The organism is Haliea sp. E1-2-M8 (assembly GCF_030649675.1).
In the GTDB taxonomy this organism is placed as follows: Bacteria; Pseudomonadota; Gammaproteobacteria; order Pseudomonadales; family Halieaceae; genus Haliea.
Map to the genome: position 1 here is coordinate 1 of NZ_JAUTDR010000010.1, position 115,343 is coordinate 115,343.

Annotated in this window: 100 protein-coding genes, 1 tRNA gene and 1 pseudogene (1 of these 102 running past the window's edge); 64 read left to right on the forward strand and 38 right to left on the reverse strand. The window is 59.5% G+C overall.

Features of this window, described 5'->3' with window-relative positions; translation table 11 throughout:
• On the forward strand, positions 1-1,200 hold a 1,200-nt coding region (locus Q6D67_RS09830), incomplete at its 5' end, for an IS66 family transposase (RefSeq protein WP_304705434.1).
• Positions 1,197-1,511: a hypothetical protein gene (locus Q6D67_RS09835; RefSeq protein ID WP_304705435.1), complete on the forward strand. Its 315-nt coding sequence runs from the start codon at positions 1,197-1,199 to the stop codon at positions 1,509-1,511. The genes Q6D67_RS09830 and Q6D67_RS09835, both read left to right, overlap by 4 nt.
• A gap of 477 nt (positions 1,512-1,988) precedes the next feature.
• On the opposite strand, the gene Q6D67_RS09840 is transcribed toward Q6D67_RS09835, so the two are convergent.
• Entirely contained in the window at positions 1,989-2,201 is a 213-nt protein-coding gene (locus tag Q6D67_RS09840; RefSeq protein ID WP_304705436.1) for a hypothetical protein, read from the reverse strand.
• Positions 2,202-2,337: 136 nt separating this feature from the next.
• Between Q6D67_RS09840 and Q6D67_RS09845 the strand changes: the two genes are divergently transcribed.
• From Q6D67_RS09845 to Q6D67_RS09855, 3 genes are all read left to right on the forward strand, one after another.
• Positions 2,338-2,772, forward strand: a complete 435-nt coding sequence (locus tag Q6D67_RS09845) for an integrase domain-containing protein (RefSeq protein WP_304705437.1) — start codon at positions 2,338-2,340, stop codon at positions 2,770-2,772.
• Between the two features lie 198 nt (positions 2,773-2,970).
• On the forward strand, positions 2,971-7,440 hold the full coding sequence (locus Q6D67_RS09850) for a CHASE domain-containing protein (protein ID WP_304705438.1): 4,470 nt from the start codon (positions 2,971-2,973) through the stop codon (positions 7,438-7,440).
• Complete coding sequence (locus tag Q6D67_RS09855) at positions 7,437-8,630, forward strand: EAL domain-containing protein (RefSeq protein ID WP_304705439.1); 1,194 nt, start codon at positions 7,437-7,439, stop codon at positions 8,628-8,630. Before Q6D67_RS09850 ends, Q6D67_RS09855 begins: the two co-directional genes overlap by 4 nt.
• A gap of 1,137 nt (positions 8,631-9,767) precedes the next feature.
• Here the strand turns inward: Q6D67_RS09855 and Q6D67_RS09860 are convergent.
• A tRNA-Leu gene (locus tag Q6D67_RS09860) sits at positions 9,768-9,854 on the reverse strand.
• A 198-nt stretch (positions 9,855-10,052) separates the two neighbouring features.
• Here Q6D67_RS09860 and Q6D67_RS09865 point away from each other — a divergent pair.
• Genes Q6D67_RS09865 through Q6D67_RS09900 form a run of 8 tightly spaced genes read left to right on the forward strand, consistent with a single transcriptional unit; the run spans position 10,053 to position 15,568 of the window.
• The gene (locus Q6D67_RS09865; protein WP_304705579.1) at positions 10,053-10,301 is read left to right on the forward strand and encodes a hypothetical protein; all 249 of its coding nucleotides are present in this window, start codon (positions 10,053-10,055) and stop codon (positions 10,299-10,301) included.
• Between the two features lie 47 nt (positions 10,302-10,348).
• Complete coding sequence (gene queA, locus Q6D67_RS09870; RefSeq protein WP_304705440.1) at positions 10,349-11,419, forward strand: tRNA preQ1(34) S-adenosylmethionine ribosyltransferase-isomerase QueA; 1,071 nt, start codon at positions 10,349-10,351, stop codon at positions 11,417-11,419.
• A complete protein-coding gene (gene tgt / locus Q6D67_RS09875) occupies positions 11,416-12,537 on the forward strand; it encodes a tRNA guanosine(34) transglycosylase Tgt (protein WP_304705441.1) in 1,122 nt (373 codons plus the stop codon). Before queA ends, tgt begins: the two co-directional genes overlap by 4 nt.
• Before the next feature lie 3 nt (positions 12,538-12,540).
• On the forward strand, positions 12,541-13,149 hold the full coding sequence (locus Q6D67_RS09880) for a CoA pyrophosphatase (RefSeq protein ID WP_304705442.1): 609 nt from the start codon (positions 12,541-12,543) through the stop codon (positions 13,147-13,149).
• Positions 13,146-13,670 carry a gamma carbonic anhydrase family protein gene (locus Q6D67_RS09885; RefSeq protein ID WP_304705443.1) on the forward strand — a complete coding sequence of 175 codons (525 nt, stop codon included), beginning with the start codon at positions 13,146-13,148 and terminating at the stop codon, positions 13,668-13,670. Before Q6D67_RS09880 ends, Q6D67_RS09885 begins: the two co-directional genes overlap by 4 nt.
• Complete coding sequence (locus Q6D67_RS09890) at positions 13,667-13,861, forward strand: DUF1289 domain-containing protein (RefSeq protein ID WP_304705444.1); 195 nt, start codon at positions 13,667-13,669, stop codon at positions 13,859-13,861. The genes Q6D67_RS09885 and Q6D67_RS09890 overlap by 4 nt, the downstream gene beginning before the upstream one ends.
• 46 nt (positions 13,862-13,907) lie before the next feature.
• Positions 13,908-14,456 carry a GNAT family N-acetyltransferase gene (locus Q6D67_RS09895; RefSeq protein ID WP_304705445.1) on the forward strand — a complete coding sequence of 183 codons (549 nt, stop codon included), beginning with the start codon at positions 13,908-13,910 and terminating at the stop codon, positions 14,454-14,456.
• Positions 14,453-15,568 (forward strand): histone deacetylase, encoded by a 1,116-nt coding sequence (locus Q6D67_RS09900; RefSeq protein WP_304705446.1) that lies wholly within the window; start codon positions 14,453-14,455, stop codon positions 15,566-15,568. Before Q6D67_RS09895 ends, Q6D67_RS09900 begins: the two co-directional genes overlap by 4 nt.
• Before the next feature lie 54 nt (positions 15,569-15,622).
• Here Q6D67_RS09900 and Q6D67_RS09905 read toward each other — a convergent pair whose 3' ends face one another.
• Positions 15,623-16,933, reverse strand: coding sequence for a sensor histidine kinase (locus Q6D67_RS09905; protein ID WP_304705447.1), 1,311 nt, complete (start codon positions 16,931-16,933; stop codon positions 15,623-15,625).
• 29 nt (positions 16,934-16,962) lie between these two features.
• Positions 16,963-17,628 carry a response regulator gene (locus Q6D67_RS09910; protein WP_304705448.1) on the reverse strand — a complete coding sequence of 222 codons (666 nt, stop codon included), beginning with the start codon at positions 17,626-17,628 and terminating at the stop codon, positions 16,963-16,965.
• A gap of 222 nt (positions 17,629-17,850) precedes the next feature.
• Between Q6D67_RS09910 and Q6D67_RS09915 the strand changes: the two genes are divergently transcribed.
• Complete coding sequence (locus Q6D67_RS09915) at positions 17,851-18,615, forward strand: TlpA disulfide reductase family protein (protein WP_304705449.1); 765 nt, start codon at positions 17,851-17,853, stop codon at positions 18,613-18,615.
• A 33-nt stretch (positions 18,616-18,648) separates the two neighbouring features.
• Here the strand turns inward: Q6D67_RS09915 and Q6D67_RS09920 are convergent, their stop codons facing one another.
• The 10 genes from Q6D67_RS09920 to Q6D67_RS09965 all read right to left on the reverse strand — a co-directional run bounded on the left by Q6D67_RS09920 (position 18,649) and on the right by Q6D67_RS09965 (position 33,579).
• The gene (locus Q6D67_RS09920) at positions 18,649-21,801 is read right to left on the reverse strand and encodes an efflux RND transporter permease subunit (RefSeq protein WP_304705450.1); all 3,153 of its coding nucleotides are present in this window, start codon (positions 21,799-21,801) and stop codon (positions 18,649-18,651) included.
• Complete coding sequence (locus Q6D67_RS09925; protein WP_304705451.1) at positions 21,801-22,874, reverse strand: efflux RND transporter periplasmic adaptor subunit; 1,074 nt, start codon at positions 22,872-22,874, stop codon at positions 21,801-21,803. Before Q6D67_RS09925 ends, Q6D67_RS09920 begins: the two co-directional genes overlap by 1 nt.
• Positions 22,875-23,151: 277 nt before the next feature.
• The gene (locus Q6D67_RS09930) at positions 23,152-24,156 is read right to left on the reverse strand and encodes an AraC family transcriptional regulator (RefSeq protein WP_304705452.1); all 1,005 of its coding nucleotides are present in this window, start codon (positions 24,154-24,156) and stop codon (positions 23,152-23,154) included.
• Positions 24,157-24,259: 103 nt separating this feature from the next.
• Positions 24,260-25,063 carry an SDR family oxidoreductase gene (locus Q6D67_RS09935; protein ID WP_304705453.1) on the reverse strand — a complete coding sequence of 268 codons (804 nt, stop codon included), beginning with the start codon at positions 25,061-25,063 and terminating at the stop codon, positions 24,260-24,262.
• A gap of 21 nt (positions 25,064-25,084) precedes the next feature.
• Positions 25,085-25,672, reverse strand: coding sequence for a carboxymuconolactone decarboxylase family protein (locus Q6D67_RS09940; protein WP_304705454.1), 588 nt, complete (start codon positions 25,670-25,672; stop codon positions 25,085-25,087).
• Positions 25,673-25,681: 9 nt separating this feature from the next.
• Positions 25,682-27,295, reverse strand: coding sequence for an NAD(P)/FAD-dependent oxidoreductase (locus tag Q6D67_RS09945; RefSeq protein ID WP_304705455.1), 1,614 nt, complete (start codon positions 27,293-27,295; stop codon positions 25,682-25,684).
• Positions 27,279-28,811 carry an NAD(P)/FAD-dependent oxidoreductase gene (locus Q6D67_RS09950; protein ID WP_304705456.1) on the reverse strand — a complete coding sequence of 511 codons (1,533 nt, stop codon included), beginning with the start codon at positions 28,809-28,811 and terminating at the stop codon, positions 27,279-27,281. The genes Q6D67_RS09945 and Q6D67_RS09950 overlap by 17 nt, the downstream gene beginning before the upstream one ends.
• Positions 28,812-28,927: 116 nt before the next feature.
• Positions 28,928-31,264, reverse strand: a complete 2,337-nt coding sequence (locus Q6D67_RS09955; RefSeq protein ID WP_304705457.1) for a TonB-dependent receptor — start codon at positions 31,262-31,264, stop codon at positions 28,928-28,930.
• A 129-nt stretch (positions 31,265-31,393) separates the two neighbouring features.
• On the reverse strand, positions 31,394-32,683 hold the full coding sequence (locus Q6D67_RS09960) for an HlyC/CorC family transporter (RefSeq protein WP_304705458.1): 1,290 nt from the start codon (positions 32,681-32,683) through the stop codon (positions 31,394-31,396).
• A 92-nt stretch (positions 32,684-32,775) separates the two neighbouring features.
• A complete protein-coding gene (locus Q6D67_RS09965) occupies positions 32,776-33,579 on the reverse strand; it encodes an inner membrane protein YpjD (RefSeq protein WP_304705459.1) in 804 nt (267 codons plus the stop codon).
• Between the two features lie 97 nt (positions 33,580-33,676).
• Between Q6D67_RS09965 and ffh the strand changes: the two genes are divergently transcribed.
• From ffh to Q6D67_RS10040, 15 genes are all read left to right on the forward strand, one after another.
• The gene (ffh, locus tag Q6D67_RS09970; protein ID WP_304705460.1) at positions 33,677-35,056 is read left to right on the forward strand and encodes a signal recognition particle protein; all 1,380 of its coding nucleotides are present in this window, start codon (positions 33,677-33,679) and stop codon (positions 35,054-35,056) included.
• Positions 35,057-35,215: 159 nt separating this feature from the next.
• On the forward strand, positions 35,216-35,464 hold the full coding sequence (gene rpsP / locus Q6D67_RS09975; RefSeq protein WP_304705461.1) for a 30S ribosomal protein S16: 249 nt from the start codon (positions 35,216-35,218) through the stop codon (positions 35,462-35,464).
• A 15-nt stretch (positions 35,465-35,479) separates the two neighbouring features.
• On the forward strand, positions 35,480-36,022 hold the full coding sequence (rimM, locus tag Q6D67_RS09980; RefSeq protein WP_304705462.1) for a ribosome maturation factor RimM: 543 nt from the start codon (positions 35,480-35,482) through the stop codon (positions 36,020-36,022).
• Positions 36,023-36,051: 29 nt separating this feature from the next.
• Positions 36,052-36,795, forward strand: coding sequence for a tRNA (guanosine(37)-N1)-methyltransferase TrmD (gene trmD, locus Q6D67_RS09985; RefSeq protein ID WP_304705463.1), 744 nt, complete (start codon positions 36,052-36,054; stop codon positions 36,793-36,795).
• Between the two features lie 45 nt (positions 36,796-36,840).
• Entirely contained in the window at positions 36,841-37,200 is a 360-nt protein-coding gene (gene rplS, locus Q6D67_RS09990) for a 50S ribosomal protein L19 (protein WP_304705464.1), read from the forward strand.
• Between the two features lie 263 nt (positions 37,201-37,463).
• On the forward strand, positions 37,464-38,357 hold the full coding sequence (gene xerD / locus Q6D67_RS09995; protein ID WP_304705465.1) for a site-specific tyrosine recombinase XerD: 894 nt from the start codon (positions 37,464-37,466) through the stop codon (positions 38,355-38,357).
• Between the two features lie 85 nt (positions 38,358-38,442).
• Positions 38,443-39,192 (forward strand): DsbC family protein, encoded by a 750-nt coding sequence (locus Q6D67_RS10000; RefSeq protein WP_304705466.1) that lies wholly within the window; start codon positions 38,443-38,445, stop codon positions 39,190-39,192.
• Positions 39,193-39,327: 135 nt separating this feature from the next.
• The gene (gene alaC / locus Q6D67_RS10005) at positions 39,328-40,518 is read left to right on the forward strand and encodes an alanine transaminase (protein ID WP_304705467.1); all 1,191 of its coding nucleotides are present in this window, start codon (positions 39,328-39,330) and stop codon (positions 40,516-40,518) included.
• 4 nt (positions 40,519-40,522) lie between these two features.
• On the forward strand, positions 40,523-41,866 hold the full coding sequence (locus Q6D67_RS10010) for a homoserine dehydrogenase (RefSeq protein WP_304705468.1): 1,344 nt from the start codon (positions 40,523-40,525) through the stop codon (positions 41,864-41,866).
• 11 nt (positions 41,867-41,877) lie between these two features.
• Entirely contained in the window at positions 41,878-43,275 is a 1,398-nt protein-coding gene (gene thrC / locus Q6D67_RS10015; RefSeq protein ID WP_304705469.1) for a threonine synthase, read from the forward strand.
• A 9-nt stretch (positions 43,276-43,284) separates the two neighbouring features.
• On the forward strand, positions 43,285-45,027 hold the full coding sequence (gene recJ, locus Q6D67_RS10020) for a single-stranded-DNA-specific exonuclease RecJ (protein WP_304705580.1): 1,743 nt from the start codon (positions 43,285-43,287) through the stop codon (positions 45,025-45,027).
• A 115-nt stretch (positions 45,028-45,142) separates the two neighbouring features.
• Positions 45,143-46,060 carry a Stf0 family sulfotransferase gene (locus Q6D67_RS10025; RefSeq protein WP_304705470.1) on the forward strand — a complete coding sequence of 306 codons (918 nt, stop codon included), beginning with the start codon at positions 45,143-45,145 and terminating at the stop codon, positions 46,058-46,060.
• Between the two features lie 725 nt (positions 46,061-46,785).
• Positions 46,786-47,884, forward strand: a protein-coding gene (prfB, locus tag Q6D67_RS10030) for a peptide chain release factor 2 (protein ID WP_304705471.1) whose coding sequence is annotated in 2 segments (ribosomal slippage) — positions 46,786-46,860 and positions 46,862-47,884 — 1,098 coding nt in all. Because the reading frame shifts where the segments join, the coding sequence is not laid out codon by codon here.
• A gap of 8 nt (positions 47,885-47,892) precedes the next feature.
• Complete coding sequence (gene lysS, locus Q6D67_RS10035; protein WP_304705472.1) at positions 47,893-49,389, forward strand: lysine--tRNA ligase; 1,497 nt, start codon at positions 47,893-47,895, stop codon at positions 49,387-49,389.
• Positions 49,390-49,467: 78 nt separating this feature from the next.
• Positions 49,468-50,073: a hypothetical protein gene (locus tag Q6D67_RS10040; protein ID WP_304705473.1), complete on the forward strand. Its 606-nt coding sequence runs from the start codon at positions 49,468-49,470 to the stop codon at positions 50,071-50,073.
• Here Q6D67_RS10040 and Q6D67_RS10045 read toward each other — a convergent pair.
• The 3 genes from Q6D67_RS10045 to Q6D67_RS10055 are packed head-to-tail and all read right to left on the reverse strand — an operon-like array spanning position 50,021 to position 53,371.
• Positions 50,021-51,559 carry a HAMP domain-containing sensor histidine kinase gene (locus Q6D67_RS10045; RefSeq protein ID WP_304705474.1) on the reverse strand — a complete coding sequence of 513 codons (1,539 nt, stop codon included), beginning with the start codon at positions 51,557-51,559 and terminating at the stop codon, positions 50,021-50,023. The genes Q6D67_RS10040 and Q6D67_RS10045 overlap by 53 nt on opposite strands.
• Entirely contained in the window at positions 51,556-51,930 is a 375-nt protein-coding gene (locus tag Q6D67_RS10050) for a response regulator (RefSeq protein WP_304705475.1), read from the reverse strand. Before Q6D67_RS10050 ends, Q6D67_RS10045 begins: the two co-directional genes overlap by 4 nt.
• Positions 51,923-53,371, reverse strand: coding sequence for an adenylate/guanylate cyclase domain-containing protein (locus Q6D67_RS10055; protein WP_304705476.1), 1,449 nt, complete (start codon positions 53,369-53,371; stop codon positions 51,923-51,925). Before Q6D67_RS10055 ends, Q6D67_RS10050 begins: the two co-directional genes overlap by 8 nt.
• Positions 53,372-53,592: 221 nt before the next feature.
• Between Q6D67_RS10055 and Q6D67_RS10060 the strand changes: the two genes are divergently transcribed.
• Positions 53,593-54,240 carry a Crp/Fnr family transcriptional regulator gene (locus tag Q6D67_RS10060; protein WP_304705477.1) on the forward strand — a complete coding sequence of 216 codons (648 nt, stop codon included), beginning with the start codon at positions 53,593-53,595 and terminating at the stop codon, positions 54,238-54,240.
• Positions 54,241-54,250: 10 nt separating this feature from the next.
• Here Q6D67_RS10060 and xseA read toward each other — a convergent pair whose 3' ends face one another.
• Positions 54,251-55,603, reverse strand: coding sequence for an exodeoxyribonuclease VII large subunit (gene xseA / locus Q6D67_RS10065; protein ID WP_304705581.1), 1,353 nt, complete (start codon positions 55,601-55,603; stop codon positions 54,251-54,253).
• Between the two features lie 79 nt (positions 55,604-55,682).
• Here xseA and guaB point away from each other — a divergent pair, with 79 nt between their 5' ends.
• Complete coding sequence (gene guaB, locus Q6D67_RS10070; RefSeq protein WP_304705478.1) at positions 55,683-57,152, forward strand: IMP dehydrogenase; 1,470 nt, start codon at positions 55,683-55,685, stop codon at positions 57,150-57,152.
• A 12-nt stretch (positions 57,153-57,164) separates the two neighbouring features.
• On the forward strand, positions 57,165-58,742 hold the full coding sequence (guaA, locus tag Q6D67_RS10075) for a glutamine-hydrolyzing GMP synthase (protein ID WP_304705479.1): 1,578 nt from the start codon (positions 57,165-57,167) through the stop codon (positions 58,740-58,742).
• Between the two features lie 51 nt (positions 58,743-58,793).
• Here guaA and Q6D67_RS10080 read toward each other — a convergent pair whose 3' ends face one another.
• A complete protein-coding gene (locus Q6D67_RS10080; RefSeq protein ID WP_304705480.1) occupies positions 58,794-59,468 on the reverse strand; it encodes an SDR family oxidoreductase in 675 nt (224 codons plus the stop codon).
• Positions 59,469-59,613: 145 nt separating this feature from the next.
• Between Q6D67_RS10080 and Q6D67_RS10085 the strand changes: the two genes are divergently transcribed.
• From Q6D67_RS10085 to Q6D67_RS10120, 8 genes are read left to right on the forward strand one after another with little or no spacing between them, the layout of a single operon-like run.
• Positions 59,614-60,009, forward strand: a complete 396-nt coding sequence (locus Q6D67_RS10085) for a BlaI/MecI/CopY family transcriptional regulator (RefSeq protein WP_304705481.1) — start codon at positions 59,614-59,616, stop codon at positions 60,007-60,009.
• A complete protein-coding gene (locus Q6D67_RS10090; protein WP_304705482.1) occupies positions 59,999-60,976 on the forward strand; it encodes a M56 family metallopeptidase in 978 nt (325 codons plus the stop codon). The genes Q6D67_RS10085 and Q6D67_RS10090 overlap by 11 nt, the downstream gene beginning before the upstream one ends.
• A 27-nt stretch (positions 60,977-61,003) precedes the next feature.
• A complete protein-coding gene (locus Q6D67_RS10095; protein WP_304705483.1) occupies positions 61,004-62,317 on the forward strand; it encodes a TolC family protein in 1,314 nt (437 codons plus the stop codon).
• Between the two features lie 28 nt (positions 62,318-62,345).
• Positions 62,346-63,581, forward strand: a complete 1,236-nt coding sequence (locus Q6D67_RS10100) for an efflux RND transporter periplasmic adaptor subunit (protein ID WP_304705484.1) — start codon at positions 62,346-62,348, stop codon at positions 63,579-63,581.
• 10 nt (positions 63,582-63,591) lie between these two features.
• Positions 63,592-66,726: an efflux RND transporter permease subunit gene (locus tag Q6D67_RS10105; RefSeq protein ID WP_304705485.1), complete on the forward strand. Its 3,135-nt coding sequence runs from the start codon at positions 63,592-63,594 to the stop codon at positions 66,724-66,726.
• On the forward strand, positions 66,716-67,417 hold the full coding sequence (locus Q6D67_RS10110; protein ID WP_304705486.1) for a HupE/UreJ family protein: 702 nt from the start codon (positions 66,716-66,718) through the stop codon (positions 67,415-67,417). Before Q6D67_RS10105 ends, Q6D67_RS10110 begins: the two co-directional genes overlap by 11 nt.
• A gap of 11 nt (positions 67,418-67,428) precedes the next feature.
• On the forward strand, positions 67,429-67,956 hold the full coding sequence (locus Q6D67_RS10115; protein WP_304705487.1) for a hypothetical protein: 528 nt from the start codon (positions 67,429-67,431) through the stop codon (positions 67,954-67,956).
• Between the two features lie 27 nt (positions 67,957-67,983).
• Positions 67,984-68,319, forward strand: a complete 336-nt coding sequence (locus Q6D67_RS10120; RefSeq protein ID WP_304705488.1) for a DUF6488 family protein — start codon at positions 67,984-67,986, stop codon at positions 68,317-68,319.
• 215 nt (positions 68,320-68,534) lie between these two features.
• Here Q6D67_RS10120 and Q6D67_RS10125 read toward each other — a convergent pair whose 3' ends face one another.
• Positions 68,535-69,728: an NAD(P)/FAD-dependent oxidoreductase gene (locus Q6D67_RS10125; RefSeq protein ID WP_304705489.1), complete on the reverse strand. Its 1,194-nt coding sequence runs from the start codon at positions 69,726-69,728 to the stop codon at positions 68,535-68,537.
• 183 nt (positions 69,729-69,911) lie between these two features.
• Here Q6D67_RS10125 and Q6D67_RS10130 point away from each other — a divergent pair, with 183 nt between their 5' ends.
• The 9 genes and pseudogenes from Q6D67_RS10130 to Q6D67_RS21795 all read left to right on the forward strand — a co-directional run bounded on the left by Q6D67_RS10130 (position 69,912) and on the right by Q6D67_RS21795 (position 77,142).
• Positions 69,912-71,462 (forward strand): NAD(P)/FAD-dependent oxidoreductase, encoded by a 1,551-nt coding sequence (locus Q6D67_RS10130; protein ID WP_304705490.1) that lies wholly within the window; start codon positions 69,912-69,914, stop codon positions 71,460-71,462.
• Positions 71,463-71,605: 143 nt separating this feature from the next.
• The gene (locus Q6D67_RS10135; RefSeq protein ID WP_304705491.1) at positions 71,606-72,499 is read left to right on the forward strand and encodes an alpha/beta hydrolase; all 894 of its coding nucleotides are present in this window, start codon (positions 71,606-71,608) and stop codon (positions 72,497-72,499) included.
• Between the two features lie 197 nt (positions 72,500-72,696).
• On the forward strand, positions 72,697-73,260 hold the full coding sequence (locus tag Q6D67_RS10140; RefSeq protein ID WP_304705492.1) for a hypothetical protein: 564 nt from the start codon (positions 72,697-72,699) through the stop codon (positions 73,258-73,260).
• 83 nt (positions 73,261-73,343) lie between these two features.
• Entirely contained in the window at positions 73,344-73,787 is a 444-nt protein-coding gene (locus tag Q6D67_RS10145; RefSeq protein ID WP_304705493.1) for a DUF2383 domain-containing protein, read from the forward strand.
• Between the two features lie 4 nt (positions 73,788-73,791).
• Positions 73,792-74,175: pseudogene (locus tag Q6D67_RS10150) on the forward strand (F0F1 ATP synthase subunit alpha); the annotation flags it as partial.
• A 215-nt stretch (positions 74,176-74,390) separates the two neighbouring features.
• The gene (locus Q6D67_RS10155; RefSeq protein WP_304705494.1) at positions 74,391-74,639 is read left to right on the forward strand and encodes a hypothetical protein; all 249 of its coding nucleotides are present in this window, start codon (positions 74,391-74,393) and stop codon (positions 74,637-74,639) included.
• A 214-nt stretch (positions 74,640-74,853) separates the two neighbouring features.
• Positions 74,854-75,636, forward strand: coding sequence for a S9 family peptidase (locus Q6D67_RS10160; RefSeq protein ID WP_304705495.1), 783 nt, complete (start codon positions 74,854-74,856; stop codon positions 75,634-75,636).
• Positions 75,633-76,868 (forward strand): kynureninase, encoded by a 1,236-nt coding sequence (gene kynU / locus Q6D67_RS10165; protein ID WP_304705496.1) that lies wholly within the window; start codon positions 75,633-75,635, stop codon positions 76,866-76,868. The genes Q6D67_RS10160 and kynU overlap by 4 nt, the downstream gene beginning before the upstream one ends.
• Before the next feature lie 124 nt (positions 76,869-76,992).
• Complete coding sequence (locus tag Q6D67_RS21795; RefSeq protein WP_370551946.1) at positions 76,993-77,142, forward strand: lmo0937 family membrane protein; 150 nt, start codon at positions 76,993-76,995, stop codon at positions 77,140-77,142.
• Positions 77,143-77,363: 221 nt separating this feature from the next.
• On the opposite strand, the gene Q6D67_RS10170 is transcribed toward Q6D67_RS21795, so the two are convergent.
• On the reverse strand, positions 77,364-77,561 hold the full coding sequence (locus Q6D67_RS10170) for a hypothetical protein (protein ID WP_304705497.1): 198 nt from the start codon (positions 77,559-77,561) through the stop codon (positions 77,364-77,366).
• A 42-nt stretch (positions 77,562-77,603) separates the two neighbouring features.
• On the opposite strand from Q6D67_RS10170, the gene Q6D67_RS10175 reads away from it, so the two are divergent.
• Positions 77,604-86,027 carry a GH36-type glycosyl hydrolase domain-containing protein gene (locus tag Q6D67_RS10175; protein ID WP_304705498.1) on the forward strand — a complete coding sequence of 2,808 codons (8,424 nt, stop codon included), beginning with the start codon at positions 77,604-77,606 and terminating at the stop codon, positions 86,025-86,027.
• A 70-nt stretch (positions 86,028-86,097) separates the two neighbouring features.
• On the opposite strand, the gene Q6D67_RS10180 is transcribed toward Q6D67_RS10175, so the two are convergent.
• The 6 genes from Q6D67_RS10180 to Q6D67_RS10205 form a co-directional block, all read right to left on the reverse strand.
• A complete protein-coding gene (locus Q6D67_RS10180) occupies positions 86,098-87,276 on the reverse strand; it encodes an AI-2E family transporter (RefSeq protein WP_304705499.1) in 1,179 nt (392 codons plus the stop codon).
• A 2-nt stretch (positions 87,277-87,278) separates the two neighbouring features.
• Positions 87,279-87,674 carry a PRC-barrel domain-containing protein gene (locus Q6D67_RS10185; RefSeq protein ID WP_304705500.1) on the reverse strand — a complete coding sequence of 132 codons (396 nt, stop codon included), beginning with the start codon at positions 87,672-87,674 and terminating at the stop codon, positions 87,279-87,281.
• Positions 87,671-87,871 carry a CsbD family protein gene (locus Q6D67_RS10190; protein ID WP_304705501.1) on the reverse strand — a complete coding sequence of 67 codons (201 nt, stop codon included), beginning with the start codon at positions 87,869-87,871 and terminating at the stop codon, positions 87,671-87,673. Before Q6D67_RS10190 ends, Q6D67_RS10185 begins: the two co-directional genes overlap by 4 nt.
• Positions 87,872-88,001: 130 nt before the next feature.
• Entirely contained in the window at positions 88,002-88,841 is an 840-nt protein-coding gene (locus tag Q6D67_RS10195; RefSeq protein ID WP_304705502.1) for a transglutaminase family protein, read from the reverse strand.
• A 43-nt stretch (positions 88,842-88,884) separates the two neighbouring features.
• Positions 88,885-89,622 (reverse strand): N-formylglutamate amidohydrolase, encoded by a 738-nt coding sequence (locus Q6D67_RS10200; RefSeq protein ID WP_304705503.1) that lies wholly within the window; start codon positions 89,620-89,622, stop codon positions 88,885-88,887.
• A gap of 27 nt (positions 89,623-89,649) precedes the next feature.
• The gene (locus Q6D67_RS10205; protein WP_304705504.1) at positions 89,650-90,375 is read right to left on the reverse strand and encodes a peptidase; all 726 of its coding nucleotides are present in this window, start codon (positions 90,373-90,375) and stop codon (positions 89,650-89,652) included.
• Between the two features lie 341 nt (positions 90,376-90,716).
• Between Q6D67_RS10205 and Q6D67_RS10210 the strand changes: the two genes are divergently transcribed.
• Positions 90,717-92,042 carry a sodium:proton antiporter gene (locus Q6D67_RS10210; RefSeq protein ID WP_304705505.1) on the forward strand — a complete coding sequence of 442 codons (1,326 nt, stop codon included), beginning with the start codon at positions 90,717-90,719 and terminating at the stop codon, positions 92,040-92,042.
• A gap of 28 nt (positions 92,043-92,070) precedes the next feature.
• Here Q6D67_RS10210 and Q6D67_RS10215 read toward each other — a convergent pair whose 3' ends face one another.
• A complete protein-coding gene (locus Q6D67_RS10215; RefSeq protein ID WP_304705506.1) occupies positions 92,071-93,420 on the reverse strand; it encodes a GGDEF domain-containing protein in 1,350 nt (449 codons plus the stop codon).
• A 383-nt stretch (positions 93,421-93,803) separates the two neighbouring features.
• On the opposite strand from Q6D67_RS10215, the gene Q6D67_RS10220 reads away from it, so the two are divergent.
• The 3 genes from Q6D67_RS10220 (at position 93,804) to Q6D67_RS10230 (ending at position 97,061) form a co-directional block, all read left to right on the forward strand.
• Positions 93,804-96,194, forward strand: coding sequence for a catalase (locus tag Q6D67_RS10220; protein WP_304705507.1), 2,391 nt, complete (start codon positions 93,804-93,806; stop codon positions 96,192-96,194).
• 65 nt (positions 96,195-96,259) lie between these two features.
• Positions 96,260-96,418: a YqaE/Pmp3 family membrane protein gene (locus Q6D67_RS10225; RefSeq protein WP_304705508.1), complete on the forward strand. Its 159-nt coding sequence runs from the start codon at positions 96,260-96,262 to the stop codon at positions 96,416-96,418.
• Positions 96,419-96,509: 91 nt separating this feature from the next.
• Entirely contained in the window at positions 96,510-97,061 is a 552-nt protein-coding gene (locus tag Q6D67_RS10230; RefSeq protein ID WP_304705509.1) for a DUF421 domain-containing protein, read from the forward strand.
• 12 nt (positions 97,062-97,073) lie between these two features.
• Here Q6D67_RS10230 and Q6D67_RS10235 read toward each other — a convergent pair whose 3' ends face one another.
• The 3 genes from Q6D67_RS10235 to Q6D67_RS10245 form a co-directional block, all read right to left on the reverse strand.
• Positions 97,074-97,340 carry a GlsB/YeaQ/YmgE family stress response membrane protein gene (locus Q6D67_RS10235; RefSeq protein WP_304705510.1) on the reverse strand — a complete coding sequence of 89 codons (267 nt, stop codon included), beginning with the start codon at positions 97,338-97,340 and terminating at the stop codon, positions 97,074-97,076.
• Positions 97,341-97,480: 140 nt separating this feature from the next.
• Positions 97,481-98,545 carry an endonuclease/exonuclease/phosphatase family protein gene (locus Q6D67_RS10240; protein WP_304705511.1) on the reverse strand — a complete coding sequence of 355 codons (1,065 nt, stop codon included), beginning with the start codon at positions 98,543-98,545 and terminating at the stop codon, positions 97,481-97,483.
• 118 nt (positions 98,546-98,663) lie between these two features.
• Positions 98,664-98,828 carry a hypothetical protein gene (locus Q6D67_RS10245; protein WP_304705512.1) on the reverse strand — a complete coding sequence of 55 codons (165 nt, stop codon included), beginning with the start codon at positions 98,826-98,828 and terminating at the stop codon, positions 98,664-98,666.
• A 272-nt stretch (positions 98,829-99,100) separates the two neighbouring features.
• On the opposite strand from Q6D67_RS10245, the gene Q6D67_RS10250 reads away from it, so the two are divergent.
• Positions 99,101-99,721, forward strand: a complete 621-nt coding sequence (locus Q6D67_RS10250) for a hypothetical protein (protein WP_304705513.1) — start codon at positions 99,101-99,103, stop codon at positions 99,719-99,721.
• Between the two features lie 112 nt (positions 99,722-99,833).
• On the opposite strand, the gene Q6D67_RS10255 is transcribed toward Q6D67_RS10250, so the two are convergent.
• On the reverse strand, positions 99,834-100,391 hold the full coding sequence (locus tag Q6D67_RS10255) for a PRC-barrel domain-containing protein (RefSeq protein WP_304705514.1): 558 nt from the start codon (positions 100,389-100,391) through the stop codon (positions 99,834-99,836).
• A gap of 272 nt (positions 100,392-100,663) precedes the next feature.
• On the opposite strand from Q6D67_RS10255, the gene Q6D67_RS10260 reads away from it, so the two are divergent.
• Positions 100,664-100,873, forward strand: coding sequence for a dodecin (locus tag Q6D67_RS10260; RefSeq protein ID WP_304705515.1), 210 nt, complete (start codon positions 100,664-100,666; stop codon positions 100,871-100,873).
• A gap of 46 nt (positions 100,874-100,919) precedes the next feature.
• Here Q6D67_RS10260 and Q6D67_RS10265 read toward each other — a convergent pair whose 3' ends face one another.
• Together Q6D67_RS10265 and Q6D67_RS10270 are read right to left on the reverse strand one after the other, a co-directional pair.
• On the reverse strand, positions 100,920-101,288 hold the full coding sequence (locus tag Q6D67_RS10265; RefSeq protein WP_304705516.1) for a hypothetical protein: 369 nt from the start codon (positions 101,286-101,288) through the stop codon (positions 100,920-100,922).
• Positions 101,289-101,479: 191 nt separating this feature from the next.
• Positions 101,480-101,686: a DUF3185 family protein gene (locus Q6D67_RS10270; RefSeq protein ID WP_304705517.1), complete on the reverse strand. Its 207-nt coding sequence runs from the start codon at positions 101,684-101,686 to the stop codon at positions 101,480-101,482.
• 186 nt (positions 101,687-101,872) lie between these two features.
• Here Q6D67_RS10270 and Q6D67_RS10275 point away from each other — a divergent pair, with 186 nt between their 5' ends.
• From Q6D67_RS10275 to Q6D67_RS10305, 7 genes are all read left to right on the forward strand, one after another.
• On the forward strand, positions 101,873-102,967 hold the full coding sequence (locus Q6D67_RS10275; protein WP_304705518.1) for a DUF2855 family protein: 1,095 nt from the start codon (positions 101,873-101,875) through the stop codon (positions 102,965-102,967).
• A 119-nt stretch (positions 102,968-103,086) separates the two neighbouring features.
• Positions 103,087-104,130, forward strand: coding sequence for a nucleoside monophosphate kinase (locus Q6D67_RS10280; RefSeq protein WP_304705519.1), 1,044 nt, complete (start codon positions 103,087-103,089; stop codon positions 104,128-104,130).
• A gap of 173 nt (positions 104,131-104,303) precedes the next feature.
• Entirely contained in the window at positions 104,304-104,540 is a 237-nt protein-coding gene (locus Q6D67_RS10285) for a hypothetical protein (protein WP_304705520.1), read from the forward strand.
• Positions 104,541-104,560: 20 nt separating this feature from the next.
• Positions 104,561-104,938 (forward strand): hypothetical protein, encoded by a 378-nt coding sequence (locus tag Q6D67_RS10290; RefSeq protein ID WP_304705521.1) that lies wholly within the window; start codon positions 104,561-104,563, stop codon positions 104,936-104,938.
• Positions 104,913-106,109, forward strand: a complete 1,197-nt coding sequence (locus Q6D67_RS10295) for a 3'-5' exonuclease (RefSeq protein ID WP_304705522.1) — start codon at positions 104,913-104,915, stop codon at positions 106,107-106,109. Before Q6D67_RS10290 ends, Q6D67_RS10295 begins: the two co-directional genes overlap by 26 nt.
• A gap of 29 nt (positions 106,110-106,138) precedes the next feature.
• On the forward strand, positions 106,139-106,750 hold the full coding sequence (locus Q6D67_RS10300) for a methyltransferase (protein WP_304705523.1): 612 nt from the start codon (positions 106,139-106,141) through the stop codon (positions 106,748-106,750).
• Between the two features lie 17 nt (positions 106,751-106,767).
• Positions 106,768-108,396 carry an FMN-binding glutamate synthase family protein gene (locus Q6D67_RS10305; RefSeq protein ID WP_304705524.1) on the forward strand — a complete coding sequence of 543 codons (1,629 nt, stop codon included), beginning with the start codon at positions 106,768-106,770 and terminating at the stop codon, positions 108,394-108,396.
• Here Q6D67_RS10305 and Q6D67_RS10310 read toward each other — a convergent pair whose 3' ends face one another.
• The gene (locus Q6D67_RS10310) at positions 108,397-109,392 is read right to left on the reverse strand and encodes a diguanylate cyclase domain-containing protein (protein ID WP_304705525.1); all 996 of its coding nucleotides are present in this window, start codon (positions 109,390-109,392) and stop codon (positions 108,397-108,399) included.
• A gap of 283 nt (positions 109,393-109,675) precedes the next feature.
• Entirely contained in the window at positions 109,676-110,410 is a 735-nt protein-coding gene (locus tag Q6D67_RS10315) for a Crp/Fnr family transcriptional regulator (RefSeq protein ID WP_304705526.1), read from the reverse strand.
• 267 nt (positions 110,411-110,677) lie between these two features.
• Here Q6D67_RS10315 and Q6D67_RS10320 point away from each other — a divergent pair, with 267 nt between their 5' ends.
• The gene (locus Q6D67_RS10320; protein WP_304705527.1) at positions 110,678-112,099 is read left to right on the forward strand and encodes a TIGR03013 family XrtA/PEP-CTERM system glycosyltransferase; all 1,422 of its coding nucleotides are present in this window, start codon (positions 110,678-110,680) and stop codon (positions 112,097-112,099) included.
• A 19-nt stretch (positions 112,100-112,118) separates the two neighbouring features.
• Here Q6D67_RS10320 and Q6D67_RS10325 read toward each other — a convergent pair whose 3' ends face one another.
• On the reverse strand, positions 112,119-114,725 hold the full coding sequence (locus Q6D67_RS10325; protein ID WP_304705528.1) for a chemotaxis protein CheB: 2,607 nt from the start codon (positions 114,723-114,725) through the stop codon (positions 112,119-112,121).
• Between the two features lie 22 nt (positions 114,726-114,747).
• Positions 114,748-115,343, reverse strand: the 3' portion of a protein-coding gene (locus Q6D67_RS10330) for a PAS domain S-box protein (RefSeq protein ID WP_304705529.1). 7 nt of this gene lie beyond the right edge of the window; the window shows 596 of its 603 coding nt (coding positions 8-603); the start codon falls outside the window, past its right edge; the stop codon is at positions 114,748-114,750.

Genomic DNA, 115,343 nt, shown 5'->3' on the forward strand with positions numbered 1-115,343 from the left:
CTGGCCGGGGACGATCTGAACTGCCCCCATGACGGCCAGATGCTGAAGGTCATTGGCGAGGTCGCCTCGGAACAGCTGGACATCGTGCCAGCAACCATCCGGGTCATCCGCCACGTCCGCCGGCAATATGCCTGCGATTGCGGTCAGTGCATCCGCACCGCAGCCTTGCCGGCACAGCCGATTCCCAAAAGCATGGCTTCACCGGGCCTGCTGGCCCACATTACCGTTTCCAAGTACCAGGATGCTTTGCCTCTCTATCGCCAGGAGACCATTCTGCAGCGCATCGGCGTCGACATCCCCCGCGCCACGCTGGCGAACTGGATGATCAAGGCGGGTCAGCTGGTACAGCCGCTGATCAACCTGCTGCGGGACCAGCTGCTGGCCCATGATCTGATCCAGATGGACGAGACCACGGTGCAGGTGCTCAAGGAATCGGGCAAGGCTGCCCAGTCCAAATCGTATCTGTGGTTGCAGCGCGGTGGGCCGGCGGGTCATCCGGTGGTGTTGTATGACTACGATCCGGGCCGCGGCCAGGCCGTACCCTTGCGCCTGCTGGCGGGCTTCAAGGGCTATCTGCAGACGGACGGCTACGATGGGTACAACGCTGTGGTGGCAGCGCAGCAGCTCACCCACGTTGGCTGCATGGCTCACGCCCGTCGCCGGTTCAGTGAGGCGGTGAAGGCGCAGGGCAAGAACGGGAAAACCGGCAAGGCCCACCAGGGCCTGGCCTTTATCCAGAAGCTGTACCGGGTGGAAACGGAGGCTCGGCACCTGCAGCCGGAACAGCGCCGTGAGCTGCGGCAGGAGAAGGCTACCCCTATCCTGCAACAGCTGCGGCCATGGCTGGACCAGAGCCTGCCACAGGTCCCGCCAGGGAGTGCCACGGGAAAGGCCTTGCAGTATCTGCACAACGAGTGGGACAAGTTGGTCGTCTACCTGGAAGACGGTCGACTGGAGATCGACAACAACCGGGCAGAAAACGCGATTCGCCCCTTCGTCACAGGTCGCAAAAACTGGATGTTCAGTAACTCGGTGGCAGGCGTGAACGCCAGTGCCAACCTGTATTCACTGATCGAGACGGCGAAAGCCAACGGGCTGGAGCCTTACGCGTACCTGCGCCAGGTCTACGAACAGCTGCCCCGGGCCGACTCCGTGGAGGCCATTGAGGCGCTGCTACCATGGCATCGGAGAACCGCATGAGTATCGAGATTGATCACTTGAATGCTGATGAGTTGGTGGCGCTGAACCACCGGATTGTTGAACGACTGAAGATGTTGGAATCATTGCAGGCGCACCAATCCATGATGCAGTTCCACCCGGGCGCTCGGGTGAGCTTCGAATCACCACAAGGTGGGCGCCTGACCGGGACCCTCATGAAGTTCAACCGCAAGACGGTGACGGTGGTGACGGATAACGGGCAACGCTGGAACATCTCCCCGCACTTGCTCTCGCCGATTAAAGATGTGGCGAGGGGTAACGTGGTAGAAATCGCGCCGCAGAAGTTAAAGTAGTACAGCGCGGGTCATGCCTGCCACAGCTCCCGGCCGCCGTATACACTGTGGTTTAATTGGCGCTTACAANGCGCCGCAGAAGTTAAAGTAGTACAGCGCGGGTCATGCCTGCCACAGCTCCCGGCCGCCGTATACACTGTGGTTTAATTGGCGCTTACAAAATGCCACCCTTTTGGGGTGGCATTTTGCGTTTGTATGGTGGGCCGTGCTGGATTCGAACCAGCGACCAATTGGTTAAAAGTTGGCTCGTCTGCTTCCATCTAGTTGATTTGATTTAATTTTTCATCGGTGACGCCCGTTGCAAGTTGCACCGAAATGCACAACAAAGCAGGACTGATCCCGGCAAAAGTCCGGCAGTGGTGACCAATTGGATAAGGGCTAAGTAGGCCAGATTATCACTGCGATCACGTTCCATTTTGCTATCGACGCCCCAACCATTCCCCAGTAGTGATCGGTGTGACTCGGGCTGCGCCCAGGTCACTGCACTTCCTGCGTCTGTTTCGACTGCGCCTTCCCCTGCTTAACCATCGCCCGCATCATCACGCTGGTTTCCCGCGCGTGCTGCCCCAATGATGCCTTCTCGGATGCGGTCAGCATCCGGGGAGCGGAAGAGGTAGCTTGCTTCGCTTTCTGTAATAAAGTCGAAACCGTAGCCGAATACTTTTTGCCACCATTCTTCAAGGTCGCCATGCTTTACCCTCAATTTCTCCAGGGTCTCCTGAGACGGGGCCAGTATAGCAGATCGGCGCTGACCGGTTAACGTGGTCGCCCCGATGACTATTCCGCCCGCGTGCTCTATGAAACCGCGCAGGTTGGCAAGAACCGCATGAGCTGTTTACGGTGGTGGGCGGAGACGGTGAACAAGCGGGCCGTCGTGGCAACCGGCAATGATTTCTATGGCATACCGGACCGCCAGTTCGTGTCCGATCACAGCAAGGCCAAGGGCCTGGCTCGCGAGCAACTCGACCGGGTCAAGGATGAACATGTGCGGATGAGCCTGCGGCTGCAGAAGGCCTTCGGGCTCCGGCGGGAGGAAGCCCTCAAGATTCGACCCCGCTGGGCGGATCGCGGCGACCACCTGCATCTGAAAGCCAGCTGGACCAAGGGTGGGCGGGAACGTACCGTCCCCATCCGCACCAGAGAGCAGCGGGCCCTGCTGGAGCAGGCCAAGCGCCTGGCGCTCCCTCAACGACTGCTTGACCATCACGCCCGTAGATGCCAATGGCAATCACCTTCGGCTCATCGCTACTCAGTGCCCTGATTGCCTTTTGTTATCACGTCCAAATATCTACAACACAATGGCAACAATTTCCGCTACATAGACAGCATCACCAGGTTTGGTCTACGCTGAAAACTGGGTGTATTGGCAGTTGTGTGGTCTAGTCCCCGCGCGAGGTGCTGTGTCGTCCAGACGAGGCGCAATTGTAAGGAAATAAAATCGGTAAGCCATGGAGGGGATATGGTGCCAACGACAGGGGGAAACCACACCAAAGAGATCGCTGCGGCAACTTCGCCGCTGTCGCATCAAACAGCTAATCCCCCTTCCCCTTCAGTAGCGATCGACAGACTGGTTGTTCGCAATGTGCTGATTGCGCTTGCCTATGCCGTACTGGCCATTGCGGCGCTGTCATTGATCACCCCGTCCGGCTATACCTCGCCGCTGTGGCCGGCGGCTGGCTTCGCCCTGGCCGTCATTCTGATGGGCGGTCTTCGTTGCTGGCCGGGGATCTGGCTGGGCGCATTTATCGTCGATCTCTCACTGGATGTGTCATGGTCGGGGGCTGTCGTGGCTGGCCTTCTGGCAGCAGGCATTACCTTGCAGGCGCTGATCGGTGCCCGCCTGACCCGGCGCTTTCTCACGGTTACCCAGCCCCTTGCCCAGGAGTACGATATCTGGCGCTTTCTGATCCTGGCCGCGCCGGTGACCTGCGTGGTTGCCGCATCCGTCAACACACTGGTGCTATTCCTCTTCGAGCGCATGACGGCTGGGGATGGCTTGGCGCAATGGCTGCTGTGGTGGACCGGCGATACCCTGGGGGTGCTGTTGTTTACCCCGCTGGTGCTCCTGATTTGGCCGGGTTCACACTCCCTCTGGCTGCATGGCGGTAAACGTGTGGCATTGCCACTGCTGGTAACGGCGGCCCTGATGGGGGCCGGTCACGTAGGCCTTGCCCAACTGGAGACCAGCAAGGCCAAGTCTGCGGCCGACCAGCTGATGGATAATGCCTACGAAGCGCACGTGTATTCCCTGTCACGACTGCTCGAACCGCTACGCAGCCTGAAGCGGTTTTTAATTACCAGTGAAGAGGTCACGCGCGAAGAATATGCCATCTTTACTGCCGACCTCACCGACCAGGAGGGGCTGCTCTCGGTTGACTGGGCACCCCGTGTGCCGCTGGCAGAACGTACGGCCTTCGAGATGGCCCAACGTAACGACGGCCAGCAGGATTACCGAATCTTCGAGCTGGATGCCGAACGGCAGCCACAGCCACCAGCTGAGCGCAGTGAGTATTTCCCAGTACGCCACACCGCGCCCATGGCAGGAAACGAGGCGGTGATCGGCCTTGATCACGGATTTGAAGAAGCCCGCCGCAAGGCCATGGCACATGCCGCAGAAACCGGTGAAATCATCGCTACCTCTGTCATTAGCCTACTGCGCACCCAGCGATATACGCTATTAACCTTCCAGGCGGTATACCCGCACGACTTCGACCTAAGCGCTGCATCGGAGCGTGAGCGAAACGCTGCGCTGCACGGGTTTATAGTTGGGGCCTTTGATATCGATACCCTGTTTGCCTCTCTGGCGCGGGAAACGGAACAACATCGCATCGCGTTTCGTGTCAGCGATGTGACCCCGGGCTATACCACGCATCTTCTGGCGGGCAATCTGACAGCAGACACGCTTGCCGAATGGGAACGCACGATCAGGTTTGGTGATCGCTACTGGTTGCTGGAGATGCATCTCCTCGATGGCTACTGGCAGCCCGGAGCCACCCTGACATCAAGGATCTATTTCGGCTTTTCGGTTTTGGCCGCCCTGCTCATCGCCTTCTCGGCCCTCAGTGCCGCCGGTCGCCAGGCCGCCACCGAGGAAGTGGTGGCTGCCCGCACGGTCGAACTGGAAGCGGAATTGAGTGCGCGCCGCAAGATACAGGCCGCCCTGCGCGAGAGCGAAAACAATCTCGATATTACCCTCCAATCCATCGGTGATGCGGTGCTCACCACCGATGCCGACGGCTGCGTCACCCGCATGAATCCCATCGCCGAGAAACTCACGGGGTGGCCGCTGGCCGAGGCAATGGGTCGCCCCATCGAAGAGGTATTTCACATCATCAACGAGAAGACACGCCTGCCCTCACCCATTCCGGTTGAGAAGGTATTGCGCACCGGAAAAATTCACGGCCTGGCCAATCATACCGTCGTTATTTCGCGTGATGGTCACGAGTTTCACATCGCCGACAGCGCGGCGCCTATCTGTGATCAGGACGGCAATGTGCTGGGTGTGGTACTGGTATTTCGTGATGTCGGCAAGGAGCGGGAGGCCGAGCAGGCCCTGCTGGCCAGCGAGACGCGCCACCGTGAACTCATCGAGCATTCACCCCTGGGAATATTCATTCAATGTGCTGGCCGCTTTGTGTTCATGAATCCCAAGGCCGTCAGTCTTCTTGGTGCACATTCACCGGATGATCTGATTGGAAAGAAGGTACTGGATTTTATCCACCCGGATAGCCGGGATGCCGTGCATGAACGGATTCGCCAACTGAATAACGAGGACAAGGGCGCGCCCCCGCTGGAGGAAACCTGGTTGCGCCTTGATGGTTCGAGTTTCTGTGGCGAGGCGGCAGCAGTACCCTATCTGCATGAAGGTGAGCCGGCGGCGCTGGTGTTGCTACAGGACGTGACCACACGCAAAGAGGCAGACAAACTGCTGACACAGGCCCGCCTCGACGCCGAGCAGGCCAACCGCGCCAAATCCGCCTTTTTGGCCACCATGAGCCATGAGATCCGTACACCAATGAACGGTGTTATCGGCATGGTGGAAATACTCTCCCAAAGCCGCCTGTCTGCTCACCAAACCGAGCTGGTCAATACCATCCACGAGTCGGCAACAGCGTTGTTGACTATCATTGACGACATTCTGAACTTCTCCAAGATCGAGGCCGGTCGCCTGGAGATCGAGAATATTCCCGTTTCCGTGCCGGATATCGTTGAAGGATTGTGCAACTCGCTGGTGCCGGTCGCCGCCGCAAAAGGGGTTAACTTGAATCTGTTCATTTCCCCCCGCATTCCGCCGCGGCTGCTGTCGGATGATGTCCGCCTTCGCCAGTTGCTGTACAACCTCATCGGCAACGCCATCAAGTTCTCCGGAGGGAATGCGCAACGGCCCGGCAGAGTATCCATCCGGGTCGATATCGCGACAGAAAACCAGACGCTGCTTTTCCTGTCGTTCCGTATTGCCGACAACGGTATTGGCATGAAACCGGAAACACTGGACAACCTGTTCACACCATTCACCCAGGCCGAGGTATCGACCACACGCCGTTTTGGCGGGACGGGTTTGGGGCTGACCATCTGCCAGCGCCTGGTGGATTTGATGGATGGCACTATCACGGCGGAAAGCAGCCTTGACGAAGGATCGGTGTTTACCGTCACCCTCCCCATGCAAAACCCAGGGGGAGAGCCGGAGAGCACCGATATCACTTTAGACGGTCTCGATTGCATCCTGATCGAGGATCCGCACTTCAATGCCTCGGACCTTTGCATCTACCTCGAACATGCGGGCGCGAAGGTTGTCCTTGTGGATGATATAGACAAGGCTGTTGAGCTCGCTTCCAGGTATGGCGATTTCATCGTGGTGATTCAGTATGCCGGACGGCAGGAGCCGGACGGACATGACCGATTTGACTCACTGCCCAAGGTACGTCACCTCTGGATTACCCAAGGTCGACGCCGAAGGGCGCGGGTGGAAAAACCCGATGTGGTTTCCCTGGACGGCGATGCCCTGCGTAGGCACGCGCTACTGCGTGCCGTGGCCGTGGCTGCTGGCCGGGCTTCCCCTGAAGTCTTTCACGACCACCGCGAAGATGACTTCACCCACGAGGAGACCGTCACAGCACCGACGGTGGCCGAGGCCCGTTCGCAGGGAAGGCTGATCCTGATCGCCGAGGATGATGACCTCAATCAGCGTGTCATTTTGCAGCAACTCCGCCTGCTCGGTTATGCCGGTGAGGTGGCGGCTAACGGCGAAGAGGCACTACGTCTGTGGCGCGAAGGGAGTTACGCCCTGCTGCTAACGGACCTGCACATGCCTGAAATGGACGGCTATTCACTGGCGCAGATCATCCGCCAGGAGGAGCGGGGCGCACGCCTGCCCATTGTCGCGCTGACCGCCAACGCCCTGCGCGGTGAGGAAAGCCGGGCCAAGGCGGTGGGGATGGATGCCTACCTGACCAAGCCTGTGCCGCTCAAGAAGCTCAGAACCATGCTGGAGGAGTGGTTGTCACCGCCACCGTCTGAGATAGCCACCGATACGCTGACCGATGAGGGAGGATTGCCGCACTCAGGACAACTGCTTGATATCAGTTTACTCATGCAATTGGTCGGTGACGACCCGGTAACGGTGCATGAATTTCTCGCTGAATACCTGAAAACCGCCGATACGCTGGTGCAGGAGATGGAATCGGCCTTTACGGCGGGCGATGTGCGTCACGTCAGCGCCATTGCGCATAAGCTCAAGTCATCCTCCCGTTCTGTCGGTGCCCTGATACTGGGGGATCTTTGTGCGGGAATAGAAAATGCAGGGAAGGAGGGTGATCGCACCTTCATCGCTGAACAGCTGCACGAGTTACGCTCAATCTGGCTGGCGGTAAAGCATGAAATTCATTTTCAGCTGTCGCCACAGAGTCCGCGACCCACGGAGGGTATATGAAATTTCTCCTTATTGATGATGAACCGTTTGCACTGAAACTGCTTTCACGGCAACTTGCCAATCTCGGGTTCGATCAGGTCGTCGCGATGGAACATCCGCGTGATGCACTGGCAATGCTTGAATCCGGTTCAGACTCTTTCGATATAATTTTTCTGGATTTGCAGATGCCGGACATGGATGGCGTCGAATTTGTGCGTCATCTTGTGCGGATTGCCTATACCGGCGGCCTGATGTTGGTCAGTGGCGAAGACCAACGCATTCTGCATACCGCAGAAACACTCGCCAATGCCCACAAACTGCGCGTACTGGGGGCCCTTCACAAGCCGGTCAATCCGGATCAGCTAAAAAAGGCCATCGCAGCTGCGCCACAACAGCACGAGAAAACTGCGCGAAAAGTCTATGCGCCGGATGAGCTGAAACAAGCCCTTAACAATAGGGAGTTGATCAATTACTACCAGCCCCAGGTCGATCTGGGTACCGGACGTGTCGTCGGGGTAGAGACCCTGGTGAGATGGCAACACCCTGTCGATGGGCTGGTATACCCGGATCAATTTATCGGTATGGCAGAAGAACACGGCCTGATTGATGACTTGACACGGCTCGTCCTTGCCAACGCGCTTGCTCAGGCACGGCGGTGGCATGATATGGGCGTGCCCCTTCAGGTTGCCGTGAATGTCTCCATGGATAATCTTGCGAGGCTGGATTTTGCCGATTATGTTGCCCATGAAATTGCAAAGGTCGGCATTCCGCTTGCCAGTATCATACTGGAGGTGACGGAGAGTCGTCTCATGAAGGATCTGTTGACGCCATTGGACATCCTCACCAGGCTGCGCCTGAAGAATATCGGTCTTTCCATCGATGATTTTGGCACCGGTCACTCATCGCTGGCGCAACTGCGTGACATTCCATTCGACGAACTCAAGATTGATCAAGGATTTGTGCAGGGCGCGCACAACTACGCCCCGCTACGCGCCATTGTCGAGGCCAGCCTTGCCATGGCACAGCACCTGGGTATGAAAACGGTGGCTGAGGGTGTCGAATCCAAACTGGACTGGGATTTCATCCAGAACACCGACTGCGATCTGGCACAGGGTTACTTTATCGCCAAACCCATGCTCGCCGACGAAATTACCTCCTGGATTCCGGTGTGGGAGTCCGGTCTGCCGACGCTCATCAAGACCCGCTCATGAACAGTAAAGGCGAATATCCTCATCGAAACCGATATACAAAAGGAATAAACGGGCTATTGGGGGAATTTTCTTACAGTATCCGGATGCTTTACACGCATTGAACCGAGTGATGGCCATCGAGTGTGCTGAAATCGCGCTTGCATTGGTACATTTGCAAGTCTTCTTGGGTCATTTCCAGGCCGTAACCCACAGGAATCCATGCCACTCTGTTATTCAGCGCCGTCAGGATCTCAGGTCTGGCCCTTGTACGGTTGTCTCAGCGGGCCAAACGGGTGAGAAACTCGGAGGCTGAATGAGCCGGAGGGCAATTTGCGCCGGTAAGCGGACGCGCTCAAGTCACTGCCAAGCGCAGCGGGTAGTGACGTGGGCGCTGTGCCTCGCCCATGCCGCAACAAGCACTCACTCAGAACCGCCTGGTCTCTGCAGAAACCACCCAGAGGGCATCCAGACCTGTCTCATTCCCACGTAATGCGTAACCCGGCAGGACTTGGTGCAGGTGGTGCCACTGGCACCATAAACCCCGGCAGCCCATGACGGGAAAAAACCCCGCCACAAGTTGACCGGGTTTTTTGTGACAACCGCATTATCGGTTGTTCTATAGTACCCCCAGCAACGGAATTTACCCGTGGCCACTACGGAAAAGTGGCAAGGAAGACCCCACCTTGCATTCGCAAACGGGGTAGGCAGGTTCCGGTGGTAGTGGAATCTGCTAAACGCGTCGCTCAGGGCCGTTCTCGACGCAACGATCAGTAATGACCGGGTCCATCTTCGAACCACCACGGTGNTTTAGTTTGCCAATGAGGATACTTTAGTTAATGGTATCATTGTTGAATAAAAAAGCTCAGAGGGGTATTGCCGTGAGATTGCTCATTGTACTCCCGGGTATAAAGGGAAGTGCGCTTACCGCGTATAAGTAATTGATTTATATAGGATAAGTGGCGGTGGGCCAGCCTGCATGGTGTATACCGGTTGAGATTGTCTGCCTTAGCTGCATTGACCTGGGCCATTTGGGCAGTATTAAGGGCTAAATTACCGGTGGTATGCGCAGCGGGAGTTCTTGCCTACTAAGATTTAATGTTGTTATTTATGTTGTAATAATATGGTTTATTTCGTAAGCAATTGATTTTAATGATGTATTGGTACCGGAGGCCGGACTCGAACCGGCACGCTTTTTACGGCGGGGGATTTTGAGTCCCCTGTGTCTACCAATTTCACCACTCCGGCAGAAGGGCGGCGGGCGCTGACTTTAGGCCCGTGGAGAGCGCGCGATTATAGCAATCGGGGCACTGACTGCAATGATTTTCCTTAACCTGGCGGCCATTTAGCTGTAGACTGCTCGCCGCTCACGGCAGTGACTGCCCGGAGTGTTGGTTGGCCCCCGGGGCCAAATTTCTGAGTATCGCAGGAGAAAAGATCGTGCCGATGAAATTGATCAAGAAGACCCCCGAATACAGCATTTTCCAGCGTGGCGATGAGCGCTATGCGGTCCAGGACGCCAAGCGGAAGGCTGTGAATGGCGACGAAAAAGTCAGCATCCTGACCGCGGAAGGCCTGCTGAAGGCGCCGACACCGAAGCCGGCCCCGGTTGAGGAAGCGCCCGCTGAAGAGCCCGCCGCTGATGCTGCGGAAGAAGTCGCGGCTGAGGACGCCGGGAGCGAACCTGCGGCCTGAGCCAGTTTGCAGGCCAGGAAGCCGGCTTCGGGCCGGCTTTTTTTGCGATGAAAGTCAGCGATTTCCACTATGAATTGCCGCCGGAGCTGATTGCCCAGCGGCCCCTGCCCGAGCGCAGTGCCAGCCGTCTGCTGACGGTGGACGGCGCCAGCGGTGCGCTGCGGCACCTGCAGTTTACCGATCTCCCCAACTGCCTGCGTGCCGATGACCTGCTGGTATTCAATAATACCCGGGTGATCCCCGCGCGTCTGTGGGGTCGCAAAAGCACCGGCGGGCGGGTAGAGATTCTCATCGAACGGATGACCGGCACGGGCACGGCGCTGGCCCACATCCGCGCCAGCAAGTCCCCCAAGCCTGGTATGGTCATCCATCTGGCGCCCACTGAGGGCGCCGAACCTGGTCCCTGGCAACTCACGGTAACCGGGCGCGAAGGCGCACTGTTCCAGCTGCAGGCGCCCCCCGGGGTGGCACTGCACGAGATCCTGGTGGCCATCGGCCATATGCCGCTGCCGCCCTACATTGAGCGCGCGGACGAAGCGGCGGACAGGGAGCGCTATCAAACGGTGTTTGCCGAGCGCGATGGCGCAGTGGCCGCTCCCACCGCGGGCCTGCATTTCACGGAGGCGTTGCTGCAAGAGGTCACAGCCGCGGGCGTGGAACGCGCTACGGTCACCCTGCACGTAGGCGCCGGTACCTTCCAGCCGGTGCGGGTGGACTCTGTCGAGGACCACCACATGCACGCCGAGTACCTGGAGGTGGACGAGGCCCTGTGTGCCGCCGTGGCCGCGACCCGGGCCCGGGGCGGCAGGGTGGTGGCGGTGGGTACCACCGCGGTGCGCTCGTTGGAGTCCGCCGCCAGCGGCCATGGCCTGGTGGCTCCCCTGCGCGGCGATACGAATATTTTTATTTTCCCGGGCTACCGGTTCCGGGTGGTGGACGCGATGATTACCAACTTTCATCTGCCGGAATCCACGCTGCTGATGCTGGTCAGCGCCTTTGCCGGCCGCGAACACATTGCCACCGCCTATCGCGAGGCAATTGCCCGGCGCTACCGGTTTTTCAGTTATGGTGACGCCATGTTCATTACCCCCGAGCCCGCTGCCCTGGAATCGCGATGAGCCGGACCTGCCACCTGCAGTTCGAACATCTTGCCAGTGACGGCCACGCCCGCCGTGGCCGCCTGACTTTTCCCCGCGGCAGTGTGGAAACTCCCGCCTTTATGCCAGTGGGAACCTACGGCACGGTGAAGGGCATGTTGCCCCGGGATATTCGCGGCATCGGCGCCGAGATCATCCTCGGCAACACTTTCCACCTCTGGCTGCGCCCCGGTACCGACATTATCCAATTGCATGGGGACCTGCACGATTTCATGGGTTGGGATGGTCCCATTCTCACTGATTCCGGCGGTTTCCAGGTGTTCAGCCTGGGCGCCATGCGCAAGATCACCGAGGCAGGGGTGAAGTTTCAGTCGCCGGTAGACGGCGCCCGGGTATTCCTGGACCCGGAGACATCGATCGCCATCCAGCACAAGCTGGGCTCCGACATCGTCATGATTTTTGACGAGTGCACCCCGTACCCGGCCACGGAACCGGAGGCGCGCGCCTCCATGGAGCTGTCCCTGCGCTGGGCGGCCCGCAGCCGTGCCGCCCACGGCGACAGCCCGGCGGCCCTGTTCGGGATCGTCCAGGGGGGTATGTACGAGGATCTGCGCACCGAGTCCCTGGCGGGGCTGGAAGCGATCGGCTTCGACGGCTATGCCATTGGCGGCCTGTCAGTGGGGGAACCCAAGGAGGAGATGACCGCGGTGCTGGATTACCTGCAGCCCCGTTTGCCCGCGGACCGGCCCCGTTACCTGATGGGGGTGGGTACCCCGGCTGATCTGCTGGAGGGCGTGCGCCGCGGCATCGACATGTTCGACTGCGTCATGCCCACCCGCAATGCCCGCAACGGCTTCATCTTTACCTCCCGCGGGGTGCTCAAGTTGCGCAATGCCCGCCATAAAACCAGTACGCTGCCGCTGGACCAGGATTGCGATTGCTACACCTGCCAGCACTTCAGCCGCGCCTACCTGCACCACCTCGACAAGTGCAACGAAATCCTCGGCTCCCAGCTCAACACCATCCACAACCTGCGTTTCTACCAAAACCACATGGCTGGCATTCGCGCGGCTATTGAGCAGGGCCAACTCGACGCCTTCGCGGAACGCTTCTATGCCGGTCAGGCCGAGGGCAACTGAGCGATGACTACGACCGCACGTCTGTTCCAGCGCCTGCAAGCGGCGCTGCCCCTGGAGCGTCCGGCCTGGGACGGTAGCGGCCGCCAGGCCGGCGTGCTGGTGGCGCTGACCGACGAAGCGGAACCTCGAGTCCTGCTGGGACGCCGCGCCCTGCACCTGCCCCTGCACCCCGGCGAGGTGGCGTTTCCGGGCGGCAAGCGCGAGCCCGCTGATCGCGGGCCCTGGGATACGGCATTGCGGGAAGCAGAGGAGGAGGTGTGCTGCCTGCCGGACCGGGTGCGCCCTCTGGGCGAACTGGCGCCCTTGTGTACCCGCAGCGGATTCACCATTCATCCCTGCGTGGCCGTCATTCCCGCGAATCTGCCGCTGCGGGCGGACCCGAGTGAAGTGGCCGAGCTGCTGCTGCTCCCGCTGCTGCAGTTCGCCGACGCATCCGCCTGGCATGTCCGCAATATGCCCGACCCGGTGGACGGCCGCCCGGTGCGGGTTCCACATTTCCGTCTGCGCCGTGATACCGTGTGGGGCACAACTGCCCGGGTGCTCCTGTTATTGGTGAATCTGGGCCTGCAGGCGGAGCTGGATTCGCTTAGGTTTACGGAGGAAGACGCATGAAATACAGCCTCGATGGTCAGGCAGTGACCCTGGTCGGCAGCGGCCAGTTCATTGCGCCCAACGCGGCGGTGATCGGCAACGTCACCCTGCACGAGCGCAGCAGTGTTTGGTTCAGCTGCGTGCTGCGCGGTGACGCAGAGCGGATCGAGGTCGGTGCTGGTAGCAATATCCAGGACGGCGCGGTACTGCACGCGGATCCGGGTTTTCCAACGGTGGTTGGGAGCAACGTGACGGTGGGCCACAAGGCCATGCTCCACGGCTGTACCATCGGTGATGGCTCCCTGGTCGGTATTGGAGCGATCGTCCTCAATGGCGCCAAAGTGGGCAGGAACTGCCTGATCGGCGCTGGCGCACTGGTGACCGAGGGCATGGAAATTGCCGACGGCAGCATGGTGCTGGGCGCACCGGCGAAAGTCAGGCGCCAGTTCACGGAGGAAGAACAGACGGCATTGGGATTGAACGCCGAACACTATATCCAGAATGCCGCCCGCTACCGGGACGGACTGGAGGTACAGGCATGAGCAATTCCGCGGAGCTCGCCTCGCCCTGTATCTCGGTGTGCCTGTTGGATGAAAGCGATGTCTGCCTGGGCTGTTATCGCAGTGCCGAGGAAATCACCGACTGGTTCATGGCCAGCCCACAGGAAAAGCAGGAAATTCTCGATCGCGCCCGGGATCGGCGGCTGGCGGATGACCAGGTCTGGTTGAACTGACAGCGTATCCCCATCTGTGTCAGCTACCAAACCGGCAAATACCAATATGGCCAGAAAACCCCGCAAAAAGGACCAGACATTCATAAGACCGGCCGAGCAGGCGGATATCCCGGTGCTGGTCGGTTTCCTCGTCAAACTCGCCCTGCATGTCGACGGGGGTGAACCGCAAATATTGAAGAGGCGTGAAAAACGGCGGCTTATGGAGTATCTGGCCACCGCCCTTACGGATAACGACAAGCTGGTGGTGGTGGCCGAGGCCCCGGACAGCAAGCTTGTTGGAATGGGTTACATCTATATCTGGCGCAGCCAGGGTATCTGGGAGCACGCAGGTGACCTGGAATTCAAATCCGGTATTATCGATAACATATGGGTGGAACCGGAGTACCGAAAACTGGGAATCTTCAGCGCCATGCTGAGGGAGTTGGTGGCATTTGCCGAATCCAGCGCTGCCCATGAGCTGATTCTCGAATACTCTGTCGCCAACAAGGAGGCCGAAGCGACCTGGAGCAGGTTGGGGTTCAAAACCACCGGCGTTCGCGCTGCTGCCTTCACCCATCTGGTAAAGGACCGACTGTCGCAAGGGGGTGATAAGTGATAGGTGATCGCAGTGTGACCGTGTTTTACGATGAAGTTATGCTTGGCCACCATCCCGAAGTGGATTTGCCCTTTCTTCCCAGCCGGGTGGAAAAACGGGTAAGGACGCTGCTCAAGGGGCTGAATTTCAAGTGGAGCTATCCGGAGCATCCGGGGCGGTTGAGTGCCATCATGGAGCTGCTCGAAAAGGAGCCCATTCCGGGGGTGCAGTTCAAGGCCGGCCCGCATGCCACCTACGAACAGCTCGGCCGCGTTCACACTACCAGTCACCTCGACCATATCTTTTCGCTGGAGGGAAAGCGGGCCTGGCTGGATCGGGATACTACCGCCATGTCGCCGGATAGTGTCAAGGCGGCAACCTCGGCGGCGGGCAATGCCATCGCCGCGGTTGAAGCGGTGGTGAGGGGGGAATGTCAGAGCGCCTTCGCCCTGGTGCGGCCTCCAGGTCATCATGCGGAGCCCGTCAGGGCGCAGGGCTTTTGCCTGTTCAACAACATCGCTGTTGCGGCCGCTCACGCCCAGGCGAAGTTGGGCTGTGAGCGTATCCTGATTGTCGATTGGGATGCCCACCACGGCAACGGCACCCAGGATATTTTCTGGGCCGATCCCGATGTTCTCTTTTTTGATATCCACCTCGCCGCCCCGTTCTATCCGGGATCCGGAAACCTGGAGGAAGTGGGGGCCGGGCTGGGCGAGGGCTACACTGTGAATGTGCCTATCCCGGAGGATGCCGGCGATCTCGCCTTTGAAAAGGCGTTCCGGGACATTCTGATCCCCGCCGCCGACCGTTTCGAACCGGACCTGGTGTTGGTCTCGACGGGTTTTGACCCGCACCGCAACGACATGGCGTTGAACCTGACCTATGATGGCTTCGCGGTGCTCACTCGCATTGTTCAGGATATCGCCGAAAGACATTGTGCTGGCAGGCTGGCCCTTGTGCTGGAAGGTGGCTATAACCTGACCTCTCTGTCCCGGGGGGTACATACGGTGCTGGAGGTGTTGGCCGGCGGGGATGTCCCGGAACTGGTGGAGTGTGGATTGCCGGAGGTAATGAAGGCCGCGGAGTTCCATCGGGATGCGTTCACGGATGATGAAGAGACGGATGATGAATAGACCGTTTCGCGAGCGCAGCCAGTGAGGGGTTAACCCGGCGTCAAGCGCTGCCGATCAAAGCGCGCGGGGCAATCGCAGCTGTGCCTCCAGGCCTTGGGGGCTGCTGTTGGCAAGACGCAAGCTGCCGCCGAACCGACTGGCGATTGCCTCGACAATGGCCAGTCCCAGGCCGCTTCCGCCGTTGCCCGAGGTCCGTTTGAAGCGTTCGGTCAACACATGCAGTTCACCGGCGGGCGCACCCGGCCCCTGGTCCACGATTTGCCAGAGAACCCACTCACCGTCCAGCGAACAGTTTATGTCGATCCGGCCCCGGTCCGGCGAAAAGCGCACGGCGTTGTCCAGCAGATTTCGAAGCGCTGCGGACGCGAGCGCCGCAGGGACGGCAACCCGTGCGGATGAAGGATTCCGGTAGGTAATCCGGATCTGTCTTTCTTGCGCTTTGTGGGTAACTTCTACCAGTGCCGATGAAGTGATTTCGTCCGCACTGCTCCGGGCGGCATCGGCAAAAGCGGCGTTGCCTTCTATCCGGGCCAGAAGGAGCAATTGCTCAAGGGTATCCTGCAGCTTATCCAGCGCTCGGGCAGCCTGCTCAAGAGCGTGGTTCGACTGCTTGCCCTGGGTGAGACTTGCCACCTGCAGTTGCGTTTTTATGCCGGTTAGCGGCGTGCGCAGCTCATGAGCGGCATCGCCGGTAAAGCGCCGCTCCCGCTGCAGGGCCTGGCTCACCCGCAGTAAAAGACGGTTGATTTCGGCCACTAGAGGCTTTACTTCTTCCGGTGCATTATCCCAGGCCAGTGGCTCAAGTTCCTGGATGTCGCGCCCGGCAACATCCTTGCTGAGTTGTCGCAATGGCTTGAAACCGTGGCGGATACCGAACCAGAGAATAATCAACGTGCCCGCCAGAGCCAGCGCAAAAGGGGAGGCCGCAGCGAGGACGATAGACATCATCAGGGCATCGCGTGTGTCCAGGCGATCAGCCGTGGTAATGACCAGAGAGTCGGCGACCAGGGTGTAGACCCGCCACTGTTCTCCGCCCACCTCCCGGTCGCTATAACCCTCAACTGCCGTCTCCAGCACGGCAGCAGGGGCACCCTGGGAAAGCGCAACCAGGTCTCCGCGCAGGGTGCTGACCCGGCATGCCAGATTTGAGGGAAACTCCGGGGTGGCCACAAGGGCGGCATTGGATTCTCCACCTGCCTGTGTTGCCTCTGTCAGGTGCTGCCGGCTGATGAGCGACGCCACCATTCTTGCGGAGGCCGCCAGACGATCATCGAGACTGTTCTGGACTTCACTGCGGACACCCAGCAGTTGCCAGGGCGCCAGTAACAACCACAAGCCGGCAACTGAAACGCTAATCAAAACCATTAGCCGCCACCGCAGACTTTTCTGAAAAGTCATTGGGAAGGTTTGTTAATGCGATAGCCCATACCGCGCAGAGTCTCGATCAGTTCGTTGCCCAGTTTCCGTCGCAGATTGTGCACGTGCACTGCGATGGCGTTGCTCTGTACGCCGTCACTCCAGCCATAGACACTGTCCTGTAATTGGCCGGGAGTGAGGATCTGGCCCGGGCGCTGCAGCAGCGCCTGCAGAACCGCAAGTTCCCGGCGTGACAGAGACACGGGCACCCCACTGACCTGAACCTCCAGCCGAACCGGGTCGAGGCTGAGTGTGCCATGCTGCACCAGGTTTGTTGAACGGCCTTCAGCCCGCCTCGCCAGCGAGTGCAACCGGGCCATAAGCTCCCCCAGATCAAAGGGTTTGGTGAGGTAGTCGTCCGCTCCGGACTCAAGCCCCGCAATGCGGTCCGGCACCGCGTCCCGCGCAGTCAGTATGAGTATGGGCAGGTCATGGCCTTGTTCGCGCCATCTTTTCAACAAGGTCATTCCGTCTTCGTCAGGTAGCCCCAGATCCAGCACCACCACATCGAAGCGAGCGACGCTCATGGCAGTCTCTGCAGTGGCCGCGGACCGGACCCAGTCGGAGGTCTGGCCAAGGGCCTCAAGTCCTGCCTTGAGGCCATCGCCTACGAACTCGTCGTCTTCAACAATCAGAATATGCACGCATGCCTCTCGGGTAGAAAAGTGGTAGCCATCAGTAGTGCAAGTACCGCTTAATCTCTACATAATCCGCCCACCTCATCCTCCGCTAACAGCCACTCGAACAGAGAGGTTTATCCAGGCGCAGTGCTTCGAGAAGAGGCTCCCGCAAAAATTTTTGCCACGAGATTTTTTATGCTGACAACTAGTATAGGCCATTTGGCCGTACCCACCTCCCGACTTCTCATGATGATCGCGTTGCTTGTTGCAATTGTGGTAGGCGGCCTTGTTGGCCGAAAACGAGGCGTGGTCACATCCGACAGCATGATTAACAGTTTTCTGGTCGGGCTTCTGGTGGCACGCGGTACTTTCGTGATCCTTTACTTTGACTCTTACCGGGAGGCCCCGCTTTCCATGGTAGACATCCGGGACGGCGGGTTTCTGCTCCTGCCTGGCATTGGGGCCGCCTTGATTACAGCGTTATGGCGGGGGTGGCGTACACCGGCTCTACGCAGGCCTCTGGGTGCGGCGATTCTGACGGGTGTTGGAATATGGGTCGGTATGCTGGGTGCCGTGACGGGGATGGAGGCTTCCCAGCCCGGCCTGGCAACCGAGTCATTTCAGCGGCTGGACGGCGACTTTGTCACGCTCGCAAACCTTGGGCCAGAAGAAGAGGGAAAACCACGCGTGGTCAATCTCTGGGCCACCTGGTGCCCACCTTGTCGCCGGGAAATGCCCGTTCTGCAGGCTGCGCAGGCCAGAGAAACAGATATCACCTTCGTGTTTGCCAATCAGGGGGAGTCCCCCGGCCAGGTACGGGACTATCTGATCGGGGATAAACTTGAGTTAGAGAACGTGCTGCTGGACCCCATGAGCACACTGGGGCAGGTCAGTGGCTCCCGAGCACTGCCCACTACACTGTTTTACGACGCTCAGGGGCGCCTGGCTGATTATCATCTTGGCGAGTTGTCTGCAGCCTCACTCAAACAAAAACTCAAACGCCTCAACTGACCCGGAGAATTAATTCGGGACCTATAGACCCATTCATACGTCACCTGCCCGGGCTGTTCCTGTTTTCACAGGCTTGCTCCGCTTGCCAGCCCACCAACAGGACAGGTCGTCCAGGAGCTTGTAGGCCAAGGGCACAAAGACGAGCGCGAGGCTGCTGGCCGCGAGCATGCCGCCTACCACCACCGTGCCGATCTCCTGACGACTGGCGGCGCCGGCCCCGCCAGCTACCATAAGGGGCAGGGAGCCAATGATGAAAGTGGCAGCGGTCATGAGGATCGCGCGAAAGCGCTGACGCGCCGCATTGATGGCGGCCGTGGCGGAGTCCATGCCTCCGCGCCGGTTTTGCACTGCGAATTCCACAATCAAAATCGCATTCTTCGCCGCCAGCCCCACCAGCACCAGCAGGCCCACCTGGAAGTAAAGATCGTTTGGAAAGCCGCGCAACAGGGTGGCCAGAGCACCGCCGAGTACTGCGAAGGGCACGGCGGCGGCCACGGCCAGCGGCAGGGCGAGTCGCTCGTACTGCGCTGCCAGAATAAGGAAGACCATCAACAAGCCCATGAAGAAGGCACCGGCACCGCTGCCGGAAGCCTGGTCCAGCTGATAGGCTTCGCCAATCCAGGCCATCTGTAAATCCGCGTCCAGTGGCAGACTGGCAGATACTTCCTCCAGGGCCGCCTTGGCCTGACCGCTGGTGTAACCCGGCGCCGGATTCGCCATCACCCGCACCGCCGGGTAGCCGTTGAAGCGCGTCAGCAGGTCGGCGCCCCGGCGGCGCTCCAGCGCCACCAGGGAGCTCATGGGCACCATGCTGCCGCTGTCACTGCGGACAAAAACGTGGCGGAGATCCTCCGGCTGGCGGCGATACTCGCTTTCCGACTGCAGGTAAACCCGCCACAAGCGGCCGAGATAGGAGAAGTCGTTGATGTACATGGCGCCAATAGTGCTTTGCAGGGCGTTATAGATGCGGGAGACGGGCACTCCCATGGCCTTGGCTTTTTCCCGGTCTACCATGGAATGGTATTGCGGTACGCTGGCTTCAAACATGACGTTGGCACCCGCCAGTTCCGGGCGGGAGGATGTGGCCTCTCGCAACGCCCCCGCCACGGTTTCCAGCAGGGCCACGTCGGTATCGCCCCGTACTTGCAGATATCCTTCCACGCCGCCCGTCAGCGACAGGCCGGCAATCGGCGGCGGTGTAAACGAGCGCAGGTTGGCTTCCTGCACGCTGGCGCCCAGACGGCGCACCCGTTCCGCCACGGCAGAGGCACTTTGTTCCTGCTCGTTACGTTGATTCCAGTCCGTCAGGCTGACGAAACCGCCCAGTGCGTGACTGCGCATCACGCCGTTGATCAGGTCGAAGCCGGCGAAGGAAATGTAACCCTCAACTTCATCCATGGCCATGATCTCCTGAGCAAGGTGATCGCGCACGGCCTCGGTGCGCGGCAGCGACGAGGCTGGCGGCAGCTGCCCCAGAACGCGCACCACCCCCTGGTCCTCCGCGGGCAAAAGCCCGACCGGCAGCCGGTCGAGCAGCAGCCAGGTAGCGCCGAAGAACAGCAGCAGGAGGGCGACGCCGGCGCGCGGGCGTTTCAGCAGGACACTGACCACCAGAGTGAATCCGTTCGTCAACTTGTCGAAGGCGCGATTGAAGGTGCGGAAAAACTTGCCGGGCTCCTGCTGTTGTGGGCGCAGCAGCAAGGCGCACATGGCGGGAGTGAGTGTCAGCGCGACCACACCAGAGATAACCACCGACACGGCAAGGGTGACGGCAAACTGACGGTACAGGCCGCCGCTCAGGCCGTCCAAAAAGGCCACCGGCGCGAATACGGCCACCAGCACCAGGGTGGATGACAGCACTGCGCCACTCACCTGGCGCACGGTTTCGATGGAGGCCTGGCGCGCAGACATGCGTTTCTCGGTCATCAGACGTTCCACGTTTTCCATGACAATAATGGCGTTGTCCACGACTATGCCAATGGCCAGCACAAGACCGAACAGGGTGAGCATGTTCAGGGAAAAGCCCAGGGCGAGCATGCCGGCGAAGGTGCCGATCAGGGACACCGGAATGGCCGCCACCGGAATCAGGGTCGCGCGGAAGTTTTGCAGGAAGAGATAGGTCACCAGCACCACCAGGGCGACGGCCACCAGCAGGGTGATTACCACCTCGCGGATAGACGCCCGCACGAATTCGGTGGTGTCGTAAGCAATGGTGTATTCGAGGCCGGCCGGAAAGTCTTGTCCGAGATCCTGCAACGCTTCCTGAACCCGGTCGGCGGTATCCAATGCATTGGCTCCGGATTCCAGATAGACCCTGAAGGGTACTGCAGCTGAGCCATTGAAGGTGCCGGAAAAACTGTAATCCTGCGAACCCAGTTCCACCCGGGCCACGTCCCCCAGGCGTAGGCTGGAGCCGTCCGCCTCGCTGCTCAGCACAATCGACTCGAACTGTTCCGGGGTAGTTAACTGACCTTCACTGGTCACAGTAAAGGTAAAGGGATCTGCCTCATCATTGGGCGGAGCGCCCAGGCGACCGGTGGCATATTCCGCGTTCTGCTCCCGCAAAGCGGCGGCCACGTCCTGGGTTGTGAGTTCGTGCTTGGCGAGCCGGGCCGGATCAAGCCAGACGCGCATGGCATAGTCCTGCAGGCCGAACAGGCTGGCATCCCCAACGCCTTCAATCCGTACCAGTTCGTCCAGCATATTGAGCAGCGCATAGTTGCTGATCTCCACCATGCCCATAGTGTCGTCGGGCGAGGTGAGTACGCCCAGCAGGAGGATGTCGGTAGAACGGGACTGCACGCGCAAGCCCATGTCGCGCACAATCTGTGGCAGGCGCGGCGCGGCTGCCTGAACCCGGTTGTTGACGTTGATGGTCGCCTGATCCGGATCGGTGCCTATGTCGAAAGTTACCGTAAGTTGCAGAGTGCCCGTGTCGGTGCTGGTGGAGTCCATGTAGATCATGTCCTCCACCCCGTTGATTTCCTGCTCCAGGGGTGAAGCCACCGAGTCCGCCACCACTGTGGCGCTGGCGCCCGGGTAGGAGGCGGTGACCACCACTTGGGGCGGCACCACGTTCGGGTACTGTTCCAGTGGCAGTTGGCGCAACGCAGCCAGACCGGCCAGCACAATAATCACCGAAATTACCGAAGCAAAAATGGGGCGGTCGATAAAGAAACGCAGCATTACAGGCCCGCCTGTGCAGGGGTCCGGGCTAGTTCCCCTTGCATATGGACCCTGGCTGGAACGGTTTCGACCACACTCACGGCACTGCCCGGCCTGAGCGAAACCTGACCGTTCACCACCAGCTGATCCCCGGCGGAAAGTCCTGTCAGCACTACCTGCAGGCCTTCCACGATCGGCCCCAGGTTCACCGGCCGTGCCCGGGTTGTCTGGTCGCCGGAGGCAGTGCCGTTATCGACTGTATATACCTGGGGGCCTGCCGGGCCTTCGGTGACGGCTTTGGGGTCGATCAGCACCACATCCCGGAACACCCGCAGGGGCAGCTGCAAGCGCACAAACTGGCCCGGCAGCAACTCGCCTTGAGGGTTTGGAAACACCGCGCGCATGTGGATGCTATCCGTCCGCGGGTCGATGCGGGCATCGGTAAAATTCAACTGGCCGGAATAGGGGAAGGCTTGCCCACGATCCAGAAGCAAGCCGGTTTCTGCCGGCCCACCAGCTCCGTCCGCGAGCGCGACCCGACGCGTGGCCGCATCACGGGCGGGCAGTGTGAAATGAACGTGAATGGGGTCGAGCGGCGTGATGGTTGTCAGCAGGGTACCGGCCTCCACCAGATTACCTGCCGCGAGGGCCTCAAGCCCAACAATACCGGCCACGGGTGCCTCCACCTGGGCGTAGCGCAGCAGACGTTTCGCGTCGCTCTCGGCGGCCTCAGCTTTTTGTAGCCTGGCCAGGGCGGCCTGCAGAGCGGTGGTGGCCCTGTCCTTGTCGTGCTCACTGCTGACCTGGCGGGCGAAAAGATCCTGCTGACGGCGCGACTCCCGCTCCGAGTTGGCGTGCTCCGCCCGGGCCTCGGCCAGCTCCGCTTCGGTTTGTCGCAGTGCCAGTACATAGGGCTCGGGATCAATCTGAAACAAGGCCTCGCCCTTTTGGATACGTTGCCCCTCCTGATACAGCCGCTGCTTCAAAACGCCGCCCACCTGCGCACGTAGTTCCACCGCGCCGGGGCTTCGCACCCGGGCGGCGTACTCGCCATACTGCACCGCCTCGCCGGTTTCCACGATGGCGACGCTCACCGCGGCACCAGGTGTTTTTGGTTTGGGTATGCTCGACTCAGTGCTGCAGGCGCCGAGCAACACTGCGGCCGCAACAACAGCAAGAGCCAACGGCCAGCGAGGGAGAGTCACTGGGGATATCAAATGCAGCAGGTTCATTAAAAGCGCTCCGGGGACAGGCGGACCAGAATGGGCGGCCAGTCAAACAGGGCTGCATTAAGGAGGGATTAAATGCGAACACGCTTAGTGAAAAGTAGACGGATCCCGGGATCAAGATCGAGGTTGCGCAAGGGCGCGACTAATCCCGCTTTACGCCCGGCCTGCGCGCCACGGTCTCAGACGGCAATTCGCCGTACACCTGACGATATAGAGCGGCGAAACGCCCAAGTTGGGTAAAGCCGTATTCGGTTGCTATTTGCGTGACGCTGGTATCGCGACAGGATTGCAGTGCAGTACGCACCGCTTTCAGCCGCGTTTGTTGTACATAGCGCATTGGGGAGATATTCTGGAATCGTCTGAACCCGTCGTACAGGCGGCGCTCGCTGACGCCCGTGAGTTCCACCAGCGAGTCCATGGACAGGTTTTCCGAGATATGGTCATGGATGTAATCCATTGCCAGCCTGACATGGCGCGGCCGCACCATCTGCGTATCGTTCAACAGCGGGGCGGTGTAATTATGATTCAGGGAATAGAGCAGCGCCTTGATGATATTGTCCAGCTCGGTTTCCAGGATCTCGGTATTGCGGTAAAAACTGCACTCCTGACTGTATTCGCAGATAAACGAGAACAGGTGTCGCCACCAGGATGCGTGTTGCGCGTTGCCATTCTCCATGGCTGTGTCGAACACAAGAGCACCCTGCACGGGTATACCGAGGCAGGAAGCGGCGATTCTCTCCAGCCTGTCTTTTGTAATCTGCACCGTGAACTGTCGGCAGTCGTGACTCCAAACCATTTTGGTGAAAGCCGACGGGTTGATGACCGATGCCCGGGCGGGGTCGGATTCTATCACCTGACCGCCGCTCTCGACCTGGGCCCGTCCTTGTAGCGGCAGCTGGATGAGATAGAAATCCTTCAGATAGCCCGGCTCTATACGGCTCTCCGTGCCGTACTGCATATAGTTGAAACTGATCCCGCGGAAGGGCATATGGTAGTGGAAGGCGTCCACCTGGCCGGTCCGCGAGGAAAGCTGATGGTCACAATACACCTCGCTGACACGGCAACGGGCCTCATCCAGATCAGAGGTCTGAAACAGCCTGTATTCAGGTCTTCGGATCAACCGGGTCTGGTCCGCAATCTCTTCCACCGCTGCACCCTTTTCATCCGTCGCCTGTTTGCAGTGGTATCACAAACACCTGGTTACTTCAAATATAAAATGTTTGCGTCGGGATAACGCCTGTTCCGCGCTGCTACTGGTGACTGCTGTCCCCCTCCATCAGCAGCGGCATGAGGGGATAATGCTGCTCCGGCCCCATGGCGCCGTAGCCGCCGTCCACGGGCACGTCGCCTCCGGTCATGTAGGAAGCTTCGTCTGACGCAACGAAAGAAACCACGGCGGCGACTTCTTCCGCGTCCGATACCCTGCCCATCAGGTTGTAAGGAGCGGAAACCTTGTCGGCGTGTGTCCGATTGTCGCCGGTCAAACCTTCAAAGGGGTCAGACCAACAATGCCCGATCGTCACTGAGTTGACCCGTACGCGTCGTGCTGCGTACTCCACGGCCTGCGTCCTGGACAGATGTCGCAAGGCTGCCTTGGATATGGGATAAGCCCAGCGACCGATATGGGGGAACAGTCCGGAAATGGAGCCGACGTTCACGATATTGCCACCTGCGGCGGCGAGGTGCTCAATCGCGATCTCTCCCAGGATCGCAGGCGATACCGCGTTGGTGTTGAGTGTGGAAAGCCAGGTTTCCCGTGTTGTTTCCGCGCCATCATCGCCGTAGACACAGGCGTTGTTCACCAGAATATGCAGGGCGCCGAAGTGCTCGATGGTCCGTGCCACCAGATGGCGCAGATCGTCATCCTGCGTGATATCCGTTTTAACGTAGAGGGCTCTTTCCCCAAGCTGTGCGGCCAGGGCTTCGCCCTTGTCCCCACTGCGTGCCGCGATCACAACGCTTGCACCATCCGCGTGCAGCTTGCTTGTTATCGCCTTGCCGATGGAAGCAGCACCACCGGTAATAATAGCCACCTTGTTGTCCAGCCTTGCCATATTGATTCTCCCGATAAGCCTTCAGTCAAACGCCGGCCAGTCAACCTGTTGACCAGTCTCCGGTCCAAAATTCGCGTAGTCGTAATCTGTCTTCAGTGCCAGATTGAGACGATTGTAAGTGGCGAAATCGCTGACCAGATGCACCAATTGCAGTACCCCCTTGTCAGTCAGGCCGGTGCCTTTCAAAGCCGCAATGTCTCTCTCATCGATGGCACGCGGCTCATCATTCACCTTTAGCGCAAAATCAAGCACGACCCTGAGTTCCGCTTCCTTCACCGCAGAGATACCCTCGGCCGCCAGTTCCTGCACGTAGGCCTCTGATGCATTGAGGCCGTGGCCCAGTATCGTGCAGAAAGCACCCGTACAGTACGCGCAGCCGTTGGCGCGGGACACCAGAATGCCTACGTGTTGAATGGTCTCCTGCGATAACTCACCGGATTCCCACAGGACTTTGGTAGCTCCGAGCTTGGCCTTCATGAATTCCGGAAAATTCAACTCCAGGAGGAAATGATTGGGCACCTTCCCTTCCATTTCTGTCACCCATTCGAAGATCCCCAGGATTTCGGGGTCAGAAATCGAACTCTGTTCATGCAGTTGCAAAAGCGCCATACAAGCTCCTCAAGATAACAATCCACGGGCAACCATATAACCCGAATTTCCCGCCAGACCCGGACCGGGATGGGTAGAAGCACCGATGTGATACAGATTCCGCACCGGCGTCTGGTGATTCTTCAATGCCTTCAGTGGACGCCAGAGAAAAAACTGCTGCATACCGCAGTGCCCGGAGTAGGGGTCCCCGCCGACCAGATTGCCATTGATGCTTTCGAGGTCTTTCGGTGACAGAACAACCCTGCGGCGTATGCTGCCCGCAAGCCCCGGGACATGCTCGCTGATACGCGCCACGATTCTGTCTGCATACCGCTCCGCGATCTGCTGTGTCCATTGCCCGTCCCCTGGCGCCTCAATCTGCCCGGCTGCATCTCCCCGTATAATCGAAGGGAGCTCCTGCAGCTGGATCCAGAGGATGGCCTTGCCCGCAGGAGCCCGCGAGGGATCCAGGACCGTGGGCTGTGCCACAACGATCGTCGGCTCTGCCGGCAGCAGGCCGCACCCGGCCTGGCTTACGGCCAGGGAAACCGCATCCAGCCCGCCGCTCAAGTGCACCATTGCCACATCGTCAAGTTGTGGGTCGCGCCACTGCGGCAGCCGATCCAGCGCCAGATGAATCTGCATGCAGGCGTTGCCAAAGCGGAAATTCTTCGCCTGTTCTCGCACTGCTTCCGGTACCCAGTCAGGCTCCAGCAGTGATAAATACAGCTGCTGCGGAGTGACGTTACAGATCACGGCGTTTCTGGCCTCTATTTTACAGCTCTGGCGACTTTGCGCATTCCCGGGCTCCCCGTGCAGACACTCCACGCCCTGCGCCCGGCGGTGCTCGACCACAATCCGCTTAACGTCACTGTTGACATGCAATTCACCGCCGTACTCCTCGATCAGACCACGGAATGCCCGTACCAGATTTTCGCTGCCGCCCTTGACCACGGGCATACCTGCAGATTCGAGGCTGAAGGTAATTACCCGGCTCATGGCGCCGGAGAAATTTGCCTCTGGCCCCAGTCCCGTGTGCAAGATCCAGGGCGCCAGCAATGACTTGGCCAGATCGGACCTGAAATACTGGTCCAGCCAGTCTCTGCTGGACGCCATCGCCTCGCCCGCATACAGGCTGAGCCCGGCAGATCCGCGGGCACGCCACTCGCGCCACAGCAGTCGCAGCGTCGCAAGACTCAATATTTCATTGCTCAACAAGCTGAAGGTAAGGTCAGCGTCACGCTCCATTTCGGTCATGGTCCGTGCGTATCTGTCGCCGTCACCGTCACCCAGAGCGTTGAGCACCGCGATATTTTGTTCGCGAGATGTGCTGAGGACCAGCGATTCTCCGGCAGGGGTGGCCACTGCGGTGGGTTTTTCGGTATTGAGATACACCAGGCCATGACGCGCCAGATCTGCTCCCAGTGCCCGATAGCTGGGCGAGGTCACGAACAGTGGATGCCACCCCGACAACACATCATGGCGAAATCCTTCCTCGGTGATCTCTGCTGTCTTGATGCACCCGCCAAGGTAGTCGTTGCGCTCGAGCACACAGACCGAGTGACCGGCTTTCGCGAGAAGCGCAGCGCAGCAGAGGGAGTTTATCCCGCTGCCGACGAACACAAAGTCATACGTGTTTTTCATAAACGACTTCGCCCGGTGTGGCTACTTGCCTGGTGTATTTCTGCTGCAGCCTGGGCAATATGTGCGCATAGTCACCGGGATCCAGCGCACGAAACCACTGCTTTACACGTGTCGGTACAGGCAGGTTCATATTCATGTCGTCGAGAAGTTCGTCGATATGGTGGATCGAGAACGGTATGATATTGGTACCTTTGGAGTGTTTGCCGTCGGTCCTCGCTTCCATCCACGCGAGCTTGCGGTCGGCGTATTCATTCTGTGCCTGCAGCGAGGGCAGCTTGATACCGCCCTCCAGATAGTCCACCAGCCACAGAGCGGCAATTTCGCAGTTCAGCTGACTGAAGAAAGACGAGTTGTAGCCATTGAACGCCAGGCGTGGAACCCCGATGGGGAGAACAGAGCGGTAGAGGCGGAAGTTGCCGTCGCGGTCGGTAACTTTCTGCATGATGGCTTCATCCAGAAAAGGGCACACCTGGCGCCAGCCAGTGCCGCAGATCACCACGTCAGCAGGCAGCGTTTCCCCGCTGTCGAGGATGGCCTTGCCCGGTTCCAGCCGGGTGATTTCCGCGCTTTTTCTTATACTGATCACCCCTGACTCTATCTTTTCGTAGAAGCCGTCGGTGACCAGGCTGACGGTTGAGCGCGCGATAGTTTCCAGGGGCTTGTCCGGATGCAGGTCTAGCCGCCGGAGGTGCAACTGCCGCTCGATAACCCATTCCATGGAACCAAGCATGGCACGCCGCAGCGGGTTCCCGATGCCGTGCAGGAACCGTTCGAATCCACGCAGGCGAATATATCGAAACAGCGCTTCGCTCAGTCGCGTCAGAAAAAGGTGCTTGAAATTGAGTACATTGGCCAGGTGCTTTGGCAGCTTCCAGATCAGGGTGCGCGCGACAACTGTCGTAGTTGCCGTCGAATCGGCGATGGCGTTGGCGACATCGCAGGACGACTTCCCGTAGCCAACAACCAGAACATGTTGATCCCTGACCGCCTGTTTGTCGTTGAATTCGCTGGTGTGTAAAACTCTTCCACCATGCGCCTTGAATTCTTCTGCTCCGGGGTACTCCGGAATCAAGGGAACGGAGAAGATGCCATTGGCAATGATCAGATAATCGAAATACTGCGTTGTGAACTGATCGCCACCTGCAGGCTTCGTTGTCCGCACCGTGATTGCCCAGCGCATGGCCTGTTCTTCGAAGCTTGCATCGGTAACTTCCGAGTTCAAGTGAATGTAGTCGAGAATGCCGAAATGCACAGCATACGAATGCATATAGGCTTGCACCTGTTCTCCACTGGGCCACTCCGGATAATCCGACGGCATGGGATAATCCGAGAGTGCATACGTCGAACGCGGATTCTGCGTGGTGAGGCCGGGGTAGCGCCGGGATGCCGACCAGACCCCCCCAACATCCGCCTCCTTCTCATAGACCGTTACATCGTATCCCATGGCGTCAAAGACTCTGGCGGCACTCAGCCCGCCGAACCCTGCGCCTACGATACATATGGTTTTAATCGACATGTCGTCCCTTTCCGCAGGTCGGTGATTTCAAGTTGTCGCTACCGGGCTTGTTCTGGGCGTGTCTGCTCATGTCAGCGGCACGAGCGCTCATTAGCGCGCGGTACAGGGTTTATTGCTCAGAACTGAAACTTGTACGTCAGGTACCATTGTGCCGGGCGGGCGACGACAACCTCCCGGGATTGGAAGGCGTCGCCGGCAACCCCTGTCACAAAGTAATCTTCGTCGGTCAGATTGGTTCCGCCGAATGTCAGGCGGTGGGTGTCGGCGGCACTTACCCAGCTGATACTGGCGTCGAGCACGGTATAGCTGTCTTGCGCGATCACAGGTGTATTGAAGGCATCGTTAAAGGTCTGTGACTGATAAGCCGCGTTGGCGCGGGCGATAATGGCCGCGCCATTCGCCAGGCCAAACTCTTTGGAGCCAGCCAGATTGAACGTCCACTCCGGAACCCGTTCGAAGTCGTTGCTTTTGGGGAACAGCGCGGTGGCCTCATCCAGTTCGTCATAGGAGGCGTCGATATAGCCCACCCCGGCGTCGAACACCCAGCCGCCGCCGGGCACCAGCTTTGCCTCCAGCTCAAAACCATCGATACTGGCGCTGCCGGCGTTTTCGGTAACCGGAGCGACACTGGTGAATACCTGGATCTGCAGGTCGTCATAATCAGTATGAAACACTGCGCCGTTCAGGGTGAAGCGCTTGTCGGCGGACGCGTACTTGAAACCCAGTTCGTAGACTTCGACAAACTCCGGATCAAACGTGGGAATAAGATCGATGTCCGGTGTCCCGGGAGGAGCGGTAAAACCGGCCACGATGGGAGGGAATACCCGCTGGGTAAAACCACCCGATTTGAAACCCTCAGAGTAACTACCGTAGATCATCAGAGGGTCATTCACATGGTAGGAGAGAGTCACCATCGGTGTCGTCTCTTCGATCTCGACTTCCTTCTCCACGAAGGGAAGAACGCGTGCGCCCGGCTGCAAAAAGGGCGCATCGAGCTGGGGGTCGCCGGTGCCGGAGAATGGGTTGCTGAAAATTATCTGGTCAGGCAGGAATTTCTTGTCTTCCTCGGTATAGCGCAGGCCAAGGGTGAGGCTCCACTTTTGCGCAAAGTCGTAGGTAAGCTGGCCATAAACGGCCCGGGCTTCATTGTCGAAGGCACCACCACTGCGAAAGCTCGAAATGGCGAAATCGAGCAGATTGATGTTGTTGCCTTCCTCCTTGAAATAGTAGGCACCAAGAATCCAGCTCAGCGCGTTCATTTCACCCAGCAGTTGAAACTCCTGGCTGAACTGATCCTGTTGTAGATCGTCGAAGAACTGGGATATCAGTTGTGGTGAGTGATCCCCGTCACGGGAAAACTGGCTGTCGAGGTCGCGAAATGCAGTGATGGAACGCAATTCCAGGCCTTCACTGGGCCTCCAGCTCACGTTCGTACTCGCCCCCCACAGATCCAGCTCCGAAAATGCAGGGGCTGTGCCTGCATTGAAGTCATCGCCCTGGATATAACGGTTGTCGTAACAACCCGGGACCGCCAGGTTCAGCTCCATACCGGGTACCGCGCAGGGCGCGGGCGGACCACCGGCCGCGAGGTTGGCGCCGACATTGTGAATGACTGCCATGGGAGGCGTTTGCGGATCGATCGGGTTGCCGTGGTTAATGTCGACCAGGGTAAATGCAGGTCCATTCTCGCGATCCCGGGTTGCGTCCACAGCAAAATCCACTGTGAGGTTCGAAGAGGGCAGCCAGCGTAGAGCGACTCTTCCTGTCAGGGTGTCGTCATCGCCCAGATCAACTCCGTCCTCCCGCGTGACATAGCCGTCGCGGTTGAAACTTGCCACGCTCAGCGTGGAACGAAGTGTGTCACTGAGCGGGATATCAATGCTCGCGGAGAGATCGGCGCGGTTGTCGTCGCCCACGGTCGCGGATACGCTGCCGCCGAGTTCAGGTCCCGGCTTGCGGGTGGTCAAGCTGATCGCACCGCCTATCGTGTTGCGCCCAAACAGCGTGCCCTGGGGGCCGCGGAGGACCTCCACCTGCTGGACATCGATCAGGTCCAGAATCGCCCCCACGGACCGGGCGATATAAACCCCATCCACGTAGATGCCTACTCCGGGCTCTGTGGTGGGCAGAAACTCCTTCTGGCCCACACCCCGGATATAGACAGCCGCGGAATTACTGGAACCACTGAAGCTCGGATTGTTCTGGAATGTCAGATTGGGCGTATAGCTGGCAATCTGCCCGATATTGGTAATGCCACGATATTCGAGCGTGTCGCCCGAAAACGCCGAGATGGCGATAGGGGCGTCTTGCAACCCTTCTTCGCGTTTGCGCGCCGTGACTACCACTTCTTCCAGCAATGCCGAGGTTCTGTCCTGTTGCGCCCAGGCAGGCAAAGCGCTCGGGAAGACAAGCAGCGGCAGCGCCGCGAATGCTACTGATTTGCAGGGGACCATGATCGCTCCAAGATGAATAGATTTTATTTCTTGTCTATTGTCCTGGATCAATTATTGGCAGCATTCAAGCAGCGTTACTATTCAGCTACTGCGGGCAATGTGCAGTTGCTGCGGATTTCTGAACTGCCGCTACAGCCAGCCGGTCAGCTTGCCCTTGCCCTTGGCCTTGGCCGGGGATGCCCGTACTGCCTGAATCACGTTGCCCTGCAGTTCCAGGATTTCAAAGCGGTAGTCGGCAATGGCCAGGCCAGCATTGCCATCCGGAAACGATTCCAGATACTCCAGAATCAGCCCGCTCAGGGTTTTCGGGCCGTCTGTCGGCAGCTGCCAGTTGAGGGCCTTGTTGACCTCCCGAAGGTTGGCGTTGCCGGCGATAATATAGCTGCCGTCGCGCTGGGCGAAGATGGTCTCGCTGTCGTCCCCCATGCGCGAAGTGAACTCGCCCACAATTTCCTCAAGAATATCTTCCAGGGCGACGATGCCCATGACCTCGCCGTACTCGTCCACCACAATGGCCAGCCGCAGCTTGTTTTTCTGGAAGTGCACCAGCTGGGTGTGCAGCGGTGTACTCTCGGGTATGAAGTAGGGCTTGTCCATCTCCCGTTCCAGCGCATCGCGGTCCAGGCCCTGCTTGTCGATGATGCGGCTGATATTGCGCATGTGCAGGACCCCGACGATATTGTTGATATCGTCGCACCAGACCGGCAGGCGGGTATGGTTACTGGCCTGGACACAGCGCAGGATTTCCTCGTCACTGTCGTCCAGGTCTATGCCGTAAACTTCGTTGCGCGGCACCATTACGTCATCCACCGAGACCTCTTCCAGGTCAAGGATGTTCAGCAGCATGCCACGGTGGCGGGGCGGAATCAGCGCGCCCGCCTCGGTAACGATGGTGCGCAGCTCCTCGGAGGAGACATGCTCCTCGGTGGACGCCGCGGGATCCACCCCAAGTAACCGCAGCAGGGCGTTGGTAACGCTGTTCACCAGCCATACGACCGGGTACATCACTTTCATCAGTGGCAGCAGGATAATGCTGGCCGGAAAGGCAACGCGTTCCGGATGCAGGGCAGCGATGGTCTTGGGGGTGATTTCCGCGAACACCAGGATCACCAGGGTCAGCGCAATAGTGGCGATGGCAATGCCGGCATCACCCCACAGGCGAATCGCGATCACGGTGGCGATGGCGGAGGCGAGAATGTTGACCAGGTTGTTGCCGATCAGGATCAGGCCGATCAGCCGGTCCGGCCGGTCCAGCAGCTTGCTGGCTCGGCGGGCGCCCCTGTGATTCTGCTTGCGAAGATGTTTCAGCCGGTAACGGTTGAGGGTCATCATGCCGGTTTCTGAGCTGGAGAAGAAACCGGATAGCAGAATGAGGACTACCAGGACTGAGTATAAGAGACCCAGCGGTGCTTCGTTCAAAGCGGGGGCGGACCTTTGGCATGAATTGGTTGACCATCTTGAAGAAAAAGCCGGGCGGGAGCAAGCCCTGCGGACCATCTATTGCGGGCAGCTCAGCCGCGCTGCAGGATCAGTTCCAGGACCAGTTTGGAGCCGAAGAAGGCCAGCATCAGCAGGGCGAAGCCGCCCAGGGTGAAGCGGACTGCGGTCTGGCTGCGCCAACCCATCTGGTAGCGGCCCCAGAGCAGGGTGGAATAGATCACCCAGGCCACCAGCGTGAGCACGGTCTTGTGCACCAGGTGCTGGGCAAAGATATCCTCCAGGAACAGGAAGCCGGAGGCGATGGCCACGGTCAGCAGCACCACGCCGGCCCAGAGCAGCTCGAATAGCATGGTCTCCATCAGCTGCAGCGGGGGCAGAAAGCTGACAATGCCGGTGGCGCGATGCTGTTTGAGACTGCGGTCCTGCACCGCCACCAGCGCCGCCTGCGCCGCCGCCAGAGTCAGTACCGCATACGACAGGATGGAGGCGGCTATATGCAACAACAGGCCCCGGCCCAGGGTGTCGGGGGTGGTGCCGGAGTGGGGTGCAAAAGCGGAGATCAGTACCGCGGCCGCCGACAGCGGCATCAGTGCTACCAGCAGGTTTTGCAGCGGGCGCCGCACCAGCCAGGCGATGCAGGCGACATTGATCACCAGGAAAATCAGTGCCAGGATCTTGTAGAAGCCCAGGTGGACGGCGTGATCATCAAAAATGCTGAACCAGGCCACCAGGGCGTGGCAAACCAGGGCCACGGCGCCCATGCCAATCACGGCGCCGCTGAGCCGCGGCCGCCGCTGCAGTATGTGCGACAGATGCAGGCCTGCGGCGGCGAAGTACAGCAGCGCGGCAACAATGGCTAGCAGGGGCAGCGGCATGTTTGGGGGTTGGACCCGGGTGACGTATACTGCGCACCTTTGTACCGATTTGTCCGGCCATAATCAATAGCGTCGGCCGCTGCCGAGAGTCATTCCAATGTTTGAGAGCCTTTCCGATCGCCTGTCGCAGAGCCTGCGTTCCATTACCGGCAAGGCGCGCCTGACAGAAGACAACATTCAGGACACCCTGCGCGAAGTGCGCATGGCGCTGCTGGAAGCGGATGTGGCGCTGCCGGTGGTCAAGGATTTTGTCGAGGCGGTGAAGCAGCGCGCCCTGGGCCAGGAGGTAATGAAGAGCCTGAGCCCGGGCCAGGCTTTCCTGCGGATTGTGCAGGCAGAGCTGGAAGCGGTCATGGGTTCCGCCAATGAGGGGCTCAACCTGGCGGTGCAGCCGCCGGCGGTGATCCTCATGGCCGGCCTCCAGGGTGCGGGCAAGACCACCTCGGTGGCCAAGCTGGCGCGCCTGCTCAGGGAGCGGGAAAAGAAGTCCGTCACTGTGGTCAGCGCCGACGTCTACCGGCCCGCGGCGATCAAGCAACTGGAGACGCTGGCCGCCGAGGTCGGAGTGGACTTCTTCCCCAGCCAGCCCGAGCAGAAGCCGGTGGACATTGTGCTGGCGGCGATGAATCACGCCCGTATCCGCTTCAGCGATGTGTTGATCATCGACACCGCCGGCCGCCTGGCCATCGACGAGGCCATGATGGCCGAGATCGCCGAGCTGCACCGGGTCAGCAAACCGGCGGAAACCCTGTTCGTGGTCGATGCCATGACCGGCCAGGACGCGGCCACCACGGCCAAGGCCTTTGGCGAGGCCCTGCCCCTGACCGGGGTCATTCTCACCAAGGTGGATGCGGACAGCCGTGGCGGTGCCGCCCTGTCGGTGCGCACCATTACCGGCAAGCCGATCAAGTTTCTGGGGGTCGGGGAGAAGACCCAGGCCCTGGATCCGTTCCACCCGGACCGGCTTGCGTCGCGCATCCTCGGCATGGGCGATGTGCTCTCGCTGATCGAGGAGGCGGAGCAGAAGGTCGACAAGGACAAGGCCGAGCGTCTGGCGCGCAAGGTCAAGAAAGGCGGCCGCTTCGACCTCGAGGATTTCCGCGACCAGCTCCAGCAGATGAACAACATGGGGGGGGTCACCGGCATGCTGGACAAGCTGCCGGGTATGGGCAACGTGGCGCAGATGGCGCAGCAGAATCTGGATATGAAGATGTTCGCCCGCATGGAGGCGATGATCAACTCCATGACGCCCCGGGAGCGCCGCAATCCCGACATCATTGTCGGCTCGCGCAAGCGTCGTATCACCAAGGGCTCCGGCACCCAGGTACAGGACCTCAATCGCCTGCTGAAGCAGCACAAGCAGATGCAGAAGATGATGAAAAAGATGAAGGGCGGGGGCATGGAAAAGATGATGCGCGGCCTCGGCGGCATGATGCCCCCCGGCGGCGGCTCCGGTGGCGGCTTCCCGTTCCGGTAAGTCGTTAGCAACGCTGAAGATTTCAGCCCGCGAGGGCTTTTAAAACCCGCTGAAGTTCCGTATGATACGCCACCTTTGCGGCCGTGGTGCCGGTAGTTGCCGTGGCTATGGCGGAAACTTGGCCGCAGATCACGACTCATTATCAGGAATTAACAGAATATGGTAACAATTCGTCTTTCTCGTGGTGGTGCCAAGAAGCGCCCGTTCTATCACCTGACGGTAACTGACAGCCGCAAGTCACGTGACGGCCGCTTCATTGAGCGTGTGGGTTTCTTCAATCCCGTCGCTCGCGGCCAGGAAGTGCGTCTGCAGGTGAACGCCGAGCGCGTCGCCTTCTGGCAGGGCCAGGGTGCGCAGCTGTCCGAGCGCGTCGCCAAGCTGGTCAGGGAAGCCGGCACAGCCGCCTGAGCCGGTGCGGGTGGCATGAGTGAACCGGCTGCCAGCGACCGACTCGTAATTGGCCGGATAACCGGCTGCTACGGGATCAAGGGCTGGGTCAAGATTCACTCCTACACCGAGCCGATGGAGAACTTCCTCGACTTCGGTGGCTGGATGGTAGAGCGTCGCGGTGGCCTGGAGGCCGTGGATTTCGATGTCGGTCGGCGTCAGGGCAAGGGTTTGGTGGCGCACATCCGCGGAGTTGATGACCGCAACCAGGCGGAGGCTTTCCACGGCCTTGAAGTCAGCGTTGAGGGCGGTGTGCTGCCCGAGCTGGAGGAAGGCGATTACTACTGGCACCAGCTGCAGGGCATGCAGGTCTGGTGCGGCACGGAGAACGGTCAGGTACTGCTCGGCGAAGTGGACTACCTGATTGAAACCGGTGCCAACGATGTGCTGGTGATCAAGCCCTGTGAGGGCAGTATCGACCAGCGGGAGCGGCTCATCCCCTGGCTTCCCGGCACCACCGTGAGACAGGTGGACGAGGCGGCAAAGAGGATCGAGGTAGACTGGTTCCCGGAGGATTAGGGAGCGAGGCGGCGGAGGCGTGAGGGCACATGCACATAGCGGTAGTGACCCTGTTTCCGGAGATGTTCAACGCTGTCAGCGAGCACGGGATCACCGGCCGCGCGGTGCAGCAGGGAGTGCTGGGCTTAAGCCACAGCAACCCACGCGAGTTTACGCAGGACCGCCATCGCACGGTGGATGACCGCCCCTTTGGTGGCGGTCCCGGCATGGTGATGAAGGTAGCCCCCCTGGAGCAGGCCATCGCGGCCGCCAGGGAGCAGGCCGGGGCGCGCAGCCGCGTGATCTACCTGTCGCCGCAGGGGCAACGGTTTGATCATCGCAAGGCGGTGAGCCTGGCGCAGGAGTCGGCGCTGGTGCTGGTGGCGGGCCGCTATGAGGGTGTGGATGAACGCCTGATCGAGAGCGAGATCGACGAAGAGCTCTCCATCGGCGACTACGTCCTGAGCGGCGGCGAGCTGGCGGCGATGGTGGTGATAGACGCCGTGATCCGCCAGCTGCCAGGGGTTTTGGGGCACGAGCTGTCGGCGCAGGAGGACTCCTTCGCGGACGGTCTGCTGGATTGCCCGCACTTCACCCGTCCCGAGGAGTACCGGGGCAGGACAGTGCCGGACGTATTGCTCAGCGGGGATCACGAGAAGATCCGCCGCTGGCGCCTGAAGCAGGCACTGGGCCGCACGCTGGAGCGGCGCCCGGACCTGCTTGGGGGCAGGGCGTTGACGCCCGAGGAACAGGAGCTGCTGGCGCTGTATCGCCAGGAGCGGGGTTTGGCTTAATTTGCTAGCTGTGAAGCTAGGCACGGTAAACGACAGGAGCGCACCATGAGCACCAACAAGATTATCTCTCAGCTTGACGCTGAACAAATGCAAAAGGATCTGCCCGAGTTCAGCCCCGGTGACACCGTGGTCGTTCAGGTCAAGGTCAAGGAAGGCACCCGCGAGCGTCTGCAGGCCTTCGAAGGCGTCTGCATCGCCAAGCGCAGCCGCGGACTGAACTCAGCGTTCACTGTGCGCAAGATCTCTCACGGGGTCGGCGTCGAGCGTACCTTCCAGGCCTACAGCCCGCTGGTCGACAGCGTCACGGTCAAGCGCCGCGGCGATGTGCGCCAGGCCAAGCTGTACTACCTGCGTGAGCTGTCTGGCAGGGCGGCGCGGATCAAGGAAAAGCTCACCGCCCGTTGAGGCGCGAGGAATTCCCATGAAAGCGGCCTACAGGCCGCTTTTTTGCGTCTGGCGTCTGCGTTGGGTGCTACGGTCCGGCGCCCGGAGGTCCAGGCAGGGGCCGGCCGGACACGCCGTGTATACATCCATGTAGGCTCGGATGCGACATCCATGTCGCATACGGTCCGGCCAACCCCTGCCCGGACCTCCGGGCTCAGTTCGGAGTAGCCCGAAGCTCGGTAGCCACATACTTACTCTCACGGCTTCCGTGGTAATCTTGCGCGATGCCCGCAACTCATCCTGATATTGAGCACTATATTGACGCCATGTGGATGGAGCGGGGGCTTAGTGACAATACGCTGAGTGCCTATCGGCGGGATCTGAGTCAGTATCAGGCGTGGTTGGCGTCACGTGGCAGTGGAATCCTTCGCGCAGATCGGGTGGATCTGCAGAGCTATCTGGGCGCGTGTTTGAAGAAGGGGCAGTCGCAGCGGTCGACGGCGCGCTTTATGTCCTGTGCGCGGAGTTTTTACCGGTTTCTGCTGCGCGAGGGTCGGCTGCAGGTGGACCCGACCCTGGACGTGGACAGCCCGAAGCTGGGGCGGCCGCTGCCGAAGTCGCTGTCGGAGCAGGATGTAGACAAACTGCTGGCGGCACCGGATACAGAACTGGCGTTGGAATTTCGCGATCGGGCGATGCTGGAGCTGCTGTACGCCTGTGGCCTGCGGGTATCGGAGTTGACCGGGCTGCAGTTGGTGCAGGTGAGTCTGAATCAGGGTGTGGTGCGGGTTTTTGGCAAGGGCAGCAAGGAGCGGCTGGTGCCGATGGGGGAGGAAGCCCTGAGCTGGCTGCAGCGCTTTTTGGCCGGGCCGCGGTCGGAACTGCTCAAGGGCATACCCTGCGATGTTGTCTTTCCCAGCCGCCGCGGGAGGCAGATGACTCGCCAGACGTTCTGGTATCGTATTAAAATCTACGCCCGGCGCGCGGAGATCAACAAGCCGCTGTCTCCGCACACGTTGCGCCATGCCTTCGCGACCCATCTGCTGAACCACGGCGCGGATCTGAGGGTGGTGCAGATGCTGCTGGGCCACAGCGACCTGACGACCACGCAGATCTACACCCATGTGGCGAAGCAGCGGATGCAGGAGCTGCATGCGAAGCATCACCCCCGTGGCTGAGGAACTTGTACGTCTCGGCGCGCTCCAAACGGGCGCGGCGAACAGAATCCTGTCGGCTCAAGCGGCAGCAACCAGAGGATAGTCCATGTTCAACCGAGTTTTCATTGTCGCAGCGATAGTTGCACTGTCCGCAGTCTCCCTGGTCGCCCGGGCAGCCGATCCGGTGCCGGCGAAAGTGGCTGACTCCCTGCGCCAGATGCTGGAGAGTCCCGCCACCGGCCTCAAGGTAGCCAGTATCGAAGCCAGTGAAATTGTCGGCATGTACGCGGTGCAGTTCGAGCAGGGTCCGCTGGTCTACGCCAGTGCCAACGGCCAGTTTTTCATCGTCGGCGACCTCTTTACCGTCGGTCCGGCGGGGTATGTCAATCTGGCGGAAAAGCGCCGCGATGGCATGCGCGCCGAGGAATTGGCGGCGTTGGATCCTGGCGACATGATCATTTTCCCCGCCGAAGGAGAGACCAGGTCCCATATCACCGTTTTCACTGACGTCACCTGTTTCTACTGCCAGAAGCTGCACCGGGAAGTGCCGGCGCTGAACAAGCGCGGGGTGGAGGTGCGCTACCTGGCCTATCCGCGCGCCGGCATGGAATCCGAGGGCTACCGCAAACTGGCGACCGCCTGGTGTGCGGATAATCCGTCGCTCATCCTCACCCGTCTCAAGAATGGCGAGTCGGTGCCGGACAACGTCTGCAAGGGCACACCCATAGCCGACCAGTACCAGCTGGGGCAGTCTCTCGGCGTTCGCGGCACCCCGGCAATCGTCACCGCCAGCGGGCAGATGATCCCGGGCTATCAGTCCGCTGACGAGCTGATGGTCACCCTGGGCTTGCAGTAACCACAAGCAGCCCGGCAGCGTCCTCCGGCAGCCTTGCCAGGAGAGTGCGTTGACAGTGCAGGTCGTACTCAGTACTGTTTGCCACCTTTTTGAGATCGCGGCCCGTCGTCGGCCGCCCGAGCGAGTTCCCGAGCCGTGGAAGACCAGTTTCAGCGCATTCAGCGCCTGCCACCTTATGTGTTCAACATCATCGGTGACCTCAAGCAGAAGGCGCGCGCCGCTGGCCAGGATGTGATCGACTTCGGGATGGGTAATCCCGATCAGCCAACCCCCGGCCACATCGTCGAAAAAATGGTCGAGACCGCCCGGCGCGGCGACACTCACCGTTACTCCCAGTCCAAGGGTATCCCGCGCCTGCGCAAGGCTATTTGCGACTGGTATCAACGGCGCTATAACGTCACCCTGGACCCGGCCAGCGAGGCCATTGTCACCCTGGGCTCCAAGGAGGGGCTGGCGCACCTGGCGCTGTCGACCACCGGCCCCGGCGACGCCATCCTGGTGCCCAACCCCGCCTACCCGATCCACCCCTACGGCTTCGTGATTTCCGGCGCCGACATTCGCCACGTGCCCATGGGCGGCAATGAAGAGGAATTCTTTCAGGAACTGGAGAACGCCATCCGCAACAGCTGGCCACGGCCGAAAATGCTGGTGCTCAGCTTTCCGTCCAACCCGACAGGACAGGTGGTTGAACTGGATTTTTTCGAACGCGTCATTGCCGTGGCCCGGGAACACCAGATCTGGGTGGTGCAGGATCTCGCCTATGCCGACCTCTGCTTTGACGGCTACGTGGCGCCCTCGATCCTGCAGGTAGAGGGTGCGCGCGACGTCGCCGTGGAATTCTTCAGCATGTCCAAGAGCTACAATATGCCCGGGTGGCGAGTCGGCTTCTGCTGCGGCAATAAAGAGCTGGTCGGCGCCCTGGGGCGGATGAAGTCCTACCTGGACTACGGTATGTTTACCCCGATCCAGGTGGCGGCCATTGCCGCCCTGGAAGGTGACCAGACCTGCGTCAGCGAAATTACCGCCATGTACAAGTCGCGGCGGGACGTACTCTGCAGTGGCCTCAACGCCCTGGGCTGGCCGGTGACACCGCCGCGGGCCACCATGTTTGTCTGGGCCCGGATTCCTCCTGCCTATCAGGAGCTGGGCTCCATCGAATTCAGCAAAAGGTTATTGCAGGAGGCTCAGGTCGCGGTATCCCCCGGCGTCGGTTTTGGCGAATACGGGGAGGGCTTCGTCCGCTTCGGCCTGATTGAGAACGAACATCGCACCCGCCAGGCGCTGCGCAACATCAAGCGCATGTTCCGCAATAACGGACACGCCTGAACCCATGAACACCACCGAAACAGAGACAGGGAATTTCCACGTGCAACCGGTAAAAATAGGTATCTGCGGCCTCGGCACCGTCGGCAGCGGCACATTCAATCTGCTGCGGGAGAACGCCGAGGCGATCGCGGCGCGGGCCCAGGCCCCGCTGCAAATCGTTCATGTCGGCGCCCGCCGCGACAACCCGGCCTGCGACCTTGACGGCGTGCGGGTGAGCCGGGATATTTTCGCGCTGGTGGCGGACCCGGAAGTGGATGTGCTGGTGGAACTGATCGGCGGCACCACGGTTGCCCGGGAACTGGTGGCAGCGGCAATCCGCGCCGGCAAGCACGTGGTTACGGCAAACAAGGCACTGATCGCCGAGCACGGCAACGAGTTGTTCGCGCTGGCGGCGGAACACAACGTGGCAGTGCGCTACGAGGCGGCCGTCGCCGGGGGCATTCCCATCATCAAGGCCCTGCGCGAAGGGCTGGCCGGCAACCGGATCGAGTGGCTGGCGGGCATCATCAACGGCACCGGCAACTTTATCCTCAGTGAGATGCGTGAGCACCGCCGGGAATTTTCCGATGTGCTGGCAGAAGCGCAGGCTCTGGGCTACGCCGAGGCAGACCCGACTTTTGATGTGGAGGGCATCGATGCCGCCCACAAGCTGGTGATTCTGGCGTCCATCGCCTTTGGTATCCCGCTGCAGTTCGCTTCGGTCTACACCGAAGGTATTTCCGGGCTCACTCCCCAGGATCTCGACTACGCCGAGGAGCTCGGTTACCGGGTGAAGCACCTGGGCATTGCCAAGCAGGGCGACCAGGGTGTGGAACTGCGGGTGCACCCCACGCTGATTCCCGAAGACCGGCTGCTGGCCAACGTCAATGGGGTCAAGAATGCGGTCCTGGTCGAGGGCAGCGCGGTAGGTCCGACGCTTTACTATGGCGCGGGCGCCGGTGCCAAACCTACGGCCTCGGCGGTAGTGGCGGATCTGGTGGATCTGGCGCGGGATCTGAGCGCAGGCCAGGTCAGCCGGGTGCCCTCCCTGTCATTCTGCAACGAGTCCCTGCGCGACCTGCCGATTGTGCCCATGGCCCGGGTGGAAACACCCTGGTACCTGCGTATGGAGGCCGAGGACCGCGCCGGTGTACTCTCGAAGATCGCGACCATCTTCAGCGATCAGGGCATCAGCATCGAGGCCCTGATCCAGAAGGCGCCCGCGCCGGGACAGGCGACAGTGCCGCTCATCGTTCTCACCAATCGGGCGGCCCAGGGCAAGGTGGATGAAGCGGTAGCCAAGATTGAGGCACTGGACACGATTGCGGGCAAGGTCGTCCGGATACGGGTTGAAGTTCTGGACGGTTGACGGGAGCGAACGTGAAATATATCAGCACCCGGGGGCAGGCCCCGGTATTGAATTTTGAACAGGTACTGCTCACCGGGCTGGCGTCCGACGGCGGCCTGTACGTGCCCGAGACGCTGCCGCAGTTCAGCCGCGAGGAGATCGCGGCCATGGCCGGCATGGATTATCCGCAGCTGGCGCAGCGCATCATCGAGCCGTTTGTCGAAGACAGCATTCCCGCCGAGGACCTGCGGCAGATCATCGCCGATACCTATGCCGTGTTCCGCCACAATGCGGTCGCGCCGCTGGTACAGATTGGCCACAACCAGTGGGTGCTGGAGCTGTTCCACGGCCCCACCCTGGCGTTCAAGGATTTTGCGCTGCAGCTGCTGGGCCGCCTGCTGGACTACGTGCTGGAGCGCCGGCAGCAGAAAGTGGTAATCATGGGTGCGACCTCGGGCGATACCGGCTCTGCGGCGATTGAAGGTTGCAAGCGCTGCAAGAACATCGACATCTTCATTCTCCACCCCCATGAGCGGGTGTCCGAGGTGCAGCGTCGACAAATGACCACGGTGGTGGGCGACAACATCCACAACCTGGCGGTGCAGGGCAACTTCGACGACTGCCAGGCCATGGTCAAGGCCACCTTCGGCGACCGCAGTTTCCTCCCGGAGGACCGTGGCCTGGTGGCGGTGAATTCCATCAACTGGGCCCGGATCATGGCCCAGATCGTGTACTACTTCTACGCCGCCGTCGCTCTGGGCGGTCCCGCGCGGCCGGTGGCGTTTTCCGTCCCGACCGGCAATTTCGGCGATATCTTCGCCGGCTACCTGGCGCACAAGATGGGGCTGCCGGTGGCCCAGCTGATTATCGCGACCAACCGCAACGATGTGCTGCACCGGGTGATGACCACGGCGACCTATGGCCGCCAGTCCCTGGAGCACACCCTGTCCCCGAGCATGGATATCACCGTCTCCAGCAACTTCGAGCGCCTGCTGTTCGACCTTTACGATCGCGACGGCGCCGCCGTCAGCGCACTGATGCGGGACTTTGACCGGGGCGACATCCACTTTTCCGAGGCCGCCATGGCCCGCGCTCGCGCCCTGTTCAGCAGTTACCGGGTGCCGGACGAGGAAACCTGCGCCCAGATCGCCTCGACCTGGCAGGATTGCGAGTACCTTCTGGACCCCCACAGCGCGATCGGGGTGAAGGCGGCGCTGGCCTCTGGTATTGGCGATGGCATCCCGGTGGTTACCCTGGCGACCGCCCACCCCGCCAAGTTCCCACAGGCGATCCAGCGCGCCGGTATCGTCGCCGAGCCCGCGCTGCCCCTGCACCTGGCTGACCTGTTTGACCGCCGCGAGCGCTTTGAGGTGCTGCCAAAGGATCTGGCGGCGGTACAGGCCTTCATGGCGAACCACCTGGGCGCCTGAGCGCCCGTGCTGAGCCGCAGACTCGCGCGCCGCACGGCCAAACCGGCCCCGGGCCTGGTACAGGCCGGGCTACACCCGCTGCTGGCCCGGATCTACTGTGGCCGCGGCGTCACCGACCCCGGTGAGCTCAAGCTGTCCCTGCAGGAGCTGTTGCCGCCCGCGGAGCTGCAGGGGGCCGCGGAAGCGGCGGTGCTGCTGGCGGACGCCATCGCCGCCGACAAGCGCCTGCTGATCGTCGGTGACTTCGACGCTGACGGCGCCACCAGCACCGCACTCGGGATCACCGCCCTGCGCGCTCTCGGCGCAGGCCATGTGGACTACCTGGTACCCAACCGTTTCGAATATGGCTACGGCCTGACCCCGGAAATCGTCGCGCTCGCAGCGGGGCGACAGCCGGATTTGATCATCACTGTCGACAACGGTATCTCCAGTATGGAGGGCGTGGCGGCGGCCCGCGCCCTGGGCATCGCCACCCTGGTCACGGACCATCACCTCGCCGGCCGCGAGCTGCCGGCGGCGGATGTCATCGTCAATCCCAACCAGCCCGGCTGCGCCTTTCCCAGCAAGGCGATGGCCGGGGTCGGAGTGATTTTCTACGTCATGCTGGCACTGCGGGCCGAGCTGCGGGCGCGCGGCTGGTTTGCCAGCCAGAGCCTGCCCGAGCCCAACCTCGCCGGCTGTCTCGATCTCGTGGCTCTGGGTACGGTGGCGGATGTGGTGCCGCTGGACCGCAATAACCGGATCCTGGTGGCGGCGGGCCTGCAGCGTATCCGCAGCGGCCGCGCGCGGCCGGGAATCGCTGCCCTGCTGGAGGTGGCCGGCCGCGAGGCCGCCAGCGTCGTCGCCTCAGACCTCGGCTTCGCCGTAGGGCCGCGCCTCAATGCCGCCGGCCGGTTGGACGACATGTCGGTGGGTATTGAATGCCTGATCGCGCCCTCCGCCGGCAGCGCCCGGGACTACGCCGGGCGCCTGCAGCAGCTCAACCAGGAGCGGCGGCAGATAGAACGGGGCATGCAGCAGGAAGCACTGTCGCTGCTGGAGAACCTGCCGCTGCAGGCGGAGGACGGCAGCCCACCGGCGGCCATCGCCCTGTACGAGCCACGCTGGCACCAGGGCGTAATCGGCATCCTCGCCTCCCGGGTCAAGGACCGCCTGCACCGCCCCACTATCGTCTTCGCCGACGCCGAGCCCGGTGGCGATGAACTCAAGGGTTCGGCTCGCTCAATCAACGGTATCCACATCCGCGATGTGCTGGATGCGGTGGCTACCCGCAATCCCGGGCTGGTCACCCGCTTCGGCGGCCATGCCATGGCGGCGGGCCTGAGCCTGCCGAAAGCTCATTACCCGGCCTTCGCCGAGGCCTTCATTACAGAAGTCGCACGACACGGTCGTGACCTGGACCTGGAGGCGGTGCTGGAATCCGACGGCGAACTGGCTGCCGATGAGTTTGACCTGACACTCGCCGAAACCCTGCGCTTCGGCGGGCCGTGGGGGCAGCATTTCCCGGAGCCGCTGTTCGACGGCCGCTTCCGCGTGGTGCAGCAGCGCCTGGTGGGCGAGCGGCACCTGAAGCTGGTGCTCGGACTGTCGGGCGGTGAGGTGGTCGATGCCATCGCCTTTAATGTCGACCTCGACGTGTGGCCGGACCCGGCGCAGGAATGGGTCGAGGCGGCGTATCGGCTGGACGTCAATGAGTTTCGCGGGCGGCGGTCATTACAGTTGGTTATTGAGCAGTTGCAACCGGTGGAGTGAGCAGTTCTCCCATACTGCTCGCTTCGTTTTACCGGCAGCGATGAGCGTGAACGCGTGGCCGCTCATGCTCTGGTAAAATGTTGGCCATTGTAAACATTGTCTAAATGGATGACCGATGGAAGTTCAACTATTGAAGTCTCTAAGCGATGCGCTCTATCCATCGCAATCGGTGCATCAGGAGAAGATTGAGGGGCACTTCGGTGATGCCTTGCTGCGTCCGCTGTCGCCTCCAGAGCAGCATGAGCTCAACAGCCTCGACCTTTTTTTTGTGGTGTTCACTAACCGGTCTGGCTCGACCTACCTCACTGAGTTGCTACACCTTGCAGGGGCGGGAATCCACCCCCGTGCCGAGCAGTTCAATGAATCCAGTGTGCTCGATAAAGTCAGGAATGAATCTATCCATACATTCACCGATTATGTGCTGAGTAGTGTTCGCGAACAGCAAGAGAATGGGAGAGTTGGCTTCAAGATTAGCGCGGCCCAGCTTTTCTGGCTGACCCGGCTGGGATTTTTACCGAATTTTCGATCAGTACGCCTTATTCACAGTTTACGGGAAGACCGTATTGCTCAGGCGGTATCACATGTCAAAGCGAGAGCCACTGGGCAGTGGCACACGCTAATGCCCCTCAAAAACAGCCAGCCAGTACCGTACTCACGCAGGGAAATGCTGAAGTGCCTGCGGGGGATTAGCCGTAGCCAGGAGCTTTGCAATTATTACTCCAGTATCCATCAGCCCCCACGGCTTGATGTGGTCTATGAGCGAGTACTGGAAGATCCCTACAGAGAGCTGCAGCGTATGGCGAACTTCCTCGGTATTGCAGGCTTCCGAGCCAAGCGGGTTAAACTGGATGCCGTCGTAATTCAGCAACAGCGCGACCAAGAAAACGAGCGATTGTCCAATATCTTCAAGGAAGAATTCGGATTTACTGGATCCTGCCCGGTTTCCACGGAAGGTTTGAGTGCCCCGGCAAACCTTCGGTCGCGCTTGGCTGCTCGTTTACGCACACGAGGATTGTGGCAACGCTCAAGATAGTTGAGCCAACATCGAATAGACGGAGTCCTGAGCGATCGCCCCAGGTGCCCCGCGTTGATTCGGGGGGCGGGGGCTTCGATACGGACTTGGAGGGCGTCGGTGCGCCCACCCAGTCCCCTTAGTGGCCAGCCCCTAAGTCCGAGCATGTCGCCCTTTTGGCAGCCTGACGGCTGCAGCGTCGCTCTGGCACGGGAAGATCCTTTTTCTCCATTCCGGGCGCATGCGGCGCGCGTTCCTGCTGTGTTCTAGCGCTGCCGTTTGGCCGCGGACATCGTTATTGGGTTTGGCACCTACCATGGCGAAGGCAGTGTTGCAGCCTGCCTGTTCCCACTTTCAGGGCTGGAGGTTGGCAGCCTCTAAGACGGGACGGTAGGCGCACCGACGCCCTGCAAGTCCGAAAAAGGACATTCCCGCCCCGGATCAACGCGGCGGGCAGGCCGGTACCAAGGCAGGTTGTCAGTGGAGCTTGGGGCAGGGCAGGTGGGAACCAGGCTGCAATGCTTCATCAGTGCACCCTTGAGACGGGGTCCTGAGCGATCGCCCCAGGTGCCCCGCGTTGATTCGGGGGGCGGGGGACCCCCGGTTCCCGGAGCGACGCAGCGGCCATCAGGCCGCCTCGCGAACGAAGCGATCCCGAAGCGATCCCGCAGCGACCGAGCAGCGGTTAGACCTGCAACCCCCGCCTGCGGTACACTGCGCGCCATTTTCCGCAGGACACCAGGCACATGCTCGAGATCAATCCGCTGTTAACCACCCTCAAGGATATCGAGGCGCGCACCGGCGTGCTCAGGGGGTATCTTTGACTTCGCCAACCGCAAGGACAGGCTGGCGGAAGTAGAGCTGGAGCTGGCTGAACCCAGCGTCTGGGATGACCCCGATAGAGCCCAGGAACTGGGTCGCGAACGTTCGTCGCTGGAGCAGATTGTGTCGACCATCGAGAAGCTGGAGGGCGCTACCGGCGATGCCGCTGACCTGCTGGAGCTGGCAGCAGTAGAAGATGACGAGGGTACGGTTGCCGCGGTGAAGGCGGACATTGACCGCCTGGTCAAACTGCTGGAGCAAATGGAATTCCGCCGCATGTTCAGCGGTGAAATGGACCCGGCCAATGCCTTTCTCGATATCCAGGCCGGCTCCGGTGGCACCGAGGCCCAGGACTGGGCGGAAATGCTGCTGCGCATGTACCTGCGCTGGGGCGAGGCCAGCGGCTTCAAGACCACCCTGATCGAAGTGTCGGAAGGGGAGGTGGCCGGGATCAAGAGCGCCACCATCCAGTTCGAGGGCGAATACGCTTTTGGCTGGCTGCGCACGGAAACCGGTGTCCACCGCCTGGTCCGCAAGTCACCCTTTGACTCCGGCAACCGCCGCCATACCTCTTTCGCCTCGGTGTTCGTGGCGCCGGAAATCGACGACGACATCGAGATCGACATCAATCCCGCCGATCTGCGAGTCGACACCTATCGCTCCAGCGGCGCCGGTGGCCAGCACGTGAACAAGACTGACTCCGCGGTGCGGCTCACCCACAACCCCAGCGGGGTGGTGGTGTCCTGCCAGACCGAGCGCTCCCAGCACCAGAACCGCGACCGGGCAATGAAGTTGCTGCGCGGCAAGCTGTATGAACTGGAGGTGCAGAAGCGCAACCAGGTCAAGCAGGCGACCGAGGACAGCAAGGCGGATATCGGCTGGGGCAGCCAGATCCGCTCCTATGTGCTGGACCAGTCGCGGATCAAGGACTTGCGCACCGGCGTCGAAACCAGCAATACCCAGGCGGTGCTGGACGGCGATATCGACCAGTTTATTGAGGCCTCGCTGAAAAAGGGGCTGTAGGACAGAGCATGAGTGAGCAGGACCAGGCCCCCCGCGGCCCCGAGGAAGAGAACAAGCTGATCGCTGAGCGGCGCGGCAAGCTGACGCAGCTGCGGACGCAGCGCAACCCTTTTCCCAATGACTTCCGCCGCACCGGCCTCGCAGGTGACCTGCAGCGGGAGTATGGCGGCAGTAGCAAGGAGCAGCTGGAGCAGGAAAATCGCCATTACGCGGTAGCGGGGCGCCTGATCCGCAATCGCGGCGCTTTTTTGCTGATCCAGGATGGCTCCGGCCAGGTCCAGTTCTATGTAAACCGCAAAGTGCTGGACGAGGCCACTCTGGCCGAGATCAAGAGCTGGGACCTCGGGGACATCGTCTGTGCCAGTGGCCCCATCCACAAGTCCGGCAAGGGCGATCTCTACATCAACATGGAGCAGGCCCGGCTTTTGACCAAGGCCCTGCGCCCGCTGCCGGACAAGTACCACGGTCTGGCGGACCAGGAGCTGCGCTACCGCCAGCGCTATGTGGACCTGATCGTGAACCCGGACTCCCGGGCAGTATTCCAGCTGCGCTCGAGGATTGTGCGGTTCATCCGCGATTACATGGACGGCCGCGGGTTCATGGAGGTCGAGACCCCCATGATGCAGGTGATTCCCGGTGGCGCGGCGGCGAAGCCTTTTGTCACCCACCACAACGCCCTGGACCTGGACATGTATCTGCGCATCGCACCGGAGCTGTACCTGAAGCGGCTGGTGGTGGGCGGTTTTGAGCAGGTGTACGAGATCAACCGCAACTTCCGCAACGAGGGCCTGTCGACCCGGCACAATCCCGAATTCACCATGCTGGAATTCTACTGGGCCTACGCCGACTATCGCGATGCCATGGACCTGACCGAAGACATGCTGCGGCAATTGACCGCCACGGTGCTCGGCAGCACCACCGTTGAATATCAGGGCTCGACCTACGATTTCTCCCAGCCTTTCACCCGGATTTCAGTGTTTGAATCGATCCTCCACTACAACCCGGATATTGCGACGGCCGAACTGGCGGACGAACAGGGCGCGCGCGCCATCGCCACCGGGCTGGGCATCCACCTGAAAGACAGCTGGGGCCTGGGCAAGGTGCAGATCGAGATCTTCGAGAAGACGGTGGAGCACCGGCTGGACCAGCCTACCTTTATCACTGCTTATCCCACCGAGGTGTCACCGCTGGCGCGGCGCAGTGACGAGGATCCTTTCGTTACCGACCGCTTCGAATTCTTTGTCGGCGGGCGGGAAATCGCCAACGGCTTCTCCGAGCTCAACGATGCCGAGGACCAGGCCCAGCGTTTCCGCGACCAGGTGGCGGAAAAAGAGGCCGGCGACGAAGAGGCAATGCATTACGACCACGATTACGTGCGCGCGCTGGAGTATGGCATGCCGCCGACCGCGGGCGAGGGCATCGGCATCGACCGCCTGGTCATGCTGTTGACCGACTCTCCCTCGATTCGCGATGTGCTGCTGTTCCCGCACATGCGTCCGGAGTAGGTGTACCGCGCTCGGCTTCGCCCCTGCTATGGTGGATGTTACACTCGCCCCATGACGACCTGCGCAAGGACATCCCCCGTGACTGCACTCCTGCCCCCGCTGCTGGCGGTCGGTATCGTGTTGCTGCTGTCGGCCTGCGTGACCGCGCCGGAGCCCTCCGAAGCGCCGGTCGCCGAACCGCCCGTCGAGGCGGCCCCGGCGGCCCCCGCGCCGGAGCTCACCCTGAACCTGCCGTCGCGCGAGCAGTGCCAGTGCCAGCCATCGCCGGAACGCGACCTGACCTTCCTCGAGCGCGGCTATCAGGCACTGAGCCAGGGCGATGCGGTCACAGCCCTGCAGCATTTTCAGCGTTACAAGCGTCTGGAAACGGTGGCCGCGGCCCAGTGGGAGGCGGACGTCGCCATTGCTTATCTGGCCATGCTGCCAGACAGTCCACTCTACGACCACGATGCCGCTGAACAGAGTTACCAGGCCCTGGCCCGGCGCCTGTTGCCGGACATGCAGGTACACGCCACCGCGCTGTTGATGCGCGACTCGCTGGCGGCTTTTGCCCTGCTGAACCGGCATATCGCCGATCTGGAAAGCAGCAATGCCACGCTTACCGAAGACCTGGCAAAGCGCGAGGAAGCAATCAGGCGGCTGCGGGAGTTGACTCTGGGGCAGTCGCGGGGATCTCAACCGTAAACTCGGCCCCCTTCCCCAGCGCACTGCTGACGTTTATTTTCCCGCCCATCAGCTCGCAGTACTCGCGACAGATCGCCAGGCCGAGGCCGGTGCCGCCGTAGTTGGCGCTGGTGGTGTTGCCAGCCTGGACGAAGGCTTCGAATATCCTTACCTGCTCTTCCTCATTCATGCCAATGCCGGTATCCCTGACACTGAACGTAAGCCAGGCGCCCGGGCCGCTGCCGGTTGCGCTGGCGGTCAGGTAAATGTCCCCATCGTTGGTGAACTTGCAGGCGTTGCTCAGCAGATTCAGGAAGATCTGGCGAAACCGGGTTGCATCCGAGTACAGCGTTGGCAGGGCAGACCAGTCTGTCGGCAGGTGCAGCCTGTTGTCCTTCTCCCGCAGCAGCGGCGCCATGGAATCGGCGACCTGGCGGAGTATGTCAGCAGCGGCGAAGTGCTCGCGGTGCAGGGCCATCTTGCCGGTCTCGATTTTCGACAGGTCCAGAATGTCATTGATCAGTGCCAGCAACTGGCGGCCGGAGCGTACGATTTTCTCCAGATCACGCTGGAACTGCGCCCGGTCCACCTCGCCGGTATCATCCAGCTCATCGTGCAGCATTTCGCTGTAGCCGATGATGGCGTTCAGCGGCGTACGCAGTTCGTGGCTGACGTTGGCCAGGAAGCGGCTTTTGGCGGCGTTGGCATCGTCCGCGCCATCCTTGGCCTGGCGGACCTCTTCGATTGCGTTGCGCAATTTGTCCGACATGTCGTTGAATGCGGTCGCCAGTTCACCGAGTTCCCCACGGTCTTCGATACCGACGATGCGGTAGTCAAGATCGCCGCTGCCGATACGCTGGGTGCCGCGCTTGAGCCGTTTCAGCGAGCGATTGGTATAGCGCAGCAGGAAGAAACCCAGCAGGACAGTGAGGAAGATAGAGGCGACAAAGCCGATGACGGTGATTCTATCGGTCAGGGCGATGGTGCGGTCAATGAGGCTGGCCCGCTGCACCGCGATGAACGCCTGGCGCTGCTCGAGCTGGCGCAGGTGTTCCAGGGTCTCGACAAAGGGTAGGGGGTCGTCCATGTCGTCGCGAAACTCGGGATCGTTGTACCTGCGGTAGAACTCCAGCCAGCTGGCCAGCAGGTATTCGCCGGCCTGTTGCAGGCGCTGGTACTGGGGCTTGGTTACCTCGCTGCTGAGGTCGCCCAGCTCGCGCAGCTTGTCACTGATGGTGGCGATGTCGGCCTCGGCGCGCTCCAGCTCCGCTGCTTCGAGCTTGTCCCCCGTGGTCTCGCGCAGGGTCGCCAGCACCAGAATCTGCTGGCGCTGGTTTTCCAGCAACTGGGCGGCGTCGGTGGACAGCTGGGCTGCGGTCACGGAACTGCGATAGGCGAGCATGCTTTCCTGGCGCGCGTAGCTGCCCCAGAAGTGGGTGCCGACGTTGATGGCAAACAGTGCCAGGATGGTGCACAGCGACAGGGTCAGGCGGCGGCGCAGGCTCACGAGGCGGTCAGTCTCCGGATTTTGGCCAGCAGTTCGGGAAAATCGATGGGCTTGGTGGCGTAATCGTCGCAGCCAGCGGAAAGAGCACTGCGGCGGTCCGCGTCCATTGCGTGGGCGGTGAGGGCAATAATCGGAATATCCCGCAGCCGGTCGTCCGCCCGCGCCGCACGGCAGGCGGTCCAGCCATCCATCACTGGCAGGTTCATGTCCATCAGCACAAGTGCGGGCCGGGCGCTCGCCATCAGCACCAGTGCCTGTTCACCGTCGGCGGCGGTAATCACCGCGAAGCCGGCCCGGGTCAGGCGCCGGGTCAGCATTTCGCAATTCAGTTCGTTGTCTTCCACCAGCAGTATCGGCCCGCTCTCAGCCATGGTCGGCCTCCTGGATCCGCTGCACCAGGACCGATTGCTCAATGCCCCGGATGGCGAGTTCGCGGCGGTTACTCAGGATATAGGTTCCCTGCAGCTTGCTGGCGGTGCTGTCGGAAATCAGGATTTCGCCGCCCTCGCAGTGGTCCTCGATGCGCGAGGTGACATTCATGGGGTGGCCGACGAAGCCGTATTTACTGCGCCGTTCGGAACCGATATTGCCGGCGATCACCGAGCCCGTATTGAGGGCGATGCCGGTGGTCAGTTCGGGCAGGCCAGCGGCCCGATTGTCGGCGTTGATACCCGCCATGGCCGCCTGCATGGCCAGGGCGCAGCGCACCGCCCGGTCGGCGTCATCGTCCCGATGCTGGGGCGCACCGAACACCGTCAAAATGGCGTCGCCGATAAACTCGTCAATGGTGCCACTGTGGGCCATGATGATGTCGGTCATGGTGCCCAGGTAGCGGTTGAGCATGGCGACCACGTGCTGCGGGGCCAGCTGTTCGCTCAAGGTGGTAAAGCCGCGGATGTCGGACATCATGATGGTCACTTCCCGCAGGTCGCCGCCCAGCTCCAGCCCTTCGGGCCGTTCCAGGATCTCGGTGACGATCTCATCCGACAGATAGCGGCCGAAGGTGGCGCGGATGAATTTCTCGTTGCGCTCCAGCTGCTGCCGGTACTGTTCCTCGCGGTCGTGCCAGCGTTTGCGCTCAATGCCGGCCTTGATCCTGGCCTGCAGCAGTACCGGGTTGAAGGGCTTGAACAGGTAGTCGTCGGCGCCCGCCTCGATGCAGGCGATAATACCGTCCATATCCTGGCTGCCGGAAATCACGATTACCGGCGTCGCCCGCCATTCCGGGTGCTCCTTGATTCGCCGCAGCACCTCGCGGCCGTCCATGTCCGGCATCATCAGGTCCAGCAGGACTACATCGACGTCGGTTTCGGTGAGGGTCTGCAGTGCTTCCGCACCGCTCGCTGCGGTGACCACCAGGTGCCCGGAGCGGGACAGATAGCGCGCGACCAGCTCCCGGTTTTCCTGCAGGTCGTCAACCGCGAGGATGAAGCCGGGTTCGGCCGCTATGGTGCGCCGCTGTGGTGCCGGCGGCGGGGTGTCCGCACCGTTGTGCGCGGTGTGCACGGCCCGCAGCAGACGCGCCAGGCTGTCGCCCAGGACCGTGGCCTCGGCACCGATGTCCTCCTGCAGCATCTCGGCATAGCCGCGGATGGCGGCCAGGCTGTTCATCTGGTCGTGGTGGCTGTCGCTGACCGCGGTTGCCAGCTGCCGCTCCAGGGTGGTGGCGGCCTGGAACAGGCGCCGCAGGTCATCGTGTACGGCGCTGTCCAGGGCCGCGCCATCCGCGTCCGCCTGTGCCTTCAGTTCGCTGACGGTGCGCAGGAGCATCTGGCTCCAGGGGGCGGGGGTGTGGCTGCTGTCGGTGCTCACAAGTGGGCGGATCCCGGGGTCGCGGATTGGCTTGCAGTATAGCGATGCTGACTTTACTGTGGAAACCGGCTTTTCATTCGTTATAGATACAGGGCGCACCAGCGTGGCTGTACCCGGGTGACTGTATCGGCCTTTCGCGCGTGCGTTTCGGTCGGAAGTTGAGGTACTATGGCCCTGAGGGCTTCAGGGATCAGGCTTTTCATGGGGCAGGTATAACAGGCATGTTGCAGCAAGTAGAAATCTTCCAGGGTCTCTCCCGGGAGGAGCTGGATGCGCTGGCAAGCAGCAGCACCAGCCGTTCCTTTCCAAAAAATACGGTGGTCATCCACGAGAACGACCCGGCCGACTCCCTTTTCATCATCGAGAGCGGCAAGGTCAAGGTGTACTGTAGCGACAAGAACGGCAAGGAGTTCATCATGAACACCCAGGGCGCCGGCGACTATTTCGGTGAACTGGCCCTGCTGGACGACTCCCTGCGCTCCGCCTCGGTACGCACGGTGGAGAAGTGCACTTTCTGCATCATTTTCAAGGAAGACTTCAACCGGGTTCTGGACGATCACCCCAGCATTGCCCGCAAGCTGATCAGCAACCTGGCCCAGCGGGTACGCAAGCTGACTGCGGACGTCAAGAGCCTCGCCCTGCAGGATGTCTACGGCCGGGTGGCCAACGTGCTGATGGACCTGTCGGAAGAGCGCGGTGACGGCACGCTGTTTATTCCGGAAAAATTGACCCAGCAGGACATCGCTGACCGTGTCGGCGCCTCCCGGGAGATGGTGGCGAGGATCCTCAAGGATCTCACCATCGGCGAGTACATCCGCTTCGAGGGCCGCCACATCATCATCAATACGCGGCTGCCGGCCAAGTATTAATGCTATGACCCTAGCGCTGTTTTACTTCCAGACGTAACCGGCCCCTGGCCAATCGGGCGTCCAGCAGGTCGCCCGGGTTTACCTCTTCCGCGTCCCGAACCACCTGCCCAGCGCCATCTGTGAGGATGCTGTAACCCCGGTTCAGGGTTGCCAGTGGGCTCACCGAGTCCAGCAGCTGCGCCATGTGGGCCAGCCGCGTGGCCGCGTCCTGTAGCTTGCTGCCCATGCCCCGCTGCTGTCTCTGCTCCAGCCTTGCCACCTGTTCCTGCAGGTTCCTTAACCGGGTTTCCGGCGAGCGCGCCTGCAGGCGGCTTTCCAACAACAGCAGGCGGCTGCGCTGGTCTCGCAGCAGGGTTCGCTGGGCGCGCCGCAGGCGCTGTTCCAGATCATCCAGGCGCTGGGCCTGTTCTCGCAACAGGTGTCCGGGGTGGCGCAGGCGCTCACCCAGGTGCAGCAGTTCCCGCTTTGCCTGGCGCAATCTGATCTGGATGCGGCTGGCCAGGTTCTGCTCCAACTGCGCCAGCCGGGCGCTCCACTCGCGCTGGTCCGGGCTCAGTAGTTCCGCCGCCGCCGAGGGCGTCGCGGCGCGCTGGTCGGCTACCATGTCGGCGATGCTGAGGTCGATTTCATGGCCAACGGCGCTCACCACCGGCAGGCTGCTGGCGACGATGGCGCGGGCCACGATCTCCTCGTTGAAGGCCCAAAGATCCTCCAGAGAGCCACCGCCGCGGGTCACCAGCAGCGCGTCCAGCTGCACCAGGCCCTGTGCCTGCCAGCGATTGGCGCGTTCGATGGCGGCGCGGATCTCCCCGGCAGCGGTTTCGCCCTGTACCGGCACCGGTAACAGCAGCACTTCCATGGCCGGACAGCGCCGCCGCAGCACTGTCAGCACATCGTGAATCGCCGCACCGGTGGGGGAGGTGATGACGCCCAGCCGGTCTACCTGGGCGGGCAGCGGGCGCTTGCGTGCCGCCGCGAAAAGCCCCTCGGCCTGCAGCTTGTCCCGCAGCCGCTCAAAAGCTGCCTGCAGGGCACCGGCGCCTGCGTGTTCCAGGTATTCCACGATGAGCTGGAACTCGCCGCGGCCCTCATACAGGGATACCCGGCAGCGCAGGCGGATGGCCATGCCGTTCTCCGGCGTCACCCGCATGTGCTGGTTGCGGTTGCGGAACATGGCGCAGCGCACCTGGGCCGCGCTGTCCTTGAGGGTGAAGTACCAGTGGCCGGAGGAGGGGGCGGCGAAGTTGCTGATCTCGCCTTCAACCCAGAGGAAGTCGAAGTGGCTTTCCAGCAGGCGCCGCGCTTCCCGGTTCAGCTGGCCAACGGTCAGGGTGGGCGGAGTGTCGGAAACTGGGCGTTGCAGCACGGACTCTGGTTTACCTGTGAGGGGCAGAAGATTTATAATTGCATGTTTAGCTGTAACTCGCCAGCCGGAGAGACCCATGTTGCGAATCGCCCAGGAAGCCCTGACCTTTGATGATGTGCTGCTGCTGCCCGGCTATTCGGAGGTGATTCCCAGCGATGTCTCCCTGCGCACCCGGCTGACCCGCGCGATCGAACTGAATATCCCGCTGATGTCCTCCGCCATGGATACCGTCACTGAAGCCCGGTTGGCCATTGCCATGGCTCAGGAGGGGGGTATCGGCATCATCCACAAGAGCATGACCATCGCCGAGCAGGCCGAGGAAGTGCGCCGGGTCAAGAAGTTCGAGAGCGGCGTGGTCAAGGATCCGATCACCATCCAGCAGGATGCCACCCTGGCGGAACTGCGTGAGCTCACGGGCGCCCACGGCATCTCCGGGGTGCCGGTGCTGGACGGCGAAGATCTGGTCGGGATTGTTACCCGCCGCGACACCCGCTTTGAGTCCAATCCGGCCAAACTGGTGTCCGAGATCATGACCCCCCGGGACAAGTTGGTTACGGTCAAGGAGGGCGCCAGCTCGCTGGAGGTGCAGCGCCTGCTGCACCAGTACCGCATCGAGAAGATCCTGGTGGTCAGTGACAAGTTTGACCTCCGCGGCATGATTACGGTGAAGGATTTTGACAAGGCGGAAAGCTTCCCGCTGGCCTGCAAGGATTCCTACGGCCAGCTTCGGGTCGGCGCTTCGGTGGGCACCAGCCCGGATACCGACGCCCGGGTCGCCGCCCTGGTTCGTGCCGGGGTGGATGTGCTGGTGGTGGACACCGCCCACGGCCACTCCCGCAACGTGATCGAGCGGGTGCGCATGATCAAGCGCGACTTTCCCTCAGTCCAGGTCATAGGCGGCAATATCGCCACCGGTGCCGCCGCGCTGGCGCTGGTCGAGGCGGGAGCGGATGCGGTGAAGGTCGGCATCGGCCCGGGCTCTATCTGTACCACGCGGGTTGTGACCGGCACCGGTGTGCCGCAGATCACCGCCATCTCCAATGTGGTCGAGGCCCTGGAGGGCCGCGATATCCCGGTGATCTCCGACGGCGGTATCCGCTTCTCCGGCGATATCGCCAAGGCCCTGGTGGCCGGCGCCTACTCGGTCATGATGGGTAGCATGTTTGCCGGTACCGAAGAGGCGCCGGGCGAAGTCGAGTTGTTCCAGGGCCGCACCTACAAGGCCTACCGCGGCATGGGCTCGCTGGGTGCCATGTCCCGCACCCAGGGCTCCGCCGACCGCTATTTCCAGGATGCGGGCAAGGGCACCCAGAAGCTGGTGCCCGAGGGCATCGAGGGCCGGGTGCCCTACAAGGGCCCGGTGTCGGCCATTATCCACCAGCTCATGGGTGGGGTGCGCTCCGCCATGGGGTACACGGGCAGCTCTACCATCGACGACATGCGCACCCGGCCCGAGTTCGTGCGCGTCACCTCCGCCGGCATGTCCGAAAGCCATGTCCACGATGTCTCCATTACCAAGGAAGCGCCCAACTATCCCGTGCGCTAGGGCCGATTCCCCATGACAGCAGATATCCACGCCAGCCGGATCCTCATCCTGGACTTCGGCTCCCAGTACACCCAGCTGATCGCCCGCCGGGTGCGGGAAGTGGGGGTCTACAGCGAAATCCGCGCGTTTGACATGAGCGAGGCCGAGATCCGCGCGTTCGCTCCCAGCGGCATCATCCTCTCCGGCGGCCCCGAGTCGGTCCCCACACCGGGTTCGCCGCGGGCACCGGATTGCGTATTCGAGCTCGGGGTGCCGGTGCTAGGCATCTGTTACGGCATGCAGACCATGGCGGCGCAGTTCGGTGGCCAGGTATCCGCGTCTCCGACCAGCGAATTCGGCTACGCCCAGATCCGCCTGGTCGCCACCACCGGGCTGTTCCACGATATCCGCGATCATTTCGACAGTGTTGGCAACAGCGTGCTGGATGTGTGGATGAGCCACGGCGACAAGGTGGTGGAACTGCCGCCGGAGTTCGAGCTGGTGGCCGCCACCGAGAGCTGCCCCATTGCTGCCATGGCGCACCGGGACAAGCCCTACTACGGTATTCAGTTCCACCCCGAGGTTACCCACACCCTGCAGGGCAAGCGCATCGTCGAGCACTTTGTACTGGAGCTGTGCGGCTGCCAGGCCCTGTGGACCCCCGCCAATATTGTCGAGGACGCCATTGCCCGGGTACGCGATACGGTGGGTAGCGACAAGGTGCTGCTGGGCCTGTCCGGCGGCGTCGACTCCTCCGTGGTCGCGGCCCTGCTGCACCGCGCCATCGGCGAGCAGCTTACCTGCGTGTTCGTCGACAACGGCCTGCTGCGCCTCAGGGAGGGCGACCAGGTGATGGAGATGTTCGACCGCAACATGGGGGTGAAGGTCATCCGGGTGGAAGCGGAGGACCTGTTCCTGGGCAAGCTGGCCGGGGTCGCGGACCCGGAGGCCAAGCGCAAGATCATCGGCAATACTTTCATCGAGGTGTTCGATATCGAAGCGGGCAAGCTACAGGATGTGAACTGGCTGGCCCAGGGCACCATCTACCCTGACGTAATTGAATCCGCCGGCGCCAAGACCGGCAAGGCCCACGTGATCAAGTCCCACCACAATGTCGGCGGCCTGCCCGAACACATGAAAATGTCCCTGGTGGAGCCCCTGCGCGAGCTGTTCAAGGACGAAGTCCGGCGCATCGGCCTGGAGCTGGGCCTGCCCTACGACATGGTCTACCGGCACCCCTTCCCGGGCCCGGGCCTGGGGGTGCGCATTCTCGGCGAGGTCAAGCACGAGTACGCCGAGCTGCTGCGCCGCGCTGACGCCATCTTTATCGAGGAACTGCACCGGGCCGACTGGTACCACAAGGCCAGCCAGGCCTTCGCCGTGTTCCTGCCGGTAAAGTCTGTCGGCGTGGTGGGGGACGGCCGCCGCTACGAATGGGTCATCGCCCTGCGCGCGGTGGAGACCGTGGACTTCATGACCGCGCGCTGGGCGCACCTGCCCTACGAGCTACTGGAGACCGTGTCCAACCGGATCATCAACGAGATCTCCGGGGTGTCGCGGGTGACCTACGATGTGAGCAGCAAACCCCCGGCGACGATTGAGTGGGAATGATTTCGCGTCTGGCACTGGCGCGCACCATTGAAAACCGTTTATAGACGCGCCCTACACCGCCGGCATCAGATACACCTCGCGCACGCTGTTGCGCGGGTTCGCGTTCATGGCGTAGAGGACTGCGTCGGCGACATCCTGCGGATCGAGCTTGTCGGGCTTGGGTTCATCGAAAAACGGCGTGTTGACCATGCCCGGCGCGATGACCGTACAGCGCCCCTGCCATTCCTTCATCTCCTCGGCGAGGTTCTGGGCAAAGCCATGCACAAACCACTTGCTGGCACCGTAAACTGAGCCTTTTATCGTATTGCGACCGGCGGCGGAACCAGTGACGAGGAAGTGGCCCGTGGTCTTTCGCAAGTGAGGCAGCGTCGCGCGGGCCGTGTGCAGCACGCCGAGGATGTTGACGTCGACCATGCGGCGCCATTCATCCGGGTCACCCGCTTCGGTGCCCGCCGTGTTGAGCCCCATCCCGGCATTGGCAAAGACGGCGTCGAGCCGGCCGAACTTCTGCAGCCCCGCCTCGACTACCTCGGACAGCCGATCGAAGTCAGTGACATCGGCAGCAATGCCGATCGCCCGGTCCTCGCCGATCTCCGCGACAATGTCCTGCAGGAGATCTTCCCGTCGCGCCGTAAGCAACAGCTTGTGGCCCTGCTGCGCCGCCCCAAGGGCCGTCGCCCGACCGATGCCACTGGAGGCGCCGGTAATCATGAGTACCTTTTCCATGTCTTTCTCCTTTATCGATCAAGCCTTCACTATACCCGGAAGGCAGGGCAACAGACCAACGACCGCGCGCCAAACACAAAACCGACTGCCTGTCGGTATTTGTGTGTTAGCATAAGACCCGTCTGACGCTTGGGAAAGCCGTAGTATGATCTTGGGTGATTTAGAGAAGCGCGTTCTTCAATTCTTATGGGAGACATCAGAGGCCGATGCCAAGCAGGTGCATGTGGCACTGACCAAGCGCCGGGGCGGTGCCTTGAACACCATTCAGAGCACCCTGGACAGATTGTTCAAAAAGGACCTGTTGACCCGTCAGAAACAGGGGCACGCTTATTATTATCGAGCCAGAGTCGGGAAAGAAGAGTTGGTTGCCCAACTGATCCAGAATGTCACCTGTGATTTTATCAGCGAAGGTGAAGACAGCCTGATTGCCGCCTTTTCCTCCTTCTCTGCCGGCCTGGATGACGACAAACTTTCTCAACTGGAAAAGCTGATTCAGCAACAACGTCAACTGCGTAGCCAGGAAGTCTCTGATGCTGATTAATGAATGGGCGATTATTGTCAATTTGCTCAGTATTGCGCTTATTGGCTTGTTGGTAGCCACAGTACTGCTGGCTTCGGTAGCGCCTTTTACTGCTCGTCGCATCACTCAGTTATCTGCTGGCACGCAAAAAACGACCTTATGGTTGTTCGTGGTCACGCCTTGGGCAGTCAGTATCATCTGCATGATGCTTTTTGTGCCTTCACTGTTCCAATCAGAAAGCATGCTCTGGCTGGACCGACTAGCCCACTGGCACCATCCCTATGTGTTTTATCTGGATAGCTGGCATAGTGCGACCCTGGTGTTGTTTCTTCTAGGCATTGTTTATGTGCTGGTAAGGAATGGTCGAAAGGCTGTTCGTCATTTGAATGCTCTGGATACGCTCACGCACCTTTCTCAGGGAAAAACCGGACACTGGAATATTGGGCGCGATATTGTCGTGCTGGCATCTCAAACCCCGTCAGCGTTTACCGCCGGACTTATAAATCCGAAATGCTATGTCACGACCGGGCTTATTGAGCAGGTTTCCGCAACGGAACTGGATATCATCATCGATCACGAACGAGCGCATATCAAGCACAAAGATACACAGAAAAAGTGGCTGTTTTCGCTATTCGCGTCGCTTTACCCGAAACCGGTCGCTCGCCGTTTAAACCGATTGTTCTCGTTGGCGACCGAACAACTGGCTGATGCTCAGGTAAGCATGTCCTACTGCACCTTGGACATTGCTCAGACTCTGGTCAAGGCTGCCAGAATTCAGCGCTTCTTTGCGGGCAAGTTGCACCCTGCCATGGTGAGTTATTTTATCGCGGACGATGTTGATTTACGTGTCAGGACCCTCGTTGTCCCGCAGAGGTTTCGATCGTTCCCCTGGGGTTTCTGTCTGTTGGCCATGGCGTTAACCACGATATTGTCAACCATGGGGATTGATGCCCTGCATCACCTGATCGAAGCGGTTTTTTCCCACTAATTTTTACTGAAAAGAAAGGGCTGATTAATGAGTCTGCGCGATATCGATGTGCAAAAAATACCGACTGCCAGTCGGTTTTATGGGCGATTCCTGACACCGACCTATTCTGTGTTCTTTGTCGGCGTCGCATGCCTGCTGGCGTCGACCGTCAATGCTCAGAGCGTTTCACAACAGACCATATTATCGCTGGATCAAGCGGTCCACCGTACGCTGGAGCAACACCCGCAGTTGGGTGTTTTCCTGCATAGACGAGAAGCGTACCAGGGTCTGGTTGAACAAGTCGGCGTGGGCGAACGCCCAAACGTCAGCGTGATGGTAGAAGACTTTGGAGGCAATGGCGATCACAACGGTCTTGGCGGCGCTCAGTCCACGTTGTCCATAAGTTGGATCACTCAGAATGCTCGAATTGATCAGCGCATTCAATCTGCGCGGGTTGCTGCCAGTCAGGTTGACATCGAGCAGGAAGTCACTGCGCTTGATCTATCTGCCCAGACAGCTCGGTTATTCGTTCAGGCGCTGGTCGAAGAACAGCGCTTAACACTTGCAAAGAAAGCAATACAACAGGCGAGAGACGCTGTCGCCACCATTCAAAAGCGAGTCGAAGTTGGCAAGAGCCCGGAGTTTGAGCGCCTTCAGGCCGAAGTAGAGTTGGCTCAACGGGAACTGGAGGCTGAAGACCTGCAACACGTGCTTAGCTCAACGCGTTACCAGTTGGCTGCACAATGGGGTGGTGAGCGCGATGGTTTTCGGTTGGAGGGCGAGCTGTTCAAAGCCCCAGCCGTCGGTAGTGTTGATCAGCAACTTGCCCGGCTCAAACAAAACCCCGCACTGACCTTGTTAGCTACACAGAAGCGTATTGCGGAATCAGAGATAGAACTGGCGCGAATCGAGGCCAAGCCGCAATGGCAATTTTCAGTAGGTGTTCGGCGTTTTGAGGCAACGGATGATTTTGGCATGATCGCAGGCGTTTCGGTGCCACTGGGAAAAGATCGCAGTAGCGCCGGAAAAATCAGAAGCCTTCTGGCAAAACAGGGCGAATACGACAGCGAATCCGCGGCACTGAAGCGCCAACTGGGTACGCAGCTTTACGTCCTGCTTCAGGAAATCAACCACAGTCAACATGTGATACAAACTCTTCAAGAACAGATTATCCCTATCTTAAGCAGCGCTCAGGCCCAGGCCGGTCAGGCCTATGAGACCGGCCAGCTGGGCTATCAGCAGTGGACTGCCATCCTGAATAAAAAGCTGGGGGCGCAACAGGATCTGTTAAGCGCCTTCGAAGCGATCCATTTGCAGCATATTGAACTGCAACGCCTTACCGGCACAACACTGACATTTTAAGGACGCTGAAGCCGTGAGAGATACGATTATGAACCCTTATACCTATCGTCTCGTACTGGTGTGCCAGCTGGTGCTGGGTGCACTGTTGCTACCGTCAATCGCCGCCGCCGCATCGGGGCCGGAGGTTCAGGAGGCCGAGCCCGAAAAGGGGCCGCATGCAGGCCGGATGTTGCGTGATGGCGACTTTGCCATTGAGCTGGCCATTTTTGAAACTGGCGTGCCACCGGAGTTTCGGGTATGGGTTACCAACAACGGTGAACCGGTTGCACCCGCCGCGGTGGAACTACGGGTGCAACTCACACGCCTGGGCAATGTGGTGGACGACATCGGCTTCCGGGCCGAAGACGATTACCTGCGCGGCGATACGGTGATTTATGAACCGCACTCCTTTGTGGTTACGCTGACGGCAGCACACCAGGGCAAAACCCATCGCTGGGAATACGACAACTTTGAAGGCCGCACCCTTATTGCTGATCCCGTCGCCGATGCCATGAGCATTAGCACAGAAACCGCTGGTGTCGCGACCTTGCATCAGATCATTCGGGTTTACGGTACGCTGGTGCTGCCTCCGGATGCGAAACGGCAGATTCAGGCCCGTTTCGACGGTGAGGTCAAACAGATGCACGTCAAGCTGGGGGATCAGGTCAGCAAGGGCCAGGCGCTGGTCACTATCGAAAGTAACGAGAGTTTGAAAACCTACCAGATCACCGCACCGATGGACGGTGTCATCAGTCAGCAGTTCGCCAGTACTGGAGAACAGAGCGCAGGACGCACATTACTGGAAATCACTCGTACCGGTACTCTGTTGGCTGAACTGGCTGTCTACCCGATGGATAGGCCCAAAGTAAAAGCAAAGTCCCCGGTTACGCTGACAATCAACGGGTTCGAAGAGCCGCTCACCAGCACAATCCGTGGATCAAAGACCGGCCTGCGCGATGATCAGGCCCGACTGTTTCTGGCCGAGGTCGATAACACCGACGGTTTATTGAGTGAGGGCTTGTTTATCACCGGCGATATCGAAGTCGATACCTTTACCGTGCCGCTGGCAGTGAAGCGCGCCGGTTTACAAAGCTTCCGGGATTTCACCGTGGTCTATGCCAAGGTGGGTGAGGAGTATGAAGTCAGGATGCTGGAGCTGGGACGTGAAGCCGGCCCCTGGGTGGAAGTGCTGGGTGGACTGGAGCCCGGCACTGTGTACGTGACCGAGAACAGCTACATCATCAAAGCTGATATTGAAAAATCCGGCGCGTCACACGACCACTAGGAGCCCACCCATGCTGGACAGGATTTTACACTTTTCAATACACCGTAGTGGTTTGGTGATTCTGCTGGTGCTGGTACTGGCGGGTCTTGGGGCCTGGAGCTTTACCAAACTGCCGATTGATGCCGTGCCCGACATTACCAATGTACAGGTGATGATCAATACGGAAGCGCCAGGCTTTACACCACTGGAAGTGGAGCAGCGCATTTCCTACCCACTGGAAACCTCATTGGCCGGATTACCGGGACTGGCCCATACCCGCTCGGTCTCTCGCTACGGACTGTCGCAGGTGGTGGCGATTTTCAGCGATGACACCGATATCTATTTTGCCCGGCAGCTGGTTAACGAACGATTGTCAGCCGCCCGCTCGGAGCTGCCGAATGGGTTGGAGCCCGAGATGGGGCCCATTGCCACCGGCCTCGGCGAAATCTTTATGTTCACGGTGGATATTGAACCCGGCGCAAGCAGTGCCGACGGCGATCCCATCACTCCCATGGACTTGCGAGCGGTGCACGACTGGATTATCCGCCCGCAACTCATGCGCGTACCCGGTGTGGTGGAAGTCAACCCGATCGGTGGGTATGAGCGCGAGATTCTGGTGGCTTTTGATCCCGCTCGATTATTGGCCCACGGGCTGACCCAGGCCGATGTGGTGGCGGCGATTAATGCCAACAACGTCAATCAGGGTGCGGCATTTATCGAGCGCCATGGGGCCCAGCTGCTGATCCGCATTCCCGGACAGGCTGAAGCCATCGAGGATATTGGCCGGATTCCACTATCCACCCAGAACGGTGCGCCACTGAGAGTGGCGGATGTGGCGGAGGTCAGCGAAGGTCAGGGACTGCGCACGGGCGCGGCGACCCAGAATGGCCGCGAAGTGGTCATGAGCACCGTGTTCATGCTGATCGGCGAAAACGCCCGTACCGTAGCCAATGCGGTGGCGATAAAGCTGCAGGAGGTCAATCAGAACCTGCCCCAAGGAGTGGTTGCCACGGCGGTTTATGATCGCACTAAACTGGTGGATAAAACCCTGACCACAGTACAGACCAACCTGGCCGAGGGGGCCCTGCTGGTCATCGTCATTTTATTTCTGTTTTTGGGTAATATCCGTGCAGCTTTCCTGACTGCGCTGGTGATTCCTTTTGCCATGTTGATGACCATCACCGGGATGGTGCAAACGCGAGTCAGCGCCAACCTTATGAGTCTCGGTGCACTGGATTTTGGTCTGTTGGTCGATGGTGCCATCATCATTGTGGAAAACTGTCTGCGGCGATTGAGTCAAGCCAGTACAGCCAATCGTGTACTGGCCGTACGTGAACGACTTGACGTGGTATTTGAAGCGACCAGGGAGGTCATTCGTCCCGCCCTGTTTGGTGTGTTTATCATCACCGTGGTCTATCTGCCTATATTCGCGTTGGAAGGCGTGGAGGGAAAAATGTTCCATCCCATGGCTATTACTGTGGTCATTGCCCTTCTCAGCGCCATGTTGCTCTCCATCACCTTTGTCCCGGCGGCCATTGCTTTGTTGTTCAAAAAGCCCGTTCAGGAAAAGCACAATCCGATTATTCACGCTGCCGCATCCGCGTATCAGCCAGCGTTGCACTGGGTGCTGCAATACCGGGGGCTGGTGGTAGGGCTGGCCACACTGCTGGTGATCATCAGTGGCTTTGGTGCCACCCGACTGGGCACCGAATTCGCTCCCAATCTGGATGAAGGGGATATTGCCATGCACGCGCTGCGTATCCCCGGGACTTCATTGAGTCAGTCCATTGCCCTGCAGGAAGCCCTGGAAGAGCGCATCAAGGAGCTTCCGGAAGTAGAGCGTGTGTTCGCCAAAATCGGAACGGCCGATGTGGCAACGGATGCTGTGCCTCCCAGTGTGGCGGATAACTTTATTATTCTAAAACCAAGGGAAGAGTGGCCCGATCCCGACAAGCCCAAAACACAGATTGTGAGCGAACTGGACACTCTGGTGAGTGATATTCCCGGCAACCGGTACGAGTTTTTACAGCCTATTCAAATGCGCTTTAACGAGCTGTTGTCGGGTGTGCGAGCTGAGCTGGCCATAAAGGTGTTTGGTGATGACCTGGAGACGCTGGCGACACTGGGCGATGAAATCGAAGGGGCGATCAGTGCGGTAGAGGGCATTGCGGATGTACAGGTGGAGCAGACCACCGGTCTGCCCATGCTGATGATCTTGCCGAAGCTGGACAAACTGGCCCAGTACGGTATCAGCAAAATGGAGATACAGGAGCAGCTGGCGACGGCCTTTGGTGGGCGTGTTGCCGGTAAGTTCTATGAGGGCGACCGTCGTGCCGATATCGTTGTTCGGCTCGAAGAATCGTTGCGCAGTGATGTGGATGCCATGGCACGCTTACCAGTCCATCTTCCCGGCGGAATGAGTGTGCCATTGCAGGAGCTGGCTCAATTGGAGAGCGTACAAGGGGTCAATCAGGTCAACCGGGAAAACGGTAAACGCCGGGTGGTGGTAACGGCCAACGTACGGGAGCGGGACCTTGGTAGTTTTGTCGCGGATATTAAAACCGCGATTAACGGCAGTGTGGATCTGCCCGCGGGTTACTGGGTGGAGTACGGCGGCACCTATCAGAAACTGCAGTCGGCGTCGCAGCGTCTGTCCATCGTAGTACCCGTTACGTTGCTGATGATTATCGGGCTACTGATTCTGGCTCTGGGCTCCTTCAAGGACGCAATGATCATCTTTTCCGGCGTGCCATTGGCACTGACCGGTGGGGTTGCCGCTCTAATGCTGAGAGATATTCCATTCTCCATCTCCGCCGCCGTGGGTTTTATCGCACTCTCCGGCATCGCCATCCTCAATGGACTGGTCATGGTGTCATTTATCCGGGAACTGCTGAGGGAAAAACTGCCGCTGGACCAGGCTATTATTGACGGCGCTTTAACCCGCCTGCGCCCGGTACTCACCACCGCCCTGGTTGCGTCTCTGGGCTTTGTCCCCATGGCGCTGAATACGGGGATCGGTTCTGAGGTGCAGCGCCCACTGGCCACTGTCGTGATAGGTGGGGTGATCTCATCCACGCTGCTGACACTGTTCGTCATTCCGGCCCTGTACCGGTTATTACACCGTGACGATCAACGAACTGGCCAGGAGCCTGCTCATGCTGAGTAACAGTGATCGCACCTACCGGGTACTTCTCTTGTTGGTACTAACCCTGGTATCCGCCAACGCCCTGGCCCATGGCGTTGATGATAGTACCCGAAGTTTTCTGCAGCAGAATACCGGTGTTCAGTTTGTACCGTTTCTGTATATCGGTGCCAAGCATATGCTGACCGGCTATGACCATCTGCTGTTTCTGGTTGGGGTCATCTTCTTTCTGTATAAAAGCCGGGATGTGTTGCTGTACGTGACCATGTTCACCATAGGCCACAGCCTAACGCTATTATGGGGCGTCCTCGGCAGCATAGAGGTTAATGCGTATCTGATTGATGCCATTATTGGATTGTCAGTGGTGTACAAGGGCTTTGATAACCTGGGTGGTTTCAAACGGATCCTGGGCTGGCAACCGGATACCCGTGGGGCGGTGCTGATTTTTGGCTTGTTTCATGGCTTTGGACTAGCCACCAAGCTTCAGGAGTTTCAATTGCCCGAGCAGGGGCTCCTGACTAATCTGCTGGCGTTCAATATCGGTGTAGAACTCGGGCAGTTAGCGGCTCTGGTCTTTATCCTGATTGCGATTAATTTCTGGCGCCGGTTACCGTCATTTGAACGATTTGCGACGCTCACCAATACCTTGTTGATGAGCGCAGGGTTAATGCTGATGGGTTATCAGCTCACCGGTTTCACCTTACAGTACTTATGACGAGAGGTAATATGCAACACACCGTAAGTTTAACCGCCCTGGTCAAGGCATCTCTGGCAGCGATATTGATAGCCGCGATTGCGCTGGTGACCTTTATTTTGCCCGCTGAATACAATATCGATCCCACGGGGGTCGGCCACAAGCTCGGCCTCACCCTGTTGGCTGAAGCCGCGGAAGCCAGCCCGGCTCCACCCCAAGCTAAGATCAGCCGTGCTGCCTCGAAACAAGTAATAGAAATCACCGTCCCTGCCGGCAAGGGTATCGAATATAAATTTCATATGAACCAGTATGACAAACTGTCTTATGAATGGATGACCGACGGCGATCCTCTGTACTTCGATCTTCACGGCGAGCCTGAAGGCGACACCACTGGTTATTTTGAAAGCTACGCCATTGCCACCCTGGATAGCATGAAAGGCAGTTTTACTGCCCCCTTTAGCGGCTCACACGGTTGGTACTGGAATAACACCAGTGACGAAGCTGTAGCTGTTCAGATCATCGTCAACGGACAATTTCAAATCATCGGTTTAAACCCTTAAACACTTATATCCTCACAGGAGCACACCATGAAACTGTTTTTTTGCGCAATACTTTTACTCACCCTGATCACTCCGGCCGGCGTAGTGGTGGCACATAGCGACCACGGTGTCATCAGCCCGCAATCAGCCATCCAGATCGCCAGTAAAACCGTTAGACAAATGATCTTCAAGGACATGGGCTATAAGGCAGGTCAGCTGGATACTAGCTGGAAATCAGTGCCGATCGAAGATATTGAAGTGGTCGATGTCAGAGATGGAGTTTATGTGGTGAGTGCAACCAACAAAGAAACAATGGGATCTGTGTATTTCAAAATAGCTGCGAACGGGAAGGTGCTGGAAGCTCGAGATACCAACAGTTTTTAGTTTTTATGTTCAACGAGCTGTTCAGCCGCACAAAAAACTTTGGTGTTGGGGAGACCGAGTGGTATGTCAGCGGCCTGCAGAATAACGTGACATGCTCGTTGGCACCCTTTAACGTTACGCTGCAGGCGAAGTAATCCAGGGTCGGTGACTCCCGGGCCCGGGTCTGGGGGTGCGTATTCTCGGTGATGGCCGCCGCAAGCCGGTGGAGGTCGCCGCTAGGCGTCATTCCCCGCCGCCACTCCGGACGCCCAGGCCCACTGGAAATTGTGGCCGCCGAGGTGTCCGGTGACATCCACCACCTCGCCAATGAAGTACAGGTTCGGCCGCTCCAGAACCGCCATGGTTTTGGAAGAGAGCTGGCGGGTGTTTACGCCACCAAGGGTGACTTCCGCAGTTCTGTAGCCTTCGGTGCCGGCGGGTTTGATCGACCACTGCCCCAGGGTGTTCGCCGCCCGTTCAATATCGCTGTTCCTGTATTCCTGCAAAGGACCGCTCCAACCCTGCAATTCGTTAAAGGCCTGGGCAAACCGTTTCGGCAAGTGCTGGGCCAGGTACTGGGCGATCGTCCACTGTGGTCGGGTTTTGCGCAGGCTGAACAGGTCTTCGGCAATGCGGCAGGCTGGCAGGAGGTTAATGACCAGGCTGTCTCCAGGTTTCCAGAAACTCGAAATTTGCAGCATGGCCGGGCCACTGAGTCCCCGGTGGGTAACCAACATGGGCTCCCGGAAGTGCTGGTTATGGCATTGCACATCCACCGGGCAACTGACGCCTGACAGGGGCGCAAGCTGCTCCTTCAGTTCCGGTTGCAGGGTAAACGGCACCAGGCCGGCGCGGGTGGGCAGTATCTCCAGTTCGAACTGCCTTGCCACTTCGTACCCGAAACCGGTGGCGCCCATGGTGGGAATCGACAGCCCGCCGGTGGCGATCACCAGGGAATCACAGGTCAGATCGCCCGAACCTGTACGCAGGCGGTAGCCGGAGTTGGCTTCGCTGATGTTTTCGACGACTGTTTTCAGGCGAACTTCTGCCCCCGCCCATTCACACTCGGTGAGCAGCATGTTGAGGATGTCCTTTGCGCTGTCCTTGCAGAACAGCTGTCCGGGCGCTTTTTCCTCATGCTCAATGCCATGGCGATCCACCAGTTCCAGAAAATCCTGCGGGGTGTAGCGCTTCAGTGCCGAAATGCAGAAGGGGGGATTATGCGAGAGAAAGTTGTCGGCTGTGCTGTTCAGGTTGGTGAAATTACAGCGTCCGCCACCGGACATCAGAATTTTCTTGCCCGGTTTGCTGGCGTGGTCCAGTGCCAGAACACGGCGGCCCCGATAGCCGGCGGTCAACGCGCACATCAGGCCCGCTGCGCCGGCGCCGATGACGATTACGTCGTACTGTGATGCTGGATCTGACGCCACGCTGCCTGCCATTCGAAGGAAAACGGCGGGCAGTATACCAGTCTCAGGGCAGGTGGACGGAGGAGCGTTCCAGTAGAAGGCCGCCTGGGAGTCAATGTGTTCTGCGATATAAGGCTGTGTTAAGGCGATTCGGTGACAATACGGTTGCCAATAGAGTAGCCGAGTTAGCCAAAGAGACTGAAGATGAGCGTATCGGAGCAATCCGCAACAAAGGAAATCTCTGTCCATGCCGGGAGCCCGATCCAGCCCCGCCATGTGGAGACCGTGATCATCGGGACCGGGTTCTCAGGGCTGCTGGCTGCCATTCGATTGCAGAAAAAAGGATGCAACGACTTTGTTCTGTTGGAGAGGAGCTCTGAGTTGGGTGGTACCTGGCAGGTCAACTCTTATCCAGGAGCAGAAGTGGACGTCCCAACCAGTCTTTATTGCATCTCCTTCATACCCTATCCGTTCAGGAAATCCTTTGCCCCGCAACGCGAATTGCTTGCATACACCAACCATATTATCGACAGGTTCGGCTTGCGAAAGTATGCACAGACGAACCAGACAGTAACCAGCCTTGTGTTTGATGAGCGGGAGTCCTTGTGGCGCGTAGAGACTGAATCTGGCGACAGCTTTAACGCCCGCTTCGTGATCGACGCCAGCGGGGTGCTGGCAAATCCGCACATTCCCCGCATCAAAGGTGCGGAAACCTACCGGGGAGCCATTTTCCACTCCGGACACTGGGACCACTCGGTCACCTATGAAGGAAAACGTGTCGGGGTCATCGGCTCGGGCTGTTCAGCGGCCCAGATTGTGCCGGCCATCGCCGGCAAGGTAACCCGGTTGACCCTGTTCATGGGCAAGGCGCAGTGGATTCTCCCGCGCTCGGACCGGCACTACGGGGCCGTTGAGCGTTTCGCTCGAACGCTGCCGGGCATACGGCACATCATCCGTTTGCTTGTCTTTGTTTTCTATGACGCCAGGTTTATCGCCTTCCGCCGTTACCCTGGGGTCTCAGGAATCAGTCGGCTCATAAAGGAGCACTACCGGAGAAGCTTGCAGGGGCACCTGGACAAGTACATCAAGAACGACAACCTGCGCCAGCACATGATGCCCGATTACGAAATGGGCTGCCGGCGGGTCATACCGACCAATACCTACCTGCCCGCGTTGTCCCTTGATAACGTCGATGTCGTGATCGGCGGAATTGAATCCATCACGCCCCAGGGCATCAGAACAAATGATGGCAGTGATATTCCTCTGGACGTCATCGTCTATGCTACGGGATATTACGCGTATTCGAACATGAAGAAAGCGCTGACGTTCCAGGTCCAGGGGCTGGGTGGCCGTAACCTCAACAATGAATGGGTAAATGAGGCGGTGTCATACAAAGGCCTTACTTTTTCCGGTTACCCCAACTATTTCAAGGTGAACGGCCCGAACACCGGCACCGGACACAGCTCGCAGATTTCCTATATGGAAGCGGCAACTGATTACATCGTTCAGGCCATTTGCGCCGTGAGACGGGACAAGAGCATCAAGGCTATTGATCCCAGACCCGAACTCCAGGACGCGTACATCGCGGACATGAGAAGAAAAATGCAAAAGACGGTGTGGCAGAACGCCACCTGCACCGCCTTTTACAGAAAAAACATGACGGATGAGGTCACCAGCCTCTCTCCGGAGCCGGCGACCGGATTTATCTTTTCCCGCAAGTGGTTCCGCTTGAGTGATTATCGTCTGCTGAAGTGAGGGATGGCCTCTCTCTGGTGGTTCTGCAAGATTATTTGCGAGAGCATGGGCGGCAATCAGTAGATCATTTGGCCCAAACAGTGTTCACTGGCGTGACAGCGTTATCCCGGCAAGTTACAGACGGATCGAGGAGACCGGATCAGATGAGCCGAAGTGCCCTGTTGCAACAGATCATCGATGCCGTGCCGATGGATTTCGCCGACCCGGCGGCAGACTACCGCACTGTGCGCGCCACTATGGCGCCGTTTCACAGCCAGCCGGTAAGTGCAGATGTGTTGCTGGAGGAACGCGAGTACGGTGGCGTCCGCTGTGGCGTCTACCGGCTACCCGGCCAGGAGAGGGCGCCCCTGGCCCTGCACTGCCACGGGGGTGCTTTCGTGTCTTGCCCGCTGGATCACTACCATTTCTACGGCGAGATCATCGCGCGCCACGCTGGCTGCCAGGTGGTCATGCCGGATTACCGCCTGGCACCGGAACATCCCTGGCCCGCAGCTCACGACGATTGCTTCAGCGCCTATAGCGGCCTGCTCGATAGCGGTGTGGATCCGCGGCGGCTGGTCGTTATGGGCGAGTCCTGTGGTGGCAGTCTGGGGCTGGGTCTGCTGCTTCGGGCCCGCGATGCGGGCCTGCCCATGCCGGCGGCCTTCGTCTCGGTCACAGGCTGGTTCGACCTGGCGGTTGCGGGGCCTCATGCCTCGGAGCGGGACCCGTTCCTCACCGCAGACTGGGTCCGCAACCGGGGGCGTGATTACCTCGCCGGGAAATTGCCACTGGATGATCCTCGCGTCTCGCCCGCGTCTGCTGCCCTGGCGGGGCTGGCTCCGCTATACCTGCAGGTGGCCCAGCACGACACCATGCGCCAGGGCGCCCTGAAGCTTGCGAGTCGGGCGGTGCGAGCCGGGGTAGAGGTGAGTATGGAGTCCTGGCCCGGCATGATCCATGGCTGGCATGGCTTGGTGAACAGCGGCGTAGAGGAAGCGGTCGTGGCTTGGGCCCGCATCCGCGACTACATCGCCTGGAAGACGACCTCCGGCTAGCAGGAAATGAACCCTGCCCGGGCGGTAAAGGTTCGGTCAGTGGGCTTGCGAACAGACGGCCTGGCGGTCAAGCGCCGATCATGTAGGCATACGCTTGCTTTGTCTGACCGGGTTGGCATTTGCCACAAAACGGTTCGCCTCAAGTACGTCGTAGCGCAATTCCAATTTAAATCCAAAAAGTGCAGGGCAGGATTTCTATGATCAAAGTCAACGCAGCGGCAATCACTATCTGTCTTCTCGGTGCACTGCCGATGGCAGCCTCGGCGCAATCCTCAGGCGCACAGTCATCAGAATTCGGCTCCCGTGAGGGCGAACGGGAGCTCTCCATCTCAGGAACCGGTAATAGCGACCGCAATTTGGACAGCGGCAGCTTTGGCGTGACTGGCGATCTCGGCTGGTACCTGACAGATCAGGTTGTTGCCGGTATCAGGCAAAGCGTCAATTACGCGAGTATTGAGGGCGAAAGCATCAAGGATGATTTCTGGAATGGCTCAAGCCGTGCTTACGTCAACTATCATTTTCTTGCCGATCGCGCGCGACCGTTTGTCGGCGGCAGCCTCGGCGGCATCTACGGTGACGGTATCAATGACAGCAGCTTTGCCGGACTGGAAGCGGGCCTCAAGTACTACGTGCTTCCGAAGACTTATTTCCTCGGCCGCGTTGACTACCAGTTCCTGTTCAGCAGTACCAGTGATGCTTCCGATGCGTTTCAGGACAGTGGAATCTGGGCCTATACAGTGGGCCTGGGTTACAACTTTTGAACCGCACCGTCAGTACTGAAACATGCGGGGATATCGCGGCCTGACCCGGGACTCAAATCCAAATCATCAACGAGGCAAACTTTATGACTACAGTAATGGATTCAAAGCAGATCATCTCTGACCTGGGAGACCTGATTGAGCTCGACTATGACGCCATCGCCGCGTATCAGGCCGCCATCGAGCGACTGGATACTGCTGCCTATAGGGAGAAACTCACCGAATTTCTGGGTGATCACGAAAGGCATGTCAAGGAGCTGGGCGAAGCCGTGCGCAAGGAAGGAGGCAGCCCACCCACTAAAGGCGATGCCATGAAGATTCTGACCAAAGGCAAGGTGGTGCTTGCGGATCTCCTGGGCGATGCAGCCATACTCAAGGCGATGCGGGCCAATGAAGAAGTCACCAACAAGAAATACGAGACAGCGGTGGAAAAGGGCTATGCCGAGCACATCCAGGCACTATTGCGCAAGGGCCTCGCCGATGAGCGCCGGCACAAGGGCTGGATAGAAACGACCGTTGAGAAGCTCTGAGAGGGCGATCGGCTTTTGCTTCACGCGCCAGGGCCGCGATACCCTGGTGGTCTACGACGACCTCAGCACTCATGCCCGCGCCTATCGCGAGCTGTCGTTGCTGCTGCGTCGTCCGCCGGGGCGGGAGGCGTATCCCGGGGATATTTTCTACCTCCACGCGCGCCTGCTTGAACGGGCAACGTGTCTTGCGCCCGAGCGGGGCGGCGGCAGCATGACGGCGCTGCCCATTGTCGAGACTCAGCAAGGGGAGATCGCAGCCTATATCCCCACCAATCTGATCTCCATCACCGATGGCCAGCTCTACCTGGACGGCAGCCTGTTCGCCGGTGGCTTTCGCCCTGTGATCGACGTGGCCAAATCCGTGTCCCGCATCGGCGGGCGGGCACGCGACTGGCGCAGCGTTTGGAAGACGATGAGCGGGTTGTCGACGAGGTGGCCGGCCCAGCGGTGGCGGAAGACGTGGAGGCCTGTGTCGATGCCCTGGTGGCGGCAATCCTCAAATTGACTGATCGCCGGGGTTCCCTGGCGTTGCTTGCGCTATATTACAGCGACAAGCGGGACGGGATCCATATCCATTCGGTATTTCCCCCTTTTCAGGAGCGTATGAGTACTGCTTCCCATGGCTATCCACCCGCAGTCAACCTGCCGCCGGGGCAATTCTTTGCCGAACTGGTGGAGGAGTACCTGTTCGCGGCGCTCCACGGCCTTTGTTACCTGTCCCTCATCGCAGAGAATCAACTGCGTATGAACCATCTCGATGGGGCCATTCGCCGGCTGGACGAGCGCAGCGAACAGGTGGATTCCCGGGAGCGCATCCTGCGCCAGGAGGAATCACAGAGGAGATCGAAGTGATCCTGTTGAGCGCCGAAGCCTCGGCATCGTCCCACTGGCAACCCGGTAGCTGAACGAGGTCATGCAGATGCCCTGAACCCTGCCTCTTCAATCGTCTACAATGCGCCTCCTGTTTTCTCAGTTTGGCCGCGTGACTATGTCGACCCAATTGCGTTCTGTAATCCTCATGGCTTGTCTGTTCAGCAGTCTGGGTATGGCGGCCGGAGTTGTAACCATGCCCGTTGCATTCAGTGATGTCGAGGCTCTCCCTGCGGCTTCGCCAGTAAAGGAGTACCGCTATGGCGACGCGCCCAGCCAGTTTGCGCGTCTCTGGCTGCCTGTCGCTGCCGAGTCAGGGCAAGATTTCCCGGTAGTCGTTTTGTTGCACGGCGGATGCTGGCTCCAGCAGTTTGGCGTTGCTCACATGTCACCCGTGGCAGCGGCGCTGACAGCTCAGGGCTTTGCAGTGTGGGCGCCTGAGTACCGGCGCGTTGGTGAGCAGGGCGGTGGTTGGCCGGGCACCGCGGAAGACGTGTATGCGGCCATTTCCGCCCTGCAGACGGTGTCAGGCGTGGATCTGCAGCGGGTGCTGCTCGCTGGCCACTCCGCCGGAGGGCAGTTGGCGCTGTGGGCAGCGTCGCAGGCACAGGCGTTTGCGGCCGACGGCATCATGCTAAAAGGTGTCGCTGGACTGGCCGCGATTACTGATCTTGAAGCCTATGCCAGGGGCAGTAACAGTTGCGAGACAGTGACTCCGCAGTTCATGGGGGGCACGCCGGAAGAGGTGCCGGAATTTTACGCGGCGGCGTCACCAGCCAGGCTGGGGCTACAGCTACCGACAATCCTCCTGCACGGCAGCGCTGACCCGCTGGTGGCGCCATCCCATGCGAGCGCCGTAGCGGGTGCCGAGGTTATCAATATTGACGGTGCCGGGCACTTCGACCTCATCCATCCAGGCACTGAGGCTTTCGAGGCCGTGCTTTCCGTTCTTCTCAAACTGCTGGAGGCGACGCCATGACATTGCCCGATATCGAGGCACTGGACGCCGCTGATCCGCTGTCGGACCTGCGTCACCGGTTCTCCCTGCCCGCAGGTAAAATCTACCTCGATGGCAATTCCCTGGGTGCACTGCCGAAAGCGGCAATGGCCCGAGTGGAGGAGGTTGTCCGCAAGGAGTGGGGCCACGACCTGATCAGCAGTTGGAACAGCAACGACTGGATCAATCTCCCGGTTACCGTGGGCGAAAAAATCGCAGGGCTGGTGGGCGCCGCTCCGGGCCAGGTGATCAGCTGCGATACTGTTTCGATCAATCTGTTCAAGCTCATTGTCACCGCCCTGCAGTTGCAGGAAGGGCGCAGGGTAATTCTGACCCAGGAAGACAATTTCCCCACCGACCTGTACATGACGGAAGGCGTCGGCGGGTTGTTGGGTCAGCAGCGCTGCACTACGCGCACGGTGCCGGCCGACCAGCTGCTGGCAGCGATGGATACGGATGTTGCCCTGCTGCTGTTGACGCAGGTGAATTTTCGGGATGGGCGCCTGCACGATATTGCGGCGATCACCCGGGCTGCTCACGCCAAGGGTATTTTGGTGTTGTGGGACCTGGCTCACAGTGCCGGTGTAGTACCCCTTGAGCTGGACCGCTGGCAGGTGGATATGGCCGTGGGTTGTGGCTACAAATTTCTTAACGGTGGGCCCGGTGCACCGGGCTTTCTGTATCTCGCGGAAAAGCATCAGAATCAGGTCAACCAGCCACTGTCCGGTTGGCTGGGGCACGCGGAACCGTTTGCCTTTGAACCCGGATACCGGCCGGCCCGGGGCGTAGTGCGCTATCTCGGCGGAACCCCCGGGATTCTCGGTTTGGCGGCTCTGGATGCGTCGCTCGACGTGTTCGCCGGGCTTGACATGAATCAGATTCGCGCCAAATCCTCGGCCATGACGGCTGTGTTCATTGATGGGGTGCGCAGCAATCCGATTTGCGCCGACTGCCAGGTGCTTACGCCGCTTGCTGCGGAGCGGCGGGGCAGTCAGGTGTCCCTTGCGCACCCACAGGCGTACGGGGTGGCGCAGGCGCTTATTGAAGCAGGCGTGGTAGTGGACTTTCGTGCTCCGGATATCGTCCGGTTTGGTTTTTCACCGTTGTATAACAGCTACCGGGACGTGGCGGCTGCACTGCAGCAGTTACTGCGGATTCTTGCAGAGGCTGAGTATTTGCAGGCACGTTTTGCTACTCGAGCGAGAGTGACCTGAGCTATCGATTCGGAGCGAACCTCCCGGCCCACAAATGTGCGCAGCCGCACAGACGGCAATCGGTGGCTCGTCCATGCTTTTTAGCAATATTGGAATCGGTCATCACAGCGAAGGAATATCCATCATGCTATTTACAATTGCCGTTATCCTTGTCGTGCTTTGGGCCTTGGGCTTGGTCTCCGGAACTACCGTAGGCGGTTTCGTTCATATTCTGCTGGTGCTCGCTGTGATTATGGTTGTGTTTCAGTTGATTAGCGGGCGTCGAGGCCCGTAAGTCCGCTCACGGATTATAGATCAGAGGGCCATGGGCGGAGCGGCACGGCGTATCCTTTGCGCTGCGTATTCCTTACATGTCACTAGCCTGCCTGTCTATTCGCACTACGGAAAGCCTCGTAGCGATCGCCCCCTGCGGATACCTTCACGCCTCAATATTCCGCAGGCCGAGATACCACTAGCTTGATGGTGTAGAATCGTGTCAGACGGCGCGCCTGTTACTTATTGATCGGCCGGCCAGCGTTTGGCAGTGCCCAGCGCGTCCTCCTCAAGGAGCGTGTCATAGTCATCAAATCGTTCAGAAATTCGGCGCGTACACGAAATGGGCTGAGCCATCATCGGGATACCGAGCTGCTGCGCGCGGAGCTGTTCAGCATTGAGCAACTGAAGCGTCACGCGGTCACCTTGGCGGGCCAGCATCAAATCGATCCGCGCCCGGGGGCGGACAGGTTGCTGCCGCGGTTGGCGGACAATACGCGCGTTCTGCTGGCGGCCTACGACGTTGTCACGGCTGCAGCAACGCCGGGACAGCGGCTGGTGCCGACCGAAGCCTGGCTGCTCGACAACTTCTATCTCGTTGAGCAGCAGATCGGCCTGGCACGTCGACATCTTCCGCGCGGGTACAGCCGGCAGTTGCCACGGCTGGCCGATGGCCATTCGGCCGGTTTTCCCCGTATTTACGACCTGGCGCTGGAATTGATCTCCCATATGGACGGCCGCGTCGACAGCGACAACGTCACCCAATTCATCGCCGCTTACCAGACCGTGGAACCCTTGAAGCTGGGCGAGTTGTGGGCCTTCCCCATTATGCTGCAGCTCGCGCTGCTGGAAAATCTGCGCCGCGTCGCGGTGCGCATCGCCCAACGACGCGAGGAACGCGATGCAGCCATTACGTGGGCGGATCGCATGCATGCCGCGGCCGAAAGTGACCCAAAGCAGTTGATCCAGTTACTGGCCGAGTTTGCTCATGCCGATGTACCGTTAACCGCGCCATTTGTAGAGGAGTTTTACGACCGCCTGCAGGCGCAGGGCCCGGCCATGGCCTTCGTCCAGACCTGGGTTGAACAGAATCTGCTGGAACAGGGTGTGACCGCAACGAAGCTGTCGGAGGCGGCCGGACGCACGGCGGCGGCCAACCAGATTTCTATCGCCAACAGCATCGGCAGCCTGCGATTCATCGGCTCCATGGACTGGAAACATTATGTCGAGTCGCTCAGTCTCGTAGAAAAGATTTTGCGCGAGGACCCCTCGGACGTATACGCACGGCAGGACTTCGCTACCCGCGACCGCTACCGGCATGTTGTCGAGGATGTGGCGCGGGGCAGTACCTGTGGTGAGCTGGCGGTGGCACGTGAAGCCGTTGTTCTCGCGCAAGCGGCTGCCGTACAGCAGGGCGTGCACGACCGCAGCGCTCATGTCGGCTACCACCTGGTCGACCGGGGGCTACCAGGGCTGGAGCGCGCGGTGGGTTGCCGCGTGGCCTTGCTGCGTCGTGTGCAACGGGTGTGTCGGCGGATCCGCCTGCCCCTGTATCTGGGCCCGATCCTGCTCCTGACCCTGCTCACGACGGTGGGCCTGGTTGATGCCTTTGCCGGGTCCGCAGCGGATGACTGGCGCTATTGGTTTTTCGCTGCCAGCAGCATGATTGGCGTCTCGGCGCTGGCGGTCGCGCTGGTAAACCTGGCTGTCACGCTGTTCGTGCCACCGCGAGTCTTGCCACGATTGGATTTTTCACAGGGTATTCCCGATGCTCACCGCAGCATGGTGATCGTTCCCACCTTGCTGAGCAGTCGGCAGGAGATCGATCATCTGCTGGAGGCTCTGGAGATTCGTTATCTCGGCAACCGGGATCCAAATCTCTACTTTGCCCTGTTGACGGACTTTCGCGACGCACCCGAGCAAACCTTGCCGGGGGATGCGGACCTGCTCGCTCATGCGCGCGCGGCAGTCGAGGCACTCAACAAGACCTACTGCGACGACCGCCCCTGCATATTCTATCTTTTCCACCGGCCGCGGCTGTGGAATCCGTTCGAGCGCGTGTGGATGGGCTACGAGCGCAAACGGGGCAAGCTCGAGCAGTTCAATGCCCGGCTCCGGGGCGAGGCGCCCGAGGCCTTCTCGGACATCGTCGGCGATCAATCCATTCTGGGTTCCATCCAGTACGTCATCACCCTGGATACGGATACCCAGTTGCCGCGCGACGCGGCACGCGCGCTGATCGGCAACCTGGCGCATCCACTCAACCGGCCGGTGTACGACGACGCCAAGGGTCGTATCGTCGAAGGCTACGCCATCCTGCAACCGCGCGCCTCAATCAGCCTGACCAGTGCCGGTCATTCACGCTTCACCCGACTGTTTGCCGGTGACGCGGGCCTCGACCCCTACACGCGCGAGGTGTCGGATGTTTATCAGGATGTGTTCGGGGAAGGCTCGTTCATCGGCAAGGGCATCTACGACGTCGATGCGTTTCGCCAGGCTGTCGATGGGCGATTCCCGGAGAATCTCATCCTCAGTCACGACCTGCTGGAGAGCGGTTATGCGCGCTCGGCGCTGGTGACCGACGTCGACCTCATCGAGGAGCATCCGGCCAGTATCGCCATCGAGGCCAGCCGGCGCCACCGCTGGATACGCGGCGACTGGCAACTTGCCGGCTGGCTGCTGCCCCGGGTGCCGGGGCCACCCGGTGTGAACGGTGCCAGATCCAGGCGGCAGGCGAATCCACTGTCGGCCCTGTCACTGTGGAAGATTTTCGACAATCTGCGGCGCAGTCTGGTGCCGCCGGCGCTGCTTGCCCTGCTGGTGGGGGGGTGGTTTGCAGGCCCGGGGCCGGTCTGGGAGTGGACCCTGCTGGTTCTCGCAGTGGTGTTTCTGCCCACCCTGTTGGCTAGCCTGATCGAGCTGATTCGCAAGCCTGCAGAGCGCGCCTGGCTGCTGCACCTGAGCCTGACTGCAAGGTCTGCGGGCCGTCCGCTCGCGCTCGCCTTCCTTGCCCTGGTCTTCCTGCCTTATGACACGCGGATTAGCCTGGGGGCAATCTTGCGCTCGGGCGCGCGCATGCCGTTCACGCGACGCGGTCTGTTGCTGTGGCAACTGCCCGGCTACAGGCACCTCAACGCGCGCCTTTCACTGATCGATTTTCTTCGTGAAATGTGGGTCGGGCCGGTGCTCGCGATGGCGCTGAGCCTAACCCTGGTCATGGCAGACAGCCCACCCGTGGCCTGGCTCGTTGCTGTCCCCCTGTTGTTGTTTTGGCTGGTGTCGCCCGTGGTAGGCTGGTGGATCAGCCGGCCGCTGGCCATCCCCACCCCAGATTTGAGCAGCAAGCAACAACTTTTCCTGCGGACAGCAGCACGCCGCACCTGGCGCTACTTCGTGGACTTCGTCGGCCCGGATGACAACTTTCTGCCGCCCGACAACTTCCAGACCTATCCGGCACCGGCCATTGCGTCGCGCACTTCGCCCACCAACATCGGCATGTCGCTGCTGGCTGACCTGACTGCGGTAGATTTCGGTTATCTCACCGTCGGCGAATGTCTGCAACGCATTGGCAACACACTCGGCTCGATGGAAAAGCTGGAACGCTATCGCGGCCATTTGTTCAACTGGTACGACACCCGGACGCTGGAACCGCTGCTCCCGCAATATGTGTCGTCGGTAGACAGCGGCAATCTGGCGGGTAGCCTGCTTACCCTGCAGGCGGGTTTGGACGAGCTGAAAAACCAGCCGGTGCTCGCGATCAGCGCACTGCAAGGCCTGCAGGACACCCTTCAGGTGTTGGCCGAGCAGCTTCCCACATCACAGTCCCCCAATCTCGCAAAAAACATCCACCTGCTGCAAGACACTCTGCGTGCCCTTATGCTGCAAGGTCCGCCGCATAGCCTGCCTGCTGCCGTGGGTGCACTGGACCAGATTCAGAGTACCTGCGGAGCTTTGGTTGCCGGGTTGCCGCTGGATGTCGATATCGATGGCGAAATGGTTTACTGGGCGCGGGCATTCGATCAGCAGTTCCGAGCGCTTCGCGATGAACTTGCATTGCTGGTGCCTGAGTCGTGGCAAGGGAGTACCCTCCCGACCCGGGTGGAGCTGGCCAGTAAAAATGTCACGGCCGCGCAGGCACAGCTCGACCTCATCGATGATCTGATGAATCGTTGCCGCGTTCTGGCGGAGATGGATTTCGAATTTCTCTTCGATGTCGGGAGCAGCCTTCTGACCATCGGCTACGACGTCAGTGAACGGCGCCGTGATCCTGCCTGCTACGACCTCCTTGCTTCAGAAGCGCGCCTGGCCAGTTTTCTGCTTATCGCGCAGGGCCAGGTGCCACAGAAGCACTGGTTCGCGCTCGGTCGTCTGCTGACCAGTCACGGCGGTGACGTCAGCCTGATTTCCTGGAGCGGCTCGATGTTCGAATACCTGATGCCGCAACTGGTGATGCCGAGCTTCGCAAACACGCTGCTGGATGAGACCTGCAAGGCGGCAGTATCTCGCCAGATCGAATACGGCCGGCAACGCGGGGTCCCCTGGGGGATTTCCGAATCCTGCTACAATGCCACCGACATGCATCAGGTTTACCAGTACCGGGCGTTTGGCGTGCCCGGCCTCGGCTTCAAGCGCGGGCTGGGCGATGACCTGGTGATCGCCCCTTACGCCAGCGCGCTGGCGCTGACGGTGATGCCGCGGCATGCCTGCCGCAATCTGCAGGTATTGGCTGACCAGGGGTTCCTCGGCGCCTACGGTTTCTACGAAGCCATTGACTACACGCCTACGCGCGTGCCCCGGGGCAAGCAGCACGCCGTTGTGCGGACCTTCATGGCGCACCATCAGGGTATGAGCCTCCTTGCATTTGCGCATGTATTGTTCGACCGGCCGATGCAGCGTCGCTTCATGTCCGACCCGCTTGCGCGGGCGACCGAATTATTGCTGCAGGAGAGGGTGCCGAAGAAAGGTGACACTCTGTTTCCGCATGCGGCCGAAGTCACCGCTGCCGCCCACCCACCCAGTGCAGAGGTCGGCGCGATCATGCGCATTTTTACCGACCCCAATACGCGACTCCCCGAAGTCCACCTCTTGTCCAATGGCGGCTACCACGTCATGGCGACCCACGCCGGCGGCAGTTACAGCCGCTGGCGCGATCTCGCGGTGACCCGCTGGCGCGAAGACGCCACCTCCGACGACTGGGGCACCTATATTTACCTGCGTGATCGCGACAGCGGGCAATACTGGTCGACTGGCTACCAGCCGACCCTGCGTGCGGCAGAATACTACGAAGCGATTTTCGTCCAGGCCCGGGCAGAATATCGGCGCCGCGACCACGCGATCGAAGCGCACACCGAGATCAGCGTGTCCCCGGAAGACGACGTTGAGATCCGTCGCGTCAAACTCACGAATCAGTCGCCGCGCACACGTAAAATTGAAGTGACGAGCTATGCAGAGGTGGTGCTGGCGCCACTGAACGCCGACCTGGCACATCGCTCGTTCAGCAATCTGTTCGTTCAGACTGAAATCCTGCCGGAACAGAAGGCAATTCTCTGCACCCGGCGCCCCCGTACGCCAGGCGAACAGGTGCCCTGGATGTTTCACTTGCTGTCCGCCCCGGGCGCGGTGTCCGACGAGCCGTCCTATGAGACCGACCGCGCCCGCTTCATAGGGCGTGGTCGTACGACGGCCAATCCGCTAAAGCTGGACCGGGGAGGCGATCCGTCGACCCTGTCGAACTCGCAGGGTTCGGTGCTCGACCCAATCGTGGCGATCCGGAGCACCCTGACCTTGTCCCCCGATGAATCGGCGAACGTGCAGATCATTTCCGGGGTTGCGGACACGCGTGAAGGCGCGCTGGCACTGGTCGAGAAATACTGCGACCGCCATTTCGTCGAGCGCGCATTCGAGATGGCCTGGTTCAATAGTCAGGAGGTGCTGCGTCACCTGAATGCGACCGAAGCCGATGCCCAGATCTTTGGCCGTCTCGCCAACTCTGTCATTTACGGCAACGCCATGCGTCGTGCGGCGCCCGACATCATCGCCCGCAACCAGTTGGGGCAGTCCGGATTGTGGCGCTTTGCGATCTCGGGCGATCTGCCCATCGTCCTGCTCCACATCGGCGACATCCAGCGCATCGGTCTGGTCAAGCAGGGACTGCAGGCCCACGCCTATTGGCGGATGAAAGGTCTGGCTGCCGACCTGGTGATCGTCAACGAGGATTTCTCCGGCTATCGGGCGGAGCTGCAGGACCTGATCATGGGGCTGATCAATGCGGGACCGGAAGCGCATGTAATCGACAGGCCGGGGGGGGTCTTCGTGCGGCGGGCCGAAGAGCTTTCCGAAGACGAACGCGTATTGTTGCAGACAGTTGCCCGCATCGTCTTCAGCGACACCGCCGAAACCCTGATCGAACAGGTGGATCGTCGCGTGTCGCCAGAGCGTGCATCGGACCTGCTGGAGCCTTCGCTGCAGGCGAGTGGTGAATCGGTTTATCCGCTGGTGCCGCGCGAGCGCATATTTTGCAATGGTCTGGGCGGCTTCACGCCCGATGGCCACGAATACGTCGTCACCCTCGAACCCGGACAGACTACGCCGGCGCCCTGGGCCAACGTAATCGCCAGCCCGCACATCGGCACAGTTGTCAGCGAGAGCGGCAGCGCCTACACCTGGGTGGAAAACGCGCACGAGTTCCGCCTCACCCCCTGGCACAACGACCCGGTCTCCGACAGCAGCGGTGAAGCGCTCTACATCCGCGACGAAGCAACCGGCAGATTCTGGTCGCCGACGCCGCTGCCAGCGCAGGGCCGCTCCGGGTATGTTTGCCGGCACGGCTTCGGCTATAGTGCGTTCGAGCATCTGGAGGCCGACATCGCCTCAGAACTTTACACCTATGTGGCCATGGATGCGCCGGTCAAGTTCCTGGTGGTCAAGCTGCGCAACCAATCGCAGCGTACACGCAGCCTGTCGCTAACCGGGTACTGGGAGCTGGTGCTCGGCGAGTGGCGGCACTCCAACCTCATGCATATTGTCACCGAAATCGATCCGAACACTGGCGCGCTGTTCGCCCACAATGCCTATGGTCGCGAGTGCGGCGACCGGGTGGTATTCGCGCAGGCCAGTGAGCGCGAGCGGTCGGTGAGCGGCAATCGCACGGAGTTCATCGGCCGCAACGGCTCGCTCGCCAGCCCTGCGGCGATGCGCAGGAAGCGTCTATCGGGCAGGACAGGCGCAGGCCTCGATCCGTGCGCCGCGATACAGACCCGGGTGGAACTCGACGCGGGCCAGGAGCAAGAGATCGTATTTGTCTTCGGGGCGGCGGCCAACCCCGACGAAGCGCGGCGGTTCATCCAACAGTTCGGCGGACGAGCGGGCGCGAGGCGGGCCCTGGAAGCGGTGTGGGAATACTGGAACCACACCCTGGGCGCGGTGAACGTGGACACGCCGGATCCTGCGCTCAACGTGCTGGCCAATGGCTGGCTGGTCTATCAAACCCTGTCCTGCCGATTGTGGGGACGCAGCGGCTATTACCAGTCCGGCGGCGCCTACGGCTTCCGCGACCAACTGCAGGACACCATGGCGCTAATCCACGCGACACCGTGGCTCGCCCGCGAGCAGTTGCTGCGGCACGCCAGTCGACAGTTCATCAAGGGCGACGTGCAGCATTGGTGGCACCCACCCAACGGACAGGGCGTACGCACCCATTTCTCCGATGACTATCTGTGGCTGCCTTATGCCACCTGCCGGTACGTACGGGCCACCGGCGATACCGGGGTGCTCGACGAGCCCATCCATTTCCTTGAAGGACGCGAGTTGTGTGCGGAGGAGGAAGCCTATTACGACCAGCCGCAGCGCTCGTCGGAAGTGGCCAGCCTGTACGAGCACTGCCTGCGTGCCCTCAAGTACGGCCTGCGCTTCGGCCCCCATCAGTTGCCGCTGATGGGCTGCGGCGACTGGAATGACGGCATGAATCTCGTCGGCAAGGACGGCCGTGGCGAGAGCGTGTGGCTGGCCTGGTTCCTGGTCGAGAACCTCGATCTGTTTGCCGGCCTGGCGCGCGACCGCAATGATCAGGAATTTGCCGAGCTGTGCAGCGCTCACTCGGCACAGCTGCGCAGCAACATCGAGGCTCAGGCCTGGGATGGCGGCTGGTATCGGCGCGCCTGGTTCGACGATGGCACTCCCTTGGGTTCGACCAGTAACGACGAATGCCAGATCGATTCGATCAGTCAGAGCTGGGCGGTCATCTCCAAAGGCGGCGATCCACTGCGCGCGCGGCAGGCGATGCTGGCGGTGGACCAGCGCCTGGTGCGACGCGAAAAGCAGATCATCCAGTTGCTGGACCCGCCTTTTGACAAATCAGACCTGGAGCCAGGCTACATCAAGGGCTACATCCCGGGCGTGCGCGAGAACGGCGGCCAGTATACCCATGCCGCGATCTGGGCCACGATGGCATTTGCCATGATGGACGACAGGGAGCGCGCCTGGGAGCTCTACGCCATGCTGAATCCCGTCAATCACGGCAGCACGCCTGAGACCATCGAACGCTACAAGGTTGAGCCCTATGTCATGAGCGCAGACATCTATGGTGTGGCGCCCCACATCGGCCGCGGCGGCTGGACCTGGTATACCGGGGCAGCGGGCTGGATGTACCGGCTGACCCTGGAAACCCTGTTGGGTGTGCAACTGGAAGTGGACCATCTGCGCATTGCGCCCTGTGTCCCGGACAACTGGGAAGCCTACAAAATCCACTACCGTTTTGGTGAGACGGTCTACCACATTACCATCAGGCCTACCGGCGGCCCGTCAAGGCAGGTGACCCGCGTGGCGGTGGACGGTACCGAGGCTCCCGATACTCTCATTCCGCTGGTCGATGACCGCCGGGAGCACTTTGTCGAGGTGGACCTGGGCTAGGTGTATTCCGATACCGATACGGCTACCGGGCTGGGCAGGATTGTTACCAGTGGAGCGAGCTTCAGCGTGGTCAGAGCCCGTCCTCCCGGGTGCTCAGCGAGTGTTTCAGGCTGGACTTGATTTCGCTCCAGATCGCCACGAAAAACGCCGTGAGCGGAACCGCCAGTACCATTCCAATGATGCCACCCAGGGCTGTACCCCAGAAGAACAGGGAAATAACCACGAGTGCGGGATGCAGGCCGGAGCGGTTGGCCATGATCTTGGGTGTTAGCAGCCAGCTCTCCGCAAGCTGCACCGCCGCGAACACCAGCCCGGTCAGGGCCAGTAGTTCAATGCCCCCCTCCGGCTGCAGATACGCCATGGGCAGAACCACCATTATGCCGATCAGGCTGCCCAGAAAGGGGACGATATTCAACAGTCCGAGGATCAGGCCGAGCAGCACGCCGAACTGCAGGCCGACCGCCGTAAAGCCTATGGCATACAGGGCACCCATGGACACGGCAATGATCAGTTGGCCCTGAAAGAAGGCAGTGACGTACTCTACGAACAACTCCATAAAGTACAGGATTTTCTGCCGGGCGGGCTTGTGGAATATGGATAGCAGTTCAGATAACTGGCCGCGGATCAGGTCGCCGGAGAGCAGCATAAAGAACAGGAACAGGGGCACAAAACTGATGGCCGCCAACAGCCCGAAGTAGGACACGATGGTCCCGCCCGTCTCAGCCAGAGCTGGTTTGGGCACCTCCTCCCCGCTGCTCTTCATGCTGCTGGAAATATAGGAGTGTACTTCGGGGAAGTAAAACGAGAAATGCTCCTCCCATCTTGCGAGTGACTCTGGCAAAACAGTCATCAACTCTACGAGTTGGCTGACCAGGGTGGGCACAAGCAGGACCAGCAAACCACCTACACCTCCGATGACAAACACCAGGACAAGACTGGTTGCCAGCAAACGTGGGAAGTGGAATCGTCTTTCCAGAAACTCCACTACAGGGTGGAGCACCAGCGCCAGAACACCGGCGATGGCGAGGGAGAGGAGAAGGTTGTAGAAAACTGTCAGTACCCAGCCGAATGCCCACACCATGATTGCGACCAGAGCGGTCAGGGCCACCACGCAGAACACTACTGCGGTATAGCGAAACAGGCGAAGCTGGAGTGCGTTGAAGAAACGTCGTTCCGGGAGTAGGGGCGGCGGGTGTTGACCGCCACCCTTTGCCCCTTCGATAAGGGATTCCCGAATGTCGTGAGACATTCCTAGCTTTTGGCGTAGTAGGACTCGACGGACGAGTTCCAGGTGGGGTCTGCCATGTCCGGCCATTTATCCTTGTCGAAGCCGGGTGCGTTCTTCAGCCGTTCGACATCTACGTCAAGCAGAAACCGTTTGTTTTCCCTGTCGTGCTTCAGGGCTTTCCAGGGAACTGCAAACAGACGATCACCCATGCCCAGAAAACCGCCGGACGCCAGGACGGCGTAGCGAATTTCACCCTCCGATATATCTATCATGAGGTCCTGTATATTGCCGAGCTTTTCATCCTGCATGTTACAGACGTCATCGCCGGCGATAGTGTCAGCACTGAGCAACGTGACCGCGGGGTTCATATCATTGGTGGTACTGGTTCTGTTGCTCGATGGTGTCAGTGTAGAAGTCATTTATGGTCCCTTGTGGTTGATTTTGCGGCATTCTTGACATCACTCTTGATGTCACCGTACTTGGATTCCGCTTTACCCCCATGTTTTTCAGCTTTACCCTTGAGCTCGGTACTTTTATCACCGGTGATTTTTCCGGCAGTCTCTTTGACTTTGCCCTTGGCCTCGTTCACGCGGCCTTTGACTTGATTCTCGTTCATGAGCTGATCTCCAGGTGGTGGTTGCGTGTGGGATGTGTCCCTTTTCTGCATAGGCGTAGTTGCAGGGCGACGTCGGTAATATGACTGACGCACTGGAGCTGGTCGGTGCGTTGTCGAACGTACCCGAAGTTTAGTTCATTCGAGTTACCGCAGCTCCATCGATGTGCTGGATCTCGTCTGTGTGGACCCTGAAGTACTGCAGGGTGTTGGGTCCGAAAGCTGTGCTAATTGCGACGTCAGCGGCATCCCGGCCACGGGCGATAAGAATTCGCCCAATGCGCGGGGTATTGTTACGGGGGTCAAAAGTGTACCAAAGGCCGCCGAGGTACACTTCAATCCAGGCGGCAAAATCCATTTCCTCGTAGGGTGGAGGGAGGCCCATATCGCCCAGGTAACCGGTGCAATACCGTGCCGGAATGTTCATGCAGCGACACAGGGTGATAGCGAGATGTGCATAGTCGCGGCATACCCCTTTTTTCTCCTGAAAAACCTCCCACGCAGTTCTGGTGCTTCGGGCGTGCTGGTAGCCAAACTCGATATGATCGTGCGCAAAATCACATATTGCCTGTACCCGGGACCAGCCCGTGACAGACTCATTGAAGAGCTTCCAGGCAGTATCCACCAATGGATCCATCTCACAATACCGGCTGCCGAGCAGGTATTGCAGTGCTTCATCTGGAAGCTCTTCAATGCTGGTCTGCCTCGCTTCCGGATTAGTCACATCTGGCGAGCCGGGGTCACTGATAATGGCATCGGTGGATAGCCGCAGGATGCCTTCGGGAGCAACGATGCGTGAACACCGGTTGCCGAAACTGTCGACGTAAATGCGAATGGGGACCGGCGGCGCTGCAAGCAATGTGTCAGGAACAATCAGGTCCTGGGATCTGGTGGGGTGCACATTCAGCATCAGGATCATTGGAGTGGGTTGGGGGCACTCGAATGCCAGTTCATAGCCAATGCGTATTTTCATAATACTGGACCTGCGAGGTTTTGATGTTGTGAAGACTGGAAAGTCATGGGCAGTCGGCACTGAGAGCTCTACGCAACGAGCAAATGACCGATCTGCGCAACGCTGCCCATTGTCGTTCGGGGAGCAGAAGATTTTTCTGGTTGAGTTCCAGCTCGATTCCCAGGTACACACCAGGCAGGAACTGCTTTCTCAGCGATGTGGTTAAGCCATCATTGCGGCCTTCATAGGGAAAGTTGCGGCGTACAACAAGGCCGGGACTTAACGCCTTGAGAGATTTTTTCCAGCTCGCGCACAACGCAACCTCACCTTTCCGTTTCGGATCATAGAGTAGGCCGATGTCAGTTTCGCGCACCTCGCCATCCAGGTTGTTAACGAAGCTATGGCAGGAGATGTGAACTACCTTTGTTCTCTGCGAAACACCCTCTGCGACAAGTCGCTCTAGCTCGCTTCGGTAGGGTATATAGTAGCGTTCGACTATTTGTTGCCTGGTTGCGGCTGGAAGCGCGCGAATCGCTTCCATATGCAGGTTCCGATGTCCAACCGAGCGATTCAGGTCAACCAGCAGACGGCTTGTCGTAGAAGTCAGTAGTGGCGCGCCGAAGCTTCTGGCAAGAGTCTTTGCCATGACCAGAGCTCCCTGGTCGAAACCGCGATGGCTTTGCAGCAATTCGTGACTGTCATGGAATAAATGACGGTACGGAGCAGGAACCCGGTTGCCGCCATGCTCGCAGGTGATGACCAGCGCCGTTGTTGAGAAGGTTTGGCAACTGAATACATTCATGGAGTGACCTCGCGATTCAAGACAGCGCTACCACTCAAGATCGGTCAACCTGCTGAAGACCTCGCGGGTGCCTGCGCTCCACTCTTCCCCCAGACTGGTGAAATAGGCATCGCCGGGATCAAAACGCCGGCGCATGGTTACTTCGAGACTGTCCAGCTTGTAGCAGATCAGGTCGATGGGCATGCCGACTGACAGATTGCTGCGCATGGTGGACTCAAAGGACACGAGGACGCATTTTGCCGCGTCGTTCAGGGAAGTTGAACGCGTTATCACCCAGTCGATTATAGGTTTTCCGTACTTGGTTTCTCCTGTCTGGAAAAAGGGTGTCTCGTCTGCTGCCTCAATAAAATTGCCTTCGGCATAAAGGCGGAAGAGACGTGGTGGTTCACCCCTGATCTGGCCGCCGAGGATAAACGATGCGTAAAAGCCGCCATTGTTATGGCCCAAGTGCTGCCCGTCACGGCTATCGACCAGGCGCATGGCATCCGAGACCAGCATCACCGCGTCAAACATGGTTTCGGCGTTCCACAGACTTGGGCAGTCAGGACGCTCCCCATTTTGTCTGAGAATGCTGATGACTGCCTGGGTAGCGCCCAGATTACCCGAGCTGAGCATGACAATCACCCGGTCTGCCGCTCGCTCGAAAAGGCTCAGTTTGCAGAAGCTGGCGAAGTTATCGACGCCCGCATGGGTACGGGAATCCGACGCGAAAACCAGGCCGCTTTCCAGCATTACTCCGACGCAATAGGTCATTGCTTCCGCCGCGACGACCTGTCTGGCAGGGAATTGTTGGTCGAGTGGCGCCGAAGAGGCACGTTGTAAGTCACGGTATGAGGTCCTTTTTCAGCATGATTGAAATCGGCTGATAGCGGCGCAGGGGTTTTCGAATCTGGTGAGGGCACAGTATGGTTTTTGCCGGTAAAATGATCTGTACGTTAAGACACAGAGGTCTGCAGAGGATTGATGAGTCGTGCTGCAGTGCAAGCGCTCACCTGGCCGTGTGAGCGCCAGCGAACGGAGTCGGCCCCTGGTGGCGGCTAACGTTGGCGAATCGGCCGGTTGCCCTGGGGGTTCCAAAATGAAGCAAACACAGCATGTCTAACTGGCTCTGGTTCCTGCTGGTAGGTGGTCTGATGCTTGCGCGGGGATTGACAGCAACCCCGCTGCAGCGGTCGCCCATCACCCCCGCGATGTTCTACCTGGGTCTTGGGCTGCTGCTAGGGCCCACAGTGCTGAATCTGTTCCACTTCAACCCCCTGCAGCAATCCGCTTTGCTGGAAGTTCTTACCGAGATCGTCGTTCTGATATCTTTGTTCGCTGCGGGCGTCAAAGTGCCAGCTCCTATCGACTACTCTCGCTGGCGTGCCCCGGTTATGCTTGCGTCGGTGTCCATGGCAATCAGTGTCGGTTTGGTGGCGGCGTTCGCATTTTACGTTCTCGGAATGCCGCTTGGTGTCGGCGTTCTGCTGGGCGCGATCCTCGCACCTACCGACCCGGTACTGGCCACCGACGTTCAGACTCGCCACCCAGGTGACCGGGAGCCTCTGCGCTTTACTCTGACCACGGAAGCAGGCATGAATGACGGCAGTGCTTTTCCGTTCGTGATGTTGGGCCTGGGTATGCTGGGTTTGCACGATCTTGGCGAAAATGGGTTGCGTTGGGTTTTGCTCGATGTTGTCTGGGCTACGGTGGCAGGAATCGTAATCGGGCTGGTAGCGGGAAGCGCTTTAGCCCATTTGGCGCATAAAGTCCGTGGCGCGTCGCCAAGTCATCGCCTGCTGGACAATTTTCTTGGTCTTGGCCTGATAGCTCTGGTCTACGGCCTGAGCCTTCTGGTGTATGCCTGGGGGTTCCTGGCGGTATTTTTCGCTGCAGTCAGCCTGAGTCAGACGGAATACAGGCTTTCTTTGCGTGAGAATAGCCTGGGCGAATCACAGCCGAGTGCGATCGACACAGACAGGGAAAAACCACGCCTGGATCAAAGCGTTCCCCCATCAGTAAGTGGCGGTTCCCTTATCTTCAAGGAACAATTGGAACTACTCTCCGAAATGATGCTCGTGCTCCTCATCGGCGGTACGCTGTTTCTCGATTCCTGGAGCTGGCCTGCGGTGTCGTTGGCGCTATTTCTTTTTTTGGTGGTGCGCCCGGCCAGCGTAGTCCTCGGTCTCCTGGGAACGCAAACATCATGGCCTTTACGCGGTATGGTGGGGTGGTTTGGCGTGCGCGGTATTGGTTCGCTTTACTATCTGATGTATGCCATCCAGCACGGTCTCTCTGAACCTGTCGCACTGGAACTGGTTAGCCTGGTATTGATCGTGGTGACGCTATCGATTGTCGTTCACGGAATCAGCGTCAAACCGTTGATGGCGCGTTTTCAGCGCCATCGTACAAGTAAAAAACGCAACGGCAGGGATACGTGAGGCGTCCGCCCTGGCCGTCGGGTGTAGCCTATGCCTGAGATCTTATTCTGTTATCAGCAGTGTCTTCGAAAAAAACCCAGTCAGAATCCGACTCCTTGGCTTTGTACATCGCCTTGTCCGCGGCTACCAAGAGAGCGGCAGGTGAGGACGCGTCCCTGGGGTAGAATGAAATGCCGATGCTGACTGAAATCTGTAGGGACCGCTGTTCAATCTGGAACGGCATCGTAAGCATATCTATAATAGTTCGTGCCACAACCTCAACATCCTTGGCCTGCTTGGCGCCGGTGAGCATCACCGTGAACTCATCACCGCCCAAGCGGGCAACCGTGTCTTCATCCCGGACACAATCGGTTAGACGCTCAGCCACGTCAGCCAGTAAACGGTCACCCGCCTCATGGCCGAGGGAATCGTTGACTTCCTTGAAGCCATCAAGATCCAGAAAGAACAGGCAAACGGACTGGCCGCTGCGCTTCGCATGTTTGAGCTCCTGTTCCAGGCGGTCGAGAAATAAACGTCGATTGGGCAGACCAGTCAGGAGATCATGGTGGGCAGTGTGCCATATTCTTTCCTCGGCGAGAGCTCGCTCGGTAACATCACGGATGATACACACCGCCGCTTCAGTCTCACGATTCTCGTCCAGAACGGGCGCGAGCAGATACTCAAACCTTTCGCCGTGGCCAGAAGCAAACTTGTGGACCAGGCTGCCCCTGTAGGTGCATTGCTCAGACAGCACCTGCTCCAGATTATGCTGAATGCCCGGGGCAAAGGAAAACCCCAGGTCGACCAGAGACTTGCCAATTATCTTCGATGACTCAAGCGCAAATAGATCGGCAGTGGCCTTGTTTGCGTAAGTGAACGTCCCCTCAAGATCCAGTACAAAAATCGGATCAGGCGAAGCGACCAGCACTGAACCGAATAACCGTGTTTCCATCTCCTTTACGGCGGCATACTGTTCCAGCGATTCCGCGACCGCCTGGTCTATGGCTTCATGAAATCGAGTCAGGTCTTCAAGCTGTTCTCCTGCAGCTGTTGGGCAGGTAGTCGTCCAGTGCTGAATTACACTGGCGCGCAGAGCCCGGAACTCGGAAACAGTCTCAATGACGCTGAAGCCGCTGCTCTGTCTGTCACCACCGTGTATTTCCGCCGATGACTCTTCCCCATGCTTGGGCCTGCAGCCTCTTGATTTATCGGCCTGCTCTGACTCAGTCTGGTTAGAATCGAGATCATCTGCGATCTCCAGTAGCATGTCCCTGGCGTGGTCGCGCAGACCCGTCTTGTCCATATGTCGGGCATGGAAGATGGTTTTGGCAAACTCTTCCCAGTCCCTCAAGATTGGTTCGATCTCGGTGCGTATAAATTCGGCTAAGCGGATACTCATTTCGGCTCTTGCTCGTTGTTGTCCGTGAGACCTTGGCTGAGTGCCCATTCCATTCCAGGTATGAGGTCCAATTAGCCCAGGAATCGCTGGTTACAGATTTGCAGGGACTTCGAGGCAGCCGCAGAGTAAGTAGGGTGCAGGATGGCTGTAATGCAGTCAGTGCGCTGTCACACTTAGCGCACACCAGATCTCTGCTTCTCCCCCACTTAAACGTGACTTCATCAGGCCGACTGTCTGTCAACGCACAGAAAGCCCTTGTCAGCAGCGCAATAATCATCGTCACAGTGCGTAAGACTGAGCGTGGATTACTGCGACCAGGTCGATGTTCCCGCCGTTACGCTGACAATTGTTGGTTCAATCCCCCATCTCCACGGAGCAGCACCATGACTACGAAAAAAAAACCTGCTGGACCATCGCCTGTCAAAAAGAAGGGCGGTAAGTCCGTTGCCGGAGGAAGTGCTGAAGCGGGTGTGCTCAGAAGCAACGATGTTGTCGCCGAGCAAGCCACCGCATCTGAGGACTTCGTGGCCGCCACGGCGCATAATCCCATAAAGGAACTCGAGTACGGTCACGCCAACGCTCTGACCCCGCCGGCAGGAGTCCCCATAGAGCCGGGCTCCGATGTATTGACTGCGAGTACGACGACTGAGATTGGTGGCACCGGCAAGACCGGGGGCGCAGCGCCTGGCGGGGAAAATGCAACCATCACCTCGCTCGAAAGAGTCAGAGTCGATGCCAGCGATCGTCCGTTGACCACCAATCAGGGCGTTCCCATTAGTGACAATCAAAATACCTTGAGTGTAGGGTTGCGCGGGCCGTCTCTGCTCGAAGATTTCGTGCTGAGAGAAAAGCTTACGCATTTCGATCACGAACGAATTCCTGAGCGAGTGGTCCACGCGCGAGGTTCTGGCGCGCACGGTTACTTCGAAGCCTATGACGCGCTGACCGAATATACGAAAGCGGCGCCGTTCGGGGAGAAAGGCAAGATCACGCCCGTTTTTGCGCGCTTTTCCACGGTCGCCGGAGAACGCGGATCCAAGGACACCGCCCGTGACGCGCGTGGCTTCGCCGTGAAATTCTATACCGACGAGGGCATCTGGGACCTGGTCGGAAACAACATACCGGTCTTCTTCATCCAGGATGCGATGAAATTTCCCGACCTGGTCCACGCAGTAAAACCCGAGCCGCATCACGGCATGCCCCAGGCCGCGTCCGCGCATGACACGTTCTGGGACTTTGTCTCCTTGATGCCGGAGTCCACGCACATGCTGATGTGGGTGATGTCTGATCGGGGGATACCGCGCAGCTACCGCATGATGCAAGGGTTTGGCGTGCATACGTTTCGCCTGGTTAACGAGCAGGGGCATTCTGTGTTCTGCAAGTTCCACTGGAAGCCTCTCCAGGGAACCCATTCACTTCTCTGGGATGAAGCCGTCAAGATATCGGGCGCGAATCCTGATTTTCATCGGGCTGATCTCTGGGAAGCTATCGAGTCCGGTGAATTTCCGGAATGGGAGTTGGGCCTGCAGATATTCACTGAAGAACAAGCTGACGGCTTCAGCTTCGATGTTCTCGACTCGACCAAGATCGTGCCAGAGGAGCTCGTACCGCTTACCCCCGTGGGGCGTATGGTCCTCAATCGAAACCCCGATAACTTCTTCGCCGAGACCGAGCAGGTTGCGTTCTGCACCGCGCACGTGGTCCCAGGCATTGATTTCAGCAACGATCCGCTACTGGCCGGTAGAATCCATTCCTACATAGATACGCAGATCACTCGGCTCGGTGGGCCGAATTTCCACGAAATCCCGATCAACACGCCGCTTGCTACGGTACAGAACAACCAGCGTGATGGCATGCACCGGCAAGCACTGCATCGGGGCCGTGTGGCGTACGAACCGAATTCATTGGCTGGTGGCTGCCCGTTTCAGGCGGGCACCAGCGGATTTGTATCCTTCCCTGAGGCCATCGCCGGAGACAAGGTCCGGGGCAAACCGGAGAAGTTCGCGGAGCACTATGCGCAGGCTACATTGTTCTACAACAGTCAGACGGCGGTCGAGAAAGCCCATATTGCGGATGCATTCCGCTTCGAGCTGAGCAAGGTCGGGGTTACCGCGATACGTGAACGCATGCTATCTTCGCTGGTCAACGTTTCACCGGATCTGGCCGCAGAGGTCGCGGCCGGTCTGGGCATGGAGGTGCCCGCCGCGATGCCGAAAGCGATCACCGATCCTGAATCTCCAGAGGTCACCGATTCCCCGGCATTATCGCTGATGGCGCTGCCGGGTGAACGCGGCATCCGCACACGGCAGATTGCTGTTTTGGTAGAGGACGGCGTGCAGCATGAATCGCTCGTCACTCTTTTTGAAGCCTTGAGTGAGGCGGGTGCCGCCGTTCATTTCGTAGGGCCGCGGGTGGGGATGTTCGTCTGTGACTCCGGCGAGAAGGTTGAAGCCAACAAGTCGATGGAGAATTCGCCGTCGGTCCTGTTCGATGCGCTGGTGGTTCCCGATGGCAGCAAAGCGGTGAAGGCGCTGGCTGGCAATGGCCATACGATGGATTTCGTCAAGGATCAGCTTCGGCACTGCAAAACGATTCTTGCACTGGGGGCCGGTCGGGAGCTGCTGGAAATGGCCGACATCGAGCCAGCCATGGGTGACGACATGGGGATCTTGCGCGGGGACGGCGCCTCTGTAGCCGAGATCACGCCAAAATTTATAAAGTCCCTCACGGCCCACCGTCACTGGGCCCGGTGTGAGAAGCCACCAGGCAAGTAGCGCGGCTCACGCGCCGCTGTCGGCCGCCCGCGTAGCCCACAATGACACACACAGGAGTACAGCCCTTGGATCCGTTACGCATCATTATCGCGATTTTTTTGCCGCCGCTTGGCGTCTTCCTGCAGGAAGGTATCGGCAAGCATTTCTGGATTAACATACTGCTCACCCTGCTGGGCTATGTTCCAGGCATCATTCACGCCGTGTGGATCATCGTCAAGCGATGAACGCTGTTTCTGGCGTCGTATCCGGAGACAGCGTCTGCCATGGCGAAGAGCCAGCTAAAGCGCCATAGACAGGCTTTCACCGGCCAGTGGATTGATCGACCAGATGCTTTTTAGTGGATGGGACAGCCTGCTTCGGACCTTGATTGTCGGCGTGTTGGCCTACGTTACGCTTGTGGTATTCCTTCGCATCTCGGGTAAGCGGACGCTATCGAAAATGAACGCTTTCGACCTGATCGTGACTATCGCCCTTGGCTCAACCCTGGCGACCGTGCTGTTGTCCAGGGATGTGGCGCTGGCAGAAGGAGCGTTGGCGTTTGCTTTGTTGATCTGTCTGCAGTTTGTCGTCAGTTGGTCCAGCGTCCGAGCGCGCTGGGTTCGTCGCCTGGCGACGGGGGAGCCGCTGATGCTGCTTTACTCTGGGGAGTTTCTGCCAGAAGCCCTGCGCAAAGCGCGGGTAACAGAAGATGAAGTAAGGGCCGCGGTGCGCTCGGCAGGAATTGATTCACTGACCAAGGTGCACGCCGTTGTTTTGGAAACTGACGGTTCGTTCAGCGTGGTACGTCCAGGCGAGGATGGGAATGCTTCCAGCCTTGCCGGAGTCGTCGGCCCGCAGCTTGCCCGCGAGCCGACGTCCGGCCTCTGAGCTCCCTTTGTCTCAGTGTGAGGAACCGCGACGGAAAAGACTGAGGATGGCGAGCAGGATCACCGCGCCGATCAGGGACACGACAAAACTCATGATGCTGATACCGTCGTTGATGGAACCCGCGCCGAGCAGTGGTCCTATCAGCCATCCGCCGATCAATGCACCGACGATGCCAACCACGATGTTGAGAATGATACCCTGTTGGCCGTTTGTACCCATGATCATGCTTGCGATCCAGCCAACCAGGCCACCCATGACAAGCCATATAATGATGCTCATGATTCCTTTCTCCTGATAGTTTTGACACACGGGGCGCCGGTCATTAGAGGTTACAGTTGTAGTCCCGCGGTTACCGTGCGGTATCGCACTTTGTAAGCAGTGGGGTCTGGGAAGGTACCGGCGGTGCGCCAATGGCAGATTCATTCCTCGCTTTGCTGCCGACCATCTTCGATCATTTCATCTACCTGAGCGCCTTCCGTTCGGCTCGCGTCCGGTTCGACCTGATCCGCTTCTGCCCCGGGCTCCAGGCTCAGCTCAATGAAGATGGGGAAATGATCTGATCCCCAGGCCGGTCCTGTCTCCATACGGACGAGCTTGAAATGGTCGGAGTGGAAGACGTGATCCAGCGGCCAGCGCATGAACAGGCTCTTGGCATTGTAAGTGTTGAACATCCCCCGCCCGATCCGCGGGTCGAGCAGACCGCTGGCTTTCTGAAACAGGCTCGTAGTGTAAGACCACGCTACATCGTTGAAGTCCCCTGTAACAATCGTTGGGGTATCTTGTTTTTCGGCCTCCCGGCCAACTATCAGCAGCTCTGCATCGCGTCCCGTCGTGTCGGTCGCATACCTTGGGTTAGGGGGGGCGGGGTGGACAAAATGCAGGAAAACCCTGTCCTTTGACGGCAACACTACCTGCATGTGCATCGAAGGGATACTGTCCTCGAGAATGAACCGGATAGTGGGGTCGACCATCTCCAGCCGACTATGCACGAGCATGCCGTAAGTGTTGTCCCGTGGGTTCTTGAGCGTGTGCGGATATTCCTGTTCCAATGTCCTGAGCGACTCCTCCCACCAGTCGTCTGCCTCCACGGTCAGGATTATGTCCGGATCATACGCGCGTACAATTTCGAGAAATGCGTCTGACTTCCGGTTTTCCATCAGCACGTTTGCAACCAGCAGGCTGAGGTTGGCATCGTCAGAGGGCGACTCGGCCTGCAGCACCTGCTCGGGCATCAATACTGTGTAGGGGAACATTTTCATTGCCTGATAGCCCACGGCAAGCACCAATAAGCCGAGCACGATGGATTCGTAAACGTGTTTCTTGTCCCAGAACCGAAGATAGACGGCAAGGACGACGACGCCAGCGATGGTAATCTGGCCTCGTGGAAAATCGAAAATGCGAATCCACCAGTGATCGAGACGCACTAGCGGTAGGGCCGTCGCCAGTATTAGAAGCAGGGCAAGGCCGACCAGGACGGGTTTCATGATTTATGAAACGTCTGGTCGACCTCAGTCGGCAGGAGAAACGTATTCGTTTCGACTACGCGCGCAGCTGAACGGGATAGTCGTCGCCTCCTACTCGTGCACGGGGAGATGCAGCGGGTCAGTTGCCGTCCGTGGCATCTTCGATGGCATCGCCCGCGTCCTCGATACTATCGTCAAATTCCTCACCAGCCTCTTCCATAGGACCTTGATCCTCGCAAGCGGAGAGCGAAATCATCAGTGTACTTGCCAGTAAAGCTGCTGCAATGGTTCTACCTAGTTTCATGAGTTCTGCGCTCCTTGGTTGGGCTGTAAGCAAATCCGGTCTGATCATGACAGTGTGTACGGGCGTGATCTGTGCGCTGGCGTACACACGGATCAGACATCGGCTGTGCCGCGCCCCAAGAGTGCAACAATATGTGGGTAACTGCACGGACTCCGCGGCGCCGCGCTGCCTATGATTTGAGGGTACTCCGCCAGGAAACTGGTTTGGTGAACGGAACCCAATAACGCAGCCTGCCAGTGGGCGTGCTGTCTACGAGTGGTCAGGAGGATTCAGTGGAAAAGAAATCGTATATCAAGAAGCAATTACATGAGTTGTTGTATCAGGCACTCGAAACAGAGCGTGGGGGCCTGAAGATCTATGAAACCGCGCTGTCCTGTGCCCTGAACAAAGACTTGAAAACTGAATGGCAAGAATACCTGGAGCAGACGCGCACTCACGAGCAAGTCCTGTTGAAGGTCTTTGACAAACTGGGGATGGATCCGGATACCGTGACCGCTGGACGGGAGGTGGTGGCGCACATCGGCGACTCCCTGGTCACTGCGATGGAAATGGCGAAGGCGGAAGGCGATGCCTCGGCGGCTCAACTTGTAGCGTGCGAGTGCGTGGTTCTGGCTGAAACCAAGGATCACCAGAACTGGGAGCTGATCGGACATGTGGCAGAGCACGGCAAGGGAGAGGGAACCGGCGCGCTCAAGGCAGCGTTCGAAGAGGTGGAGGAAGAGGAGGACCATCACCTCTACCACACCAAGGGGTTCACCCGCGAATTGTGGATAGAATCACTTGGCTTGCCGGCAGTTTTGCCGCCACCCGAAGAAGTAAAGAAAGTTGAAACAGCTATCGGCGCCGCGCGGGCAGAGAATCAGCGCGACGATATGCTGAACTCGAAACACTGACAGATCCTGCAAGCAGTTTGCGACAGGGTCTGCACGACCCAGACATGAAAACGGCAGGGGCTTGCGCCACTGCCGTTCACTTATGCCACTAGTTTGTGGTTAGTGTTGCAGATCACTCCTCCATTTCAAACTCTGGCGCAGAGCGCAGATCTTCACGAGTCATGTCAATTGTCAGCACCTGCTCATCATCCTTGCTCGTTTTGGTTACGCGATCCCAGCTAATAGCCACGTTCTTCTCGCCCATGCCCAGGAATCCGCCGACACCGACTACAATTGCCACAATCTGGCCATTCTCGTCAACAATCAGGTCTTCCACCGGGCCCACATCCTTGTCAATAGCGGTGCTGACTTCCGCACCGATCAGAGCGCTGGCCCGCATACCATTGGCTGGAATAGATGCCATATGGTCTCGGTTTTGCATGTGAGACTTGTCGCCCATTTTCCGCTGGTCCGCCGCTTCCTGCGAATCAGATTTTCCCATGCGCTGAGAGTTGAGGTCACCTTGTGTAGACCTGGTAGTGGATTGCATGGTGCCCTGGTCACGCTGAGTGCTTTGCTCGTTTCTGTCAATTTCCTGGCCAGCAGCTTGTTGAGCCAGCACAGAACCTGCACCGAATGTGATAACCGGTGTGACCAGTGCGCAAAAGGCAAATGAGTGTAGCTTGTTCATATGAATCTCCTCGAAATCATGCGTTTTAGCGGGACAGAGAGTCCTGGTTGCACGCTGCATTCCAACTTTTGGTTCCCAACAACATTGCTGGGAATCGTACTGAATTACCAAACATGTTCTGGCACTCAGGATGAGGTTGTAAGGTACGCTGCGGAACTTGCACAGTCGGTTCGGTGGCGCACCAAGACGCGAGCAGGGAAATGACCCGCTCAGGAAAATCGGCGATTAATGTGCTACGGTGACAGCTGCGTTGTGCAGACGGAGGACTATCCATGAGTCATATTTACAAAGTTATCGACATCGTCGGATCATCACCCAGTTCGATAGAGGATGCGATCGACCAGGCCATTGCACGCACCTCGGACACTGTTAAAAACGTCGAGTGGTTTCAGGTGGACCAGGTGCGGGGCCATGTCGAAAACGGCAAGGTGGGCCATTATCAGGTGGCAATCAAACTTGGCTTCAGGCTGGACGAGAAGTAGCCGCAGCCGGGCGCACATTACGAAGGGCGGTCAAGCCGCCGCTCCGTCAATTCAGCTTCAGTTCAGGAAATTCCTGTCGGAACTTCTGCTCGGCGTCTTCCACCAGCTGTTCGCCCTCGCTCACTTCATTGCGACCGCGCGCTACCTGTGCGCGGGCTTTTTCCATCTCCCGTTCCGCTTCTCGCATGCGTCGCTCGCCTTCATCGACCCTGCGGGTGCCGGTAGCAATGAGCGCACCGCCTTGTTCCCACTGTTGAGCCAGTGAGCTCTTCAGGTCCGCCTCTCGCTGTATGTCGGCCGCGTGACCGCGCATGCGATCAGCAACGGTCGGCTCGGCTGGCTTGCTGGCGCAACCGGTGACGATTACTGCACCAATGGCTATTGGTAGCAACGGAACTGTTTTGAGCAGTTTCATGGAAACCCCCTGTCAGGTGAATTACATGGAGGGCTCATGATAACGTGTCATTGCCGGAGAAAAAAAGTTGGCAGACTAACTTCGGCTCCGGGAGCAGTGCGTGGAACCACGTCCCTGTACCCCCGTTAGCCCCATCGACAAGCGATTCCGGTGTGTGAGGTGGGGCGGGGAGAATTCCTGCCTTGCTTGCCTCAGGATTTGCCGGACATCAGCAGACCAACTCCGGCCGCGACAGAAGCGCCGCCAAGAATCAGGTACCAGGTGGTTGCGTCAGTGAAGCGGCCGGTCACTGCCTCCGTCAGCTGGTCACCCAGACTTTGGGATGATTGGTAAGCGAAAAACAGCAGGATCACGCCCACCACAAGTAGTACAAGAGACAGAACACGATTATTCGGCATTGTTTTCTCTTCCTGTGGGATGAGGGAGCAGTATCCCACTATTTAGTCATATGCAGTAGTAGGACTCGCGGTAGCAATGGCAATGCCGTTGATCTTCACCCGCATGACATGGCGTATCATGGATAATGCTCGCAACGACCATACCGCGATTGGGGGCGCCGTCCCGGATCGCGAAAAGGAGGAAAGGTGACTGCAGCAACTCAGGATTTCATCGTCAACCGTACCGATCTCACCCAGGCCCGATGGGTGAGGGGGCCTGCGCCGACCGAGGTCGCGCTCGACCAGGGCCAGGTGCTCGTGGAGATAGAAAAGTTCGCCTTTACCGCCAATAACATTACCTATGCGGTAGCTGGCGACATGCTGAACTACTGGGCGTTTTTCCCCGCCGAGGCTGGCTGGGGCCGGATTCCGGTCTGGGGCTATGCGACAGTCGTGCGTTCGCGCTGTGACGAGATTGCGGAGGGAGGAAGGCTCTACGGCTATTTCCCGATGTCGTCTCATCTGGTTATGCAGCCTGAGTCGGTGACACCCGGTTCTTTCCTTGACCTTTACCAACAGCGGCGCGAGTTGCACCCGGTCTACAATACCTACAGTCGGCTGCAATCGGGCAGTGCAGCACCGTCGGTCCTGGACGATTTGCGGCCACTTCTGAGCCCCCTCTACACCACTTCATTCCTGATCGACGACTGGCTTGCCGACAATGACTTTTTTGGCGCAACCCAGGCCCTGTTGCTGAGTGCCTCGTCAAAGACCGGGTTCGGGCTGGCTTTTGCTCTGTCCCAGAGGCGATCACAGGGGCCCGCGGTACTCGGCCTTACCTCACCGGGCAATATCGCGTTTGTTGAGAGCCTCGGCTGCTATGACTCGGTCCTCGCCTATGACAGCATTGCCACGCTGGATGCCAGCCGGTCGACCCTGGTGGTCGACTTCGCGGGCGATGGCGATGTGCTGGCGTCCGTGCACCGGCATTTTGGCGACGGGCTGGTCGAGAGCACCCAGGTCGGCCTGTCGCACTGGGATGCGCCCCGGCCGCCAGCGGATCTGCCCGGCGCCAAGCCGCACCTGTTCTTTGCTCCGGACCAGGCGCGCAAGCGCATGCAGGAATGGGGCAGGGAGGGCTTCGATACCAGACTCGGCGAAAGTTGGCGCGCCTTCGCTGCCAGGGCGGCGGACTGGATATCGATCGAACACGGCACGGGGCCTGATGCGATTTCGAAGGTCTATTCGGAAACGCTGGCTGGGCACATCAATCCGGCTGTCGGCAATATGCTTTCTCCCTGATCAGGGTGGGGAGCTCCTTCGGCAGGCCGCCGGGTGCGGAGCGATATCATCCCCGGTACAATGCGCAGTTCGTTACGCAAGCCTGTCTCCGAATACCCTCCTGCAACAAGAGAGAATCTATGACCGAAGCCACACAACTCCCCATCAATTCACTATTTATCGAAGTAACCGGGTCTGGCCTGCCCGAAGTTGACGGCCTGTATGTCCCTTCAGAAGCCCCTCCCGCGAAGTCGGAATCCGGCACCGTGTCCAGTCAGGGCTACTGGAATGGTAAAATGGCCTGGGATCGCGCTGACGGGAAGGCGGCCAGAAGCCCCGCGCTCTCCTATTCCAACAGCTACAAATCCTGGCGTATCTCCCGGCTCGATGGTCATCTTGCCTACGAAATCACCTGCGACGACGAACTGCCGCCAACCGACCGGGAGTGGAATGTCTACAAGATGGGTCTCGCGCCCGCTCCCCGGGTGGTGATCCACTACGTCTATCCGAGAGAACCCTGCCCGCAACCCAACGTGGTCTATGTGCTCGGTGGACCGGGTGCCGGCAAGGGCACCATGTGTGAGCTGGCGGAAATTCAACTGGGCTGGACGCACCTGTCCACCGGCAATCTGCTGCGTGCGGAACAGGAGGCCGGTGGTCCGACCACTGAAATTATCAAGAAATACATCGCCGCCGGTAAACTGGTTCCCAATGAAATCGTGGTACGTTTGCTGAAAGATGCGATGGAAACGACCACCCGCACCACCGGAAAGCGGAACTTCCTGATCGATGGCTTTCCCCGTTCGCTGTCCAACCTGGAGGCGTGGTACGAGGTTTTCGGCCGCGAAACGGAGCTTCCCACCATGCTCTACTTTGAGTGCCCGTTCGAGGTTCTCGAACAGCGGATTCTGGGTCGAGCGCGATACTCTGGCCGGGCGGATGACAACGTCGAGGCCATGAAGCTGAGGTTTGACACATTCAAGGAAGAAACTCTACCCACCGTCGACCTGTTCAGAAGCAAGGGCAAGTGTGTTGAACTCGACACCAGCCAGGATCGCGAAACGGTCTATTCTCTGCTCCGCGACCAATTGGCCCCGCATACGGATGCCGAGCTGATGGCGCAGCCCCTGAGCGAGCAAGCGGAAATTCTGCTCGGCCTGCGGCCTTATCCGAACAGCGCGTGAGACGCTTTAACTAATTATCCCTGTGCCCGCACCAGGGGAGGCAGATAGTGCAATTTGCCCACTGCGCCGGTAGAATCGCTGCTTTTTTGAGCAGACTCCCGGATATTCTCCATGAAGCTTCTGAAAGAACTGGTCCACCCCGAGCTCGCCACTCGGGAGGGCCGAACGACCTCATGCACATGACATCGCACTTTTTTGTCTGTGATGTTGCGCCCCAACTGTCGGCCGTGCGGATGGAAAGCTATGAGATCGCCAACGGCATGAGGCCGATCTGGATTTCGGTCATGGAGGCGATGCACCACAACTGTCAGGTAATGTCACGACAGGAGAAATCCATGGGTCAATCGATTCAGCGCGAGACTTTCATGCTCGAGCAAATCGCCCTTGAGCTTGTGGCAGAGGCTGCTTAAAGCGTATTCAGGGACCACGGATGACGACTATTGAGATAGAGGAAAAAAGCCGGTTAAAGGACTGCAAGGTGAGCATCCGCGACGCCCTTGCAAGCATCGATATTCGCCTGCGTGAATACGCGCAGGAAATTCAGACCCGCAAGGAATACATGTGGGATGCACGGCGCGATATGGATCATATCGAGAAAATAGCGGTGCGCCAGACTATTGAGCAGACCCTCGATTCCGCTGAAGTCCTCAAGGAGCAGCGGGATAAACTAGTAAAGCTGACGCAGTCTCCCTACTTTGGACGTTTCGATTTCATCAAGCCTGGTGAGACCAAAGGCGAGCCGGTCTATGTCGGAGTCCACCATTCCCTGGACGAAGCCAGGCGTGCCACATTGGTCTATGGTCGATGATGTGCTGCAGGACGAGCTCAGCCGCGCCAGTAGCGACGATGGCATGAAGAATAATATTGTCGCAACCATCCAGCGAGACCAGAATGCGATCATCCGCAACGACGACGCCCACACCCTGATTATCCAGGGCGTTGCCGGTTCTGGGAAGACCTCCATAGCGCTGCACCGTATTGCCTACCTGCTGTACCGGTTCAAGGACACCCTGAGTTCCGACGATATTCTGATCATCTCACCCAACCGGGTATTCGCGGACTATATCGGCAACGTGCTGCCGGAACTCGGCGAAGAGCAGGTGGCGGAGATTGGGATGGAGACTCTGGCCACTGAGTTGCTGGATCACCAGTACCGGTTTCAGAGCTTCTTTGAGCAGACTACGAGCTTGTTGGAAAGCGGTGATGAAACGCTCAGGGCGCGTATCACCGCCAAGGCCTCCCCAGGATTTCTGCATACCATTGATCGCTATGTGGATCATCTGGAGAAAAAGTCTTTTCAGGCTGTGCAGTGGAACACGGGTCGCAAGATTGTTCCCGACTGGTTCTTCGCCGAAGCCTGGCAGAAGCATCCGGGTGTCGACCTGATCGAGCGTATCGCCAGGGTCGTCAAGGCTACCGAAAGCCAGATTGGATTTCACTACAACTATGATCTGCGCACTGAACTCACCAAAAGTTTTCGCTCAACCTGGGAAATCATGCAGCTTGCGCTGGCCATCGCCCCCAATCCGGAGCTGGAGGCCATGGAGCGTCATGGCGAGAACCCTCGGCTTCTCCGCTGCGCTGGCACCAGGGGTATGGTAATACGGTTGCGCGAGGAGATTGATGCCTTCGATGAGTCCGCTCACCACAGCCTCGCTATAATCGTCAAAACCCAGAAGCAGGCCAACCGGCTGCACAAGTCGCTTGTTGATGCCACGTTGGGTGTGCGTCTCCTCGCGGCCGAGAGCACTGGATTCTCCTCCGGTGTGATCATTTGCTCTGCACATATGGCCAAGGGCCTGGAACTCGACCGCGTGATTATCGCCGACGTCAGCGCCAGCAACTTTCACACCGAGATGGATCGTCACCTGCTCTACGTAGCCTGCACCCGCGCCATGCATAGACTCGTCTTATTCTTCACCGGCGACCCCAGTCCTTTTATTCAACCGCAATTACCGGGCGGTACTGAGCCATGCTAATGCACGATAACGCAATGTCGGCCCCATCCATGATGGAGGGGATCTCGGTATTGCATGAAATTCGTCTCGACCATGTATTGCGCCGCGTTCGCGCCAGCGGGGCACGCCGCGTTCTCGACCTCGGCTGTGGTTCGGGGCTGTTGTTACACCGTCTGGCAGTGGAAACACAGTTTGACAGTGTCGTGGGCCTGGAGACCTGTCCCCGCGCCCTGACCAAGGCTCGGCAATTGTTGGCGGATCACCCGCAGGGGCCGTTTCCTCACCTGAGGCTAATCAATGGCTCCTACACTGAACCGCAGCCGGCACTTCGCGATTACGATGTCGCCGTAATGGTGGAAACTATCGAGCACGTCAAGCCGAACTTGCTGTCGGCTGTGGAGCAAAGTGTGTTTGGGCAGATGCGGCCACGGGTGGTTTACCTGACTACGCCCAACCGGGAATATAATCCGCTGTTCGGTTTGCATCCCGGCGAATTTCGCGAGGCCGATCACAAATTCGAGTGGGATAGAGCAAGGTTTGGGCAGTGGGCACACGGGGTGGCCCGGCGCAACGGCTACCGGGTGGTATTGGGCGGCATAGGCGACCAAGACCCGGAGCTTGGCCCGCCAACCCAAACTGCTTACTTTTCAATTGTTGACTGAGTGCAACAGGAGCTGCAATGAAATTTTTCCCCGCATCCCGTCATCTCGGCTTTCTGGTTGCCGCCCTCGCGGCGGGCCTTGGTCTGTTGGCTGCGACCCAACATCCCGCCTGGTCCCTGCTGGCGGTACTTGGCGGGGTTCTCTGCGGGGTGGGGCTGTACGACCTGCTGCAAACCCGGCGCGCGGTGTTGCGCAACTACCCGGTGGTTGGTCATTTTCGCTATTTGTTCGAGGGGATCCGGCCGGAGATTCGGCAGTACTTCATTGAATCAGACAGCGACGAGCTGCCTTTCTCCCGGCGCCAGCGCGCCATTGTCTACCAGCGTGCCAAATCCGATCTGGACAAGCGCCCGTTCGGGACGCTGGAAAACGTTTATCGCAGCGACTACGAGTGGATCAATCACTCACTGCAACCGGTTTATATTCCCGACCACAACTTCCGTGTCATCGTCGGCGAAGATACGGCCCAGCCCTATAGCGCCAGCGTGTTCAATATTTCCGCGATGAGCTTTGGCGCCATGTCCGCCAATGCTATCCGTGCACTGAATGCCGGTGCTCGTCAGGGCGGTTTCTACCACGATACGGGTGAGGGCGGCATTTCACCCTATCACCGCGAACACGGTGGTGATCTGGTGTGGGAGGTCGGTACCGGCTATTTCGGCTGTCGCGATGCAAAAGGGCGCTTCAGTGAGGAGCGCTTCGCGGAAAATGCCCGCGAACCCCAGGTGAAGATGATTGAGCTGAAGCTGTCCCAGGGAGCGAAGCCGGGGCAGGGGGGGTTGCTGCCTGGGGCCAAGGTGACCGGGGAAATTGCCAGTACCCGGGGTATTCCAGAGGGCGAGGACTGCCATTCACCGGCGGTCCACTCAGCGTTTTCCACTCCCATTGAGCTATTGCAGTTTGTGGCGCGGCTGCGCGAGCTGTCCGGCGGCAAGCCCACGGGGTTCAAGCTGGCTGTAGGCCATCCCTGGGAGTGGTTTGCCATTGCCCGGGCCATGCAGGAAACCGGTATAGTGCCGGATTTTATCGTCGTCGATGGTGGCGAAGGGGGAACCGGTGCGGCGCCCCTTGAGTTTGCCGACCACGTTGGCGTGCCCATGCGCGAAGGCCTGATGCTGGTCCACAACACCCTGGTGGGCCTTGAACTGCGTGATCGTGTCCGGGTCGCGGCAGCCGGCAAGATTATCAGCGCCTTCGATCTCGCTCATACTCTGTCGATTGGGGCCGATTGGTGCAATGCCGCGCGCGGGTTCATGTTTGCGCTCGGCTGTATTCAGTCGCGAAATTGCCACAACGGGCGCTGTCCCACCGGCGTGGCGACCCAGGATCAGGGTCGCCAGCGTGGGCTGGTACCGGAAGACAAGGCTACCCGGGTCTGCAATTTTCAGCAAAACACACTCAAGGCACTGCGCGACCTGCTGATGGCGGCGGGGGTCGAGCATCCGGCGCTGCTGGGCCCGGAGCACGTGATCCGCCGCGTCTCGCAAACCCAGGTGCGTTCCCTGGGGCAGCTTTACCCATCGCTGCAGCCCGGCCAGTTGTTGCAACCCGCCGGCGGCGATGGTTATGGGCATATGGTATTCGACCTGTTCTGGGAACATGCGCGCGCCGACAGCTTTGCGGCGCCAGCGCGGGTTCGGAGCTAGCTAGCCTGACGCAGCGCTTGCCATTTCCCGCTTGTCGTCAAAGTACTGATAGCCGTTGCGACCTTTTTCCTTGGCGCTGTACATGGCGTTATCTGCGTTCTGCATTAACGTGTCAGCATCAAGCCCGTTGTCCGGGTACACACTGATGCCGATACTCAGGCTGACCTGGACCTCATGGCCATCGATAATGCGGGGCAGGGCAAACTTGGCCAACAGCTTTTCGGCGACATGGGCCGAATCCCGCATCTCTTCAATTTCCGTCAACAGGATAACGAACTCGTCACCACCGTGGCGGCTGACCGTATCCGTCGTGCGCACGCAGGACAGGATGTCCTCCGCCACCTCCCGCAACAACTGATCGCCGATCGCGTGGCCATAGGCATCATTGATTTGCTTGAAATAATCGAGATCCAGAAACAGCAGCGCAAGTTGCTTGCCGTGCCGATTTGCCATGCCCATGGCCTGGGTGAGTCGCTCCATGAGCAGTACGCGATTGGGCAGGCAGGTAAGGGAATCGTGTTGGGCGAGATGGCTCATCTTTTTCATCACCGAGATGGATTGGCGCGCGTCGTGGAATACGATGACTGCACCGGCCAGCTTTCCCTTGCGATTGCGGATTGGCGCCGCTGAATCCTCGATCTCCAGGTCAGTGCCGTCGCGCCGGATCAGTACGCTGCCCAGGGCCAGTTCCACGATTTGGTTCTGACTGATCGCCCGCTGGGAGGGGCTGATCCTGGGTTCTCGGCTGGTGCCATCGACAATGCAAAAGACTTCCTCGACCGGACGTCCCACCGCCAGTTGGCTCGACCAGCCGGTCAGCGTCTCTGCCACCTTGTTGAGATAGATGATTGTGCCTTTGGGATCGACGACAAGTACCGCGTCGCCGATGGCGTCGAGGGTGATTTGCGCCATGTCTTCGAAGGAGACATCACCTAAAGCGTCTGTGGCAGGCTCGCGATCACGCGTCGCGTGCGGCTGCTCCGGGCCTGGACCCATGCCCAGGACTCCCTCCCAAGTGCAGTTGATGTCTTTCTTGTGGCTGCACTGGTAGTGCCTGACTGGCAGGACCAGGCTCAGGAGCCTGTCCAGTGACTGACATCGAATTCGAACCACGGGTCCCCCGCACCAAGGGCATGCCGGCTGCGTTCTGGACGGGCGAGCGCAGACAACGGGCCAAGTTGTCAGGGGTCTGGATGTGTTCGCAGCTCTGTGCATTCTGGTGATGCTAAAGACGCAACACTATCCAGTCTGTGCGGAAGCCCACGCAGGGCCTGCGGAGTCAACGGGTCTTGGGCTTGTAGGCCAACAATCGGTCTGACTCCCTTTTTACCACCTCATAACATTCACAGGCGAGCTCCGTAAGCTGAACCCGGTCCAGAACCTTTATCCGCCCACGCTTGTACTCGATGATCCCGAGCTTTTGCAGTTTGCCCGCTGCCTCCGTAACCCCCTCCCGGCGTACGCCGAGCATGTTCGCAATCAGTTCCTGCGTCATGACGAGTTCGGGGCCGCTCAGGCGGTCCAGGGACAGCAACAACCAGCGGCACAGTTGCTGGTCGATGGTGTGGTGACGATTACATACCGCGGTCTGGGCCATCTGGGTAATCAGGGACTGGGTATAGCGCAGCATGACAAAAAGCAGTTCACCGTGGCGGTTGAACTCGTCCTTGAGCCGCTGTCCCATCAGGCGGTAGGCGTAGCCGGCGCTCTGCACAACCCCACGACTGGGGGTGCTTTCGCCCCCCATGAACAGGGAAACACCCACAATCCCCTCGTTGCCAACCACCGAGATTTCCGCCGACTGGCCGCTTTCCATGACGTAGAGCAGAGAGACGATGCTGTCGACGGGGAAATAAACGTACCGCAGGGTATCCCCGGATTCATACAGCGCCTGGCCAAGGGTCAGCGGCACCAGTTCCAGGAAGGGGAAGATGCGCTCCTGCACCTCTGCGGACAAACAGTCCAGAAGGTGATTTTGCTTGGGATTCTGGTTCGCATTGGTGGCCGGAATCATACAAAGCTCTCCCAGCTGGGCAAAGTTGCAGTCATGGAACTCAAGCTCGCCCTAGTTTAACGAGTCCCCAGTGTAAACCTGAAGGTGAGTATATGTCATGTTATACCAATGCGATCGCTCGCTATGTGCGATTTCGCACATACGTTGCGGACTGCAGGTCACTGCAGCAAGCAGTCTTCGCGATAATGTGCCTCACCGTACATACATCAAATTTGCAGAGTCTTAGTATCTCGCCTCCGTTGCTCATGGTGCATGGAGCTTTTCGCAATGATCGCTGGAAACCTGGTTGGATTACGGCATTTAAATCATCGAGTTCATGTCACATATTCCTGGTTAGTTGTAGTTGATGCCGTACTTTTTTTCGCCGCCTGCTATCTGGCGACGTGGCTATATTATATGCCGCGGCAGGTATCGTTGTCCGAACACCTCTCGATACTTCCGTATCAGGCACTGGTTTTCACAGGCGTGACTGTACTTGCGATGCTCTCCATGGGGCTCTACCAACCGCGCCTGCGGGAAGGTGCCAACGGCATATTTCTGCGCACAGTTGGCGCTTTCATGCTGATGGTCAGTGGGATGATGGCGATCATTTATCTGGTGCCAGCTCTGCAACTCGCTCCTGCTGTGTTGCTCTACGCCGCTGCGCTGGCTTTTGTATCAAGCTTGCTGACCCGCGAACTGTTCAGCAACACCGTGAAGCAGGAACAGTTCAACCGCCGGGTGCTGGTCATTGGCACCGGGCGGATGGCCAACAACATAGCGCGCAAGATGCGTCGTACCAGCGACCGCCATGGGTTTCGCATCTGTGGCTATTTACGTGTGCCGGGAGAAACCACCGCAGTTGAATCGGTCAACATCCTTACCATGAAGCAGTGCCTGTTCGATTATGTGCGGCAACAGAATATTCATCAGGTCGTGGTGGCGTTAGACAATCAACACGACAGTATTCCCGCTGAGGAGCTACTCCGCTGCCGGATGGGTGGGGTGTCGGTGCTTGGTATTCTCGACTTTTTTGAGCAGGAAGCCGGTAAGGTGCTGGTGGAAGATGCACCTCCCGAGTGGTTCATCTTCGCCCGGGGCTTCAAACGCCAGCTCGCAGGCAGAGCAGCAAAAAGGCTGTTTGATCTCTGTGGAGCGCTGTTCCTGTTACTTCTCACCTGGCCTGTGATGTTGCTCACTGTCCTGGCGATCAAGATAGAAGACGGGATCCGCGCTCCGGTGATTTTTCGACAGCAGCGTGTGGGACTGAACGGCGTCGTGTTCAGCGTAATGAAGTTTCGCAGCATGACGGTTGACGCAGAAAGCGACGGCAAGGCGCGCTGGGCGGCAGCAAACGATGCCAGAGTGACGCGGGTCGGGAAACTGATCCGCAAACTGCGTATTGATGAGTTGCCGCAGATCTTCAATGTGCTGGCAGGAAATATGGCCCTGGTCGGTCCGCGCCCAGAACGCCCCGAATTTGTCTGCGAGCTGTGCAGGGAAATTCCTTACTTCGACAATCGTCACAGTGTAAAACCGGGCATCACCGGCTGGGCGCAGCTGAACTATCCCTATGGCGCGTCAGTGGCCGATGCCAGGCACAAGCTGGAATATGATTTGTACTATGTGAAGAACCAGAGCCTGTATCTGGATTTTATGGTCTTGCTGCAGACTGTTGAAGTGGTGTTGTTTGGCAAGGGAGCGCACTAGGAAGCAGGGCTTCTCAGCATCAGGAGTCGATATCCCGGCGCAGGTCCTGCTCCAGTTTTTTGGTCGCGGTGATATCCAGCAGGGTTATGACTACCCCGTCAATTACGTTATCGAGCCTGCGGTAAGGCATGATCCGCACCGTAAACCAGCGACCATCCGTGGCGAGAATCTGCTTCTCGGAAAATGCCAGGGTACGCAGGGTATCCAGCGCATCACTGTGCAGATCAGGGTACTGGAGGTTGCTGGTGAGGTCGCTGAGCGGTCGCCCCAGGTCGCTCTCCCGAACATTGATAATTTTTGTCGCCCGGTCAGTGTAGCGTCTTACGTTCAGGTCCTGATCCAGAAACAGGATTGCGATTTCTATGCTGTTGAGCAGGTTCCGCATGTCGCTCTGGGCCAGCGCGAGATCGTCCAGCTTGGACTGCATCTCGGCGTTGATGGTTTGCAGCTCCTCATTCATCGACTGCATTTCTTCCTTGGAGGTGGTGAGCTCCTCGTTGGTTGACTGGAGTTCCTCGTTGGTTGACTGCAGTTCCTCGTTTGCTGACTGCAGTTTTTCACTGGTCGCGCGCCCCTCTTCCCGTAGACTCAGTATTTCATCGCGGCATTGTTGCAGCTCGGATTCGTGCGAGCTTGCCAGCGGTTCTTTTCGCCTTTCCCGGCGGTCTCCCTCAGCTGTCTGGGCGACATCATGAAATACAATCATCACTGCATCACGCGGGTTATTCGGCAGGGCCAGGGCCTGTATGGTCACATCGACATACTGCACGCCTCCGCCCGGTAACTCTACCTGTAGACCGTGCAGGGTTTGCGTTTCGCTCTCCTTGGCCAACTTCCTCAGGGCGGCATTGATCGGTGTCCGCAGGCCTTCACGCAGCATTGCGTGAAGGTTCCAGTTGGTTTTGCCCGTTGGAGGCTCCAGGTACTTCCCGGTGCGGCCACTGATATAGAGAATATCACCGTCGTGATTGATGACGACGGCGGCGGGCGCATAAACCTGCAGCAGGACCTGGTCGGTGGTCGCCTGCAGGTTATCGCTCGGGGGAGGAGTGGTCGGCAAGGGTTGCTCCCTGACTGTTTTGAACAGTGGTGGAAAAGAATTCAGCAGAAAATTGGACCGTCTTCTGGAGACATCGTCCTGGCGTCGGTACAGGCGCAGTTTCGATTCTGTGGTTGTGAACAGCCGGGTGTCCTGGCCTACCGTCTCGGCAGTGCCCAGCAGCAGCACCCCGCCCCGGCGCAGGCTGTAGTGAAAAATCGGTATAACACGGTGCTGCAGATTGGAATCGAAGTAAATGAGCAGATTGCGGCAGCAAATCAGGTCCAGCCTGGTGAAGGGCGGGTCCATTATCACATCATGCTGGGCAAACAGAACCATGTCGCGAATGTCGCTGTTGATCTGGTAATGGTCAGTGTGGTCGGTGAAAAAATGCGCCAGTCGCTCCGCTGACACCTCGGCCTGGATCGCGTAGGAGTACCGCCCCCGACGGGCAGTGTCGATGGCGTCCCGGCTCAGGTCGGTGGCAAAGATCTGCAGGGAGTAATCCCGAAAAATTCCGTGCTGGCGGGTCACCTCCTTGAAGGCGATCGCCAGCGAATAGGCCTCTTCACCAGTTGAGCAGCCGACTACCCAGGCCCGCAGTCTTCGTTGCTCGCTGCGCTCGGCCAGCATCTCCGGCAGGGTGACCGCAGCCAGGTGCTCCCATACCGCTTGGTCGCGGAAAAAGCTGGTCACCCCGATCAGCAGCTCCTTGAACAGCAGCTCTATCTCCTGTGGATTGGTCTTGAGATATGCAACGTATTGTTCCGGCGTGGCGATGGCATGGATGGCCATACGGCGCTCCATGCGCCGGTTCAGGGTGCTGCGCTTGTACGCCGAAAAATCGTGTCGGGTTTTCTGCAATAGCAGACTGAATACGGCTTGCAGCGGTTCATTCTCAACTTCCTGTTCCTGTTCCTGTTCCTGTTCCTGCTCCTGCTCCTGCTCCTGCTCCTCGGCGGGATAATGCGGGGCCTGAACCTGGGCGATGTAAGCCAGAATACGTGCCGGCAATTCCTCCGGCGGTGCCACGATGTCACCGCATTCCGCGGCGATAGCGCTTTTGGGCATCGAGTCGAATTGTGCGGTGTCCGGGCTCTGCACCACGGTTAAACCGCCTACCGCCCGGACTGCCTGCAGGCCCAGCGTACCATCGGAGCCCATCCCGGAAAGGACCACGGCGATGGCGCGTTCACCCAGCGCGGCCGCCAGGGAAGAGAACAGGACATTGATGGGCAGCTGCATGCCCCGGGGTTGCGCAGGCTTATCCAGTTGCAGAGTGCCGTTGCTGACGCTGAGTTCGGTATTGGGCGCGATCACATAGACGCAGTCGGGCTCGATGCGCGCATTCTGCCGCGCCTCGCGCACCGGCATGGAGGTAGCCCGCTGCAGGAGCTCGGATAGCAGGGTTTGGTGTGTTGGATCGAGGTGTTGCACGACGATATAAGCCAGCCCGCTTCGCGTCGGGGTATTGCCGAGAAACGCCTCCAGCGGCGCCAGCCCACCGGCAGATGCACCAAGGCCTACGATACGGGTCGTCTGGGATGGGCGCGCTGGGGGTGAGACGTTGGGGGTCAGGGCAGCCATGGCCTGGAGCCACTAATCGGGGTTACCCGACAGCCGTGTCCTCGCTGCAGGTCACCAGAGTACATTCGCTTCCCGGCAAGATGGACGCCACGAACTGCAAGGTCGCGGCTCCACTTGCGGCGGGTTTCGCCTGCACCGTGCAGGAAGCTCTGACCCCGCTCTGCACTACTTGCTGCAGGAATTCCTGGAGTTGTGGGCGGAATTCCGCAGTCAGGAGAGTATCGATTCGATGTCCGCCGAGATCTTCCCGTGGAAGCCCAAAGAGCTCCGCGGCGGCAAGATTACCTTCCACGATGGTGCCCTCGTGATCGAGGAGAAAGTAGCCCGCGGGAGCGTAGTCAAAGAGAGCCCGATAGCGACTGAGATCTTCCATCAGCACACGCTCGTTGGCGGCAATTTCCTCATGCTGCACGTCCAGTTCAACCTGGTGGACCTGCAGTTCGTGCAGCAGCTTGAGCGCATCCTGCGCAGTATCCGGATTACTGGACAAGCGGTGCAGCATGCACAGGGCGTCAACACCCATAGCCCAGTTTTGAGTGCTGGGCGGTGTGCCGGCCTTCAACTGTGCTTCTGCCTTGCGGCGCAATTGCGCAAAGACAGCGGGTTCATCACTGGATG

Coding starts and splice junctions, on each gene's coding strand:
- Q6D67_RS09835 (WP_304705435.1), top strand. CDS start 1,197: ATGAGTATCGAGATTGATCACTTGAATGCTGATGAGTTGGTGGCGCTG.
- Q6D67_RS09840 (WP_304705436.1), bottom strand. CDS start 2,201: ATGGCGACCTTGAAGAATGGTGGCAAAAAGTATTCGGCTACGGTTTCG.
- Q6D67_RS09845 (WP_304705437.1), top strand. CDS start 2,338: ATGAGCTGTTTACGGTGGTGGGCGGAGACGGTGAACAAGCGGGCCGTC.
- Q6D67_RS09850 (WP_304705438.1), top strand. CDS start 2,971: ATGGTGCCAACGACAGGGGGAAACCACACCAAAGAGATCGCTGCGGCA.
- Q6D67_RS09855 (WP_304705439.1), top strand. CDS start 7,437: ATGAAATTTCTCCTTATTGATGATGAACCGTTTGCACTGAAACTGCTT.
- Q6D67_RS09865 (WP_304705579.1), top strand. CDS start 10,053: ATGAAATTGATCAAGAAGACCCCCGAATACAGCATTTTCCAGCGTGGC.
- queA (WP_304705440.1), top strand. CDS start 10,349: ATGAAAGTCAGCGATTTCCACTATGAATTGCCGCCGGAGCTGATTGCC.
- tgt (WP_304705441.1), top strand. CDS start 11,416: ATGAGCCGGACCTGCCACCTGCAGTTCGAACATCTTGCCAGTGACGGC.
- Q6D67_RS09880 (WP_304705442.1), top strand. CDS start 12,541: ATGACTACGACCGCACGTCTGTTCCAGCGCCTGCAAGCGGCGCTGCCC.
- Q6D67_RS09885 (WP_304705443.1), top strand. CDS start 13,146: ATGAAATACAGCCTCGATGGTCAGGCAGTGACCCTGGTCGGCAGCGGC.
- Q6D67_RS09890 (WP_304705444.1), top strand. CDS start 13,667: ATGAGCAATTCCGCGGAGCTCGCCTCGCCCTGTATCTCGGTGTGCCTG.
- Q6D67_RS09895 (WP_304705445.1), top strand. CDS start 13,908: ATGGCCAGAAAACCCCGCAAAAAGGACCAGACATTCATAAGACCGGCC.
- Q6D67_RS09905 (WP_304705447.1), bottom strand. CDS start 16,933: ATGGTTTTGATTAGCGTTTCAGTTGCCGGCTTGTGGTTGTTACTGGCG.
- Q6D67_RS09915 (WP_304705449.1), top strand. CDS start 17,851: ATGATGATCGCGTTGCTTGTTGCAATTGTGGTAGGCGGCCTTGTTGGC.
- Q6D67_RS09920 (WP_304705450.1), bottom strand. CDS start 21,801: ATGCTGCGTTTCTTTATCGACCGCCCCATTTTTGCTTCGGTAATTTCG.
- Q6D67_RS09935 (WP_304705453.1), bottom strand. CDS start 25,063: ATGGCAAGGCTGGACAACAAGGTGGCTATTATTACCGGTGGTGCTGCT.
- Q6D67_RS09940 (WP_304705454.1), bottom strand. CDS start 25,672: ATGGCGCTTTTGCAACTGCATGAACAGAGTTCGATTTCTGACCCCGAA.
- Q6D67_RS09945 (WP_304705455.1), bottom strand. CDS start 27,295: ATGAAAAACACGTATGACTTTGTGTTCGTCGGCAGCGGGATAAACTCC.
- Q6D67_RS09950 (WP_304705456.1), bottom strand. CDS start 28,811: ATGTCGATTAAAACCATATGTATCGTAGGCGCAGGGTTCGGCGGGCTG.
- Q6D67_RS09955 (WP_304705457.1), bottom strand. CDS start 31,264: ATGGTCCCCTGCAAATCAGTAGCATTCGCGGCGCTGCCGCTGCTTGTC.
- Q6D67_RS09965 (WP_304705459.1), bottom strand. CDS start 33,579: ATGCCGCTGCCCCTGCTAGCCATTGTTGCCGCGCTGCTGTACTTCGCC.
- ffh (WP_304705460.1), top strand. CDS start 33,677: ATGTTTGAGAGCCTTTCCGATCGCCTGTCGCAGAGCCTGCGTTCCATT.
- rpsP (WP_304705461.1), top strand. CDS start 35,216: ATGGTAACAATTCGTCTTTCTCGTGGTGGTGCCAAGAAGCGCCCGTTC.
- rimM (WP_304705462.1), top strand. CDS start 35,480: ATGAGTGAACCGGCTGCCAGCGACCGACTCGTAATTGGCCGGATAACC.
- trmD (WP_304705463.1), top strand. CDS start 36,052: ATGCACATAGCGGTAGTGACCCTGTTTCCGGAGATGTTCAACGCTGTC.
- rplS (WP_304705464.1), top strand. CDS start 36,841: ATGAGCACCAACAAGATTATCTCTCAGCTTGACGCTGAACAAATGCAA.
- xerD (WP_304705465.1), top strand. CDS start 37,464: ATGCCCGCAACTCATCCTGATATTGAGCACTATATTGACGCCATGTGG.
- Q6D67_RS10000 (WP_304705466.1), top strand. CDS start 38,443: ATGTTCAACCGAGTTTTCATTGTCGCAGCGATAGTTGCACTGTCCGCA.
- Q6D67_RS10010 (WP_304705468.1), top strand. CDS start 40,523: ATGAACACCACCGAAACAGAGACAGGGAATTTCCACGTGCAACCGGTA.
- Q6D67_RS10025 (WP_304705470.1), top strand. CDS start 45,143: ATGGAAGTTCAACTATTGAAGTCTCTAAGCGATGCGCTCTATCCATCG.
- lysS (WP_304705472.1), top strand. CDS start 47,893: ATGAGTGAGCAGGACCAGGCCCCCCGCGGCCCCGAGGAAGAGAACAAG.
- Q6D67_RS10050 (WP_304705475.1), bottom strand. CDS start 51,930: ATGGCTGAGAGCGGGCCGATACTGCTGGTGGAAGACAACGAACTGAAT.
- Q6D67_RS10060 (WP_304705477.1), top strand. CDS start 53,593: ATGTTGCAGCAAGTAGAAATCTTCCAGGGTCTCTCCCGGGAGGAGCTG.
- guaB (WP_304705478.1), top strand. CDS start 55,683: ATGTTGCGAATCGCCCAGGAAGCCCTGACCTTTGATGATGTGCTGCTG.
- guaA (WP_304705479.1), top strand. CDS start 57,165: ATGACAGCAGATATCCACGCCAGCCGGATCCTCATCCTGGACTTCGGC.
- Q6D67_RS10080 (WP_304705480.1), bottom strand. CDS start 59,468: ATGGAAAAGGTACTCATGATTACCGGCGCCTCCAGTGGCATCGGTCGG.
- Q6D67_RS10085 (WP_304705481.1), top strand. CDS start 59,614: ATGATCTTGGGTGATTTAGAGAAGCGCGTTCTTCAATTCTTATGGGAG.
- Q6D67_RS10090 (WP_304705482.1), top strand. CDS start 59,999: ATGCTGATTAATGAATGGGCGATTATTGTCAATTTGCTCAGTATTGCG.
- Q6D67_RS10095 (WP_304705483.1), top strand. CDS start 61,004: ATGAGTCTGCGCGATATCGATGTGCAAAAAATACCGACTGCCAGTCGG.
- Q6D67_RS10100 (WP_304705484.1), top strand. CDS start 62,346: ATGAACCCTTATACCTATCGTCTCGTACTGGTGTGCCAGCTGGTGCTG.
- Q6D67_RS10105 (WP_304705485.1), top strand. CDS start 63,592: ATGCTGGACAGGATTTTACACTTTTCAATACACCGTAGTGGTTTGGTG.
- Q6D67_RS10110 (WP_304705486.1), top strand. CDS start 66,716: ATGCTGAGTAACAGTGATCGCACCTACCGGGTACTTCTCTTGTTGGTA.
- Q6D67_RS10115 (WP_304705487.1), top strand. CDS start 67,429: ATGCAACACACCGTAAGTTTAACCGCCCTGGTCAAGGCATCTCTGGCA.
- Q6D67_RS10120 (WP_304705488.1), top strand. CDS start 67,984: ATGAAACTGTTTTTTTGCGCAATACTTTTACTCACCCTGATCACTCCG.
- Q6D67_RS10130 (WP_304705490.1), top strand. CDS start 69,912: ATGAGCGTATCGGAGCAATCCGCAACAAAGGAAATCTCTGTCCATGCC.
- Q6D67_RS10135 (WP_304705491.1), top strand. CDS start 71,606: ATGAGCCGAAGTGCCCTGTTGCAACAGATCATCGATGCCGTGCCGATG.
- Q6D67_RS10140 (WP_304705492.1), top strand. CDS start 72,697: ATGATCAAAGTCAACGCAGCGGCAATCACTATCTGTCTTCTCGGTGCA.
- Q6D67_RS10145 (WP_304705493.1), top strand. CDS start 73,344: ATGACTACAGTAATGGATTCAAAGCAGATCATCTCTGACCTGGGAGAC.
- Q6D67_RS10155 (WP_304705494.1), top strand. CDS start 74,391: ATGAGTACTGCTTCCCATGGCTATCCACCCGCAGTCAACCTGCCGCCG.
- Q6D67_RS10160 (WP_304705495.1), top strand. CDS start 74,854: ATGCCCGTTGCATTCAGTGATGTCGAGGCTCTCCCTGCGGCTTCGCCA.
- kynU (WP_304705496.1), top strand. CDS start 75,633: ATGACATTGCCCGATATCGAGGCACTGGACGCCGCTGATCCGCTGTCG.
- Q6D67_RS21795 (WP_370551946.1), top strand. CDS start 76,993: ATGCTATTTACAATTGCCGTTATCCTTGTCGTGCTTTGGGCCTTGGGC.
- Q6D67_RS10170 (WP_304705497.1), bottom strand. CDS start 77,561: ATGCTGGCCCGCCAAGGTGACCGCGTGACGCTTCAGTTGCTCAATGCT.
- Q6D67_RS10180 (WP_304705499.1), bottom strand. CDS start 87,276: ATGTCTCACGACATTCGGGAATCCCTTATCGAAGGGGCAAAGGGTGGC.
- Q6D67_RS10185 (WP_304705500.1), bottom strand. CDS start 87,674: ATGACTTCTACACTGACACCATCGAGCAACAGAACCAGTACCACCAAT.
- Q6D67_RS10190 (WP_304705501.1), bottom strand. CDS start 87,871: ATGAACGAGAATCAAGTCAAAGGCCGCGTGAACGAGGCCAAGGGCAAA.
- Q6D67_RS10195 (WP_304705502.1), bottom strand. CDS start 88,841: ATGAAAATACGCATTGGCTATGAACTGGCATTCGAGTGCCCCCAACCC.
- Q6D67_RS10200 (WP_304705503.1), bottom strand. CDS start 89,622: ATGAATGTATTCAGTTGCCAAACCTTCTCAACAACGGCGCTGGTCATC.
- Q6D67_RS10205 (WP_304705504.1), bottom strand. CDS start 90,375: ATGACCTATTGCGTCGGAGTAATGCTGGAAAGCGGCCTGGTTTTCGCG.
- Q6D67_RS10210 (WP_304705505.1), top strand. CDS start 90,717: ATGTCTAACTGGCTCTGGTTCCTGCTGGTAGGTGGTCTGATGCTTGCG.
- Q6D67_RS10215 (WP_304705506.1), bottom strand. CDS start 93,420: ATGAGTATCCGCTTAGCCGAATTTATACGCACCGAGATCGAACCAATC.
- Q6D67_RS10220 (WP_304705507.1), top strand. CDS start 93,804: ATGACTACGAAAAAAAAACCTGCTGGACCATCGCCTGTCAAAAAGAAG.
- Q6D67_RS10235 (WP_304705510.1), bottom strand. CDS start 97,340: ATGAGCATCATTATATGGCTTGTCATGGGTGGCCTGGTTGGCTGGATC.
- Q6D67_RS10240 (WP_304705511.1), bottom strand. CDS start 98,545: ATGAAACCCGTCCTGGTCGGCCTTGCCCTGCTTCTAATACTGGCGACG.
- Q6D67_RS10245 (WP_304705512.1), bottom strand. CDS start 98,828: ATGAAACTAGGTAGAACCATTGCAGCAGCTTTACTGGCAAGTACACTG.
- Q6D67_RS10255 (WP_304705514.1), bottom strand. CDS start 100,391: ATGAACAAGCTACACTCATTTGCCTTTTGCGCACTGGTCACACCGGTT.
- Q6D67_RS10260 (WP_304705515.1), top strand. CDS start 100,664: ATGAGTCATATTTACAAAGTTATCGACATCGTCGGATCATCACCCAGT.
- Q6D67_RS10265 (WP_304705516.1), bottom strand. CDS start 101,288: ATGAAACTGCTCAAAACAGTTCCGTTGCTACCAATAGCCATTGGTGCA.
- Q6D67_RS10270 (WP_304705517.1), bottom strand. CDS start 101,686: ATGCCGAATAATCGTGTTCTGTCTCTTGTACTACTTGTGGTGGGCGTG.
- Q6D67_RS10280 (WP_304705519.1), top strand. CDS start 103,087: ATGACCGAAGCCACACAACTCCCCATCAATTCACTATTTATCGAAGTA.
- Q6D67_RS10285 (WP_304705520.1), top strand. CDS start 104,304: ATGCACATGACATCGCACTTTTTTGTCTGTGATGTTGCGCCCCAACTG.
- Q6D67_RS10290 (WP_304705521.1), top strand. CDS start 104,561: ATGACGACTATTGAGATAGAGGAAAAAAGCCGGTTAAAGGACTGCAAG.
- Q6D67_RS10300 (WP_304705523.1), top strand. CDS start 106,139: ATGATGGAGGGGATCTCGGTATTGCATGAAATTCGTCTCGACCATGTA.
- Q6D67_RS10305 (WP_304705524.1), top strand. CDS start 106,768: ATGAAATTTTTCCCCGCATCCCGTCATCTCGGCTTTCTGGTTGCCGCC.
- Q6D67_RS10310 (WP_304705525.1), bottom strand. CDS start 109,392: ATGGGTCCAGGCCCGGAGCAGCCGCACGCGACGCGTGATCGCGAGCCT.
- Q6D67_RS10315 (WP_304705526.1), bottom strand. CDS start 110,410: ATGATTCCGGCCACCAATGCGAACCAGAATCCCAAGCAAAATCACCTT.
- Q6D67_RS10320 (WP_304705527.1), top strand. CDS start 110,678: ATGATCGCTGGAAACCTGGTTGGATTACGGCATTTAAATCATCGAGTT.
- Q6D67_RS10325 (WP_304705528.1), bottom strand. CDS start 114,725: ATGGCTGCCCTGACCCCCAACGTCTCACCCCCAGCGCGCCCATCCCAG.